The sequence below is a fragment of the Bacillus sp. EKM420B genome, assembly GCF_011065565.1.
GTDB classification, from domain to species: domain Bacteria; phylum Bacillota; class Bacilli; order Bacillales; family Bacillaceae; genus Bacillus; species Bacillus velezensis.
The window spans coordinates 117,003-222,878 of the sequence record NZ_JAAMNX010000006.1 but is presented as its reverse complement, the minus strand read 5'-3'; the positions used below and the strand labels follow the sequence as shown (position 1 = coordinate 222,878).

General features: G+C 48.1%; 100 protein-coding genes, 6 pseudogenes and 1 riboswitch. Of the genes and pseudogenes, 74 read left to right on the top strand and 32 right to left on the bottom strand.

Annotation, left to right across the window (positions count from 1 at the left end; all coding sequences use genetic code 11):
• The 4 genes from G9F48_RS17650 to G9F48_RS17635 form a co-directional block, all read left to right on the top strand.
• Positions 1 to 2,118, top strand: a 2,118-nt coding sequence (locus G9F48_RS17650; protein ID WP_165409885.1) for a condensation domain-containing protein, incomplete at its 5' end; no start/stop codon positions are given.
• Between the two features lie 34 nt (positions 2,119 to 2,152).
• Complete coding sequence (gene srfAC, locus G9F48_RS17645; protein ID WP_165409884.1) at positions 2,153 to 5,989, top strand: surfactin non-ribosomal peptide synthetase SrfAC; 3,837 nt, start codon at positions 2,153 to 2,155, stop codon at positions 5,987 to 5,989.
• Positions 5,990 to 6,008: 19 nt separating this feature from the next.
• Positions 6,009 to 6,740, top strand: coding sequence for a surfactin biosynthesis thioesterase SrfAD (srfAD, locus tag G9F48_RS17640; protein ID WP_165409883.1), 732 nt, complete (start codon positions 6,009 to 6,011; stop codon positions 6,738 to 6,740).
• Positions 6,741 to 6,861: 121 nt separating this feature from the next.
• Entirely contained in the window at positions 6,862 to 8,172 is a 1,311-nt protein-coding gene (locus G9F48_RS17635) for an aminotransferase class I/II-fold pyridoxal phosphate-dependent enzyme (protein ID WP_015388714.1), read from the top strand.
• A gap of 35 nt (positions 8,173 to 8,207) precedes the next feature.
• Here the strand turns inward: G9F48_RS17635 and G9F48_RS17630 are convergent, their stop codons facing one another.
• The 6 genes from G9F48_RS17630 to G9F48_RS17605 all read right to left on the bottom strand — a co-directional run bounded on the left by G9F48_RS17630 (position 8,208) and on the right by G9F48_RS17605 (position 12,955).
• The gene (locus tag G9F48_RS17630; RefSeq protein WP_165409882.1) at positions 8,208 to 8,882 is read right to left on the bottom strand and encodes a 4'-phosphopantetheinyl transferase family protein; all 675 of its coding nucleotides are present in this window, start codon (positions 8,880 to 8,882) and stop codon (positions 8,208 to 8,210) included.
• A 98-nt stretch (positions 8,883 to 8,980) separates the two neighbouring features.
• Positions 8,981 to 9,628, bottom strand: coding sequence for a YczE/YyaS/YitT family protein (locus G9F48_RS17625; protein WP_165409881.1), 648 nt, complete (start codon positions 9,626 to 9,628; stop codon positions 8,981 to 8,983).
• Between the two features lie 81 nt (positions 9,629 to 9,709).
• The gene (gene tcyC / locus G9F48_RS17620) at positions 9,710 to 10,453 is read right to left on the bottom strand and encodes a cystine ABC transporter ATP-binding protein TcyC (protein WP_003156376.1); all 744 of its coding nucleotides are present in this window, start codon (positions 10,451 to 10,453) and stop codon (positions 9,710 to 9,712) included.
• A 12-nt stretch (positions 10,454 to 10,465) separates the two neighbouring features.
• Entirely contained in the window at positions 10,466 to 11,170 is a 705-nt protein-coding gene (locus tag G9F48_RS17615) for an amino acid ABC transporter permease (protein ID WP_003156375.1), read from the bottom strand.
• Complete coding sequence (tcyA, locus tag G9F48_RS17610) at positions 11,157 to 11,954, bottom strand: cystine ABC transporter substrate-binding lipoprotein TcyA (RefSeq protein ID WP_003156373.1); 798 nt, start codon at positions 11,952 to 11,954, stop codon at positions 11,157 to 11,159. The genes G9F48_RS17615 and tcyA overlap by 14 nt, the downstream gene beginning before the upstream one ends.
• 128 nt (positions 11,955 to 12,082) lie before the next feature.
• Entirely contained in the window at positions 12,083 to 12,955 is an 873-nt protein-coding gene (locus G9F48_RS17605) for a LysR family transcriptional regulator (protein WP_077721781.1), read from the bottom strand.
• Between the two features lie 91 nt (positions 12,956 to 13,046).
• Here G9F48_RS17605 and G9F48_RS17600 point away from each other — a divergent pair, with 91 nt between their 5' ends.
• The 4 genes from G9F48_RS17600 to G9F48_RS17585 are packed head-to-tail and all read left to right on the top strand — an operon-like array spanning position 13,047 to position 15,791.
• Positions 13,047 to 13,661, top strand: a complete 615-nt coding sequence (locus tag G9F48_RS17600; protein WP_088005476.1) for a non-oxidative hydroxyarylic acid decarboxylases subunit B — start codon at positions 13,047 to 13,049, stop codon at positions 13,659 to 13,661.
• Positions 13,662 to 13,663: 2 nt separating this feature from the next.
• Entirely contained in the window at positions 13,664 to 15,085 is a 1,422-nt protein-coding gene (gene bsdC, locus G9F48_RS17595; RefSeq protein WP_003156369.1) for a phenolic acid decarboxylase BsdC, read from the top strand.
• Positions 15,086 to 15,102: 17 nt separating this feature from the next.
• The gene (locus tag G9F48_RS17590) at positions 15,103 to 15,330 is read left to right on the top strand and encodes a non-oxidative hydroxyarylic acid decarboxylases subunit D (protein WP_003156368.1); all 228 of its coding nucleotides are present in this window, start codon (positions 15,103 to 15,105) and stop codon (positions 15,328 to 15,330) included.
• The gene (locus G9F48_RS17585) at positions 15,330 to 15,791 is read left to right on the top strand and encodes a pyridoxamine 5'-phosphate oxidase family protein (RefSeq protein ID WP_156735934.1); all 462 of its coding nucleotides are present in this window, start codon (positions 15,330 to 15,332) and stop codon (positions 15,789 to 15,791) included. The genes G9F48_RS17590 and G9F48_RS17585 overlap by 1 nt, the downstream gene beginning before the upstream one ends.
• A gap of 41 nt (positions 15,792 to 15,832) precedes the next feature.
• Here the strand turns inward: G9F48_RS17585 and G9F48_RS17580 are convergent, their stop codons facing one another.
• Positions 15,833 to 17,311: a peptide MFS transporter gene (locus G9F48_RS17580; RefSeq protein WP_003156366.1), complete on the bottom strand. Its 1,479-nt coding sequence runs from the start codon at positions 17,309 to 17,311 to the stop codon at positions 15,833 to 15,835.
• 278 nt (positions 17,312 to 17,589) lie between these two features.
• On the opposite strand from G9F48_RS17580, the gene G9F48_RS17575 reads away from it, so the two are divergent.
• Positions 17,590 to 19,335 carry a right-handed parallel beta-helix repeat-containing protein gene (locus tag G9F48_RS17575; protein ID WP_165409880.1) on the top strand — a complete coding sequence of 582 codons (1,746 nt, stop codon included), beginning with the start codon at positions 17,590 to 17,592 and terminating at the stop codon, positions 19,333 to 19,335.
• 92 nt (positions 19,336 to 19,427) lie between these two features.
• Here G9F48_RS17575 and G9F48_RS17570 read toward each other — a convergent pair whose 3' ends face one another.
• Positions 19,428 to 19,649: a hypothetical protein gene (locus G9F48_RS17570; protein ID WP_165409879.1), complete on the bottom strand. Its 222-nt coding sequence runs from the start codon at positions 19,647 to 19,649 to the stop codon at positions 19,428 to 19,430.
• Positions 19,650 to 19,770: 121 nt separating this feature from the next.
• Here G9F48_RS17570 and gerKA point away from each other — a divergent pair, with 121 nt between their 5' ends.
• The 10 genes from gerKA (at position 19,771) to G9F48_RS17520 (ending at position 30,558) form a co-directional block, all read left to right on the top strand.
• Positions 19,771 to 21,411 carry a spore germination protein GerKA gene (gerKA, locus tag G9F48_RS17565; RefSeq protein ID WP_165409878.1) on the top strand — a complete coding sequence of 547 codons (1,641 nt, stop codon included), beginning with the start codon at positions 19,771 to 19,773 and terminating at the stop codon, positions 21,409 to 21,411.
• Entirely contained in the window at positions 21,398 to 22,624 is a 1,227-nt protein-coding gene (locus tag G9F48_RS17560) for a Ger(x)C family spore germination protein (RefSeq protein ID WP_103527155.1), read from the top strand. The genes gerKA and G9F48_RS17560 overlap by 14 nt, the downstream gene beginning before the upstream one ends.
• 24 nt (positions 22,625 to 22,648) lie before the next feature.
• On the top strand, positions 22,649 to 23,767 hold the full coding sequence (locus G9F48_RS17555; RefSeq protein ID WP_103527154.1) for a GerAB/ArcD/ProY family transporter: 1,119 nt from the start codon (positions 22,649 to 22,651) through the stop codon (positions 23,765 to 23,767).
• Positions 23,768 to 23,935: 168 nt separating this feature from the next.
• Entirely contained in the window at positions 23,936 to 25,261 is a 1,326-nt protein-coding gene (locus G9F48_RS17550) for an LLM class flavin-dependent oxidoreductase (protein WP_029326230.1), read from the top strand.
• 13 nt (positions 25,262 to 25,274) lie between these two features.
• Positions 25,275 to 25,766 (top strand): GNAT family N-acetyltransferase, encoded by a 492-nt coding sequence (locus G9F48_RS17545; protein WP_015388710.1) that lies wholly within the window; start codon positions 25,275 to 25,277, stop codon positions 25,764 to 25,766.
• A gap of 28 nt (positions 25,767 to 25,794) precedes the next feature.
• Positions 25,795 to 26,586, top strand: coding sequence for an amino acid ABC transporter substrate-binding protein (locus G9F48_RS17540; protein WP_165409877.1), 792 nt, complete (start codon positions 25,795 to 25,797; stop codon positions 26,584 to 26,586).
• A 22-nt stretch (positions 26,587 to 26,608) separates the two neighbouring features.
• Entirely contained in the window at positions 26,609 to 27,283 is a 675-nt protein-coding gene (locus tag G9F48_RS17535) for an amino acid ABC transporter permease (RefSeq protein WP_165409876.1), read from the top strand.
• Between the two features lie 13 nt (positions 27,284 to 27,296).
• Positions 27,297 to 28,046: an amino acid ABC transporter ATP-binding protein gene (locus tag G9F48_RS17530; RefSeq protein ID WP_165409875.1), complete on the top strand. Its 750-nt coding sequence runs from the start codon at positions 27,297 to 27,299 to the stop codon at positions 28,044 to 28,046.
• A 17-nt stretch (positions 28,047 to 28,063) separates the two neighbouring features.
• Positions 28,064 to 29,215, top strand: coding sequence for a M20 peptidase aminoacylase family protein (locus G9F48_RS17525; RefSeq protein ID WP_165409874.1), 1,152 nt, complete (start codon positions 28,064 to 28,066; stop codon positions 29,213 to 29,215).
• On the top strand, positions 29,212 to 30,558 hold the full coding sequence (locus G9F48_RS17520) for an MmgE/PrpD family protein (protein ID WP_165409873.1): 1,347 nt from the start codon (positions 29,212 to 29,214) through the stop codon (positions 30,556 to 30,558). The genes G9F48_RS17525 and G9F48_RS17520 overlap by 4 nt, the downstream gene beginning before the upstream one ends.
• A 103-nt stretch (positions 30,559 to 30,661) precedes the next feature.
• On the opposite strand, the gene G9F48_RS17515 is transcribed toward G9F48_RS17520, so the two are convergent.
• Both G9F48_RS17515 and G9F48_RS17510 read right to left on the bottom strand, forming a co-directional pair.
• Positions 30,662 to 31,345: an ABC transporter ATP-binding protein gene (locus tag G9F48_RS17515; RefSeq protein ID WP_165409872.1), complete on the bottom strand. Its 684-nt coding sequence runs from the start codon at positions 31,343 to 31,345 to the stop codon at positions 30,662 to 30,664.
• Positions 31,346 to 31,359: 14 nt separating this feature from the next.
• Positions 31,360 to 32,796 carry an ABC transporter permease gene (locus G9F48_RS17510; protein WP_165409871.1) on the bottom strand — a complete coding sequence of 479 codons (1,437 nt, stop codon included), beginning with the start codon at positions 32,794 to 32,796 and terminating at the stop codon, positions 31,360 to 31,362.
• Between the two features lie 212 nt (positions 32,797 to 33,008).
• Between G9F48_RS17510 and G9F48_RS17505 the strand changes: the two genes are divergently transcribed.
• The 4 genes from G9F48_RS17505 (at position 33,009) to G9F48_RS17490 (ending at position 36,516) form a co-directional block, all read left to right on the top strand.
• The gene (locus G9F48_RS17505; protein WP_014416901.1) at positions 33,009 to 33,692 is read left to right on the top strand and encodes a response regulator transcription factor; all 684 of its coding nucleotides are present in this window, start codon (positions 33,009 to 33,011) and stop codon (positions 33,690 to 33,692) included.
• Positions 33,679 to 35,112 carry a sensor histidine kinase gene (locus G9F48_RS17500; protein WP_162262652.1) on the top strand — a complete coding sequence of 478 codons (1,434 nt, stop codon included), beginning with the start codon at positions 33,679 to 33,681 and terminating at the stop codon, positions 35,110 to 35,112. The genes G9F48_RS17505 and G9F48_RS17500 overlap by 14 nt, the downstream gene beginning before the upstream one ends.
• A 152-nt stretch (positions 35,113 to 35,264) precedes the next feature.
• Positions 35,265 to 36,413, top strand: a complete 1,149-nt coding sequence (locus G9F48_RS17495) for a Rap family tetratricopeptide repeat protein (RefSeq protein WP_003156336.1) — start codon at positions 35,265 to 35,267, stop codon at positions 36,411 to 36,413.
• Positions 36,397 to 36,516 carry a PhrC/PhrF family phosphatase-inhibitory pheromone gene (locus tag G9F48_RS17490; RefSeq protein WP_003156334.1) on the top strand — a complete coding sequence of 40 codons (120 nt, stop codon included), beginning with the start codon at positions 36,397 to 36,399 and terminating at the stop codon, positions 36,514 to 36,516. Before G9F48_RS17495 ends, G9F48_RS17490 begins: the two co-directional genes overlap by 17 nt.
• A gap of 150 nt (positions 36,517 to 36,666) precedes the next feature.
• On the opposite strand, the gene G9F48_RS17485 is transcribed toward G9F48_RS17490, so the two are convergent.
• Both G9F48_RS17485 and G9F48_RS17480 read right to left on the bottom strand, forming a co-directional pair.
• Positions 36,667 to 36,777 (bottom strand): YjcZ family sporulation protein, encoded by a 111-nt coding sequence (locus tag G9F48_RS17485; protein ID WP_369878517.1) that lies wholly within the window; start codon positions 36,775 to 36,777, stop codon positions 36,667 to 36,669.
• Between the two features lie 79 nt (positions 36,778 to 36,856).
• Complete coding sequence (locus tag G9F48_RS17480; RefSeq protein ID WP_165409870.1) at positions 36,857 to 38,221, bottom strand: aspartate kinase; 1,365 nt, start codon at positions 38,219 to 38,221, stop codon at positions 36,857 to 36,859.
• 414 nt (positions 38,222 to 38,635) lie between these two features.
• Here G9F48_RS17480 and G9F48_RS17475 point away from each other — a divergent pair, with 414 nt between their 5' ends.
• From G9F48_RS17475 to G9F48_RS17460, 4 genes are read left to right on the top strand one after another with little or no spacing between them, the layout of a single operon-like run.
• Positions 38,636 to 39,589, top strand: a complete 954-nt coding sequence (locus G9F48_RS17475; RefSeq protein WP_165409869.1) for an ABC transporter permease — start codon at positions 38,636 to 38,638, stop codon at positions 39,587 to 39,589.
• Positions 39,579 to 40,526 (top strand): iron chelate uptake ABC transporter family permease subunit, encoded by a 948-nt coding sequence (locus tag G9F48_RS17470; protein WP_014416905.1) that lies wholly within the window; start codon positions 39,579 to 39,581, stop codon positions 40,524 to 40,526. The genes G9F48_RS17475 and G9F48_RS17470 overlap by 11 nt, the downstream gene beginning before the upstream one ends.
• A complete protein-coding gene (locus tag G9F48_RS17465; RefSeq protein ID WP_165409868.1) occupies positions 40,520 to 41,278 on the top strand; it encodes an iron ABC transporter ATP-binding protein in 759 nt (252 codons plus the stop codon). Before G9F48_RS17470 ends, G9F48_RS17465 begins: the two co-directional genes overlap by 7 nt.
• A 21-nt stretch (positions 41,279 to 41,299) precedes the next feature.
• Positions 41,300 to 42,244, top strand: a complete 945-nt coding sequence (locus G9F48_RS17460) for a siderophore ABC transporter substrate-binding protein (protein WP_003156329.1) — start codon at positions 41,300 to 41,302, stop codon at positions 42,242 to 42,244.
• 41 nt (positions 42,245 to 42,285) lie between these two features.
• Here the strand turns inward: G9F48_RS17460 and G9F48_RS17455 are convergent, their stop codons facing one another.
• From G9F48_RS17455 to G9F48_RS17440, 4 genes are all read right to left on the bottom strand, one after another.
• The gene (locus G9F48_RS17455) at positions 42,286 to 43,710 is read right to left on the bottom strand and encodes an MDR family MFS transporter (RefSeq protein ID WP_015388705.1); all 1,425 of its coding nucleotides are present in this window, start codon (positions 43,708 to 43,710) and stop codon (positions 42,286 to 42,288) included.
• 17 nt (positions 43,711 to 43,727) lie between these two features.
• Entirely contained in the window at positions 43,728 to 44,603 is an 876-nt protein-coding gene (locus G9F48_RS17450) for a TetR/AcrR family transcriptional regulator (RefSeq protein WP_003156326.1), read from the bottom strand.
• A 160-nt stretch (positions 44,604 to 44,763) separates the two neighbouring features.
• Positions 44,764 to 45,510 carry an oxygen-insensitive NADPH nitroreductase gene (nfsA, locus tag G9F48_RS17445; protein ID WP_016937252.1) on the bottom strand — a complete coding sequence of 249 codons (747 nt, stop codon included), beginning with the start codon at positions 45,508 to 45,510 and terminating at the stop codon, positions 44,764 to 44,766.
• Positions 45,511 to 45,526: 16 nt separating this feature from the next.
• Positions 45,527 to 45,814, bottom strand: coding sequence for a putative quinol monooxygenase (locus G9F48_RS17440; protein ID WP_003156323.1), 288 nt, complete (start codon positions 45,812 to 45,814; stop codon positions 45,527 to 45,529).
• 141 nt (positions 45,815 to 45,955) lie between these two features.
• Between G9F48_RS17440 and G9F48_RS17435 the strand changes: the two genes are divergently transcribed.
• The gene (locus tag G9F48_RS17435; RefSeq protein WP_102422335.1) at positions 45,956 to 46,270 is read left to right on the top strand and encodes an ArsR/SmtB family transcription factor; all 315 of its coding nucleotides are present in this window, start codon (positions 45,956 to 45,958) and stop codon (positions 46,268 to 46,270) included.
• 27 nt (positions 46,271 to 46,297) lie between these two features.
• Here the strand turns inward: G9F48_RS17435 and gabR are convergent, their stop codons facing one another.
• Positions 46,298 to 47,707 carry a MocR-like transcriptional regulator GabR gene (gabR, locus tag G9F48_RS17430; RefSeq protein ID WP_165409867.1) on the bottom strand — a complete coding sequence of 470 codons (1,410 nt, stop codon included), beginning with the start codon at positions 47,705 to 47,707 and terminating at the stop codon, positions 46,298 to 46,300.
• Positions 47,708 to 47,813: 106 nt separating this feature from the next.
• Here gabR and gabT point away from each other — a divergent pair, with 106 nt between their 5' ends.
• From gabT to gdh, 4 genes are all read left to right on the top strand, one after another.
• Positions 47,814 to 49,121, top strand: a complete 1,308-nt coding sequence (gene gabT, locus G9F48_RS17425; RefSeq protein ID WP_165409866.1) for a 4-aminobutyrate--2-oxoglutarate transaminase — start codon at positions 47,814 to 47,816, stop codon at positions 49,119 to 49,121.
• Between the two features lie 105 nt (positions 49,122 to 49,226).
• Positions 49,227 to 50,615 (top strand): succinate-semialdehyde dehydrogenase, encoded by a 1,389-nt coding sequence (gene gabD / locus G9F48_RS17420; protein ID WP_003156319.1) that lies wholly within the window; start codon positions 49,227 to 49,229, stop codon positions 50,613 to 50,615.
• Positions 50,616 to 50,769: 154 nt separating this feature from the next.
• Positions 50,770 to 51,633 carry a RhaT/GlcU family sugar-proton symporter gene (locus tag G9F48_RS17415; RefSeq protein ID WP_063174364.1) on the top strand — a complete coding sequence of 288 codons (864 nt, stop codon included), beginning with the start codon at positions 50,770 to 50,772 and terminating at the stop codon, positions 51,631 to 51,633.
• Between the two features lie 20 nt (positions 51,634 to 51,653).
• Positions 51,654 to 52,439 carry a glucose 1-dehydrogenase gene (gene gdh / locus G9F48_RS17410; RefSeq protein WP_007609424.1) on the top strand — a complete coding sequence of 262 codons (786 nt, stop codon included), beginning with the start codon at positions 51,654 to 51,656 and terminating at the stop codon, positions 52,437 to 52,439.
• Positions 52,440 to 52,484: 45 nt separating this feature from the next.
• On the opposite strand, the gene G9F48_RS17405 is transcribed toward gdh, so the two are convergent.
• From G9F48_RS17405 to G9F48_RS17395, 3 genes are read right to left on the bottom strand one after another with little or no spacing between them, the layout of a single operon-like run.
• Positions 52,485 to 53,096 (bottom strand): YcnI family copper-binding membrane protein, encoded by a 612-nt coding sequence (locus tag G9F48_RS17405; RefSeq protein WP_121984529.1) that lies wholly within the window; start codon positions 53,094 to 53,096, stop codon positions 52,485 to 52,487.
• Between the two features lie 12 nt (positions 53,097 to 53,108).
• Positions 53,109 to 54,737, bottom strand: coding sequence for a copper resistance CopC/CopD family protein (locus G9F48_RS17400; RefSeq protein ID WP_165409865.1), 1,629 nt, complete (start codon positions 54,735 to 54,737; stop codon positions 53,109 to 53,111).
• Between the two features lie 32 nt (positions 54,738 to 54,769).
• Positions 54,770 to 55,342, bottom strand: coding sequence for a DeoR family transcriptional regulator (locus G9F48_RS17395; protein ID WP_024084889.1), 573 nt, complete (start codon positions 55,340 to 55,342; stop codon positions 54,770 to 54,772).
• A 176-nt stretch (positions 55,343 to 55,518) separates the two neighbouring features.
• Here G9F48_RS17395 and G9F48_RS17390 point away from each other — a divergent pair, with 176 nt between their 5' ends.
• The 5 genes from G9F48_RS17390 (at position 55,519) to G9F48_RS17370 (ending at position 59,521) form a co-directional block, all read left to right on the top strand.
• Positions 55,519 to 55,860 carry a hypothetical protein gene (locus G9F48_RS17390; RefSeq protein WP_003156306.1) on the top strand — a complete coding sequence of 114 codons (342 nt, stop codon included), beginning with the start codon at positions 55,519 to 55,521 and terminating at the stop codon, positions 55,858 to 55,860.
• Positions 55,861 to 56,035: 175 nt separating this feature from the next.
• Positions 56,036 to 57,475: a PTS mannitol transporter subunit IICB gene (locus G9F48_RS17385; protein WP_165409864.1), complete on the top strand. Its 1,440-nt coding sequence runs from the start codon at positions 56,036 to 56,038 to the stop codon at positions 57,473 to 57,475.
• Positions 57,476 to 57,500: 25 nt separating this feature from the next.
• A complete protein-coding gene (locus G9F48_RS17380; RefSeq protein WP_012116817.1) occupies positions 57,501 to 57,932 on the top strand; it encodes a PTS sugar transporter subunit IIA in 432 nt (143 codons plus the stop codon).
• A 1-nt stretch (position 57,933) separates the two neighbouring features.
• A complete protein-coding gene (locus tag G9F48_RS17375; protein WP_121984526.1) occupies positions 57,934 to 59,055 on the top strand; it encodes a mannitol-1-phosphate 5-dehydrogenase in 1,122 nt (373 codons plus the stop codon).
• 70 nt (positions 59,056 to 59,125) lie between these two features.
• A complete protein-coding gene (locus G9F48_RS17370; protein WP_121984525.1) occupies positions 59,126 to 59,521 on the top strand; it encodes a 3-hydroxyacyl-ACP dehydratase FabZ family protein in 396 nt (131 codons plus the stop codon).
• A gap of 38 nt (positions 59,522 to 59,559) precedes the next feature.
• On the opposite strand, the gene G9F48_RS17365 is transcribed toward G9F48_RS17370, so the two are convergent.
• Complete coding sequence (locus G9F48_RS17365; protein WP_003156294.1) at positions 59,560 to 59,724, bottom strand: hypothetical protein; 165 nt, start codon at positions 59,722 to 59,724, stop codon at positions 59,560 to 59,562.
• 127 nt (positions 59,725 to 59,851) lie between these two features.
• Here G9F48_RS17365 and G9F48_RS17360 point away from each other — a divergent pair, with 127 nt between their 5' ends.
• From G9F48_RS17360 to G9F48_RS17320, 9 genes are all read left to right on the top strand, one after another.
• Entirely contained in the window at positions 59,852 to 60,601 is a 750-nt protein-coding gene (locus G9F48_RS17360; protein WP_003156292.1) for a Cof-type HAD-IIB family hydrolase, read from the top strand.
• A 200-nt stretch (positions 60,602 to 60,801) separates the two neighbouring features.
• Positions 60,802 to 61,566, top strand: a complete 765-nt coding sequence (locus tag G9F48_RS17355) for a 5-oxoprolinase subunit PxpA (protein WP_063174369.1) — start codon at positions 60,802 to 60,804, stop codon at positions 61,564 to 61,566.
• 22 nt (positions 61,567 to 61,588) lie between these two features.
• Positions 61,589 to 62,803: an NRAMP family divalent metal transporter gene (locus tag G9F48_RS17350; RefSeq protein WP_063174370.1), complete on the top strand. Its 1,215-nt coding sequence runs from the start codon at positions 61,589 to 61,591 to the stop codon at positions 62,801 to 62,803.
• Positions 62,804 to 62,807: 4 nt separating this feature from the next.
• Entirely contained in the window at positions 62,808 to 63,602 is a 795-nt protein-coding gene (locus tag G9F48_RS17345) for a putative hydro-lyase (protein WP_165409863.1), read from the top strand.
• Between the two features lie 29 nt (positions 63,603 to 63,631).
• The gene (gene pxpB / locus G9F48_RS17340; RefSeq protein ID WP_012116821.1) at positions 63,632 to 64,363 is read left to right on the top strand and encodes a 5-oxoprolinase subunit PxpB; all 732 of its coding nucleotides are present in this window, start codon (positions 63,632 to 63,634) and stop codon (positions 64,361 to 64,363) included.
• A gap of 2 nt (positions 64,364 to 64,365) precedes the next feature.
• A complete protein-coding gene (locus G9F48_RS17335; RefSeq protein WP_156736012.1) occupies positions 64,366 to 65,373 on the top strand; it encodes a 5-oxoprolinase subunit C family protein in 1,008 nt (335 codons plus the stop codon).
• Positions 65,374 to 65,390: 17 nt separating this feature from the next.
• Positions 65,391 to 66,140: an IclR family transcriptional regulator gene (locus G9F48_RS17330; protein WP_003156285.1), complete on the top strand. Its 750-nt coding sequence runs from the start codon at positions 65,391 to 65,393 to the stop codon at positions 66,138 to 66,140.
• A gap of 64 nt (positions 66,141 to 66,204) precedes the next feature.
• Entirely contained in the window at positions 66,205 to 66,846 is a 642-nt protein-coding gene (locus G9F48_RS17325) for a GDSL-type esterase/lipase family protein (protein ID WP_165409862.1), read from the top strand.
• 196 nt (positions 66,847 to 67,042) lie between these two features.
• On the top strand, positions 67,043 to 67,258 hold the full coding sequence (locus tag G9F48_RS17320) for a YczI family protein (protein WP_369719110.1): 216 nt from the start codon (positions 67,043 to 67,045) through the stop codon (positions 67,256 to 67,258).
• On the opposite strand, the gene G9F48_RS17315 is transcribed toward G9F48_RS17320, so the two are convergent.
• Entirely contained in the window at positions 67,229 to 67,549 is a 321-nt protein-coding gene (locus tag G9F48_RS17315; protein ID WP_003156282.1) for an antibiotic biosynthesis monooxygenase family protein, read from the bottom strand. The two genes, G9F48_RS17320 and G9F48_RS17315, sit on opposite strands and share 30 nt — an antisense overlap.
• A 156-nt stretch (positions 67,550 to 67,705) precedes the next feature.
• Here G9F48_RS17315 and G9F48_RS17310 point away from each other — a divergent pair, with 156 nt between their 5' ends.
• From G9F48_RS17310 to G9F48_RS17270, 9 genes are all read left to right on the top strand, one after another.
• On the top strand, positions 67,706 to 69,709 hold the full coding sequence (locus G9F48_RS17310) for a penicillin-binding transpeptidase domain-containing protein (protein WP_165409861.1): 2,004 nt from the start codon (positions 67,706 to 67,708) through the stop codon (positions 69,707 to 69,709).
• Positions 69,710 to 69,822: 113 nt separating this feature from the next.
• Entirely contained in the window at positions 69,823 to 70,725 is a 903-nt protein-coding gene (locus G9F48_RS17305) for an aldo/keto reductase (protein WP_165409860.1), read from the top strand.
• Positions 70,726 to 71,024: 299 nt separating this feature from the next.
• Positions 71,025 to 73,109 (top strand): BglG family transcription antiterminator, encoded by a 2,085-nt coding sequence (locus tag G9F48_RS17300; RefSeq protein WP_043866838.1) that lies wholly within the window; start codon positions 71,025 to 71,027, stop codon positions 73,107 to 73,109.
• Positions 73,110 to 73,330: 221 nt separating this feature from the next.
• Positions 73,331 to 74,845, top strand: a complete 1,515-nt coding sequence (locus tag G9F48_RS17295) for a class I adenylate-forming enzyme family protein (protein WP_156735918.1) — start codon at positions 73,331 to 73,333, stop codon at positions 74,843 to 74,845.
• A 158-nt stretch (positions 74,846 to 75,003) separates the two neighbouring features.
• Complete coding sequence (locus tag G9F48_RS17290) at positions 75,004 to 75,864, top strand: SDR family oxidoreductase (protein ID WP_146276132.1); 861 nt, start codon at positions 75,004 to 75,006, stop codon at positions 75,862 to 75,864.
• 12 nt (positions 75,865 to 75,876) lie between these two features.
• The gene (locus G9F48_RS17285) at positions 75,877 to 76,380 is read left to right on the top strand and encodes a D-lyxose/D-mannose family sugar isomerase (protein WP_014304360.1); all 504 of its coding nucleotides are present in this window, start codon (positions 75,877 to 75,879) and stop codon (positions 76,378 to 76,380) included.
• Between the two features lie 86 nt (positions 76,381 to 76,466).
• A complete protein-coding gene (locus tag G9F48_RS17280) occupies positions 76,467 to 77,090 on the top strand; it encodes a GNAT family N-acetyltransferase (RefSeq protein ID WP_165409859.1) in 624 nt (207 codons plus the stop codon).
• 6 nt (positions 77,091 to 77,096) lie between these two features.
• Positions 77,097 to 77,519 (top strand): pyridoxamine 5'-phosphate oxidase family protein, encoded by a 423-nt coding sequence (locus tag G9F48_RS17275; RefSeq protein WP_003156270.1) that lies wholly within the window; start codon positions 77,097 to 77,099, stop codon positions 77,517 to 77,519.
• A 498-nt stretch (positions 77,520 to 78,017) separates the two neighbouring features.
• Positions 78,018 to 78,827, top strand: coding sequence for a lipid II flippase Amj family protein (locus G9F48_RS17270; RefSeq protein ID WP_165409858.1), 810 nt, complete (start codon positions 78,018 to 78,020; stop codon positions 78,825 to 78,827).
• A 37-nt stretch (positions 78,828 to 78,864) separates the two neighbouring features.
• On the opposite strand, the gene G9F48_RS17265 is transcribed toward G9F48_RS17270, so the two are convergent.
• Positions 78,865 to 79,155, bottom strand: a complete 291-nt coding sequence (locus tag G9F48_RS17265) for a DUF3817 domain-containing protein (protein WP_003156265.1) — start codon at positions 79,153 to 79,155, stop codon at positions 78,865 to 78,867.
• A gap of 176 nt (positions 79,156 to 79,331) precedes the next feature.
• On the opposite strand from G9F48_RS17265, the gene G9F48_RS17260 reads away from it, so the two are divergent.
• The 10 genes from G9F48_RS17260 (at position 79,332) to G9F48_RS17215 (ending at position 93,784) form a co-directional block, all read left to right on the top strand.
• Positions 79,332 to 79,766: an Lrp/AsnC family transcriptional regulator gene (locus G9F48_RS17260; RefSeq protein ID WP_003156263.1), complete on the top strand. Its 435-nt coding sequence runs from the start codon at positions 79,332 to 79,334 to the stop codon at positions 79,764 to 79,766.
• A gap of 63 nt (positions 79,767 to 79,829) precedes the next feature.
• Positions 79,830 to 82,016, top strand: coding sequence for a DNA topoisomerase III (locus tag G9F48_RS17255; protein WP_003156261.1), 2,187 nt, complete (start codon positions 79,830 to 79,832; stop codon positions 82,014 to 82,016).
• 232 nt (positions 82,017 to 82,248) lie between these two features.
• The gene (locus G9F48_RS17250) at positions 82,249 to 83,334 is read left to right on the top strand and encodes a lipoprotein YdaJ (RefSeq protein ID WP_165409857.1); all 1,086 of its coding nucleotides are present in this window, start codon (positions 82,249 to 82,251) and stop codon (positions 83,332 to 83,334) included.
• Positions 83,315 to 84,163: a diguanylate cyclase domain-containing protein gene (locus G9F48_RS17245; protein ID WP_165409856.1), complete on the top strand. Its 849-nt coding sequence runs from the start codon at positions 83,315 to 83,317 to the stop codon at positions 84,161 to 84,163. Before G9F48_RS17250 ends, G9F48_RS17245 begins: the two co-directional genes overlap by 20 nt.
• On the top strand, positions 84,153 to 85,880 hold the full coding sequence (locus G9F48_RS17240) for a DUF2334 domain-containing protein (RefSeq protein WP_165409855.1): 1,728 nt from the start codon (positions 84,153 to 84,155) through the stop codon (positions 85,878 to 85,880). Before G9F48_RS17245 ends, G9F48_RS17240 begins: the two co-directional genes overlap by 11 nt.
• Positions 85,873 to 87,135, top strand: a complete 1,263-nt coding sequence (locus G9F48_RS17235) for a glycosyltransferase family 2 protein (RefSeq protein ID WP_165409854.1) — start codon at positions 85,873 to 85,875, stop codon at positions 87,133 to 87,135. Before G9F48_RS17240 ends, G9F48_RS17235 begins: the two co-directional genes overlap by 8 nt.
• Before the next feature lie 5 nt (positions 87,136 to 87,140).
• Entirely contained in the window at positions 87,141 to 89,246 is a 2,106-nt protein-coding gene (locus G9F48_RS17230) for a cellulose biosynthesis cyclic di-GMP-binding regulatory protein BcsB (RefSeq protein WP_165409853.1), read from the top strand.
• A gap of 135 nt (positions 89,247 to 89,381) precedes the next feature.
• Positions 89,382 to 89,528, top strand: a riboswitch (cyclic di-AMP (ydaO/yuaA leader).
• Between the two features lie 156 nt (positions 89,529 to 89,684).
• Positions 89,685 to 91,505 (top strand): APC family permease, encoded by a 1,821-nt coding sequence (locus tag G9F48_RS17225; protein WP_165409852.1) that lies wholly within the window; start codon positions 89,685 to 89,687, stop codon positions 91,503 to 91,505.
• 53 nt (positions 91,506 to 91,558) lie between these two features.
• Positions 91,559 to 92,005 carry an NUDIX hydrolase gene (locus tag G9F48_RS17220; RefSeq protein ID WP_165409851.1) on the top strand — a complete coding sequence of 149 codons (447 nt, stop codon included), beginning with the start codon at positions 91,559 to 91,561 and terminating at the stop codon, positions 92,003 to 92,005.
• Positions 92,006 to 92,062: 57 nt separating this feature from the next.
• On the top strand, positions 92,063 to 93,784 hold the full coding sequence (locus G9F48_RS17215) for a pyruvate oxidase (protein WP_165409850.1): 1,722 nt from the start codon (positions 92,063 to 92,065) through the stop codon (positions 93,782 to 93,784).
• Between the two features lie 125 nt (positions 93,785 to 93,909).
• Here G9F48_RS17215 and G9F48_RS17210 read toward each other — a convergent pair whose 3' ends face one another.
• Positions 93,910 to 94,347: a GNAT family N-acetyltransferase gene (locus G9F48_RS17210; RefSeq protein ID WP_165409849.1), complete on the bottom strand. Its 438-nt coding sequence runs from the start codon at positions 94,345 to 94,347 to the stop codon at positions 93,910 to 93,912.
• Between the two features lie 133 nt (positions 94,348 to 94,480).
• Here G9F48_RS17210 and G9F48_RS20125 point away from each other — a divergent pair.
• The 6 genes and pseudogenes from G9F48_RS20125 to G9F48_RS19845 all read left to right on the top strand — a co-directional run.
• Positions 94,481 to 94,597 (top strand): annotated as a pseudogene (locus tag G9F48_RS20125) (hypothetical protein); the annotation flags it as partial.
• Positions 94,598 to 94,874: 277 nt separating this feature from the next.
• Positions 94,875 to 95,299 (top strand): annotated as a pseudogene (locus G9F48_RS19850) (peptidoglycan-binding protein); the annotation flags it as partial.
• Between the two features lie 424 nt (positions 95,300 to 95,723).
• A complete protein-coding gene (locus G9F48_RS17195) occupies positions 95,724 to 96,491 on the top strand; it encodes a YiiX/YebB-like N1pC/P60 family cysteine hydrolase (protein ID WP_079898242.1) in 768 nt (255 codons plus the stop codon).
• Positions 96,492 to 96,553: 62 nt separating this feature from the next.
• The gene (locus G9F48_RS17190) at positions 96,554 to 97,687 is read left to right on the top strand and encodes a hypothetical protein (RefSeq protein ID WP_165409887.1); all 1,134 of its coding nucleotides are present in this window, start codon (positions 96,554 to 96,556) and stop codon (positions 97,685 to 97,687) included.
• Positions 97,688 to 97,708: 21 nt separating this feature from the next.
• A pseudogene (locus G9F48_RS20120) lies at positions 97,709 to 97,901 on the top strand (DUF2651 family protein); the annotation flags it as partial.
• On the top strand, positions 97,887 to 98,072 hold the full coding sequence (locus tag G9F48_RS19845) for a hypothetical protein (protein ID WP_238785824.1): 186 nt from the start codon (positions 97,887 to 97,889) through the stop codon (positions 98,070 to 98,072). The pseudogene G9F48_RS20120 and the gene G9F48_RS19845, both read left to right, overlap by 15 nt.
• 676 nt (positions 98,073 to 98,748) lie before the next feature.
• Here G9F48_RS19845 and G9F48_RS17175 read toward each other — a convergent pair.
• The 5 genes from G9F48_RS17175 to G9F48_RS17155 all read right to left on the bottom strand — a co-directional run bounded on the left by G9F48_RS17175 (position 98,749) and on the right by G9F48_RS17155 (position 102,451).
• Positions 98,749 to 98,979, bottom strand: coding sequence for a hypothetical protein (locus tag G9F48_RS17175; protein ID WP_060563104.1), 231 nt, complete (start codon positions 98,977 to 98,979; stop codon positions 98,749 to 98,751).
• Positions 98,980 to 99,361: 382 nt separating this feature from the next.
• Complete coding sequence (locus tag G9F48_RS17170; protein ID WP_165409848.1) at positions 99,362 to 99,919, bottom strand: hypothetical protein; 558 nt, start codon at positions 99,917 to 99,919, stop codon at positions 99,362 to 99,364.
• Positions 99,920 to 100,014: 95 nt separating this feature from the next.
• Complete coding sequence (locus G9F48_RS19640) at positions 100,015 to 100,722, bottom strand: hypothetical protein (RefSeq protein WP_238785823.1); 708 nt, start codon at positions 100,720 to 100,722, stop codon at positions 100,015 to 100,017.
• Between the two features lie 78 nt (positions 100,723 to 100,800).
• Entirely contained in the window at positions 100,801 to 101,067 is a 267-nt protein-coding gene (locus G9F48_RS17160) for a hypothetical protein (RefSeq protein ID WP_015416855.1), read from the bottom strand.
• A 106-nt stretch (positions 101,068 to 101,173) separates the two neighbouring features.
• Entirely contained in the window at positions 101,174 to 102,451 is a 1,278-nt protein-coding gene (locus tag G9F48_RS17155) for an Nramp family divalent metal transporter (protein ID WP_088005335.1), read from the bottom strand.
• Positions 102,452 to 103,108: 657 nt separating this feature from the next.
• Here G9F48_RS17155 and G9F48_RS17150 point away from each other — a divergent pair.
• Positions 103,109 to 103,462 carry a hypothetical protein gene (locus G9F48_RS17150; protein WP_007410203.1) on the top strand — a complete coding sequence of 118 codons (354 nt, stop codon included), beginning with the start codon at positions 103,109 to 103,111 and terminating at the stop codon, positions 103,460 to 103,462.
• A gap of 58 nt (positions 103,463 to 103,520) precedes the next feature.
• Here the strand turns inward: G9F48_RS17150 and G9F48_RS17145 are convergent.
• The 3 genes and pseudogenes from G9F48_RS17145 to G9F48_RS17135 form a co-directional block, all read right to left on the bottom strand.
• Positions 103,521 to 103,736, bottom strand: a pseudogene (locus G9F48_RS17145) (DUF2188 domain-containing protein); the annotation flags it as partial.
• A gap of 57 nt (positions 103,737 to 103,793) precedes the next feature.
• Positions 103,794 to 104,201 carry a DUF5360 family protein gene (locus G9F48_RS17140; RefSeq protein ID WP_070081391.1) on the bottom strand — a complete coding sequence of 136 codons (408 nt, stop codon included), beginning with the start codon at positions 104,199 to 104,201 and terminating at the stop codon, positions 103,794 to 103,796.
• Positions 104,198 to 104,563: pseudogene (locus tag G9F48_RS17135) on the bottom strand (DMT family transporter). The gene G9F48_RS17140 and the pseudogene G9F48_RS17135 overlap by 4 nt, the downstream one beginning before the upstream one ends.
• Before the next feature lie 166 nt (positions 104,564 to 104,729).
• Between G9F48_RS17135 and G9F48_RS17130 the strand changes: the two are divergent.
• Together G9F48_RS17130 and gsiB are read left to right on the top strand one after the other, a co-directional pair.
• Complete coding sequence (locus G9F48_RS17130; RefSeq protein ID WP_156735908.1) at positions 104,730 to 105,536, top strand: EcsC family protein; 807 nt, start codon at positions 104,730 to 104,732, stop codon at positions 105,534 to 105,536.
• Positions 105,537 to 105,636: 100 nt separating this feature from the next.
• Positions 105,637 to 105,876 (top strand): annotated as a pseudogene (gene gsiB / locus G9F48_RS19840) (glucose starvation-inducible protein GsiB); the annotation flags it as partial.

Below are 105,876 nucleotides of genomic sequence, written 5' to 3'. Positions count from 1 at the left end.
CTGGCACGCGGATACCTGAACCGTGAAGAAGAAACGGCGAAGCGGTTTACCGCAGATCCGTTCGTGCCCGGCGAGCGCATGTACCGGACCGGCGACCTCGTCAAATGGAACGCGCAGAGCGGCATCGAATACATCGGGCGTATCGACCAGCAGGTCAAAGTGCGGGGCTACCGGATCGAGCTTTCAGAAATCGAAGTCCGTCTCGCTCAGCTTGCGGACGTTCATGACGCAGCGGTGACGGCTGTGGAAGACAAAGCGGGCAACACCGCGCTTTGCGCCTATGTCGCTCCTCGGCAGGACGATATTGAAGCGCTCAAAGCCGCGCTGAAAGACACGCTGCCTGACTACATGGTGCCGGCGTTCTGGGTGGAGATGGACGAGCTTCCGGTCACCGCAAACGGAAAGATTGACAAAAAAGCCCTGCCGTCGCCTGACATTGAAGCGGGAAGCGCCGCGTATAAAGCGCCGGAAACGGAGATGGAGACGCTGCTTTCTGACATTTGGCAGGAAGTGCTCGGTCTTGATCAGATCGGCGTAAGTGATAATTTCTTCACGCTCGGCGGCGACTCGATCAAAGGCATCCAAATGGCGAGCCGCCTGAACCAGCACGGCTACAAGCTGGAGATGAAAGATCTCTTCCAGCACCCGACCATCGAAGAGCTCGTCTCTTATGTGGAGCGGACGGAAGGCAAGCAGGCCGACCAGGGACCTGTCGAAGGCGAAGCGGAGTTAACGCCGATCCAGCGCTGGTTCTTTGAGAAAAACTTCACGGACAAACACCACTGGAACCAATCCGTCATGCTTCATGCGAAAGACGGCTTTGATCCGGGCCTGGTGGAAAAAACCCTGCAAGCATTGATTGAACACCATGATGCGCTCCGTATGGTTTACCGTGAAGAAAGGGAAGGCATCATTCAGACATACCTCCCTGTCACAGAATGCAAGGCAAGCTTTGAAATCGTTGATCTGTACGGAACTGACGAGGATATGCTGAAAAGCCAGATTCAGCGGCTTGCCGATCATCTTCAGGGAAGTTTTGATCTGGAGAACGGCCCGCTGTTAAAAGCGGAGCAATACCGGACAGAACAAGGCGATCATCTGTTAATCGCGGTTCACCATCTCGTCGTGGACGGGGTTTCATGGAGAATTCTGCTTGAGGATTTCGCTTCAGGTTATAAACAGGCGCAGCAGCAAAACAGCATCGTCCTCCCGCAAAAAACCCACTCCTTTAAAGATTGGGCGGAGGCGCTGAACACGTTTGCGCAATCAGAAGAGCTGAAAAAGCAGGCGGCTTATTGGGCGCAGGCAGATGCGGAAGAATTCCGGCCGCTGCCGAAAGACCATGAGCCGACAAAACGGCTCGTCAAACATACGGCGGCCGTGAAATGTGAATTGACTGAGGAAGAAACGGCACAGCTGCTGACAGATGTTCATCATCCGTACGGAACGGAAATCAACGACATTCTGCTCAGCGCGCTCGGCTTAACGATCGGTGAATGGACGGAAAACGGAAAAGTCGGCATCAACTTAGAAGGACACGGCCGGGAAGAAATCATACCGAATGTCAATATTTCACGGACGGTCGGCTGGTTTACGGCCCAATATCCGTTGATTCTGCAGATCAGCAAGGAAGACGGCGTCTCTTCCGTCATTAAAACGGTAAAAGAGACAGTGCGGCGCGTTCCTGATAAAGGTGTAGGATACGGGATTCTCCGGTATCTGTCATCCGATGAAACAGAAAAAGGCGTCACGCCTGAAATCAGTTTTAACTACTTGGGGCAGTTTGACAATGAAGTGAAAACGGAATGGTTTGAGCCGTCTCCATATGATATGGGACGTCAAGTCAGCGAAGAGTCAGAAGCGTTATACGCACTGAGCTTCAGCGGGATGGTTACAGGCGGCCGCTTCGTCATTTCCTGCTCATACAATCAGGAAGAATATGAAAGAAGCACCGTCGAAACACAGATGCAGCGGTTTAAAGACAATCTTTTAATGATCATCCGCCATTGCACGGCCAAAGAGGAGAAAGAATTTACGCCGAGCGATTTCAGCGCGCAGGATCTTGAGATGGATGAAATGGGAGACATCTTTGACATGCTTGAGGAGAATTTAACGTGACAAAAACAGTTAACAGAAGGGGGGAGCGGAGCAGATGAGCCAGTTCAAAAAAGATCAAGTTCAGGACATGTATTATTTGTCGCCGATGCAGGAGGGAATGCTGTTTCATACTCTCCTGAATCCCGGCCAAAGCTTTTACATCGAACAAATGACAATGAAAGTAAAAGGCAGCTTGAATATCAAATGCCTTGAAGAAAGCATGAATGTGATCATGGACCGGTACGATGTATTTCGTACCGTGTTCATTCACGAAAAAGTAAAAAGGCCGGTCCAAGTCGTATTGAAAAAACGGCAGTTTCAGATAGAAGAAATCGATCTGACACACTTAACGGGCAGCGAGCAAGCATCCAAAATTAATGAATACAAAGAACAGGATAAGATCAAGGGCTTTGATTTGACGCGGGATATTCCGATGCGGGCAGCCATATTCAAAAAATCGGAAGAAAGCTTTGAATGGGTGTGGAGCTACCACCACATCATTTTGGACGGCTGGTGCTTCGGCATCGTCGTGCAGGATCTGTTTAAGGTATACAATGCCCTGCGCGAACAAAAGCCGTACAGCCTGCCGCCGGTCAAACCGTATAAAGACTATATCAAGTGGCTTGAAAAACAGGATAAACAAGCATCACTGCATTACTGGCGTGAGTACTTAGAAGATTTTGAAGGACAAACGACATTTGCGGAGCAAAGAAAGAAACAAAAGGGCGGCTATGAGCCGAAAGAGCTGCTCTTCTCACTGCCGGAGGCGGAAACAAAAGCATTTACCGAGCTTGCAAAATCGCAGCATACCACTTTAAGTACGGCATTGCAGGCGGTTTGGAGTGTATTAATCAGCCGCTACCAGCAGTCCGGCGATTTGATCTTCGGCACAGTCGTTTCCGGGCGTCCCGCAGAAATCAAAGGCGTTGAACATATGGTCGGGCTGTTTATCAATGCTGTTCCGAGGCGGGTAAAGCTGTCTGAGGATACCACATTTAACTGCTTGCTCAAGCAGCTGCAGGAGCAATCGCTGCAGTCTGAGCCTCATCAATATGTGCCGCTCTATGACATCCAAAGCCAAGCCGATCAGCCAAAGCTGATTGATCATATCATTGTGTTTGAAAATTATCCGCTTCAGGATGCAAAAAATGAAGAGAACAGTGAAAACGGCTTTGATATGGAGGACGTCCATGTTTTTGAGAAATCGAATTATGATCTTAACCTGATGGCTTCTCCAGGTGATGAGATGCTGATTAAGCTTGCCTATAACGGGAATGTGTTTGATGAGGCGTTTATCCTGCGCTTAAAATCTCAGCTTCTTACAGCGATTCAGCAGCTCATCCAGAAGCCGGATCAGCCTGTCAATACGATCAGACTTGTTGATGAAAAGGAAAGAGAGCTTCTGCTTACCGGCTTAAACCCGCCGGCTCAGACTCATCAGGCGAAGCCTCTGACGGATTGGTTCAAGGAAGCGGTGAATGTAAATCCTGATGCACCGGCGCTTACGTATTCCGGCCAGACTCTTTCCTATCGCGAATTAGATGAGGAAGCGAACCGTCTTGCGCGCCGTTTGCAAAAGCAAGGTGCGGGTAAAGACACCGTTGTCGCGTTGTACACGAAGCGCTCGCTTGAACTGGTGATCGGCATTCTCGGCGTATTAAAAGCGGGAGCGGCTTATCTGCCGGTTGATCCGAAGCTGCCGGAGGACCGAATCTCGTACATGCTGACTGACAGTGCGGCAGCCTGTCTGCTGACACATCAGGAAATGAAAGAAAAAGCGGCTCAGCTGCCGTATACAGGAGCAACACTCATCATCGATGATCAAGCACGGTTTGAGGAACAGGCAAGCGATCCTGCAGCCGCAATTGATCCCGATGATCCGGCGTATATTATGTATACGTCCGGCACAACCGGAAAGCCGAAGGGCAATATCACCACTCATGCCAATATACAAGGATTGGTCAAGCATGTAGATTACATGGCATTTTCTGAACAAGATACGTTCTTATCTGTTTCGAATTACGCCTTTGACGCATTTACTTTTGATTTCTACGCATCAATACTGAATGCGGCACGGCTCATTATCGCAGATGAACATACACTGCTTGATACAGAACGGCTCACTGATCTGATCCGGCAGGAGAATGTCAATGTCATGTTTGCGACAACCGCACTTTTTAATCTTCTCATCGATGCGGGAGAGGAGTGGCTGAAGGGGCTCCGCTGTGTGTTATTCGGGGGTGAGCGCGCGTCTGTGCCTCACGTCAGAAAGGCGCTTGAGATCATGGGGCCTGGCAAGCTGATTAATTGCTACGGGCCGACTGAGGGAACGGTGTTTGCGACAGCTCACGTCGTGCATGATATACCGGATTCCATTTCCTCATTGCCGATCGGAAAGCCGATCAGCAATGCAAGTATTTATATTCTTAACGGGCAAAACCAGCTTCAGCCGTTCGGAGCTGTCGGTGAACTGTGCATCAGCGGAATGGGTGTATCAAAAGGGTATCTGAACCGTCACGACCTGACGAAGCAAACGTTTATCCCAAATCCGTTCAAGCCGGGAGAAACGCTTTACCGCACAGGGGATTTAGCACGCTGGCTGCCGGATGGAACAATTGAATACGCCGGGCGTATTGACGACCAGGTCAAAATACGCGGTCACCGGATTGAACTTGAAGAAATCGAAAAGCAGCTGCAGGAATACCCGGGTGTGAAAGATGCGGTCGTTGTTGCAGACCGCCATGAGTCCGGAGATGCATCAATCAACGCCTATCTCGTGAACCGGACGCCGCTTTCAGCTGAAGACGTAAAGAGGCACTTGAAAAAACAGCTTCCTGCTTACATGGTGCCGCAAACCTTTACTTTCTTAGAAGAGCTTCCTTTAACGACAAACGGGAAGGTCAATAAACGGCAGCTGCCGAAACCGGATCAGGCTCAGGCGGCGAAAGAATGGATCGGGCCTCGAAACGCGACGGAAGAAACGATTGCACACATCTGGTCCGAGATTCTCGGCAGACAGCAGATCGGGATTCATGATGATTTCTTCGCGCTCGGAGGCCATTCCTTAAAAGCGATGACGGCAGCGTCGCGCATTAAAAAAGAACTCGGTACGGACATCCCGGTGCAGCTGTTATTCGAAGCGACGACAATCGCAGACATTGCCGGTTATCTGCTTCACGGTGAAGAAAAAGGAATGAAAGATCTCACCATCATGAATAAAAATCAGTCTGACACACTGTTTGCGTTCCCGCCGGTTCTCGGTTACGGGCTGATGTACCAGCCGCTGGCAAAACAGCTGTCCGGCTATAAAATCTGTGCGTTTGATTTTATCGAGGAAGACAACCGAATCGAACGCTACACAGAGCTGATCAATCAGCTCCAGCCGGAAGGACCGGTCAAGCTGTTCGGATACTCGGCTGGCTGCACGCTCGCCTTTGAAACGGCCAAACGGCTTGAAGCCGAAGGACGTAAAGTGGAGCGGCTGATCATGGTTGATTCTTATAAAAAACAAGGCGTCAGCGACTTGGAAGGCCGCACCGTAGAAAGCGATGTCCAGGCGCTGATGAAGGTAAACCGGGATAACGAAGCGCTGAATGACGAAGCCGTCAAAGAAGGTCTCGCCAAAAAAACAAACGCGTTTTATTCTTATTTCGTGCATACCGTCAGCACCGGCACGGTCAAAGCGGATATAGATCTATTAACGTCAGAACCGGACTTTGCGATGCCGCCGTGGCTCGCTTCGTGGGAGGAAGCCACTACAGGTGAATACCGTGTGAAAAAAGGCTGCGGCAGTCACGCAGAAATGCTTCAGGGAGAATGTCTCGAAAGGAATGCTGCATATTTGCTCGAATTCCTAAGGAAGGAACATCCGAAGCTGACAGCTTCACGATAGAAAAGGAGGAAGCCCGCTAATGGTCCAGCTCTTTAAATCGTTCGATACCACAGAAAAAACGCAGCTCATCTGTTTTCCGTTCGCAGGAGGCTATTCCGCATCATTCCGCCCGCTCCACACCTATCTTCAAGGTGAGTGTGAGATGCTTGCCGCGGAACCGCCGGGACACGGAACAAATCAAATGTCCGCCGTTGAGGATTTTGAACAGCTTGTCAGTTTATACAAGCGGGAGTTGAATCTCCATCCTGACCGCCCGTTTGTCCTGTTCGGCCACAGTATGGGAGGCATGGTCGCTTTCAGGCTGGCGCAAAAGCTGGAGCGGGAGGGGATTTACCCGCAGGCCGTGATCATCTCAGCCATTCAGCCGCCGCATGTTGAAAGGAAAAAAGTGTCTCATCTTGATGATGAAAAATTTCTCGCCCATATTATCGAGCTGGGCGGAATGCCGCAGGAGTTAGTGGAGAATAAGGAGGTCATGTCATTTTTCCTGCCTTCTTTCAGATCCGACTACCGCGCGCTTGAAAGCTTCCGTCCGTCTGATTCTCACATGATTCAATCACCCGTCCATATTTTTAACGGGCGGAAAGATGAAAAATGTATCAAAGATGCGGACGGATGGAAAAAATGGGCCGACAATCCCGTATTTCATGAGTTTTCGGACGGCCACATGTTCATATTAAGTGAAACTGAAAAAGTGGCGGAACGAATATATGAGATTATTAACAGGAGCACTGCAGGCCAATTGTTATAGGAGATGACAGACAGCATTCGCTGTCTGTTTTTTGTAACAAAATCTGCCCGTGAGTTTTCTCATTTATCAAAAATTTTATGTTATGATTTGATGGAATATAATTTTGAAGGGATTGTCGTACATGAATGATGCAGCAAAAGAGCTGAACAGAACATTATCTGAAGAAAACCCGCACGTGCTTCATATGCTTTCTGATTTGGGCAGAGAGTTGTTTTATCCGAAAGGGGTGCTGACACAATCAGCGGAAGCGAAAGCCAAGGCCGGAAAGTATAATGCCACGATCGGGATTGCCACCTCACAAGGCGAGTCTATGCACTTTTCCCATATTCAAGAGACACTGTCCGCCTATAACCCCGATGATATCTACGATTATGCTCCGCCGCAGGGAAAAGAGCCGCTCAGACAGGAATGGCTGAAAAAAATGCGTCTCGAAAATCCTTCATTAGCCGGCAAAGACATCAGCACGCCGATCGTGACAAACGCTTTAACACACGGGCTGAGCATTGCCGCCGACTTGTTCGTCAATGAAGGGGATGCGCTGCTTCTGCCTGATAAATATTGGGGAAATTACAATTTCATTTTCGGTGTCCGGCGCAAGGCATCCATTGAGACGTACCCGCTTTTTCAGCAGGATGGGCGTTTTAATGCGGCGGGGCTGTCCGAGCTGCTGAAAAAGCAGGAAGAAAAGGCGATTGTCGTGCTGAATTTCCCGAATAATCCGACAGGCTATACGCCGGGAGAAGAGGAAGCGTCAGAAATCGTCAGCGTGATCCTGGAGGCGGCGGAGGCCGGCAAAGAGATTGTCGTGCTCGTAGACGATGCGTATTACAATCTGTTTTACGATGAAACAGCCATTCAGGAATCCATCTTCAGCAAACTCGCCCAAGTGCACGACCGGGTGCTTTGCGTGAAAATAGACGGCGCGACGAAGGAAAATTACGCGTGGGGCTTCCGCGTCGGTTTTATTACGTACAGCACAAAAAGCGAAAAAGCGCTGCGCGTGCTCGAGGAAAAAACAAAAGGGATTATCAGGGGAACGATTTCAAGCGCCCCGCATCCGTCCCAAACGTTTATGCTGCGGGCGATGCAGTCACCGGAATACGAGAAAGAAAAATCGCTGAAATATAACATCATGAAAAAACGGGCTGACAAAGTGAAAGCCGTTCTTGCAGAAAACAAGCACTATGAAGACGTATGGACGCCTTATCCGTTTAACTCGGGTTATTTCATGTGTGTCCGGCTGAAAGACATAAACGCCGGCGAATTGAGAGTGTCGTTGCTTGAAAAGAGAGGAATCGGGACGATATCCATTAATGAAACCGATTTGCGAATCGCATTTTCATGTGTTGAAGAAGAACACATCGCGGATCTGTTCGAAGAAATTTATCAAGAAGCAAAGCAGCTGCAGAAACAGGCGGAAATATCAGGCTGACAAAAAAGGAGGGGGACACCCTCCTTTTTCTATGCTTACAGCAGCTCTTCATACGTTTTCATCTCAATCCCGTCACAAAAATCGGGATGCGCCGCACAAACGGCCAGCTTATATTCCTCGTCCGCATCATATGTGCGGATGAAACAAGGTTCATGTCCGTCCGGGAGCTCAATGGACACATGGCCGTCGTCTTTGAGACGGACGCTGAATGAATCAAGCGGCAGGGAAAGCCCTTTTCCGGCCTGCTTGATAAAGCTTTCTTTCATCGACCACAGGTGGTAAAAATAATCGGTCTGCTGATCGGGGTGTTTCGCTTCCAGATCACTGTATTCCGTCGGCGAAAAAAAACGTTTGGCGATATCAATCGTGCCGGGCTTCATTTTTTCAATATCAATGCCGATCGGTTTTGAATCAACGGCACACACGATCCAGCGCCCGGAGTGGGAAATATTAAAGTGCATGTCCGGAAGCGCGGGGATGTACGGCTTTCCGTATTCCTGGACGCTGAATGAAATCGCGGCCGGATCAAGTCCGTAAGCCTTCGCCGCAGCGGTGCGGATCAGCATGTCGCCGATCAAGGTGCGGTGAGCATCCTCCTTATGGTAAAAGCGCCGGCATTTTTCCCGCTTTTCGGCGGACACGGCTGCCATCATCCGCTCCTCTTCCCCTGCAGAAAGCGGGCGGTCCATATATACTCCGTAAATCTTCATGTCCAGATCCTCCGTCTGAAAATATTGTCAAAACCATCCTATCATATCAGACGAAAGCTGTCCGAAAATAAAAAAACAAAACCGTTTCGGCTTTGTTTTTAATGCAAGGAGGTTGCCCGCCCGGAGATCGCGTATGTTAACAGTTTAGAGGACTGCGGCAAAGAAAAACGCAGAATCAGCCCCGTCAAAACAGCCGTAATAATGGTTCCGGCGCCGATCGGTCCGCCCATCATCCAGGCTGCGGCAAGAATCGTCAGCTCAATGCCGTTCCTCACCCATTGCACGTTCCAGCCCGTTTTTTCAGATATCAGCATCATCAGAGAGTCCCGGGGGCCCGCGCCGAGCCCTGCTGATACGTAAATACCGACGCCGCAGCCGATCAGCAGCAATCCGATAGAAAAAAACACGGCCGCTAAGGAAAAAGCGTGCGCCTCAGGAAGCAGAAACGAGAAGAAATCAATAAACATTCCCATCAGCACCATGTTTAAGATAGCGCCGATTTTCGGGAGTGTCCTCGTGAACAGGCAGGTTAAAGCCACGATGACCGCGCCGACCAAGATGGACCATTGGCCGACAGATAGCCCGAAATGCTGAAAAAGCCCATAATGAAAGGCATCCCAAGGGCTGATGCCGAGAACTTTTCCTTTAATGGTTAACGATACCCCGAAAGACAAAATCAACAGACCGGCAAAATAAAACGTCCAGCGCATCAAGAATTCCCGCTTCAAAGAGGTCCCTTCTTTCATAAAATTTCATTAATTGTCATTGTAGCATAACCGCCAAAAAAAAGAAGAAGCGAAATCAGTGTTTCGCTTCTTCTCCGGCTCCTACAAAGGATTCAGTATACGGTTTAAAAACCGCTGCGTGCGTTCTTCTTTCGGCGCGGAAAAAATCTGGGCCGGCGGTCCTTGTTCCACAATGACGCCGCCGTCAATGAAGATGACTTCATCGGCCACTTCCTGCGCGAATTTGATTTCATGGGTGACGACGACCATCGTCCAGCCTTCGTTCGCCAAATCCTTAATCACTTTGAGCACCTCGCCGACCAGCTCCGGATCAAGCGCTGACGTCGGTTCGTCAAACAGCATCAGCTCGGGCTGAATCGCAAGCGCGCGGGCGATGCCGACCCGCTGCTGCTGACCGCCGGAAAGCTGGAACGGATATAAATCCATTTTGTCTTTCAGTCCGACTTTTTCCAGAAGCTCTATCGCTTCTTTTCTGACTTGCTCCTTGTCGCGCTTTTGCACTTGAACGGGTCCTTCCATGACGTTTTCAAGCGCCGTGCGGTGAGGAAACAGATGATACGCCTGAAAGACCATGCCTGATTTGCGGCGGAGGCGGAGAATATCAGCCTGCTTCACTTTTTTGGAGAAATCTATTGAAAAATCGGAGAATGCCAGCTCGCCGCGATTGGGGATCTCAAGCGCGTTCAGACAGCGCAGAAGCGTCGTTTTTCCAGAACCGGACGGTCCCAGAATGGCGATGACTTTCCCTTTTTCTATCTCCATATCTATCTTTTTTAAAATTTCATTCTGTCCGAATGATTTATTTAATCCTTTGACGGAAAGCATATCGAAACCTCCTTATTTGGCCACATAACGGTCGAGACGCCGTTCGATCACATGCTGTACGATTGACAGCAAGAAGCAGATGATCCAATAAATAAAGGCGGCTTCAATATAGATGACCAAGATTTGATCAAGGTTTTGCGCGCCGATTTCCTGCGCTTTTCTGAACAGCTCCGCGACGAGAATCTGTGACGCGAGAGATGTATCCTTGATCAGGCTGATAAATGTATTTGATAATGGCGGAATGGACACGCGAAACGCCTGCGGCAGGATCACGCGGAACAATGTCTTGCGATAGGTCATGCCGATCGTATAACCGGCTTCCCATTGCCCTTTCGGCACGGATGAAATAGATGCCCGGATGATTTCAGAAGCATAGGCGCCCACGTTTAATGAAAACGCGATAACTGCGCTTGGGAAAGGGTCCAGCGTAATATTAAATGTCGGGAACAGATAAAAAATGATGAACAATTGAACGAGAAGAGGAGTGCCGCGCACCGCTGATACGTATACGCTGAACACCCATCTCAATGGTTTCATATTTGACATTCTGGCGAGCGCCGTAATCAGCGCGATGATCATTCCGAAAATAAAGGAAAGAATGGTAAGGGGAATCGAGTAATAGATTCCCCCGGAAAGAATCGGCCAGAATGACTGCTGCACCAAATCCCACGGAATGGCTGTTGCAATCACGGGTTCCGGCATGTTACTTAGAAACATCTTCGCCGAACCATTTTTTCGCTATTTTAGAAAGAGTCCCGTCCTCTTTCATTTCTTTTAACGCTTTGTTGACGTGAGTCACAAGTTCGCCGCTTCCTTTTCGGAATGCGAAATACGTCTGCTGCGGCTGGCCTGCTTCAAACGCGATTTTCACGTTTTTATTGCCGGACGTTTTTAAGTAGTTCAGTACGGCAAGCTTATCGTTATAAGTCAGATCAGCGCGGCCCTGCTGAATGAGCTGAAGGGATTGCGCCATGCCTTCAACGCCTTCAATTTTCGCGCCGGCTTCTTTCGCTAATTTATTGTAATTGCTTGTTAATGACTGAGCCGCTGTTTTTCCTTTGACATCAGCCTCTTTCGCAATCGTGCTGTCTTTTTTCGTCACGACGACTGCATTTGACGTTGTGTATTTATCAGAAAAATCATATTGGTTCTCACGGCCTGTTTTGCCGACTTGGTTGGCGACGACGTCAAACCGTTTCGCGTTTAAACCGGCAAACATGCTGTCCCATTGTGTTTCTTTAAAGTCAGCTTTCAGACCGAGGCGTTTCGCGACTTCTTGAATCACTTCAACATCATATCCGGTCAGTTTGTCAGTCTTTTTATCATGGAAGGTAAACGGTTCGTACGTTCCTTCTGTACCGACGGTCAGTACGCCTTTTTTCTTGACAGAAGCCCAAAGATCGCCGTCTTTTGACTTAGATCCGCTGTCCTGTGAGTTTCCGCAGGCTGCAAGCATTGCGATGCTGACCATCATGAACAAAGCGAATAATGCTTTTTTCATCTTCTTTATTCCCCACTTTTCTGAGTAGTTTTATTGAGAAAAAATAGCTCCCAATTGTAAAGGATAACTTTTTTTTAGTATGAGTCAAGTAATTGGTTTTCATAAGCGGGAATTCATCGTGTTCCGGATCAAAATAATTCCAAAAACTGTCTGACAGGCTTCGGCAGGTAGCTGTCTTTTCTCCAGATGACGGCCGGTGTCATGACAAACGGGTTGTCTTCGATGATAACCGTTTTGACATGCGAGCGCATATGGACGGGAATCATCGTCAAAGGCAGAATCGTGGCACCGAATCCTGATGATACGAGGCTCAAGAGCGTCGCGGAGTCATGGCATTCACAAACAACCTGGAGATCGAGACCGTACTGTTCACAAACTTGGAGGACTTGGTCATACACACCTCTTCCATTGACGGTGCGCAAAAGGATCAGAGGCAAAGAGGCGATGTCACTCAGTTTAATCGTTTCTCCGCACAGTCGTTTTGAATGCTCGGACAGTACCAATACACACGGAATGTCTTCAAGCTCCTTCGATTCAATGCCGTCGTTTTTAATCAAGGTGGTGGTGACGGCGGCGTCAATCTGCCGGGTTTCCAGAAGCTCCAGCAGTGAGACGGGCTCATCTTCCCAAATGTTAAAGGTGAGATGCGGAAACCGCTCTTTCATCTGTGACACTTTCTCAAGCATGAGCGCTGCGCAGTAAATGGTTGACCCAACGGCAAGTGTCCCGGCCACCTCCTCCTTCAGCTCTTGTACCTCGATTATAGCGTCCTCAAACTTATGAAGAATCTCTTTCGCTCTTTTCAAAAAGACATTTCCTTCATATGTGAGGGTCATTTGTTTCTTTTTATTGCGGTCAAACAGAATGACGCCCAATTCTTCTTCGAGCTGTTTCAGCTGTCTGCTTAAAGGCGGCTGTGCCATATGAAGCTTTTTGGCGGCCGTCGTGATTTTCTGCTCTTGGGCAATGGTGATGAAATAACGCAATTGCCGGATATCCATGAGAACGCGCTCCTTTCTATTATACCTTTAAGGTATGATACATAGATTTAACGAATATTTTTCATATGGATATATCAGGAGTATGATGGATTTGACACCACATTTCAAGCGTAAAGGAGGGGTCAATATGAAGCTCGTCATCGGAATGACCGGGGCAACGGGGGCCATATTCGGGATCAGGCTTTTAGAATATTTAAAAGCCGCGGAGATCGAAACCCATCTTGTCGTTTCTCCTTGGGCAAATGTCACCATTACACATGAAACCGATTATACGTTAAAAGATGTCGAGAAACTCGCATCCTATACGTATTCTCACAAAGACCAGGCAGCGGCGATTTCAAGCGGCTCGTTTGAAACGGACGGGATGATCATCGCTCCGTGCAGCATGAAATCACTGGCAAGCATCCGCACCGGAATGGCTGACAATCTGCTGACAAGGGCGGCTGACGTCATCCTGAAGGAGCGGAAAAAACTTGTGCTGCTGACAAGAGAAACGCCGCTCAGCCAAATCCATTTAGAAAATATGCTAGCGCTTACAAAAATGGGTTCCGTCATTCTTCCGCCGATGCCGGCATTCTATAACAAGCCGGCTGACATGGATGAATTGATAGACCATATTGTGTTCCGGACGCTTGATCAGTTCGGCATCCGTCTGCCGGAAGCGAAACGGTGGTACGGAATTGAAAAACAAAAAGGAGGAATCTGATAATGGCCTATCAGGATTTTAGGGAATTTCTCGCCGCTCTTGAAAAAGAAGGGCAGCTCTTAACCGTCAATGAAGAGGTAAAACCGGAGCCGGACCTGGGCGCCGCCGCGCGTGCAGCCAGCAATCTCGGGGATAAAACCCCTGCACTTTTGTTTAACAATATTTACGGACATCACGATGCGCAGGTGGCTCTGAATGTCATCGGCTCGTGGCCGAATCACGCGATGATGCTCGGCATGCCGAAAGATACGCCTGTAAAAGAACAATTCTTTGAGTTTGCCAAACGGTACGATGCATTTCCGGTGCCGGTTAAACGGGAAGAAACCGCGCCGTTTCATGAAAATGAAATAACGGAAGATATCAATCTTTTTGACATCCTTCCGCTATTCAGAATCAACCAGGGGGACGGCGGCTACTATTTGGATAAAGCGTGCGTCATTTCCCGCGATCTTGAAGATCCGGACAATTTCGGCAAGCAGAATGTCGGCATTTACAGAATGCAGGTAAAGGGAAAAGACCGCCTCGGCATTCAGCCCGTGCCTCAGCATGATATTGCGATTCATCTTCGCCAAGCTGAAGAACGCGGCGTGAATCTTCCCGTTACGATCGCGCTCGGCTGTGAGCCGGTGATTACAACGGCTGCATCAACTCCGCTGTTATACGATCAATCCGAGTATGAAATGGCCGGCGCGATTCAAGGGGAGCCCTACAGAATCGTTAAATCTAAATTGTCTGATTTAGACATCCCTTGGGGCGCTGAAGTCGTTCTGGAAGGAGAGATCCTTGCGGGAGAACGGGAATACGAAGGACCTTTCGGTGAGTTCACGGGCCATTATTCAGGCGGCCGCAGCATGCCGGTCATCAAAATCAAACGGGTATATCATAGAAACAATCCGATTTTTGAACATTTATACTTAGGCATGCCATGGACGGAGTGCGACTATATGATCGGCATTAATACGTGCGTGCCGCTTTACCAGCAGCTGAAGGAAGCCTATCCGAACGAAATCGTCGCCGTGAATGCGATGTATACGCACGGGCTGATCGCCATTATTTCCACGAAAACGCGCTACGGCGGATTTGCCAAGGCGGTCGGCATGCGCGCCCTGACGACGCCGCACGGACTCGGCTACTGCAAAATGGTCATTGTCGTGGATGAGGATGTCGATCCGTTTAACCTGCCGCAAGTCATGTGGGCGCTCTCAACGAAAATGCATCCGAAACACGATGCAGTCATCATTCCTGATCTGTCCGTCCTTCCGCTTGACCCGGGGTCTGATCCGGCAGGGATGACACACAAAATGATTCTTGACGCCACGACGCCTGTCGCGCCGGAAACAAGAGGCCATTATTCGCAGCCGCTTGATTCCCCGCTGACAACGAAAGAGTGGGAACAAAAACTGATGGACTTAATGAATCAATAAGAAAGGATGAGTTTACTATGAAAACATGCCCGCGCTGTGAATCGCAAAAAGGAGAAACCGTCAGCCAATCGCCGGTCAAAGGCGCTTGGGAAATATACCAATGCCAAACCTGCTTTTTCACATGGAGATCCTGTGAACCGGAAAGCATCACGAATCCGGCGGCATTCAACCCGGCATTTAAAATCGATCCGAAAGAAACAGAGACGGCCACACATGTTCCCGCTGTCCCGGAAAGAAAAGCGTAATGCTGACGGAGCACTTGCCGGAGGCGCTTTACGCGCTTTTAGACGGAACGGAACTTGAAAAAAAGCAGCACGACGCATTTGTGCTCCAATCCGTGACAAAAGAAGGCCGTCCGCACGCGGCCATGATCAGCGCCGGTGAAATCGCGGCCGTGAGCAGAACAAATCTCCGGCTCGCCTTATGGAAAAACACGACGACCGTAAAAAGCCTGCTGCATTCAGGACAAGCTCTTTTCATCGCCTGGCACGGAGGAGCCGCATATTACGTCACATTGGAATGTAAGGCGCTTCCGCCGCTGAAAGAGGCGAAACACGAGCGGGAACGGTTCAGCTGCCGCGTGATCACCGTCAAGGAAGATCGGGCGAAATACGCGGATCTGACATCCGGACCGGCCATCCAGCTCCACGAACCGGAAGATGTCCTGAAGAGATGGAGAGAAACACTTGAGGAGTTAAAACAATAGACGCAAAAAAAAGCCTGCGGACGATTCCGCAGGCTTTTCTTTTATTGTACGCCTTTCATCGCCCGTTTAATGACGGGAGACAGAAGAATTAAAATAATACCGAGAATGATCGAAACAAGACCGATTGAGCCGAAGTAGGCCGCTTCAGAAATCTTATCAAACAAACCGACTACTTTTGCGTTCAGGGCTTGACCGCAGGCGTTTGTTAAAAACCACATACTCATCGTCTGCGCTGAGAAAGCTGCAGGCGCAAGTTTCGTTGTGACGGATAAACCGACCGGTGAAAGGCAAAGCTCACCAAGCACAACCAAAAGGAAGCTGAGCACAAGCCAAAGCGGGCTCACAAGCTCCCCGCTTCCGCCCATAACCGGAAGCACCATGACTAAAAATGATAATCCGGCAAGGATAATGCCGATCGCGAATTTAATCGGTGTTGAAGGCTGGCGTTTGCCGAGCTTCATCCAGATCCAGGCGAACACCGGCGCGAAAATAACGATGAATAACGGGTTCAGAGACTGGAACCATGAAGACTCAAGATGCATGCCCGCAAAGGAAAGTCTCGTGCGCTGATCCGCATATAAAGCAAGAATCGTCGCGCCCTGCTCCTGAATCGCCCAGAACATTGCCGCTGCAATAAACAGCGGAACATAAGCCGCAAGCCGTGATTTTTCCGTTTTCGTCGCTTTTTTGCTTGTGAACATCACGATAAAGTAAATAACCGGAATGACAATGCCGAGGATACTGACGGTGTCAATCACACGCTGGATCGTCAGCCAGCCGGTTTGAATCAGAACGATAATAACGGCTGCTGCGATGACCACTCCGATTCCCGTGCCGATCACTGATGATTTAGAAATCGGATTCGGTACATTGGAGCCTGCTTTGCCGAGGTATTTCTTTCTCGTAAGAGCGAAAACAATCAGTCCGAGGAACATACCGGCCGCGGCGCATCCGAAGCCTAAGTGGTAGTTGTACTTCTGTCCGAGTGTTCCGACAATTAGCGGCGCAAGCAATCCGCCGAGGTTGATCCCCATGTAAAAGATGCTGAAACCTGAGTCGCGGCGCTCGTCTTCCTTCGTATATAAATCTCCGACAACGCTGGATACGTTTGGTTTAAGCAGGCCGGTTCCGATAATGATCAGAGCCATGCTGGTAAAAAACGCCGCCGTGCTGCCAGGGAAGGCAAGAGCGATGTGCCCGAACATAATTAAAATTCCGCCGTAAAATACGGTGTTTGCCGTGCCGAATACCCGGTCGGCCAGCCATCCGCCGATGACGCTCGACATATATACGAGAGATCCGTATATGGACATGATGGCAACTGCGGTCGTTTTATCAAAGCCGAGACCGCCATGAGCGACTTCCGTGTATAAATAGTAAAGCAATATGGCTCTCATACCATAGTAGGAGAAACGCTCCCAAAATTCGGTGAAAAACAGTGTGAACAAGCCGCGGGGATGACCGAAAAAGCCTCGTTGCGGCACAGTTTCTGTTATAGATTCCTTATCAATAGATGCCACCTGAGCCAACCCTTTCTTAAAAAAGTGTATTACAAAAATCATATTCTTATATAATACTTGTGTCAATATAATTTATACTGAATTCAAAAAATTCCAGAATGAAAAGATATTAAAACGTTTAATATAGACGAATTTTCCTGATTCCAATGACTTATTTTGTTATATTATCTGACTAAACTATCTTTATAAACTTTTTTAATAAAATTTAAAGTATGTACAGGCGGAGCGGGATATGGCGGAATAAGATGACAATAAGAGAGGAAGGAGGAGATTATCACTTGCCGAATCGTATATTGGATATTACGGATTGCGGTGTGGCGGCAGACGGAAACACCGATGTGACGGGCGCCATCAACCAATGCTTGGCCAGGGCCGTCAGCGAAGGCTGTCATACGGTGTTTTTTCCGCCCGGAACGTATAAAATCAACGGCACGCTTGGCGGGGACAGAAGTCAGCCGTTTCGGAACGCCGGGATTAACGTGCCGAGCCATCTCACCATCGTTTTAGATCCGGAATGCACGATTAAAGTGGCGCCGAACAGCTCCTGGGGCTACTCGGCTTTCTATATAGGCGGGCGTGAAAATGTCACCATCACCGGCGGCCGGATCATCGGGGAACGGGATGAACACACGTATACCAATGTCCCTTTGCGGTCGACCCATGAATGGGGGTTTGGAATCTGTATTGAAGGCAGCAGCAATGTGCTGATCGAAAATGTGAAGATTTCGGATTTTACGGGAGACGGCATAATTGTCAGCCCGCTCGGGTTAAAAACAAACAGTGATTACGAAACTTCAGAACAGGTGACCATCCGCCGCTGTGAGATCAGGCAGTCAAGGCGGAACAACATTTCAATCACCGGCTGCAATACCGTTACGGTGGAAGAATGCGTGATTGAAGACGCCGGGCAAGGGAACGGAACGGCTCCGAAGTTCGGAATCGATATTGAATCGTACGGAGAAGGCGATATTGATTATGAAGAAGCTCTTCATATTACGGTCCGCAACAACTTCTTTTCCGGAAACGCCGCAAGCTCAGTCACCAATTTTAACGGATATAATGTGTTAATTGAAGGAAATCATTCCGATAACACAATCAGCTACGGGTACGGGGCACATACCGTCATTTCGGGGAATGTCTTCTTCCGGTCAGACGGCGGCTCAAGGACCGCAGTCGCCGGACAAGGTGTGTCACAAGGACAGGACAGCAGCAATGCCGTCATTTCCAACAATCTGATTACCGGGTTTTCCACCGGAATAGATGTAAGGGGAAAAAGCGTCCTCGTCACTCACAACAAAATCAATCAATTTGAAAATACGGGCATTTCCGTCTATCAGGCAGAAGATGTGACCGTTGACGGCAATGTCATTGAAAACGGACGTTCCGAAACGAGACGAAGCACGGGGATGCGGGCGACGCTGTCGGAAAACGCCGTCTTTACGAATAACACTCTGAATCAGGTGACAGACGGAATCACCATGTCGGCCGGCAGTATCATTGTAAAACAAAATGTGCTGAAATCGTTCAGCCGGGGCATATGGGTCACAGGCGGAAATGCCGTTATTGAAGGAAATACGCTCCTTCCGAATGCGTATCAGGGCGCCGCGGAGTCCTATGCCGTATCTGTGACAAATGACGCCGGGGCTGTCATCAAAGGCAATCTCTTTAAGAACTATAAAAACTATCCCGTATTCAGTTCAACATCCTCGGGAACCTCTGTCATCAGCAACCGCTTTGAATCATCACCGCTTATCGTTACCGTGTATCTGAACTCAGGCACGCATGAAGTCATAGACAATACGCTCACGATCAACCGAACAGCGGGCAGCCCGATCGGCATCTATCTGAACGGGGCCTCCAATTCCCTCGTTTCGGGCAATACCATCAACAACCTTTCCGCCGCTTCTGCTTCCGCCATCCAAACCAGCTCCTCCACAAGTACTAAAATCATCGGCAACCGCATTATCAAAGGCGTCATTGTGAAACACGCGACAGATACGGAAAGCGGAAATATCGTCATCTGAGAACAATCTGCGCCGGAAAAATAAAAAGAACACATGAACTCCGAGAGAAGGAGGGATGTGTTCTTTTTTGACACAATACAGCCGTGCGCCTGTCAGGCATCTTTTTTACCTGATTTATATAAAGCGATCATTTCTCTGATTAAAAAGAGGGCGAATAAAAACAGCATCAGCCATTCTGAGAAGGTGGTCAATTTAAAAGCGGACAGGTTGTTTTGGACCGCTCCATAGAAACTGAAACCTTGCAGCATATCCATCATTACTGAAATGATCAGACAGGCAGTCAGCAAAAAAAATGAAACCCCCAATATTTTCATGCGCATCACTCTCCCTTTTTATCCTTTTCGATTACGCAGAACTTATACAGGCTTTCCGCCGTGCATAATCTTTTGCCGTACAGGAAGAATATGAAAAAAACGAGGAAAGGTTTTTTGCGATATGCCGCCATTTTTTAAGCAGAGGAAACAAAAAAAAGCCGATCAAAACGACCGTGACAATGAAAGCAGAAAAGAAGCGGACAGCCAGCCGGACAAAGAGCGGGATGAGCCGATCTCCCTCAGCTTAAAGCAAAATATGAAGAAGCTGTCTGAGAGGTTCGGCAACAGTGCCGATGTCGTCATCCGCCGGCTGAAAATCGGAAAAGAAGAGCTTCCGGCCGCAATTGTGTATATCGCCGGTTTGGTTGACGAACAGCTTGTCAGCCAATCCCTTCTGGAGGATTTAATCGACATCCCGTCCGTTCAGCCGGAACAAGCGGTCTGCCTGATATACGATAAAACGCTTGCGATCGGCGGGGTGAAAGAGGAAGAAAAATGGAAAAGCCTTTATGCCGGGCTGGTGGCGGGCAGCACGATCATTTTTGTCGACGGGGCTGACAAGGCGCTGATCGCCAGCACGGAAGGGGGCGAGCACCGGTCCATTCAAGAGCCGAGCACTCAGGTCTCTTTCCGCGGCCCGCGGCAGGGATTCACTGAATCTCTGCAAACCAATATTTCCATGATCCGCAGGTATGTAAAAACGCCTGATGTATGGGTTGAAAAAATGGAGATCGGACACGAAACGAATACGGATGTCGCGCTGATGTATATTAACGGAATTTGCGATAAAAAGCTGATTAAGGAAGTCCGCAAGCGGCTGAAGCACATTGACATCGACAGCATTCTGGAATCCGGCTACATTGAACAGCTCATTGAAGACGCGCCGTTTTCTGTGTTCCCCACCGTATATCATACGGAGCGGCCGGACGTCGTGGCGGGGAATCTGCTGGAAGGACGATTTGCGATTATCGTGGACGGAACGCCGTTCGTTCTCATCGCGCCGGCTTTATTTATTCAATTTTTTCAATCCGTTGAGGATTATTATTCACGATTTGATATCGCCACAAGCATCAGGGTGCTGCGGGTATTGATTTTCTTCATTTCACTGGTGGCGCCGGGGATTTATGTGGCGGCGACGACCTTTCACCAGGAAATGATTCCGACGCAGCTGCTGATTGTCATCGCGGCTCAGCGGGAGACGGTGCCGTTCCCGGCCGTGATTGAAGCGCTGACGATGGAAGTGGCCTTTGAGATTCTCAGGGAGGCGGGTGTCCGGCTTCCGAGAGTTGTCGGCTCCGCCGTTTCCATAGTCGGAGCGCTTGTCATCGGCCAGGCCGCCGTACAGGCCGGCATCGTCTCCCCGGCCATGGTTATCGTCGTCGCGCTGACGGCGATTGCCAGCTTTGCGACCCCGGCTTTTGACATGGCGATATCCGCGCGGCTGATCCGGTTTCTCTTTATTCTGTCAGCGGCGGTCATGGGATTTTACGGGCTGATTCTGGGCATTATCATGATGTTCGTCCATCTGTGCGGCCTGCGTTCATTCGGTTTTCCGTATATGTCCCCGCTCGCTCCTTTGACCCCGGGCGGGCTGAAGGATTCCATCCTCCGCGCTCCGTTATGGGCGGACGAAAAAAGGCCGGAACTGCTCGTGCAGGAAAACAACAGGCGCGAAGGGGAACATCAAAGACCGAAACCGGAGACATCCAGAGGAATGGTTAATAAAGATGTAGAAGAGGGCGACGGTAATGAAAAGACGTAAATGGATGCTTATCCTTTGTACGATGGTTTCCCTTATGTTTGTATCCGGATGCTGGGATAAAAGGGAGCTGACTGATTTGGCTGTGATCTCCGCCATCGGTATTGACCGGACCGAAACGGGAAAATACGTCCTTCACTTGCAAATTATCAATCCGGGAAACGTGGCCGGCGGTCTGCAGGGCGGCGGAGCGGGAGACCGGCCTCCGGTTTCCGTCTATTCGGTGTCCGGAGACAATATGACGGAAGCTTTGAGAAAAGGCTCGATGAAAGTGTCCAGAAGGCTCTATTTTGCGCATACGAATCTCGTGGTGTTCAGTGAAAAACTGGCGAAAGAGGAAGGGCTCAGTTTTATTCTGGACAATCTTGACCGCGACACCGAATTCAGGACGACCGCAACCGCGGTTATCGCGCATAATTGCAAGGCTGAAGACATTATTAAAGTGCTGACGCCGATTGATAAAATCCCTTCCAATAAAGTGAACAAGACGCTCAGCTTCACGCAGGAACAATACGGCAGAGTCATTAAAACCAGCCTTCAGGACGTTCTGATTGATCTCGCTTCTCCGACCGGGTCGCCGTTTATACCGGGTTATGAAATGCACGGAGACGAAAAAGCCGGCCCTACAATGGAAAATACGCAGACGACTGAACCGAAAGCAGTGCTGTCAGCGGACGGACTGGCGGTGTTCAAAAAGGATGGGAGGCTGGATTACTGGATTGAGGATGACGACAGTGTGGGGGCTGTATGGCTGCTCAATAGGATCAAGCATACGTTCATCAATGCGGATTGGAAGAACGTGAAGCATGCAATCAGTCTGCAGGTCACCCGCCAGAATACAAAGGTGACGGCCACTTTTCCGAACGGAAAACCGCATATTCACGTGCATGCTCAGGTCGAGGGGCTGGTGGACGCTGTCAGATACCCTTTCCATCTGTCTGATCCGCAAGTGCTGATGACGATGCAAAAGGCGCTCAGCGTGCAGCTTGACAAAGATATCACCAAATCAATTGAAGATATAAAAGCCCGTAAGAATGACTTCGTCGGCTTCGGAGACCTGATCTATCGGAAGCATCCGGACAAATGGAAAAAGTTCAAAGGGAAGTGGGAGGAAGAATATTTCCCCAATCTCCCCGTAGATGTCAAAACGGAAGTCATTATCAGAAGAACGGGCTTGCGGAATAATCCTCTCTCAGACAAGCTTGAGCATGATTGATGTGAGGGGAAAGGAGCGAAGCGTATGGAAAATGCGAAAATCGGCACGCGTCAGCTGTTTATTATGATCATTTTGTTTGAATTGGGCAGTTCGTTATTGATCCCGCCGGGCACGATGGCCGGGCGGGATGCGTGGCTGTCCGTGCTTCTCGGGTGCGTTACCGGTCTCGGACTTTTCTACGTATATCAGGCCCTGTATCAATTTTTTCCTGAGTCTTCACCGAGAGATTACATGAACGAACTGATCGGCAGACATCTGAGCTGGGCGGTCTCGCTTCTTTATATTCTCTATTTTTCTTATATCGCGGCCCGCGTATTGCGGGATTTTGGCGAAATGCTTGTCACCTTCGCCTACCAGGACACGCCGCTTTTAATTGTGAATGCCATGCTGATGATCGCCGCGATATTTGCGGTCAGAAAGGGTATTGAAGTGATAGCGAGAGCCGGCGAGCTGCTGTTTGGCATTATGTATTTTCTGACAGCTGTCGGGCTGATCCTCATTATCAGCTCAGGCACGATCAACCTCAGATTTCTCCAGCCGGTTTTAGCGGAGGGGGCAGGAACGGTCATTTATTCCGTGTTTAAACAGACGATGTTCATCCCATTCGGTGAATTAATCGTGTTTGTCATGATTTTCCCTTATTTAAAAGATCGGAAAAAGGTGAAGAAAACCGGATTTCTGGCGATTATCATCAGCGGGCTGTTTTTGGCGATGTCAGTGGCGATTAATATTTGTGTGCTGGACGTCAACTTAATGCTCCGCTCTCAATTTCCGCTGCTGAGCACCATACAGACAATTAAAGTGGAGGAGTTTTTAGACCGGCTGGATGTCTTTTTCATGCTCGTGCTCGTCATCGGCGGTTTTTTCAAAGTCAGCCTTTTTACATATGCGGTTGTCGTGGGCGTGTCCACGCTGTTTAAAGAAAAAAACCCGTCCCAGCTGGCCTTCCCGGTCGGGTTGGGGGTGCTGATTCTCTCCATCAGCATCGCAAGCAATTTGTCGGAACACATGAACGAAGGGTTAAAAATTGTCCCGATCTATATTCATCTTCCGTTTCAAGTGCTGTTCCCCGTTTTGCTGCTTATCATTGCCGTTATTAAGAAAAAGGTCAAAGGGACCGTCTATACAGTTTCGAAGAAATAACCCGGCCGGTGCGCCGGGTTATTTTAAAAATCATGATTTTTGTCTTAATGCATTGACAAACTTGCGTGACAATTGTACATTTTGATTTATTCTTATAAAATTACTAGGAAATATAGGTTTAATGGTGTTAATATTTTCCGAACCGTATTTCAGAATAGAAGGAGATCCATCATGACAAAGAAAAAAGAAATCAAACTCGGTGTGTTTCTCGCGGGCACCGGCCATCATGTCGCTTCTTGGAGACATCCTCAGGCACCGGCGGACGCGAGCATGAATTTGGATTATTTCAAAGAACTGGCGAAAACGGCTGAGCGGGGGAAATTGGACATGCTGTTTTTGGCGGACAGTTTATCAATAGACGGCAAATCACATCCGAATGTGCTGACGCGCTTTGAGCCGTTTACGCTGCTGTCGGCGCTCGCTCAGGTCACATCCCGCATCGGTCTGACGGCGACCGCGTCTACCACATACAGCGAACCGTTCCATATCGCGAGACAATTTGCATCGCTTGATCATCTTTCCAACGGCCGCGCGGGCTGGAATGTCGTCACATCTTCGATTGAATCGACCGCGCTTAATTTCAGCGGCGAAAAGCATCTTGAGCACCATCTCAGATATCAGCGCGCGGAAGAATTCGTGGAAGTCGTCAAAGGATTATGGGATTCGTGGGAGGAAGACGCCTTTATCCGTGACAAAGAGTCAGGAGCATTTTTCGATAAAGACAAAATGCATGAATTGAACCATAAAGGAACATATTTCTCCGTGAGAGGGCCGTTAAATGTCGCCCGCACACCTCAAGGGCGCCCGGTCATTATTCAGGCCGGATCATCAGGAGACGGAAAAGCGCTGGCCGCCAAAACGGCGGAGGTCATTTTCACCGCGCAAAATCATTTGGAGTCCGCGCAGGAATTCTATCAATCTATTAAAGAACAAGCGGCTTCTTTCGGCCGTGATCCTGAAAAAATCGCGATCATGCCGGGGATCTTTCCCGTTATCGCCGATACCGAAGAAGAAGCGCAGGCAAAATATGAAGAGCTCCAAGACCTCATCATTCCGTCTGTCGGCCTGAACATTCTGCAAAACTATCTGGGCGGCGTCGACCTTTCCGCCTGCCCGCTTGACGGCCCGCTGCCTGAATTGGATGCGGATGCGTCGAATGCCGTTAAAAGCCGGTTCAAGCTCGTTCAGGAGATGGCCAAACGCGATAACATGACCATCCGCGAGCTGTACAAATATGTGGCGGGTTCAAGAGGCCATCATATCTTTGTCGGAACGCCAGAACAGCTTGCCGATAAGATGGAAGAATGGGTCGGAAAACAAGCTTGTGACGGTTTCAACATCATGCCGCCGCTTTTGCCTGAAGGTCTCACTCTTTTTGTAGACAAAGTGATTCCGATTTTACAAGAACGGGGCGTGTTCAGAAAAGAGTATGAAGGAACGACGCTCAGAGAACATTTCGGACTGGAAAAACCGGCAAACCGATATGCCGACTAAAGGAGGGCTCATCATGTCAAGACAATACCGGCTCGCAACGGAGGCAGACGCTGATGAGCTGCTTTCACTGACACTGAGGGCGTATGAACCGATCCGCAAGCTCGGCATCAACTTTGCCGCTGCCACGGCGGATAAAGAACTTGTATTAACTAACATACAAAAAAACGCCTGTTACGTTTTGGAGGAAGACGGACGGATTCTGGCGACGATTTCTCTGCGGATGCCGTGGGGGCCGAATCCCGGGCCGTACGGTGTCCCTCATATTTGGTGGTTCGCCGTCGATCCTGAAACCGGTAAAAAAGGGACGGGCTCAGACATGCTGGAGTGGCTGGAGAACACAGTGCTCCGCGATACATTAAAAGCGCCTTTCGTGTCACTGGGCACAGCGGACAAGCATCCGTGGCTGATCGGCATGTACGAGCGGAAAGGCTACGTCCGCGCAGGCGAAAAGGATTTAGGAAAAGGGCACATCACCATCTATTTAAAAAAACAATTGCAGGATTAACATTTTAATAGGAAAAGGCGGGATTTCAATGAAGAAGAAAACATGGGCTTTGCTGCTGTCTGCCGCGCTTTTGGCGGTCTTATCAGCATGCGGAAACGGAAAAGAAAGCGAAGGCGGCGATAACGTACTGCATGTCGGCGCCACGGGACAAAGCTATCCGTTCGCATATAAAGAAAACGGCAAGCTGACAGGCTTTGACGTGGATGTCATGGAAGCCGTTGCGAAAAAAATCAACATGAAACTGGACTGGAAGCTGCTTGAATTCAGCGGACTGATGGGCGAGCTTCAGACCGGCAAACTCGACACCATTTCAAACCAGGTCGCTGTCACGGACGAACGCAAGAAAACGTATAACTTCACAGAACCGTATTCGTATGCGGGCACACAAATCGTCGTCAAAAACGATAACAAAGACATCAAATCAGTCAATGATCTGAAAGGAAAAACAGTGGCGGCCGTTCTGGGCTCAAACCACGCGAAAAACCTTGAGAGCAAGGACCCGGATAAAAAAATCAATATTAAAACGTATGAAACACAAGAAGGCACGCTGAAAGACGTGGCTTACGGGCGCGTTGACGCTTACGTAAACAGCCGCAGCGTTCTGATCGCCCAAATCAAAAAGACCGGTCTGCCTCTGAAATTAGCAGGAGATCCGATTGTCTATGAAAAAGTCGCCTTCCCGTTTGCAAAGGATGCGGCTCACGATAAAATCCGCAAAAAAGTAGACAAAGCCATTGAAGAACTGCGGAAAGAAGGCACGCTGAAAAAGCTGTCTGAAAAGTACTTTAAAGAAGATATCACAACGGAAGCAAAGCATTAAGAAACGGCGGTGAAAATCGAGAATGAACAGCATTGATTGGGAATTTATGTTTTCAGCTTTTCCCGCGTTAATCGAAGCCTTGCCGATCACATTACTAATGGCCGTCGCGGCCATGGTATTTGCCGTGATCGGCGGCCTTATATTAGCGCTTATCACAAAAAATCGTATTCCTGTGCTTCACCAGCTGTCAAAGGTGTATATTTCATTTTTCCGGGGCGTGCCGACGCTCGTGCAGCTTTTCTTAATTTATTACGGCCTGCCTCAGCTCTTTCCCGGAATGAGCAAGATGACGGCGTTAACTGCGGCGATAATCGGGCTAAGCCTGAAAAATGCCGCCTACTTGGCTGAAATCTTTCGCGCTGCGCTCAACTCAGTCGATGAGGGGCAGCTTGAAGCCTGTCTGTCTGTCGGAATGACAAAATCCCAGGCGTACAGACGGATCATTTTCCCGCAAGCCGTCAGAAACGCGCTTCCCGCGACGGGAAATACATTTATCGGCCTGTTAAAAGAAACATCGCTCGCTTTTACATTAGGAGTGATGGAGATGTTCGCCCAAGGAAAAATGTACGCATCAGGCAACCTCAAATATTTTGAGACGTATTTAGCCGTCGCGGTCATGTACTGGATTCTTACGATTATTTACAGTGTGCTGCAGGATCTGCTCGAACGGGCGATCAGCAAGCCTTATCGCACATAGGAGGAGGCTCAGGATGATACAAGTCAGACATATTCGAAAAGCATTTAAAGACCTTACCGTACTTGACGGGATCGATCTTGAGATCAAAAGCGGCGAAGTCACGGCCATCATCGGCCCGTCAGGCTCGGGAAAATCAACGCTCCTCCGCTGTCTGAATCTGCTGGAGCGCCCGGATGACGGCACCATTGAAATCGGCGATGCAAAGCTGAATGCAGCGTCCTATTCGCGCAAAGACGTACACAAGCTTCGCCAGCAGACGGCGATGGTGTTTCAGAATTACAACCTGTTCAAAAACAAAACCGCCCTGCAAAATGTGACAGAGGCGCTGATCACCGCGCAAAAGAAACCGAAAAAAGAAGCGGAACAGATCGGTATGGACCTGCTGCGGCAAGTCGGTTTAGAACACAAAGCGGACAGCTACCCGATTACGATGTCAGGCGGGCAGCAGCAGCGGATCGGGATTGCGAGAGCCTTGGCCGTTGATCCTCACGCGATTTTACTGGATGAACCGACTTCAGCCCTTGACCCTGAGCTTGTAGCCGGGGTGCTCCAAGTCATCAAATCAATCGCCGAAAAACAGACAACCATGATCATCGTCACGCATGAGATGGCTTTTGCGCGTGAAGTAGCCGACAAAGTTATTTTTATGGCGGACGGACGCATCATCGAACAGGGAACACCGGAGGAGCTGTTTGACAATCCGCAGAACGAACGGACGAAAAAATTCATTAAGCAAGTGGGAGAGCCTGCCGAACTTGTCTAAGAAGGGAAGAAGAAGAAATGGCAAATGAAACGTATGAATCATTAAACAAACGTTTAATCAATATCCGCCGCGACCTTCATGAACACCCTGAGCTGTCAGGCGAGGAATACGAAACGACGAATAAAATCCGCCGCTGGCTGGAGGAAGAAGGAATCACGGTTCTTGATGTGCCGAAACTGCAAACCGGAGTGATCGCTGAAATCAAAGGAGACAAAAGCGGCCCCGTCATCGCCGTCAGAGCGGACATCGACGCACTGCCGATCGAAGAGAAAACAAACCTTCCGTTTGCTTCGCGAAACAGCGGCGTGATGCACGCATGCGGCCATGATTTCCATACGGCATCTATTCTCGGCACGGCTTTCTTATTAAATGAGAGAAAGCATGAGCTGAAAGGAACGGTGCGGTTTATTTTTCAGCCCGCGGAAGAAATCGCCGCCGGAGCAAGACAGGTCATTGAAGCCGGCGCGCTTGACGGTGTATCGGCGATATTCGGCATGCATAACAAACCTGACCTCCCTGTCGGCACGGTCGGTCTGAAAGAAGGCCCGCTGATGGCAAGTGTCGACCGCTTTGAAATCACTGTTAAAGGAAAAGGCGGCCACGCCGGGATCCCCGACAACAGCATTGACCCGATTCAGGCGGCAGGGCAGATCATCGGCGGCCTGCAATCGGTTGTCAGCAGAAACATCAGCTCGCTTCACAATGCCGTCGTCAGCATCACAAGAGTTCAGGGGGGCAGTTCTTGGAATGTCATTCCGGACCATGTTGAAATGGAAGGAACCGTCCGGACGTTTCAAAAAGAAGCGCGGGACGCTGTTCCGAAACATATGAAGCGGGTTGCCGAAGGAATCGCGGCCGGATTCGGGGCAGAGGCTGACTTCCGCTGGTTTCCTTACCTGCCGTCAGTAATGAACGACGCCCGATTCATACAGGCGGCGGAACAAACAGCTGAAAGCCTCGGACTTCAAACCGTTCGGGCAGAACAGTCGCCCGGCGGCGAAGACTTCGCATTATATCAAGAAAAAATCCCCGGCTTCTTCGTCTGGATGGGAACAAACGGAACAGAAGAATGGCACCATCCCGCCTTTACACTCGACGAAAAAGCGCTTCCGGCAGCGGCTGAGTTTTTCGCCCGGCTTGCCGTCAATGTATTGGAGCAGACGGAATGAATACGGAACATCTGACGGCCGGACTTGCTCAGGCCGTCATGTCGTCTGTGCCGGAAACATCCGCTGAAGCGATGAAAGAAGCGCGCAAAGGACTGCTTGATTTTACAGCGGCGGCTTTTGCGGGGAGACGGGATAAAGGCGTTGAAAAGCTGGTAAAACTGGCCGAAGAAGAAGGCGGGGTGCCGATAGCGCCGCTTATCGGCAGAAATCAAAAAACCACGCCTTCCCAATCCGCGCTCATTAACGGATTCATTGCCCATGCGCTTGATTTTGACGATGTTCATTCTGATGTAAGAGGACATCCGAGCGTGGTCATCCTTCCGGTTTTGATTGCAGCCGCATCAGCCGGCCGTATAGACAAGAGCCGTTTTCTCGGCGCTTATGTGACGGGAATTGAAGTGATGGCGCGGCTCGGCGAGTCAGCTGGAAGGCATCATTACGAAAAAGGCTGGCACAATACAGGAACGTTAGGTGCCATTGCGGCCGCATGCGCCGTCGGATTCGCGGAGAATCTGAATCAAACCCAATTGCAGAAAGCAATCGGGTTTGCGGCTGCCCGTTCCGGAGGCATGAGAGTGCAATTCGGGACAGAAATGAAGCCGCTCCACGCCGGACTGGCCGCTCAAGCCGGGTTGTTCGCCGTAAAGCTTGCAAAGGCCGGTTTCGGCGGCTCAGCTCATGCGCTTGACGGGGAGAAAGGTTTTTTCGGACTGTACGGCGATCTTGAACGGGCAGAAACCTTGCTTGTAAACGGGTGGGGAAACCCTTGGCGGATCGTGAGTCCGGGACTTTGGTTTAAGGTTTATCCGTTTTGCTCGGCGGCCCATCATGCGGCGGACGCCATTCTCAAGCTGAAGGCCGAACATGGTCTCACTTTCGGCCAAACGGAACGGATCGACGTGATTTATCCGCCGGGAGGGGACGCCGCATTGACAGAACGGCGTCCGAAAACAGGCGAAGCGGGAAGATTCAGCGTGGAATATGTGATCACCTTGGCTTTGCACGGTAAGGATTTTTCAGTTGAACATTTCACATCCGAGCCGATCCCGGAATCCCTTCAAAAAGGATTTGAGCGGATTCACCGCAGCTGCGATGACCAAATTCAGCCGGCTGACAACGCCGTTCCGAAGGGCCGTTTTACAATTGTACGGGTCACGGCTTCCGGCGGTCATGTCTATGAAGCACGTATCGACTGTCCGAGGGGAGCGCCGGGAAACGGTCTTTCTGAAAAAGATATTGAAGACAAGCTCCGGCTCGCTTTGCCGGGAGAAGAGAAAAAGGCGGAAGAATTGATCAAAGCAGCCGGACAATCAAATATGGACCGTTATTTACAGCTGATATAAATAAAAAGAGCGAGGGGATGCAGCCCTCGCTCTTTTTACGTTCACTTCTATTGAATAGGGGGATATAGGGTGCGCCCCTGTCTGCGCTGGCAGGGGCGCGGTATCAGGAAACGGCCGTGCCGTTTTCTTTGACCGTGAAACTTCCTCTTGATAAGCGGATGTTGATATCAGACACTTTGGCAATTTGTTCGTCGTGCGTAACCATGATGACGCATTTGCCGTCTTTATGCGCCAGATCTTGAAAGAGCCGGACAATTTCCTTTGACGTATCCTCGTCGAGGTTTCCCGTCGGCTCGTCCGCGCAAATCAAATCCGTGTCACAGCAGAAAGCCCGCGCAATTGAAACGCGCTGCTGCTGTCCGCCGCTTAATGTCAGCACCCGCTGACGGGCCTGCTGTTCGGTGATGCCGACTTTATCCAGCATGCTGAGCGCGGACGCATCTTTGTTTTTCTCCTTAGATCCGGTAATCTCCATCGCCGTTGTGACGTTCTGGAGCGCCGTCATATACGGGATCAGATGATAAGATTGAAAGACGATAGAGACATATTGATTTCTGAATTTGGTTAATCCGATTTTGGAGATGTCTTCTCCGTTATAAAGGATGCTTCCCTCTTTAGGTGTGTCAAGGCCGCCCGCCAGAGACAGAAACGTTGTTTTTCCCGTCCCGGAGGCGCCGGCAATTGTATAAAACTTCCCTTTTTCAAAGCTGATCGTTATATCCTGAAACAGCGGCTGTGATTTATCTTGGTACCAGTAGCCGGTCTGTTGAAAGGTTAATAGGCTCATTATGCTGCCTCCTCTTATTCCTGCTTGGTCAGGATCGTTTTAGGGTGAAGCCGCATGACTGATACAGACGGCAGTAATGTGGCGATGACGGCAATTGCGACGCCGATCCCGCCGAGAGTCAGAAGGTCATTCAGCGAAACGTTTACCTGCATTGTACTGATGACATCTGCACCGGATGAATGCTGACCGAACAGGCCGCCTCCCCGCGGCATTTCTCCGCCGCCCCAGCCGCTTGTTTGCTGCTGTGAATCATCGGCTGAGCTGACCTGCTGGGAAAGAAGCTGATTTCCGAGCTGATTCGCCACAAGGCTGCCCGTGACGGATGCGATCCCGATGGCGATAACCGCGACAATCAGAATTTCCGTTAAGAATTGTCCGATGAGCTTCCAGCGCTTTTCGCCGATCGCCATCAAGACACCCATTTCATACTTGCGTTCCCTGATCGACATCATCACGATCAACCCGAGAATGACCGCGCCCGCGATGGATACAAGGTACACCACGTTTTTAGAAAATGACGCGACATTTTCAATCGGGCCGACCATTTGCTGATACACCTGATCATTTGTCGTCAGCGTGTAGGTTTTATCATCTATAGATGTTTTTTTCGCAGCCGCAACGAATGAGTCAATATATTTTGCATCATCCATATAATAAACGGCTGAGCTGATTTTGTTTTGGTTATCAGACCCTTTTAACGCCGCCGCGGCGGTGTAAGGCGTATAGATTTTATTGTCAGGATTTAAGAATGAAAAATGCTCTGCCTGATCGTCTCCTGATGATGTTGTTTTATAAATTCCCACAATCTTAAGCTTCGTTTTCACAGAATCATCCGCTGCTGAGGAAACCGTAATGGAGCCGCCGACCTTCAGCTTGTTTTGATCTGCCAGCGTTTCATTGATCACGGCGACTTTTGCGTCCGCATCTGTTTTTGTGATGGCGCGGCCGTCAGTGATTTTTGAGCTCCCGCCTGTGAAATCATCAAACAGCGCCGTAGAGAGCACGCCTTCGACCGAAATGTCCGCTGAAATCATCTGTCTTCCGCCGCCTTGAAAACGGCTTCCGCCGGAACTGTTATCGGCTGATTCGCCTGAGCTTTTTATCGCGTCAAAGCTTTCTGCGTTTGCTGACGCTGTCGTGAGGAAGTTGTAATTTTTAACGTGCTGTAAAGATGTAAGTTTCTTGGCATCCGAGACGGAAATCGGCGCTGATTCAAACGTCCTCTTTTCACCGTCTTTTTGCTGCTGCGCCATTTGCTTTTGGCGGTCAGCCTGGAGTGTGACGCTCCCGCCGAGCTGCTGCCTTGCCAGTTCGCTTGATTTCTTTGCCGCTGACTGGATCGTAAGACCGGACAGGACAAAAATGCAAATCACTGAAAACACAACCAGCTGCAAAAACGTTTTTCCCTTTTTTGACTTCATGCTCCAAAAGGCTCTTTTTATAAAGTTCATGTCTGTTCCTCCGTGTGGGTGTCAGATCTTGTAAAACCGACCTTCTTTAGGACCGGTTATCCGATATGTATATAGTAGGAGAAATGTATGAAAAAAATATGAACAAACTATTTCCGGGTGATGAAATAAAAACTAACAATTGTGAAACCCGAAAATATCCGGGTAAAATGGTGCTATTATAAGTAAAAGCGTCAAGATAAGCGGAGGAACCAATGAAGATATTAATGATAGAAGACAATATAAGCGTATGCACCATGACGGAAATGTTCTTTTTTAAAGAAGGATTTGAAGCCGAATTTGTCCATGACGGAGTGGAAGGCTATCAGCGGTTCACGGAAGAGGACTGGGATTTGGTCATTCTGGATATTATGCTTCCATCTATGGACGGAGTGACGATCTGCCGGAAAATAAGAGAGACGAGCAGTGTGCCGATTATTATGCTGACCGCAAAGGACACGGAGTCTGATCAGGTGATCGGGTTTGAAATGGGGGCCGACGACTATGTCACCAAGCCGTTCAGCCCGCTGACGCTAGTAGCGCGGATTAAAGCGGTGATCAGAAGATACCGGGCGACGGGGCAGGCCGTAAAAAGCGACGACTTGATCGAAACGGCGTGTTTTTCAATCAATAAGAAGACGCGGGAAGTGTTTCTGCACGGAAAGCCTGTCGAGAATCTGACGCCGAAGGAATTCGATCTGCTCTTTTATCTCGCACAAAATCCGCGCCAGGTCTTTTCGAGAGAGCAGCTGCTTGAGCAGGTGTGGGGGTATCAATTTTACGGCGATGAACGTACGGTTGATGTTCATATTAAACGGCTGCGCAAAAAACTGTCCAGTGACGAAAAACCGTTTTTATACACGGTGTGGGGGGTAGGATACAAATTTGATGAGGATTAAATACTTATATCAGCTGCTGTTAAGCCATGTCAGCATTTTGATTTTGGCCTTTTTCATCATCATTTCCCTGTTTTCGCATTTTGTGAAAGATTTTGCGTATCAAAATAAAGTGGATGAGCTGTCTTCTTACGCCCAGCAGATCACAAGTGAGCTGAACGGACGCGATCTTGATCTGCGCCGCCTGTATCCGTATCAGGACATGTTAAAAACGCGCGAGACCAGATTTATTATTTTTGATGAACATCAGCGGCCGTACTTTTTTCCTGACGATATGCCGCCGCGCGAGAAGCTGAAAAGTAAAGAGTGGCACATGCTGAAGCAAGGGAAAACCGTTCAGATCAGAGCGGAGATGAACCGTTTTAATACGGAAGGCTTGGAAGTGTCGCTTGTCGCAAAACCGCTTTTGATCAACAATCAATTTAAAGGCGCGGTGCTGCTCGTGTCTCCCGTCAGAGGGGTCGAACAGATGATCAGCCAGGTCAACCGCTATATGATTTACGCGATCATCAGCACCCTTATCATCACGATTCTGCTGAGCTGGCTTTTATCTAAATTTCACGTCAAGCGGATTCAGACATTGCGGGATGCGACCGGAAAAGTGGCGTCCGGTGATTACGATATTTCGCTCAAGAACAGCGGCGGCGATGAAATCGGCATGCTGGCGTCCGATTTCAACATCATGGCCAAAAATCTGAAGCAATCGAGAGAGCAGATTGACCGCCTGGAAAAACGGAGGCGCCAATTTATCGCCGATGTCTCCCATGAGCTGAGAACGCCTTTGACGACCATTAACGGACTTGTGGAGGGGCTTAACAGCAACACCATCCCGGAAAAAGATAAAGAGAAATGCTTCTCTCTGATCAGCGAAGAAACGAAGCGGATGCTCAGGCTCGTGAAAGAAAATCTGGATTATGAAAAAATCAGATCCCATCAAATCAAACTGGACAAGCTCAGTCTGCCGCTCATCGAGGTGTTTGAAATTATTAAAGAGCATCTCAATCAGCAGGCGGAGGAAAAACAAAATCAGCTGCGGATTCAGGTGGAGGACGGCGTCAAAGTGTTCGCCGATTATGACAGGCTGATCCAGATTCTCGTCAATATCACGAAAAACAGCATTCAATTTACGCAAAAGGGAGACATCACGCTGCGCGGATATGAAGGCTATAAAGAAACAGTGATTGAAATCGAAGACACCGGAATCGGCATCTCCAAAGAGGAAATTGAGCATATATGGGAGCGGTTTTATAAGGCGGACGTGTCCCGGACGAATACGGCATACGGCGAATACGGACTCGGCCTGTCCATCGTCAGGCAGCTCGTCGAAATGCACAAGGGCACGATAGATATTGACAGCGAAAAAGGAAAAGGCACGACCTTTACAATCCGCCTTCCGCTGAATACGAAACATGAATCATCTTGAAACCGGCAGTCCTGTCTGGCTGCCGGCTGTTTTATCTTCACTCGGAAAATTGCGCTCTGCCGAAACAAAGTTTGCGTGTTTTTCGGGATGGAAAGACACGGAAACGTGATAAAATAACTGGTAAACAGGTCTTGGATGGGGAGGGTGAAGGAATGAAGAGCGGGTTAATTCCTTCTTCAGCAGTCGGGCAGAAAATTAACGAGTGGTATCGATACATCAGAACATTCAGCGTGCCGGATGCGGAGATCTTGAAGGCCGAGATCAAACAAGAGCTTGACCGTATGGAGCCTGATTCAAACTTAGTGCTTTATTATTCCCTCATGGAATTTCGCCATCAGCTGATGCTGGACTACTTGGAGCCGCTGGAAAAACTGAAGATAGAAGACCAGCCGACCCTGTCGGAAATTCTTGATAACATTGATAACAGCCAGGCCGGCCTCAAAGGGCTTCTCGATTATTACGTCAACTTTTTCAAAGGCATGTTTGAATTTGATAAAAGAGAATTTATCTCAGCGATTACGTATTATAAACAAGCTGAGAAAAAACTGGCCTTCGTTTCGGACCACGTGGAACGGGCGGAGTTTTATTTTAAAGTGGCCGAAGCTTATTATCATATGAAACAAACGTATTTTTCTTTGATACATATAAAAAACGCTTATGAAATTTACGTAGAGCAGGACACATATAACGTCCGGATCATTCAATGCCATTTTGTATTCGGCGTCAATTTAATGGATGAAAGGCGCTTTGAACAGGCGGCCAAACATTTTCAGCACGCTCTGCAAATGGCCGAAAAAGAACAAAAAGCGCAGCTTGTCGGGAGGGCGCTGTATAACCTCGGACTGTGCTACTACAATCAGGACCGCATCGGCGAAGCGATTCCGTACTTTGAACGGGCGGTTGATACATTTGAATCACAAAGAATCGTCAATTCTCTTCCTCAAGCATATTTTCTAATCACACTCATTTACTTTAAACTCGGAAAAAAAGAAAAAGCGTCGGAATATCACAAGCGGGGATATGAATATGCTAAAGAAACAGACGATCCCGTTTACACGGTAAAATTCGAATGGCTGCAGGCTCTGTATCAGGCGAAACCGGATGAGGAAAAAATCAGCGCATGTTTCCGTTACCTGGAAGATAAAAATTTATACGCCGATATAGAGGATTTAGCACTAGAAGCAGCTAAATATTACTATGAACAAAATTGCTTTAAGATTTCTTCTGACTATTTTCTGAAAGTCGAAGAGGCAAGAAAACAAATACAAAGGAGTGAGGGTTTGTATGAAATTGAAATCTAAATGGTTTGTTATTTGTTTAGCAGCCGCCGCGATTTTTACAGTGACAGGTGCAGGCCAGACAGATCAGGCTGAATTCCATGTAGCTGAAAGAGGAATGACGTGAGAAGAAAATAACCTGAACAAAGGAAAAGACTGCCCGGGAATGTTCCCGGCAGTCTTTTTTTTTGCGCGGCCGGACTTGGACAGCGGCGGAAAACAAAAGAAAACGCCGCAGGTCAAAACCCGCAGCGTCCTCATATAGACGGAGTGATGCTTAGAAACCGCCAACGAAGGCAGTACCAACAATAATCAACAGGATAAATAAAACAACGATCAAAGCGAAAGAGCTGACTCCTGAATATCCTGACATGAGCTTCACCTCCATATTGTCTATACCATACAATATGTAAAAGAAGCTGCTTTGTAAGGGATATTAGTGGACAAGAGAAAAAAGAGGCGGTGTCCTATGAGAGTAAGACTCCGGCGAAAAATTCGTCATACAGCGCCCGCACCGCGTGTTTTTCCTGTTCTTCTTTCACTCCGAACATCATGCTGACTTCCGAGGACCCTTGATTGATCATCTCGATGTTGACGCCGGCTTCCGACAGTGCTTTGGATGCCCTGGCGGTTGTGCCGACATTATGGCGCATCGCTTCCCCGACGACCATAATCAGCGCCAGATTGTGCCTGACTGTGACTTCATCTGCTTGAAGCTCCTGCTTCAGACGGGTGACGAGCCTGTGTTCCAGTTCTGAGTCCATCTGATCGTGCCGAAGGATGATCGTGATGTCGTCAATGCCGGATGGAACGTGTTCATACGTCAATCCTTCTTCCTCCAAAATGTGAAGGGCTTTGCGGCCGAAACCGATTTCCCGGTTCATTAAATATTTGCTTATGTAAATGCTGCAAAAGCCCGTGTCGCTTGCGATGCCGATGACTGGCCCGTTCGTATTGTCACGGCTGCTGACGACGCGCGTTCCTTTCGCATCCGGATTATTCGTATTCTTAATCTGAACGGGGATGCCGGCCCGAAATGCGGGAATCAGCGCTTCATCATGAAAAACGGAAAATCCGGCATAGGAGAGCTCACGCATTTCCCGATACGTCAGTTCGTTAATTTCTTTCGGGTGCCGCACGATCGACGGGTTGACGGAATAGACGGCGTCCACATCAGTAAAGTTTTCGTACAGGTCGGCTTTTAAGCCGCTGGCGAGAATGGAGCCGGTAATATCAGAACCGCTCCGGGAAAACGTCACAATCTCATGCTCCTTCGTGTAACCGAAAAATCCCGGAAAAATGATCAAGCCTTCACGGTTTCTCAGACGGTACAAATGATCATAAGATTCAGGGAGCACCTGCGCGCTTCCGGGTTCATTCGTCACAAACAGCCCCGCTTCTTTCGGACTTACGTATTCCGCTTTCACGCCCTGCCGTTGGAAGTAGGCCGCGATCAGCTTCGCGTTGTTGTCCTCGCCGCTCGCTTTCACCGCATCCATATATTGTTCGGGATTGGTTTTACAGCTGTTTAAGAGAGCGAATAGGTCACTGCGGATTCTTTCTATAATAGAGAAATCCAGGTTCAGCTCACGCGCGATGGCGGCGTACCGTTCAATGACCTGTTCGGCAAGCTCGGGCGCTGCACCTTTTTGCAAATAATGCTCCGCACAGCGGATTAACAGATCCGTCACCTTTGTATCGTCCGAGAAGCGTTTTCCCGGCGCCGATACGACGACGGCTTTCCGCGAGGGATCAGCCGTCACGATTTGAAACACTTTCTCAAGCTGGGCTCCTGACGCAAGAGAGCTGCCTCCGAATTTTACAACTTTCATGATTTACATCCCCTAATATTTAAATTTTCTCACAAATTTAATTTTTATTATCTCTCTTTCAAACATGTAAATCAAGGATTTTTTCTATGTGGGGAGAACATTTGTATTTTCATGGAGGAATTTTGCCGCTGTTTGTCAGATTTTTTTCCCTCAAGCGTGTCATCATGTGCAAAAAATGATAAGCAGCCAAATGAAGGTTATAGAAAATCCTGCAAATTCTTGATAGACTGATTGTAAGACAATTTAGTGTACGGCCCGCGGATGACCGCTTTTGAAAGCAAAACTGTATTGACTGCGCTTGGAAAGATGATAAGATTATAGTTGTCGTTGATAATGATAATCATTACGAGTGGGGATATATGGGGGTTGTTTGGCAATCAGTCATACCGTTTGTGATGGGTGCAGGGAGGCAGCATGAAGCTACGTTACTTACTTTTGCTACTGGCGGTTTTGGCGTGTACTTCTATATTTATCGGTGTAGAAGATTTGTCGCCGCTGGATATTTTTCATTTAAATAAAGAACAGGCAGGTACATTGTTTGACAGCCGGCTGCCGCGTTTGGTGAGCATTATCATCGCCGGCATGAGCCTGAGCATCTGCGGATTAATCATGCAGCAGATCAGCCGGAATAAATTTGTATCGCCGACGACTGCGGGAACGATGGACTGGGCAAGGCTCGGAATTTTGATTTCATTAATGCTTTTTACGTCAGCGAGTCCGCTTGTGAAAATGTCTATCGCTTTTATTTTCGCGTTGGCGGGAAATTTCCTTTTCATGAAAATCCTCGAGAGAATCAAGTTCAATGATGCGATTTTTATTCCTCTCGTCGGTTTAATGCTTGGGAATATCGTCAGCTCAATCGCCACGTTTATCGCATATAAATACGACCTGATCCAAAACCTGTCATCTTGGCTGCAGGGAGATTTCTCACTGGTCGTTAAAGGCAGGTATGAGCTTTTATATCTGAGTATCCCGCTGGTGATCATCGCTTATGTCTATGCGGATAAATTTACGGTGGCGGGAATGGGAGAGAGCTTTTCCGTCAATCTCGGCCTGAAATACAAACGCGTCGTCAATATCGGTCTGATTATCGTGTCGCTCATCGCTTCACTGGTGATCCTGACCGTCGGGATGCTGCCTTTTCTCGGTTTGATCATTCCCAATATGGTGTCGATTTACAAAGGGGACAACCTGAGGAGCAGCCTGCCTCACACCGCTCTCTTGGGCGCTGTTTTTGTGCTGTTATGCGACATTTTGGGAAGGGTGATCATCTTCCCGTACGAAATTTCCATCGGCCTGATGGTCGGTGTTATCGGCAGCGGCATCTTCCTGTATATGCTGTTAAGGAGAAAAGCATATGAGTCATAATAAAAAAATTACGCTGCTGGCGGCGCTCGCCATGATATGTATCGGATTCTTTCTGTTCTACGGACTGGGCAATTGGGAATACTCCCTGCCGAGACGATGCTTCAAAGTGCTTGCCATGATGCTCACCGGGGGAGCGATCGCGTTTTCAACGGTCATCTTCCAGACGATTACAAATAACCGCATACTGACACCGGGCATTTTAGGCCTCGATTCCCTGTATATGCTCATTCAGACCGTCATCGTGTTCCTGTTCGGTTCAATGAATATCGTCATGATGAACAAAAATCTTAATTTCGTCATCTCCGTCGGGCTGATGGTGCTCTTGTCACTCGTTTTGTATCAGCTCATGTTTAAAGGCGAGGGGCGGAACGTGTTTTTCCTTCTGCTTGTCGGCGTCGTATTCGGCACGCTGTTCAACAGTCTGTCATCCTTTATGCAGATGCTGATTGATCCGAATGAGTTCCAGGTTGTTCAGGACAAAATGTTTGCCAGCTTTAACAATATCAACACCGATCTTTTATGGTTTGCCGGTGCTGTCTTTCTTCTGACAGGCATTTATGTCTGGCGGTTCACGCGGTTTTTTGACGTGCTGTCGCTCGGCAGGGAGCACGCCGTCAACCTTGGGATTGATTACGATAAGCTTGTGAAACAGATGCTCATCGTCGTCGCCATTCTTGTGTCTGTCTCTACGGCTCTTGTCGGGCCGATTATGTTTTTAGGACTGCTTGTCGTCAATCTGGCGAGAGAGTTTTTAAAAACCTACAGGCACACGTATTTAATCGCGGGTTCCGTCCTGATCAGCATCGTCGCGCTCGTCGGGGGCCAGTTCGTCGTGGAGAAAGTGTTCACGTTTTCCACGACGCTGAGCGTCATCATTAATTTTGCCGGCGGGATTTATTTTATCTATCTGCTGTTAAAGGAGAATAAATCATGGTAGAGGTCAAAAATGTAAGCAAACAATACGGAGGGAAAGTCGTCCTTGAGAAAACGTCTCTATCCATTCAAAAGGGCAGGCTCACCTCGTTTATCGGTCCGAACGGCGCGGGAAAAAGCACGCTGCTGTCTATCATGAGCCGGCTGATTAAGACGGATTCCGGAGAAATCACGGTCGACGGGCAAGAGATCGGGGCCTGTAAAAGCAACGATCTGGCGAAAAAAATCAGCATCCTGAAGCAGACGAACCAAATCAATATCAGACTGACGATTAAAGACCTGGTCAGCTTCGGCAGATTTCCGTATTCCCAAGGGAAACTGACGGATGAAGATTGGGTGCATATCAACCAGGCCCTCAGTTATATGAAGCTGGATGACTTAAAGGATAAATACCTCGATCAGCTCAGCGGAGGCCAGTGTCAGAGGGCGTTTATCGCGATGATCATCGCTCAGGATACGGACTATATTTTTCTCGATGAGCCGCTGAACAATTTAGATATGAAGCATTCCGTTGAAATGATGAAGCTGTTGAAGCGGCTTGTGGAAGACTTCGGAAAAACGATCGTCGTAGTGATTCACGATATCAACTTCGCATCCGTCTATTCAGACCATATCGTCGCACTGAAAAACGGCCGGATCGTCAAAGAAGGGCCGGCGGAGGAGATCATTGAAACCTCCGTGCTTGAAGATATTTATGATATGACCATCCCGATTCAAGAGATTGACAGTCAGCGGATCGGTGTGTACTTTTCTTAAAAACCAGATGAGGTGAAAGTCATGAAAAAATTCGCATTGCTATTCATTGCGCTAGTTACGATTTTTGTTGTTTCTGCATGCGGAAACGGGGACAAAACATCAGGCAAATCAAAAGAAACAATCACAATCAAAGATGATCTGAACAAAGAAGGAGTCAAAGTGCCGAAGAATCCGAAAAAAGTCGTCGTATTCAACTTCGGAATGCTGGACACGATGGATGAACTCGGTTTACAGGATCACGTGGCGGGACTTCCGAAACAAAACCTTCCAAAATACTTATCTTCATATAATAGTGATAAATACGCCAATACCGGCGGTTTAAAAGAACCGGATTTTGAAAAAGTCGCGGATATTGATCCGGATTTAATCATTATCGCCCACAGACAATCTGATTCTTATAAAGAGTTCTCAAAAATCGCGCCGACGATTTATCTTGATGATGACTATACAAACTACGTTGACAGATTCAAGCAAAACACTGAAGTGATCGGCAAAATCTTTAACAAAGAAAATGAAGTGAAAGATAAGCTTGCGAAAATTGACAAATCCATTGCCGATCTGAAGAAAAAGACAAGCAGCACGGATAAAAACGGATTAGTGGTGATGGCGAACGACGGCAAAATCAGCGCGTTCGGATCTAAATCAAGATACGGCTTCATTCATGATGTGTTCGGCGTCAAACCGGCTGACAAAAACATCGAAGCCTCACTGCACGGACAAAGCATTTCCTATGAATATATCGCCAAAACAAACCCTGATTACATGTTTGTCGTTGACCGCGGAACAGCGATCGGCACAAAATCTTCAACAAAACAAGTGGTTGAAAATGATTATGTAAAATCGGTGAAAGCCGTGAAAAACAACCATGTTGTCTACCTTGATTCAGCTACATGGTATTTATCAGGAGGCGGCCTGGAATCCATGGCGCAAATGGTGAAAGAAGTAAAAGACGGAATCGAGAAGTAAAAAAAGAACCCGGTCACATACGTGATCGGGTTCTTTTTGGTTTACCGCGTAACGGCCTGCTGCTGCTCGGGCTGACGCGGTTTTTTCTTCAATGTAAAAGATAGGAGGAAGCCGGCCAGCGCGATGCAGGCGGCTACGACAAATGCCGCATTCATGCCGTGCAGGGCAGCGTTTGCCGGAGTTGACGCATTGGCGTGCGCGGCCTGGCTGCTCATCACGGAAACCAGCAGCGCCGTACCGATAGAACCGCCGACTTGGCGGACGGTATTGTTCATGGCTGTGCCGTGCGGAATTAAGTGGCGCGGCAGGGCGTTGATTCCCGCTGTCGTCACCGGCATCATAATCATGGCTGTTCCCAAAAGCCGCGCGGTATAAACGACGACAATCCAAATGAGAGACGTCGAGTCCGTCAGATTCATAAACGGCAGGGACGTGAGCAGGATGATGAAGAACCCGGTCATCGCAAGGCCTTTTCCTCCGATTCTGTCAAACACCCGGCCGATAAACGGCGACATCATCCCCATCACAATCGCGCCCGGCAAAAGCATTAATCCGGTATCAAACGCGGAGACGCCCCGGACTTTTTGCGTGTAAAGCGGGAGAATGGTTTCCGTTCCGATCAGCAGCGCGAAAACAAGCGTTCCGAGCAGGGTGGTCAGGCTGAAAATCCCGAAAGAAAACACGCGGAATTCCAGCATCGGTTTTTTGAGCTTCATCTGTCTTGCGATAAAGAAAATCAGCGCGGCCGCTCCGACAAGCAGCGAAGTCAGCACTTCAGTACTGGTCCATCCTGAGGAACCGGCGCTTGAGAAGCCGTAAAGCAGCCCGCCGAATCCGAGGGTCGATAAGATCACGGATAAAATATCAATCTGTGTTTCTCGTAATGTCGTGACGTTTTTCATCAGAATAATCGCTAAAAGCAAGTCGATGACTGCGATCGGGAAGATGATATAAAACAAAGACCGCCAAGAGAATGCTTCGACCGCCCATCCGGAAAGCGTCGGGCCGATCGCCGGCGCGAACGAAATAACCAAGCCGACCATACCCATGGCGCGGCCGCGCTTTTCCATCGGGAAAATCGTGAGAAATACCGTCTGCATGAGCGGCAGCATAATTCCGGCGCCGGCCGCCTGAATAATCCGGGCCGTTAAGAGCACCGGAAAGTTCGGGGCGAATGCGCCGACAATGGTGCCCGCCGTGAAAATACTCATAGCGGAAATCAGGAGGGTGCGGCTCGTAAATTTCTCTATTAAAAATGCGGTAATCGGGATTAAAATCCCGTTCGTCAGCATAAACGATGTTGTCAGCCATTGCGCTTTGTTGGCATCTATATTGAAGTCATTCATAATGTGCGGCAGCGCCGTGATAAGCAGTGTCTGGTTCAAAATGGCGACGAACGCTCCCGCCAAAAGAATCCCGACAATGACAGAGCGGTTGTATGGTGCAGTTTTAATACTCTTATTCAAGCTGATTCCTTCTTTCTTTATAGTTTGAGCAATGTTTTAACGGCTGCAAGCGGCTGGTGCAGCGGTCCGGCCTGCTCCAAATAACCGATGAGCGCTTTTATAAGAAAATCCCGCGGCTGTTTGTCCGCTGATTCTTTCTCCAGCATAACCGCCGCGGAAGCGAGTCCTGCGGCATCATATTTTTCCTCCGGAAGGGCTGAGACAGCTTCTTTCAGTTCCTTCAGGCTTTCAGCCAGCAATACGGTTTTGTCTTTCGGCTCAAATGAGGAAGCGGAGGCGGTATAAAGGTCAATCATCTCCTGAGGCAAAGCCGTTTCGGTTTTCCTGTTTTCGACGATGAGATTGAGATGGCGGATGATAAAGTCCGTGAGCGGCTCCAGAGCGAGCGGTTCTTTTTCCAGCTTAATCAGCGTGATACATTCTCTCAGGAGCCCCTGCAGGACGATCACCAGCTCCCATACATAAGGAATAATGTCTTCGCCGTACGTCTGAATCAGTGAATCGCGATGCCAGCAGATAAAGGTGGAGCGGGCCCTGTGAATATGCCGTTTTACCCGCTCATTAATGGAAGAGGGGCTTCCGTACATCAGCATATTAAAAAACTGCTGATTGCGCCTGAAGCCTTCAAGCTCAGCCATCAGTTTTTTGGCAAACCGTTCCTCAGGGGAGAGGCTCGTTTCCTCATTCAATAATGAAGCGGCCGCTACCATCTGTTTCTGGTTAAAATCGAGCAGCTCCAGGAGCAGGTCTTCCTTTGATTCAAACAGCTTATATAAAGATGCTTTGGAGACTTTGCACTCCTCTGCGATCGCCTGCATCGAAACCGACGAAAAGCTTTTCCCGGAAAAAAGCTTCCTTGCCGCCAGCAGAATATCCGTTTTCTTATCATTCATAAGCCCAGATTCCTTCTTTCGTCACAATAGAAAACCCATCGGTTCACAGAAAACCAATGAGTATATGATGAAAATATTAACAAAAATTTTTACATAGTGTCAACGCTTTTGTTTGAGAAATAGAAAAAACCTGCCGGGGTGTTCCGGCAGGCTGATACGTTTATTTATCCGTCTTAAATCCTTGTTTTTCAAGCATTTCACGAATGTGAGGATAATAAACCTGCTTATAGTAGGAAGTGATGCCTTGTGACCAGTTTCTTGTTTCCTGTCCGTCGGTGCGTTTTTTCATGTATTCGGACATCTGCTTGTCATAGGCCTCGATATGGGTTCTTAAATCTTCTTCTTGATACGTTTCATGATGCAGAACGGCTGCTTGCGGCAGACGCGGTTTTTTTGCGGAGCGGTCTGCCGGATGGCCGATGACGAGACCGGAAACCGGGAAAACGTATTTCGGAAGTTTCAGCAATTCAATGAGTTCGTCAGGCTTGCCGCGCACGGCGCCGATCGGCACAGTGCCGAGTCCCATTGATTCAGCCGCAGCCGTTGCCGTACCCAGCGCAATCCCGACATCCACGGCTCCGACTAGAACGGACTCTAAACCGTTCGTGATCTCAAGCGGTGTATCATTATATTCTTCAAGCGCAATTTTGGCGCGGTTAAAATCAGCGCAGAATAAAAGGAAAACAGGCGCTTGGTCAATCCACGGCTGGCCGCCGGCCAATTCGGATATTTTTTTCTTCCGCTCCTTATCTTTCACCGCAATAACGGTAAATTGCTGGCCGTTAATGGAAGTCGGCGCTGCCTGAGTTGCTTGGATGATAAGATCCAGCTGCTCATCCGATACGGGTTCATCTGTGTAGCTGCGGATGGAACGGTGGTCTGTTAATATTTGAAGGACTTCGTTCATGTCATTCATCCTTTCGTTACTCTGACAGTTCTGTGCGGACGACGTCAAGCGGCGCACTCAGCACTTCTTTTGCTTTTGCCACGAATCCTTGGAAATGGTCAGTTGCGTTGTGGAATTTCATCGCTTCTTCATCTTTCCATTGCTCAAGCATAACGAATGTATTTTCCTCACCGACTTTTTCGAAAAGGTCGTATTGCACATTTCCTTCTTCCGCGCGTGAATGCTGAACAAGTGATTGCGCTTCTCCTAAAAATTCCTCGCGTTTATCCGCTTTTACTTTCATGTAAGCCTGTAAGACGATCATTGTTATTCCTCCTGATTGGGTTTATTTGTTATAGTTCGAATATTATCGAACTAACTGTAACATGTTTCGCAGTGAATGGTAAAGGAAAAACCCTCACCGCCTAAATTGTCACCCGCCGCTTTTATGTGTTACATTTGACTCATGAACATTCCAAACCATCCTGACACCGACCGCTTACAGCTGACAAAGGTTCTTCATGCTCTGAGTGATCCGCTCCGCTTAGAGCTGGTCAAACAATTGGCGGAAACAACAGAAAAAACGTGCGGAACCTGCGCTGATGTCCGGGTCGCCAAATCAACGCTGTCCCATCACTTCAAAGTGCTGCGGGAAGCGGGGATCGCCCAAGTGCGCATAGACGGGAAGCACCGTTATTATTCCCTGCGCAAAGATGATTTACAAGCGGCGTTTCCCGGCCTGCTGGAGGCGATTTTGCAGACAGAACCGGACCGCTGGTAAATAAGTCCCCGAATTCCGGGGGTTTTTTTATGCGCCGAAAACCGCCCGGTAAAGCCTGAGGACGCCTTCTTGAATATCGCTCTCCTTCAGGCGGGCGAACCCCAGAATGAGCTGCGGCTTATTTGAATCGCCTCCTGCTTTCAGACGGAACCGGCTCATTGCAAACAGATCGAGCTGTTCTGCATCCGCCCGTGCCAAAATCTCTTTTTCTGAACGGGCGCAGTCAAACTCAGTGACAAAATGAAGCCCCGCATTGGCGCCCTTTACACTGATTCTTTCTCCGAATGTTTCATCTAAAGCCGAAATGAGGCGTTCCCGCATGTTCTTATAATGCTGCTTCATCTTTTTAATATGTTTCTGATATTCACCTGAGTCGATAAATTCTTTCAGCGCGAGCTGGGCAAGCGTGCTGCACGTATGCAGGTCATACGTTCTCTCTTTGAACGTCCGCAAAAGCCCGGGCGGCAGAACCATATAGCTGATGCGCAGACCTGGGAAAAGGGATTTTGAAAAGGTCCCCATGTAGATGACATTTTGAAACCGGTCAAGGCTTTGAAGCGCCGGTATCGTATCGGCGTCATATTTAAATTCACTGTCATAATCATCTTCAATGATGAAGCGGCCGTTCTGTTCGGCGGCCCAGTTTAAAAGCTGAATCCGCCGGGAAGCGGGCATGATCACGCCTGAGGGGAATTGATGGGAAGGCGTGGTGATCAATACACAGGGCCGGCGTTTTTCGATTTCGGCCATGGACATGCCTTTTTCATCAAGGCTGATCGTCGCAACCTTTTTCCCGAGGTTTTGCAGCAGCCGGTACATCCTCATATATCCCGGGTTCTCCATGGCGTACAGCGCGTCTTTTGGCAGCAGTTCCGTCAGCAGCTGCATCAGCATTTGCGTGCCCGCCCCGAGCACGATTTGTTCCGGGCGGCATGTAACGCCCCTTGTCAGGGAAATAAGCCGCGAAATGGTTTCACGGACTTCATATAAGCCTTGCGGATGGACGAGGTCTCCGAGTGTATGAAATGAACGGGCGGCTGCTTTATGCTCACAGCGGAACCAGCTTTTCAGGGGAAAATGCGCCGTATCCACGCTCATATGAGAAAACGAAATCCAGCCGCTCTTATCCGGCTCCCGCTCTTTTAAATCTTCAGGCAATGAGAGCGAAGGCGTTTCTTCATGATAAACCGTATCAATTTCCTCCACGAAAAAGCCTTTTCTTTCGACTGCATATAAATAACCTTCCGAAAGCAGCTGCTGATAAGCTGAATTCACTGAATTCACGCTGACCTTCAGCGTCTCGGCAAGCTCCCGTTTAGACGGCACCTTTGTATGAGGCATCAGGCTGCGTTTCAAAACGGCCGCTTTTATGTGCTGATAGATCTGCTGATAGATATAATCCGCCGTTTCCGAATGATCAATGGAAATCGTCAGCATCCGACCCTGCCCCTTTCTGATACCATGGATAAATTGATTTTGGTACTTTTCATCATACCAAAAAGAAGTCAGAATGATAAGAAAACAATATAGGGGGATGGAATCTATGAGTCAAACAGCATTGACGGAAGTGACAACTGCCCAGTGGCAGCAAAAACGGGATCAATTCGTTTCCAAAGGGGTCGGCAACGGAAACCGCAGCATGGCGGTAAAAGGGGAAGGGGCGCTTTTGTACGATTTGGACGGCAGACGATTCATTGATTTTGCCGGAGCGATCGGAACGCTGAATGTCGGCCATTCCCATCCGAAAGTGGTGGAGGCCGTGAAGAAACAGGCGGAGGATCTGATTCACCCGGGATTTAACGTCATGATGTATCCGTCTTATATTGAGCTGGCCGAAAAACTTTGCGCCATTGCGCCGGGAGATCATGCGAAAAAAGCGATTTTTCTCAATTCGGGGGCGGAAGCGGTGGAAAACGCCGTGAAAATCGCCAGAAAATATACGAAGCGCCAGGCTGTCGTGTCATTTACAAGAGGGTTCCACGGCCGCACGAACATGACGATGAGCATGACGAGCAAGGTGAAGCCTTATAAATTCGGTTTCGGCCCGTTTGCCTCAGAGGTGTATCAAGCGCCGTTTCCTTACTATTATCAAAAGCCGGCCGGCATGACTAACGAGCAGTATGACGACTTTATCATCAGCGCTTTTGAGGATTTCTTTATCGCCGCAGTTGCACCGGAAACCGTCGCCTGTGTCGTAATGGAGCCGGTTCAGGGAGAAGGCGGCTTCATCATTCCTTCAAAACGTTTCGTGCAGCACGTCTCCGCTTTTTGTAAAAAACACGGTATCGTTTTTGTAGCGGATGAGATTCAGACCGGTTTTGCCAGAACGGGAACGTATTTCGCGATTGAACATTTCGAAGCCGTCCCTGATTTGATCACCGTATCCAAATCACTTGCGGCCGGATTGCCGCTGAGCGGCGTCATCGGCCGGGCGGAAATGCTTGATGCCGCCGCGCCGGGGGAACTCGGTGGCACATATGCGGGAAGCCCGCTCGGCTGTGCGGCTGCGCTCGCGGTCTTGGATATTATTGAAGAAGAAGGGCTGAATCAGCGTTCCGAAGAGATCGGCCGGATCATTGAGCATCAAGCGCTTGAATGGAAAAAAGAGCATGCCTGCATCGGAGAAGTGCGCAGACTCGGCGCGATGGCGGCCATCGAAATTGTCAAAGATCCGGACACGCGGGAACCGGACAAAGCAAAAGCCGCGGCGATCGCTAAAACGGCGAACGAGAACGGACTGCTGCTGCTGACGGCCGGCATTAACGGCAACATTATCAGATTCCTGACGCCGCTTGTCGTGACGGATGAGCAGCTCAAAGAAGGCCTTTCCATTATCGAAGCAGCTCTGTGAGTTCAATTATTGGAATGCCGCCGGATGTGTCTGCTATCATGAAAGTGTGAGATACATCAACAAGCATTCAATGGTTTTACTATAGGAAAGAAAGGAATGTTCAATATGCCAGAACAATTAACAGTGTACAACCCGGCAACGGGAGAGGCGATCGAAAGCATCCCCCAGCAGACGGCCGAAGATGTTGAAAAAGCGATTGAACGTTCACATCAAGCGTTTCAATCATGGTCCAAAACATCAGCGGGAGAACGTGCCTCACTTTTGAGAAAATGGTATGAGCTGATTGTTGAAAATAAAGAAGAACTTGCGGAATTAATTACGAAAGAAAACGGCAAACCGTACGAAGAAGCGGTCGGAGAAGTTTTATACGGCGCCGGCTATATTGAATGGTTCGCCGAAGAAGCAAAACGGATTTACGGCAGAACCGTACCTGCGCCGACAACGGGCAAACGGATTGTCGTCACCCGTCAGGCGGTCGGCCCGGTAGCCGCGATCACGCCGTGGAATTTCCCGAATGCGATGATTACAAGAAAAGCCGCGCCCGCTTTGGCGGCAGGCTGTACGTTCATCATCAAACCGGCGGAGGATACGCCGCTTTCCGCTTACGCCCTTGCGCGTCTCGCATATGAAGCGGGAATTCCGAAGGACGTGCTGCAAGTGGTGATCGGTGACGGAGCCGAAATCGGAAACGTCTTCACCAGCAGCCCGAAAATCCGCAAAATTACTTTCACCGGCTCAACGCCTGTCGGCAAAATCCTGATGAAAAACAGCGCCGACACCGTAAAACATATGTCAATGGAGCTTGGCGGACATGCGCCGCTGATCGTGGATGAAGACGCTGATCTTGATCTGGCGGTAGCCCAAACAATGGCCTCTAAATTCAGAAATGCCGGCCAAACCTGCGTCTGTGCGAACCGTCTGATCGTACATGAATCCGTGAAAGACGAGTTTGCGAAAAAACTGAGTGAAGAAGCTGCGAAACTCAAAGTCGGAAACGGTCTTGAAAAAGGCGTAAACGTCGGCCCTGTCATCAACAAAAAAGGCTTCGATAAAATCGTCGGCCAAATTAATGACGCCGTGGAAAAAGGCGCAGAAGTGCTGACGGGCGGAACGTATGACCAAAACGATGAAAAAGGATGCTATTTCGTGACGCCGACCGTGCTTTCAAATGTAGACACATCCATGAACATCATGCATGAAGAAACTTTCGGCCCGGTTGCGCCGATCGTTACGTTCTCAGATATTGATGAAGCGATCAAGCTTGCGAACGATACGCCGTTCGGGCTTGCGGCTTATTTCTTCACAGAAAACTACCGCCGCGGCATCTATATTTCTGAACAGCTTGAATACGGCATCATCGGCTGGAATGACGGCGGTCCGTCCGCGGTTCAAGCGCCGTTCGGAGGAATGAAAGAAAGCGGCATCGGCCGTGAAGGCGGTACGGAAGGCATTGAACCGTACCTGGAAACCAAATACATGTCTATCGGACTTTAATGAGCCGAAAAGAAAGCCCCGCTTCTAAGCGGGGCTGTTTTTATTGAGCGGTCTGCCGGTGAATATCGCCGGCAGGCTTTTTTGATCTTGCGGGAATAATCGGTTCGATTCCAGACAAAATAACAGCAAATACGATTGAAAGAAGGTCGCCATCATGGATATATTACTGGCTCTTCTCCCGGCTTTATTTTGGGGGAGCATCGTGTTATTTAACGTCAAATTAGGCGGCGGGCCTTACAGCCAGACGCTGGGAACGACAATCGGGGCGCTCATCGTTTCGTTTGTGCTGTATCTGTTTGTCCATCCGGTGCTGTCCGGGCGCATTTTTATTGTCGGCATCATCTCGGGGCTGTTTTGGTCGCTCGGCCAAAGCAATCAGCTTAAAAGCATACAGCTGATGGGCGTTTCAAAAACGATGCCGATATCAACGGGAATGCAGCTCGTCTCGACTTCTTTGTTCGGTGTGATCGTATTCAAAGAATGGTCAACCCCGATCGCGATTACGCTGGGTATTCTCGCCCTTATTTTTATCATCATCGGGATTGTGCTCACATCTTTAGAAGATAAAAAGGGGCGGGCGGACGGAGAACCGGGAAACTTAAAAAAAGGCATTGTCATCCTGCTGATCTCCACGCTCGGCTATTTGGTCTATGTCGTCGTCGCCCGGCTGTTCGGCGTATCCGGATGGTCAGCGCTTCTGCCGCAGGCGATCGGGATGGTCATCGGCGGACTGCTCCTGACGTACAAGCATAAACCGTTTAATAAGTACGCTATCAAGAACATTCTGCCGGGAATCATCTGGGCGCTCGGGAACATGTTTCTGTTCATCTCACAGCCGCGCGTCGGAGTTGCGACAAGTTTTTCCCTCTCTCAAATGGGGATCGTCATCAGCACGCTCGGCGGAATCTTCATTCTCCGTGAGAGCAAAACGAAGCGTCAGCTGGTCGCCATTGCCATCGGGATTATCCTGATCATTGTAGCCGCGGTATTCTTAGGCGTTGCGAAATCAAATTCATAACATATGCAGGAGGTTTGAACATGTACACGGATTTAAAAGGAAAAGTCGTTGCCATTACGGGAGCTTCATCAGGATTAGGAAAAGCGATGGCGATCCGCTTCGGACAGGAGCAGGCGAAAGTCGTAGTTAACTACTATAGTAATGAAAAAGACGCCCAAACCGTTAAAGAAGAGATTCAAAAAGCGGGAGGCGAAGCGGTCATCGTTCAAGGAGACGTCACAAAAGAAGAAGATGTCAAAAACATCGTGCAGACCGCAGTGAAGGAATTCGGCACATTGGATGTCATGATCAATAACGCCGGCATGGAAAATCCGGTTCAGTCGCATGAAATGCCGCTTAAAGACTGGAACAAAGTCATCAATACCAATCTGACCGGCGCTTTCTTAGGAAGCCGCGAAGCCATTAAATATTACGTAGAGAATGATATTCAAGGAAACGTCATTAACATGTCAAGCGTACATGAAATGATTCCGTGGCCGCTGTTTGTTCACTACGCGGCGAGTAAAGGCGGTATCAAATTGATGACGGAAACGCTGGCGCTTGAGTACGCGCCGAAGCGCATCCGTGTTAACAATATCGGACCGGGAGCCATCAATACGCCGATCAACGCGGAAAAATTTGCGGATCCCGTTCAGAGAAAAGATGTGGAAAGCATGATTCCGATGGGATATATCGGTGAGCCGGAAGAAATCGCGGCTGTCGCCGTCTGGCTTGCTTCAAAGGAATCAAGCTATGTGACCGGCATTACGCTGTTTGCTGACGGGGGAATGACCAAATATCCGTCTTTCCAGGCAGGCCGCGGATAAGAAAAAAAGCGATCGCAGGCTCTTTAGAGCCGGATCGCTTTTTGCTTACGCGCGTTTTTTCTTTACAAGCGCCGCGATGGAAAGGATAATCGCCGCAGCTGACAGAACGATGGCCGCAATATCAAGCGCTGATACGCCGGATTTGCTTTCTTCGTTTGACTGTTCAGCTCCGTGCGCATCCGTCACGCTGGCCGATTTCGTGATTTTCGTAATCGAGTGAGGCGTGTCAGCTTTCTCATCCCCCGTCCATTCTACAATGCTGCCGTCTTTGTAATATTGGTAAGCGTCCCAAGCGGCATCTCCGCTCTTTTCAGGATTTTTCGCAACGAACGTGAACTGCTGGAATTGGCCGGGCTGAATGCCGCCGTCCTTTGCTTCCCAAGTGACGGAGACCGCTTTGTCATCATGTTTGGATACGGATGTTTTCCAGCCCGGAATCGGCTGATACTGCTGAAATTCAACGCCGGCGGGCATTTTCAGCACGACTTTCGTTGTCGGCTCATTCTTTTCCACAGGCACTTTCATCGTGTATGTTTCCCAAGAACCGGCTGCGGATTCCGCGGGTTTGACTGAGACGTGGGCGCTTGCTTCCGCCGTAAAACCGACGAGTGACAGGGTCACGGCGGATATGAATAATAAAGCCTTTTTTTTCAACATGAGATACACTCCTTAGTTTGTCGTTGAGAATATTTGGTTGATTTCATTAAAATCGTTTGTCAGTCCGTGGACTTTGATCTTCCAGTTTCCCTTTTCGGTGATGGACAGGTTGGCGGCTTCGAATGTGCCTTCCTTCGTCTTCTTCAAATCAAAGGTGCTTTCATGCTGTTTGCCGCTGAAGCCCGTCTGGTAAACAGTGACCGTAAATTGCTGAATGTCTTTTACCAAGCTGCCGTTATGATCGGTGACAATGACTTGAAATTCATTTTTACCCGGCTGGTTCGGCGTAATGTGCAAGGACAGGGTCTCCCCGTTTCCGATCGTTTCTGAGCCGTTAAAAGGCAATGGCGCAGGCGGCGGCGGACTGGGCAGGCTTGTGAAGACGGCGGTTGTGAATAACACCGCAATACCAAGTGCCCATTCGGCCTTTATCGTTGCGCTGATGCTCCTTTTTCTGCTGAACTTCGTCATCCATACGTGAACGGCGCCGAGCGCAAGCATGATGACAAACAGTCCGATTTTCAAAAGGAGCGTCTTGCCGTAAGCGGTGTGAAAGAGTGAATCGAACGAGCGGATAATGAAAAATCCGTTCAGCACTCCTGAAAATAACAGCACGCCGACAGAGGCGAACGCCCAAGGAGAAAACCGTCTGACCGTTTCCCAAGCGATGGTTTTATCGGGTTTTCTCCACTCTGATGAAAGAAGCAGCACAAGCGCGGCGATACCGCCCATCCATACAGACGCGGCCGATAAATGGAGAAAGTCCATTGCGATGCCGACCGCTTTTTCGTCAATGACCGCCGCATGCCCGGCGAATGCTTTTGCCAAAAGCGAAGCGAAGAAGAATAACAGCGGCGCCGTCCAGTACGCAAATGACCGGAATGCTTTCTTCTTCAGCATCGGGATCATGGACAGGGCGAGCAGGATAAATAAGCTGATCTGGATCATCCAGACGTACCCGCCTGCCGTTTTCAGAAGCGTTTCTTTTACATAGTCCGGCTGAAACGCGGCGCTCCAAGCGCCGCCCGCGTTTTCTTTCGTCTGGATCGGGAGCTGGCACACGAGCGCGAGCCCCGTTAAACATAAAGAAATCACGAGCAGCTTTACAGTTCGTTTTGCTTTTGATGAATCTTCATTATTTCTGTACCAAAACAGATGGAAAAAAGCCGTGCCGATAAACAGGGAGAGAGCGGTGTACAAAATACCGCGGTCGATGGCCGCTTCGGGATGAAGCGCCGCTTGCGATGATGTCTGCTCCTGAAGTTCACCGCCGGCTTTTCCGATACTGAAAGGGATGACGCCGGATACCGGATGTCCGTCGGCCGATACCGCGTTCCATTCCGCTCTGTAAATATCATGCGGCAGATTTTTTTTTAATGCCGCGGTCATGATGCGGGCATCATTTTTTTGAATCACCGTTTTGCCCGCGTCAACCCGTTCGCCGGATGAATTATAGACCTTAATGGAGTGGAAGCCTTCTTCAATCTGTTCATTAAACTCAATTTCAATCTGCTTCGGCGCTTGTTTTAATTCGCTGTTCTCACCCGGATTTGAGTTTGTGATGTAGGCGTGGGCGAAGCTTGTTTTCGGTATCAAAACAAGGAACAGCAAAAAGATGAGCCAGCGTTTGTTCTGTCTCATGGATGATGACACCGCCTTCCGGTTGGTTGTTGTTATGTCTTGCTGCAGGTGCATCCCTTCTGCCTGTCGTGTAAGATGATGTCCGCCGCCTCGTCAAAGGTGCAAATGACCCCGCCGAATCCTTTTTGAAACCGTTCTGCGTAATCAAGCGTTGAGAAGGGAATCGCCTGAGGCCGGCAGCAGTGAAGGTCAATATCGGCATGAACTAAAAAGTATGCGGAAGCGGCCGTCAGTGTCGTCTGGAGAAGAAAATCCTTACAAATGACGTGGGACACTTCTTCCTTTTTATCCTCATACCGCAAAATCGCGCAATGAATGCAGCACATCTGCTCAACGGTTTGTGAAACGGTAATAAGCTGAACAGAATACGAATGCTGAATCGGCCGCAGGCAATAGCCGCATTGATTGGCGCTTCGTTCTGAAGCGGGAGGGAGCGTAATGCCGCCGGGTGTCCGGATAATCCGGTTTGCATCCGCCAGCTGATTGACGTCTCTGTACACGGTCATCTCGGAGACGCCGAATCTCTCGCTTATGTCAGAGATTTTCAGCGCGCCCTCTTCTTTCAGCCATTCAAGCAAGGTTTGCTGTCTGTGAATCGGAAGCAATTCTGCATCCTCCTTTTTATGCGAATGAGTGATGAACCTCCTTCTAAGAGTAGATGTTTTCACAAATGCACACAAGAGCCTGATGATAAAATATGTGAAAAAATGTTGAACAATCACAAATGTAAAACACGCAGTCAGACTCTGTTATAATAGAAGAGTTGAATGGAGGAATAAACATGAAAGAAACGACCTGCCCGAACTGCGGCAAGCCGATTACAGGCGACATGGTCAGATCATCGATGATCCCGTGCCAGTTTCAGTGCGGGCATTGCCATGTGAAATTGCGTGAATATAAAGTATCAGCTCCGATTATGGCTGCGGCTATTGCGATCACGGTGCTTTTGATTTATCTTGTGCAGATGGCCAGAACCGCCGTCATGCCGATGTTTCCGGCAGCGCGGTATGTGCCGGCCGCCATTTTCGCGCTCGTATGTGCGTATCCGGTGTTTATTGTCAGTGAGCGGCTCATTGCCAAGCTCGTCGTCACAAAAGGACACATTATATACAGAAAGCGGTAAGACACCTTTGATGAGGTGTCTTTTTTTTGTTAAGGATTTGTCACAGTCTCTGTGCCAAACTCCTCTTTACTTTTCATTGAATGGGGATTGTAAGCGTTTTATGATGAAGACACAGGGGAGAGAGAAACCCCGTGTCTTATTTATTTTCATCTGAAGGCAGGCAAACAGGGAGGGAATGAACATGCAGCAAGAACAGCAAGCTGGCATGAAAGTGAAGATACAGCGGTTCGGCAGTTATTTAAGCGGTATGATCATGCCGAATATCGGCGCATTTATCGCATGGGGAATTATCACCGCGCTGTTTATTCCGGCGGGATGGTTTCCGAATCCGCAGCTGAATACATTGGTAAGCCCGATGATTACGTATCTTCTGCCGCTTTTAATCGCATATACGGGCGGAAAAATGATCTATGATCACCGCGGGGGAGTCGTCGGAGCGACGGCCGCCATCGGAGTCATTGTCGGAGCGGACATTCCGATGTTCTTAGGGGCAATGATTATGGGGCCTTTGGGCGGTTATCTCATTAAACAATTAGACCGTGTGTTTAAAGATAAAGTCAGACAGGGTTTTGAAATGCTGATCAACAACTTCACGGCGGGAATTATCGGCGCAGTGCTGACGATTATCGCGTTTTATGCGATCGGCCCGGTCGTCCTGTCTCTTAACAAATTGCTGGCGGCGGGTGTGGAAGTCATTGTCCACGCGAATTTGCTGCCGATTGCAAGCGTTTTCGTAGAACCGGCGAAAGTCCTGTTCCTGAATAACGCGATCAACCACGGCATTTTAAGTCCGATCGGAATCGAGCAGGCCGCCAAAGCGGGTAAATCCATTCTGTTCTTAGTGGAAGCGAACCCCGGGCCGGGACTCGGTATTTTACTGGCATATATATTCTTTGGGAAAGGTTCTTCAAGATCGACGGCTCCCGGAGCGGCCATCATTCATTTCTTCGGGGGGATTCATGAAATCTATTTCCCTTACATTTTAATGAAACCGATGCTGATCCTCGCGGCGATTGCCGGGGGAGCGAGCGGACTGCTTACATTCTCGATCTTTAACGCGGGTCTTGTCGCCGCATCATCTCCGGGAAGCATCATCGCTATTTTGGCGCTGACGCCGAAAGGAAGCTATCTCGGCGTGCTGGCGGGCGTCATCGTTGCCGCGGCCGTATCGTTTATCGTCTCGGCGCTTATTCTGAAATCGTCTAAAGCGGGCGAAGAAGATTTGACAGCCGCGGCGGAAAAAATGCAGGAAATGAAAGGCAGGAAAAGTGAAGCGGCGGCCGCATTGGCAGACAAAGAGGAAGAGCCGGAAAACAGCGCCGCTGATATTTCCGCTGACCAAGTCAGCCGCATTATCTTCGCATGTGACGCGGGTATGGGATCGAGCGCAATGGGCGCCTCCATTTTAAGAAACAAAGTGAAAAAAGCAGACCTGGATATTGATGTGACAAATACGTCGATCAATAATCTTCCGAATGACGCGGATATCGTCATTACGCATAAGGACCTGACTGACCGCGCGAAAGCGAAGCTGCCGCAGGCGGTGCACATTTCGGTTGATAATTTCTTAAACAGCCCGAAATACGATGAACTGATTGAAAAGCTTAAAAACTAATCAAACAGAAAGAGGGATCTTCATCATGGAAGTATTGGCTAAAGCGAACATCAAACTGAACCAGACAGTGAACTCAAAAGAGGATGCCATCCGCCTGGCGGGACAGACGTTGATTGATAACGGTTACGTGAAGAACGGCTATGTGGAAAAAATGTTCGAACGTGAAGAAACATCATCCACGTTCATGGGGAATTTCATTGCGATCCCGCACGGAACGGAAGATGCGAAGGATGAGGTGCTTCATTCAGGCATTTCCGTCATCCAGATTCCGGACGGTGTGGAATATGGTGAAGGCAATACGGCAAAGGTCGTTTTCGGTATCGCCGGAAAAAACAATGAACACTTAGACATCCTGTCAAACATCGCCATCATCTGCTCAGAGGAAGAAAACATCGAACGGCTGATCAGTGCAAAGACGGAAGAAGAACTGGCCGCTATTTTCAGCGAGGTGAACTGACATGATTGCCCTTCATTTCGGAGCGGGAAACATCGGGCGGGGCTTTATCGGCGCCCTGCTCCATCATTCCGGCTATGACGTAGTTTTCGCTGATGTGAATGAAACGATGGTCAGCCTTCTCAATGAAAAGAAGGAATATACCGTGGAGCTTGCCGACGGCGGCAGGCGGACAGAAATCATCGGCCCCGTTTCAGCCATCAACAGCGCGGTGCAAGAACAAGAGCTGTACGGGCTGATTAATGAAGCGGCGATCATTACGACGGCGGTGGGCCCGAACGTTCTCAGACTCATCGCCCCGTCCATCGCGGAAGGTCTGAAGCGCAGAACGTCCTCTGAGCCTCTCAATATCATTGCCTGTGAAAATATGATCGGCGGCAGCAGTTTTCTGAAAAAAGAAGTTTTCGGACATTTGACGGAAGCGGAGCGGGAACTCGTGAACCGGACAGTCGGCTTCCCGGATTCTGCGGTAGATCGGATCGTGCCGATTCAGCACCATGAAGATCCGCTGAAAGTATCCGTAGAACCGTTTTTTGAATGGGTCATAGACAGAACCGGCTTTGCCGGCGATCAGCCGGTACTTAAAGGCGCGTTGTTTACGGATGATCTTACGCCTTTCATTGAGAGAAAGCTGTTTACCGTCAATACCGGGCATGCCGTCACGGCGTATGTCGGCTATCAGCGCGGATTAAAAACCGTCAAAGAGGCCATCGGCCATCCGGAAATCCGGCGTGTCGTGTACGATGCACTTTCAGAAACGGGCGAGTACTTGGTGAAAGCGTACGGCTTTAAGCAATCCGAACATGAGCAGTACATGAAAAAAATCATCGGCCGCTTTGAAAATGAATACATCACGGATGATGTGACAAGAGTCGCCAGATCACCGCTCAGAAAACTCGGAGCGAATGACAGATTAGTAGGGCCGGCCAAAAAAATAAAAGAACCGAACGCGCTGGCGGAAGGTATCGCCGCCGCCCTGCGCTTTGACTATCAGGATGATCCGGAAGCGGTTGAGCTGCAAAAGCTTATCGCGGAAAAAGGCACGAGCGGCGTTCTTCAAGACATTTGCGGTATTCAGCCGCATGAACCGCTGCATGGCATCGTGCTCAAAAAGCTCAATCAATAAAAATGAACCTGCGTCGGGGGGGACGCGGGTTTTTTCTTGCGTTATAATGAGAGGGAAGGGAGGCTGCGTGATGAATCAGACGCTATTGCCCCATCGTTTTCCGTTTCTTTTGATTGACGGCACGACGAACAGTGAAGCCGGAAAATGGGCGGCTGCTTACAAAAACATCAGTGAAAATGACTGGTTTATAACTGAATCCCAAAAAGAGATGCCATTTTCGCTCGTCGTTGAAGCAATGGCCCAAACGGCGGCTTGCGCGGGAATTACCGGCGGTGACGGTCTCGGTCTCTTATCCGCGGTGAAGAAAGCGGAAAGGTTAGGTGCCGCTTTGCCGGGAGACCGTCTGGATCTTTTTTTTGAGGTCACGCGAATCAGACGCGGTTTTGTGTTCGGCCGGGCGAAAGCGTCCGTTGCCGGGAAGCCTGTGGCGGAAGCGGAGCTCAGCATATTTATCCAGCCATCGTAAAAAAAGCCGCCTCCAGCGGCGGCTTTCGGACAAGCGTGTTATTTTGTATCATAATCTCTTTCACTTTGTGAATTGTCCCTTTGGTCATGTTTGTGTTTTTCGTCATTGGCGTTTTCCTTCAGCTCTTCCAGCGGAATCGGATCGGTTAAATCATGATGTTCAGGATTTTCATTCGGTTTATTCTTTTGTTTTCTTTCTTTCATCCTCCATCACCTCAATATTTCTTTTCCTCAACGCTCGCCCTGCCAAACGCAGGAAGCGGTTTTTTGTTCCTGTGGGTCATATGTATTAAAATAGAGACGACTACAATATAAAAAGTGAGGTACATATATGCCGATACAAAGAGAAGACGCAGATATTAAATTGATCGCGATTGATATGGACGGAACCCTGCTCAATGACGAGCAGCTCATCCCGGAGGAAAACCGGCGGGCGATCAAGGAAGCGGAGGCGAAAGGAATTCACGTCGTCATCAGCACAGGACGCACACTGATGACCTGCCGCGAACTGGCTGAGTCTCTCGAGCTGTCATCCTTTTTAATCACGGCAAACGGCAGCGAAATCTGGGATTCCAACTTTGAGCTGGTTGAGCGCAAGCTTCTTCATACCGATCATATTCAAAAATTATGGGATCTGAGGAATAAGCACAACACGAATTTCTGGGCTTCTACCGTCGATAGAGTGTGGAGAGGGGAATTCCCGGAAACGATTACGGATCATCAGTGGCTCAAGTTCGGTTTCGAAATCGAGGATGACGAAGTGCGGAATGAGGTGCTGAAAGAGCTCAAAGAATACAAGGAGCTCGAAATCACAAACTCAAGTCCGATCAACATCGAAGTCAATGCCCTCGGTATCAACAAAGCGGCTGCGCTGGCGAAGGTATCGGAAAAACTCGGCTTCACGATGGAAAATGTGATGGCCATGGGTGACAGTCTGAATGACATTGCCATGATTGAAAAAGCGGGTGTCGGCGTCGCCATGGGGAACGCGCAGGACATCGTGAAAGAAACAGCTGACTGGGTGACTGATGTCAACACGGAAAACGGGGTCGCCAAAGCGATCCGCCACTGGGTGTTATAATAGAAAAAAAGAGAGTCTCAGCATGAGGCTCTCTTTTTTTTGTCAGATTTGTGACTAGGTCCATGGTAGGTTTTCTGACAAAAGGATGTTCAAACCTGTCAGAATTAAATATAATGAAGAGAAATTCAACAATTCGGAATAATCGTTCCGAATATCGGAATGATAATAAAATAAAACGTTTACAATACAGGAGGGAGCTTATGTTTCAGATTGACATCAATTGTGATTTAGGAGAGAGTTTCGGTGCTTATAAAATCGGACTGGATGAAGAGATTTTGGATTATGTGACATCTGCAAACATCGCCTGCGGCTTTCATGCGGGTGATCCCAGCGTGATGCGCAAAACGGTTGCGCTTGCGGCGGAAAAAGGCGTGAAAATCGGCGCTCATCCCGGGCTGTTCGATCTGCAGGGATTCGGGCGGCGGCAGATCGCGATTACACCCGAGGAAGCGTATGATCTGACGCTGTATCAAATCGGCGCGCTGTCAGGGTTTTTAAAAGCAGAAGGTGTCGAGATGCAGCATGTGAAGCCGCACGGCGCTTTATATAATATGGCCGCCGTCAATCCCGGCCTGTCAGAAGCCATCGCTCAGGCGGTCTTTCATTTTGATCCCGGACTTATTCTTTTCGGGCTTTCCGGAAGCGAGCTGATTAAAGCGGGAGATCGACTCGGACTGAGGACGGCAAGCGAAGTGTTTGCGGACCGCACCTATCAGGAAGACGGCACGCTGACGCCGCGTTCAGAGCCGGATGCGCTGATTCAGGATGACAAAAAAGCGGTCGGTCAAGTGATTCAAATGGTGAAAGACAGCACGGTGACATCGCGTAAGGGACAAGCTGTAAACCTGAAAGCGGACACCGTCTGCATTCACGGAGACGGCGCCCACGCCCTCACATTCGCAAAAACAATCAAAAAAGAATTAAAAGCAGCAGACATTCAAATCAGCGCGCTTGCAAAAGACTGAGCAGCAGAGGGAGGAAGACAGCATGGAGCAAAAGAAAAAAACAGCCGGAAAGGCTTCCGGCAAATGGTCGCTTCTTTTAGGCGCGACATTTTTGATGGCGACATCATCAATCGGGCCTGGCTTTCTGACGCAAACGGCCACGTTTACCAATACATTGGCGGCAAGCTTCGGCTTTATCATTTTAATCTCTATTATTTTGGACATCTTCGCGCAAACCAATGTATGGCGGATTATCGCGGTTTCCGGAAAGCGCGGCCAAGAGATTGCCAATATGGTGCTTCCGGGCGCCGGTTATGCCATTGCTTTTCTGGTCGTGCTCGGCGGACTTGCGTTTAATATCGGAAACATCGGCGGCGCGGGTCTCGGTCTTCAAGTATTATTCGGAATCAAACCGGAGATCGGCGCTTTAATCAGCGCTGCGATTGCGGTTCTGATTTTCGTCATAAAGGAAGCCGGAAAAGTCATGGACCGTTTTATGCAGATCGCCGGAATCGTCATGATCGTATTGACGGTGTATGTTGCCGTAACGACGGCTCCGCCGGTCGGACACGCCGTTGTGAAAACTTTTATGCCTGATCATATCAGTGTGCTGGCAATCGTGACGCTTGTCGGCGGTACGGTCGGCGGATACATTACATTTGCCGGCGGCCACCGCTTGCTTGATTCAGGCATCCAAGGGAAGGAAGTCATTCCTCAGGTGACGAAAAGCTCCATCACGGGCGTCTTGATTACATCTGTTATGCGGATTGCCCTGTTTCTCGCCGTGCTCGGCGTCGTTTCAAAGGGCCTGCGCATCGATCCTGATAATCCCGCGGCTTCTGTGTTCAAGCTTGCGGCGGGAAATGTCGGCTATAAAATTTTCGGCGTCATCATGTGGTCTGCCGCTATCACGTCTGTCATCGGCGCCGCCTATACATCGGTGTCATTCTTCAAATCGTTTTCGGCAAAAATCGAAAAGCACTCACATGGCGTAATTATCGGTTTTATCATCGTATCCACTCTTATTTTTGTCACGATCGGCCAGCCTGCCAAAATTCTGGTCGCGGTCGGTTCGCTTAACGGCTTAATTCTGCCGCTTGCATTAGCGATGATTCTGTTGGGCGCTTATAAGAAAAAAATCGTCGGCGATTACAAGCATCCGATCTGGCTCACGATTGCAGGGGCGATCGTAGTGGTTGTCATGGCGGTTATGGGCATCTATACATTATTCTCGCAAATGCCGCAGCTATGGAGCTGATGATATGAAAAACCATATGAGAGATACGAGTCCCGAAGAAGTCAGACAGCTTATCAGGAAAGGGCAGATGACCGGGCCGACGGCGGGGTTGGCCGCTTCTTACGCACAAGCCAATCTCGTCGTTTTGCAAAAGGATCTTGCCTTTGATTTTCTTTTATTCTGCCAGCGTAATCAAAAGCCTTGTCCGGTGCTTGATGTGACGGATGCGGGTTCACCTGTTCCGGCAATAGCGGCGCCGGGAGCTGATATCCGGACGGACTTTCCGAAATACAGGATTTATCGGCATGGCGTGCTTACTGAAGAGGTAACGGATATTACGCCGTATTGGAAGGATGATTATGTCGGGTTTTTGATCGGCTGCAGTTTTTCATTCGAGCAGGCCCTTATCAATCAGCACATTCCAATCAGGCACATCGATGAAGGCGTGAACGTTCCCATGTATAAAACAAATATTGACTGTGTTCCGGCGGGCCCGTTTTCAGGAAAGATGGTCGTCAGCATGAGACCGATTCCGGAAAGGCTTGCAGTCCGCGCGGCGCAGGTCACGTCACGTTTTCCCGCCGTGCACGGCGCCCCCGTCCGCATCGGAAATCCGCAAAGCATCGGCATCAGCGATTTGCATCAGCCGGATTTCGGAGATGCCGTAACGGTGCGGGAAGGTGAAGTTCCCGTATTCTGGGCCTGCGGCGTTACACCCCAGGCAGTGATCATGGAAGCAAAGCCTGATATCGTAATAACACATTCACCGGGGCATATGCTGATCACCGATATACGAAATGAATCGCTTGCTGTCCTGTAAGTGAGAAAGAATACAACGAGGTGATGACAATGATGCAGTATAGCGGAAATACAGCGCTTGATATACAGCCGTACGGTGATTCCGCCGTTATCATCCGCTTTGGCGGGCACATCAGCGAAGAGGTCAACAGCCGGGTGCATGCGGCGGCAGCCTGTATGGAAGAACGGCCGTTTCCGGGCTTCGTTGAATGTATTCCGGCATTCACAAGCTTAACGATCTTTTATGACGTGTATGCCGTCTCAAACATAAAAAAAGGCGTCTCTCCTTTTGCCCTGGTCAAGAAAGAAGTGACAGAACGTCTCAGTCATATAATGACCGGCCGCAAAGAAGAGCGCCGGGTGATGGAAATCCCCGTTTGCTACGGCGGTGATTTCGGTCCCGATTTAGAAGAGGTGGCTGAGATGAACGATCTGACCCCGGAAGACGTCATCCGCATTCATACTGAAGGCGAATATCTCGTTTATATGCTCGGATTTGCGCCGGGGTTTCCGTTTTTAGGAGGAATGTCTGAGCGGATCAGAGCGCCGAGAAAGGCGTCGCCAAGGCCGTCCATCCCGGCCGGTTCAGTAGGAATCGCGGGAATGCAGACCGGTGTGTATCCGATATCCACTCCCGGCGGCTGGCAGCTGATCGGCAGCACCCCGCTCCGGCTTTTCAGGCCGGAAGAACATCCGCCGAGTCTTTTGAGAGCGGGCGATACGGTGAAATTCGTCCGGATCACAGCAGAGGAGTACAGCCGCATCAAGGAGGGAGCCGAATGAGTATGAAAGTGGTAAAACCCGGTCTCTTGACGACGGTTCAGGACACGGGACGGACGGGATATCAGAAATACGGTGTATTGGGAAGCGGCGCAATGGATACGATCTCTCTGCGCATCGCCAATCTTCTTGCCGGAAATCAAGAAAAAGAGGCGGGGCTTGAAGTTACGCTCATGGGGCCCGGGCCTTCCTTTGAGTTCTCAGAACCCGCGGTTATTGCCGTCACGGGGGCGGATTTCGCCTTTCATATTAATGGGGAGCCCGCCCCTCTGTGGAAACCGGTTTTGATAAAGGAAAACAGCGTCGTCTCATTCGGGCCGTGCAAGCTGGGGAGCCGCGCATATCTCGCCGTCGCGGGGGGATTTGACGTGCCCGCCGTCATGGAAAGCAAAAGCACGTATGTCAGAGCGGGGATCGGCGGCTTTTGCGGAAGAGCGCTGCAAAAAGATGATGAGCTGCCGCTCGGCCGTATGACGCCATGTTCGGAATCAATCGCGTACCGTCTGAGCGATTCTTTCGGACAGCATGGTTTCTCAGCGCCTGATTGGTCTGTCAGCAGCAGAGGGTTTCTGCCGCTGAAAAAAAATCCGGTCATACGAGTGCTTGAAGGCGCTCAATTTCACGCTTTTACAGAAGAAGCAAAATTACGTTTTTATCAAGAGTCATATACGGTCACGCCTCAATCCGACCGAATGGGCTACCGGCTGAAGGGCGCTCCGCTTGAATTGCGGGAGCCGCTGGAAATGGTATCTGAGGCCGTGACGTTCGGAACGGTGCAGGTGCCGCCGGACGGCAATCCGATTATTCTGCTGGCTGACAGACAGACGACGGGGGGCTATCCGCGAATGGCGCATATCATATCCGCCGATCTTCCTCTCGTCGCCCAAACGATGCCGGGGGAACACATTACGTTCCGGGCCGTTTCGCTGGAGGAAGCGGAAATGCTGCTTTTGGAGAAGGAACAGCAGCTGAAGGAGCTGAAAGCAAGGCTCAAAATGGAATGGCTGATCTGACAAAGGGGCTAAAGACCATGGAAAACAAAAACAAAACCGTCATCAAATCAATGGAACTGCTTCATTTGTTTCTGACTGAACCGAGCCTGAGCTTAAATGAGCTGGTTTCTCTATCGGAAATGCCGAAGACCTCGGTTCACCGGATGGCAAGCTCACTGGAGGAAACGGGGTTTCTCACCCGGGCAGCGGACGGCCGTTATCAGCTTGGCCTGATCTTTTTACAATTCGGCCAGCTCGTCTCTGAACGTCTGGATATCAGGAAAATAGCCAAACCGATTATGGAAGAGCTGTGCAGCGAAGTGGATGAGGCCGTTCAGCTGATCATGAGGGACGGGGATGAAGCCATTTACGTCGAAAAAATTGAAGGCACCCAAACCGTCCGCCTGTATACGGCAATCGGCCGCCGGTCGCCGCTGTACGCGGGAGCGTGCGCCAGAAGCATTTTATCGTTTCTGCCGGAAGAGGAGATTGACACATACATTCAGAAGACAAAGCTTGCCGCAATCGCCTCAGGCACGATGACGGATCGGGCTGAACTGCTTCACTCCATTGAAAGATCCTTACAATCAGGTTATACGATCAGCTATTCGGAATTAGAAGATTACACGGCGGCGATCGGGGCGCCGATTTTCAATCACGAAGGTAAGGTGGCTGCCGGAATCAGCATCGCCGGCTTTGAAGCCCGGTTTTCAGAGGACAGGCTGCCGTATTTAACCGAAAAGGTCAAAAACGCCGCACAGCATATTTCTGAGAAATTGGGTTATTGACCGAGCCAATTTTTCTTCACTCGCGTACATTACAATATCGATAGTAACGAGTGGAGGAAAGTAAATGGGACTTGTTTATACGGCGCTGGGGGATTCTTTGACGACGGGGAGGGGATCCGGGCCGTTTTCCGCCGGTTTTGTCCAGCGGTTCGGGCGCATGATGGCAGAAGATTTACAGACAATAACCGACGTATCCATCTTTGCCAAATCAGGCCTTGAGACGGGAGAAATTCTCGGGCTTATGTCCTTGCCGTACATTCAGAGGCGGATTCAGGCTGCTGATATGATTACGATTACAGGCTGCGGAAACGATTTGATTGATTCGGTTCAGGCATATCAGCAAACATCGGATGCTTCGGTATTCACCGGCGTGTCCAGTCACTGCCATGAGAACTTTGAAAAGATGATAGACAAGATCGCTGCCTTAAAAGGGCCGCACCCGTCTCCTTATGAGATCCGCGTCTTCAACTTATACAATCCTTTCCCGGGCATCTCCATTGCAGAAAAATGGATATCCTCTTATAATGCGCACCTCAGCACGCTCGCATCGGCGCCGCACGTCAAAATTGCCGACGTCCACAGCGCTTTCAAAGGAAAAATGAATGAATATCTTTCTCATGACCGCGTACACCCCAACAGCAAGGGGTATGAAGTCATGGCATGCGTCCTGCGGGGGCTCGGATACGGAAGCCTCGCCCGCTCATAAACCGCGCGCTCCTTTTCATGGGGAGCGCGCTTTTCGTGCTCCTTAAAACAAACTTAAAATTGTCCGACTTTCGTTCTATCCGCACAAAAAGTACGCTAGAATAATGGGGGATAAAGACAGAAATAGAATTGTGTTCAAAAAATGATAACAGAAAGGATGGATTGCTTTGCTGCGCGCCTTAAAACTGTCACTCGCGATGCTGATTATTATACTTGCGGCCGCCGCATTTACGTATGCGGAACATACCTCTGTCATACAGCCGGTTATGCTCGTGTTTCTCGGTGCGGTCATGTTCATTCAGGGGCTGGAGGAAAAACGGAAAGAAAACGACGGCTCCGGGAAATTCAATATCTATACCGCCGTTTTTGTATGGTCAATCTCCTTAATCGGTTTTACGCTTCACGCGATCTGAGTCTGATAGATCCTGAAAATGCTCCACAACAGGAAATGGTGAATAAAAACGGTGCAGTAAGGCTTTCCACTCCTGATATTCCGGCGATCCGCGAAAGCCTTTTGTATGATCTTCTAATGTCTCCCATTCCACAAGCAGCAAATATTTATGCGTCTTTTCCATACATTTGGACAAGGAATGGGACAGATAACCTTTCATGCCCGCGATAATCGGCTCCGCCCGGCGGAATGCCTCTTCGAATTCCCCCTCAAGGCCTTCTTTTACATACAGCATGGCTGCTTCTCTGATCATCTGAAATTCCTCCTTTTTTTAATAGATACATTGTATAAGAATATGGGCCGTGACGGCCGGAAAAACAAAAAAATTTTAAACGCTATGAGAAAAAAATCCTTGCCAGCCTGATTTGGTTTAGGAGAAAATAACAGTTGGAAGGCAGGGGAATAGACAGTGAAAAAAGGGTTATACCTATTACTTTTACTCGCAGGAATCATAGGTTTGATCGGCTGCTCGAAAACGGAATCGGCCGAAGACAGAATGAAAGATTTCGTAAAAGACTGGAACGGCGGTCATTACGATAAGATGTACCAAAGCCTCACCCAAGATGAAAAGAAAAAACGATCCAAAAAGGATTTTGTAAAACGATATGAAACCATTTATGAACAAGCAGGGGTCAAAAATCTGAAAGTCACTGCCGAAAAACAGGACGAAGACGATAAGAAAAAAGATGACCTCCAGCACATCGATTATAAAGTCAGCATGGATACAAAAGCAGGGAAGGTCGCTTTTGAAAACACGGCCGTCCTGAAAAAAGAAAAAACAGACGATGAAGAATCATGGAATATCGACTGGAATCCTTCTTTTATTTTTAAACAGCTTTCCGATGACAAAACCGTGCAGATCGCAAATGAGGAACCGAAGCGCGGACAAATTTACGACAAAGACGGAAAAGGTCTCGCCGTGAATACCGAGGTGCCGGAAATCGGCATTATCCCTGGAAAACTCGGCAAGGATAAAGACAGCGTGATCAAAAAACTGTCTGAAAAACTGGACCTTTCTGAAGACGATATCAAAAGCAAACTGAACCAGGGCTGGGTAAAAGACGACTCCTATGTCCCGATTCAAAAAATCAGACCGGATGATGAAAGCAAGGTCAAAAGCCTGCTCGCACTAGACGGCGTGACGAAAACGAAAGTCAGCTCCCGCTACTATCCGTACGGCGAAAAAGCGGCCCATCTGACCGGCTATATTAAAACCATCACAGCGGAGCAGCTGAAAAAAGCGAAAGACGGCCAATACAGCGATACTTCCAAAATCGGCATCGCCGGCCTTGAGAATGTATATGAAGACAAGCTGCGCGGCACGACCGGCTGGAAAATTTACGTCCCGCAAACAGGTGAGGTCATTGCTGAAAAGAAAGCCGAAAGCGGGCAGGATATTCATGTAACGATTGACATGAAAACGCAGACGAAGCTGTATGATTCTATGAAAGACGACAGCGGAGCGGCAGTCGCCCTCGAACCGCAAACGGGAGAGACCCTCGCGCTCGTCAGCGCACCGTCTTATGACCCGAACGGCTTTCTTTTCGGCTGGAGCGGAAAAGAGTGGAAAAAGCTGAATGAAGATAAAAACAATCCGTTTTCAGCGAAATTCAACAAACTTTATGCGCCGGGATCAACGATTAAACCGATTGCCGCGGCAGTCGGCCTGACAAACGGCACATTGAAAGCGTCGGAAAAGAAAAAAATCACCGGAAAAGAGTGGCAGAAAGATTCGAGCTGGGGCGGTTACCATGTCACACGCGTATCAGAACGCCTGAATGAAGTGGATCTCGAAAACGCGCTGATCACATCGGACAACATCTACTTTGCGCAAAATGCCATAGATGCCGGAGCGGACGCGTTTACAAAAGGATTAAAAACATTTGGCTTTGATGAAGAGATTCCGTACCAATTTCCGATTGAAAAGTCCTCAATCGCTAACGGCAAGCTTGATTCCGAGATCCTTCTCGGAGATACGGGCTACGGCCAGGGGCAGATGCTGATGTCTCCGCTGCACTTAGCGGCTGACTATACCGCATTTGTAACAGACGGAAATCTCGTCAAACTGACATTGATCAAAGACGGAGAAAAAACACCGCAAATCTGGCATAAGCAAGTGGTGTCGAAAGCCAATGCCGAAGAAATCACAAAAGGGCTGAGAGGCGTCGTTGAAGATCCGCGCGGCTCTGCATATCAGCCGGCCGTAAGCGGCATTACCGTAGCCGGAAAAACCGGTACAGCCGAGCTGAAAACGTCTAAAGAAGATAAAGACGGCAAAGAAAACGGCTGGTTTGTCGGTTACGATTATAAAAAGAAAGACCTCTTGATCGCGATGATGATTCAAGACGTCAAAAAACGCGGCGGAAGCCATTACGTCGTTGAAAAAGCGAAAAAGCAGTTTCAGAATCATTAAATGACGATTTTTGCGGGCTGAAAGGAAAATCGGCCGCCGAAGCAGAATGAAACAGCATGGGCAATTCCTGAAAACAGAGATACAAGAGGCTCTAAGAAAAAGGGGGATTTCACATGCAGCGCATTCAATTGGCTGAAGACCTGGAATTTTCAAGAGTGATACACGGGCTTTGGCGTTTGAACGAATGGAATTATTCAGACGGAGAGCTGCTGAATCTGATTGAATGGTGTATCAGCCAAGGCATCACCACCTTCGACCATGCCGATATATACGGCGGTTATACGTGTGAAAAGCTGTTCGGCGGCGCTTTGTCCCTTTCGCCTTCAATAAGGGAGCGAATCGAAATCGTCACAAAATGCGGGATTGTCATTGAATCACCGGAGCGGCCCGGAAACAAGTCGCATCATTATAATACGTCGAAGTCTCACATCTTAGCGTCGGCGGAGCAGTCGCTTTTGAATCTGAATACGGATTATCTGGATGTGCTGCTCATTCACAGACCGGACCCGCTTATGGACCCGGAGGCTGTGGCTGAAGCGTTTCACGCGCTGAAAAGCTCGGGCAAGGTCAGATATTTCGGGGTATCGAACTTTAAAGCGCACCAGTACAGAATGCTCGAATCCTATTTGGATGATCCGCTCATCACAAACCAAATTGAAATCTCGGCGTACGAGCTGCAAAATATTCATGACGGCACGCTGGATTTCTGTCAGGAAAAACGCATTCCGCCGATGGCGTGGTCACCGCTTGCGGGCGGGAGCGTCTTTACAGGACAATCAGATAAGGACCTCCGAATCCGTGCCGCGCTTCGTTCCGTACAGGAAGAAATCGGCGCCGCTTCCATTGACGAAGTCATGTACGCATGGCTGTTCACCCACCCGGCAGACATCATGCCGATTGTCGGCAGCGGAAAAGAGAACCGCATTTCCGCCGCGGTGCGTGCATCCGCATACAAACTCAGCCATGATCAGTGGTTCCGGATTTATACCGGTGTCCAAGGCTGCGATATTCCATAAACAGAACAAACGCCCGGAAGGTATCTTCCGGGCGTTTGTTTATGTGGTGTGCAATGTCTAAAAACAAGTAAGGTCACTTTGAAGTATAGCCGTGCGGATCAAGAGTAACAAGCGTCATGGCATATTATCTGACACATTTTTCTTTTTCAATACTGTCACACGGCCTTGTGCCAAATTGCCATTTGAAAATGGTTGAATAATCATTGAAAGCGTTTTATATTATAATTTACACCACTTTCCCCGGCAGCACTCCCCATATGCCATACTTCTCACAACTAGAAAATCTGGAGGCGCGTTTCATGTATATGACAGCGAGAGAACAAAAATTAATGAAACATCTATTACTGCAGAACCGTTACGAGACAGTGCATGAACTGGCAGAAGCTTTACAAGTCAGCACAAGAACCGTTCACCGCGAGTTAAAAACAATCAAACCGATGATGGAATCATTCGGTCTGGCACTTGATAAACAGCCCGGCAAAGGACTGAAAGCGGTAGGAAACCCGGAGGACAAACAAAAACTCCTGTCAGACCTGTCCTATGAACAGCATGAATACAGCGCTGAGGAGCGGAAACTTTTAATTCTATGTTCACTATTAGAGTCGCAAGAGCCGATCAAGCTCTACAGTCTGGCGAACGAACTGCAAGTGACAAACGCGACAATCAGTTATGATCTGGATGAGCTGGAGACCTGGATTGCGCCCTTCGGCTTGACGCTGATCCGAAAAAGGGGCTTCGGCATACAGCTGACGGGTCCGGAAAATGCGAAACGGAAAATCGTCGGCAATCTCATCGTCAACCGGCTTGATATTCAGAGCTTTTTGGAAGCGGTTGAATTCAATATTAAAGGAAAACCGGACGATGCTGAAAAAATGTTCGGCGTCGTAAATAAAGCGGAACTTTTGAAAATGGACCGGCTCTTGATTCAGCTCAAGGAAAAAATCGCGATCGCCTTATCTGACAGCTCATACATGGCGCTTGCGGTTCATTTAACCTTTGCAATGGACCGGATCAGACTCGGAGAAACCATCACGATGGAGGCTTCGGAACTAAAAGCGCTGCAGCAGACGAAGGAGTACGGCTCTGCGCTGGAAATGGCAAAAGAGCTTGAAAAAGCGTTCGGCGTTTCAATTCCGGAAGCTGAGATCGGTTATATCACCATTCATTTGCGGAGCGCCAACCGCCAATACAAAACGGAATTCAAACCGGAAAACATTGAAGTTGAAACGGCCTTGCAAACGAAGCAGCTGATCGGATTCATTTCTGAAAAAATCAAAATTGATCTGACGGAAAACGGTTCTTTATACGACGGTTTAATCGCCCATCTGGAGCCTGCGATCAACCGGGTAAAAGAAAATATCGACATGTACAACCCGATGACCGAGCAAATTAAACGCGACTACTTTCTGCTGTACATGGCCGTAGAAGAAGGAATGGAAAAATTCTTTCCGGGGCTTCTTTTCTCTGATGATGAGATCGCTTTCATCGTTCTTCACTTCGGCTCCGCTCTGGAAATCAAACGGGAAGAAGCGAAGATCAAAGCGCTGATCGTCTGTTCCAGCGGCATCGGGTCGTCCAAAATGCTCGCATCCAGACTGAAAAAGGAGCTTCCGGAAATCCGTTCCTTTGATATGTCTTCCCTCATCGAACTGAAGGACCGAGATATCACCGCGTATGACATGATCGTTTCCACCGTTCCGATCCCGTATGGAAACATTGATTACGTCATGGTCAGTCCGCTTTTAAACGAAGAAGACGCTGATCAGGTCAAGCAGTACATCAAAAGAAAAATTCCGCTGATTCTTGACAAAAAAAGAAACGGTAAAAGAGAAGAGAAGCAGCCGGAGACGCCTGATATGCTGGAAGCGGCCGGCCGTATGGCACATTATGCGGCGGTTATCCAAAGCGTGCTGCGGAACTTTTCGATCAAATCCATTGAGTCAAACACGGCGTACGAACTGTTTTTGAATCGTTTGTTTGCCATGCTTGAGCAAGAAGGATTTGTCCGTAATGCCAAACAAACCGCACAGCGCCTTGCAGAGCGTGAACGACAGGGCGGACTCGGCATTCCGGGAACGGCGATGGCGCTGTACCATCTCAAAAATGAAGAAATTGTCACGCCTTTTTTCAAAATTTATGATTTGACAGCTCCATGCAGTGTCAAAGGCATGGACGGAAATTCCCTGACCGTCGGCCGCGCTTTGGTGATGATGGCGCCGGCTGATATGCCCGCTGAAGGGTCGGAAATACTAAGTGCGGTCAGCTCCGCCATCATCGAGTCCGAAGACAGTATAAAAGCCTTCCAGACGGAGGATGAAGCCGATTTATACAAACGTTTAAATAAGCTGTTTTATCATTTCATTCAGGAGAAAGGACAGCGGTAAACAGAAAGCGCACACCTCATAGGGGGTGTGTTTTTTTCTGCATGTATGAGGGTAAGGGGAAGGGAAGAAACTAAAAACATGGGACTATTGTATCATTCACGAATGGAATAGTTCTAAAACAAAATTGTTTTACAAGTTATATTTTTTGGTTTAAAATGGGTTGCGTGAGGAAGAAAATCTGACAGAGTTTTTTGTGATTTATGATTATGGGAGATGAAAATATGGAGACATTACAGCATCTGATTCTGCATGACATTTCAAATAGCGAAGAGATCGAAGCTGTAAAAAGCGGTGCGCATACCCTGACCTACGCGGAATATCGAAAACGAATCAACCAGCTTGCACAAGCGCTTCTTGATAAAGGAATAAAAAAAGGCGACAGAGTGGCGATGCTTTGCAAAAACGGCCACGCGTCATCCATTGTCATGTTTGCGGCACTCGAAATCGGCGCGGTTGTTGTGCCGGTCAGCTGGCAATTAACACCTTACGAAATGAAAGGCATTTTAGCAGCCTGTGAACCGAAAGCTGTCTTTTTCGGCACTGAATTTAAAGAGATTATGGAAGAAGTTCTTCCTGCGCTGGTATCTTCTCTTAAACTGAAGGTCGAGACAGGAACAGCTGCGGAGACAACGCCTGAGTTTGACGCTTTATTGACAGGCTCCGGTGATACACCGGATGTCGAAACGGTGTCTGAAAACGATACGGCATTGCTGATGTTTACTTCAGGTACAACCGGCAATCCGAAACGCTGCATGATCACTCACGGCGGCATATACAACTACGTAAACGCGACATTGGCTTACACGGGGAGAATGCAGCATGTCCGCTTCTTAGCATGTCATCCGAATTACCATACGAGCGCGATTATCTGCCAGATGGTCGGCACGATGAGCGGAACGACATTCATTATGACAGACAATCAGGACCCTGTGGAAAACTTGAAGCTCATCGAAAAAGAAAAAATTCAAACCATCATGGCGCTGCCAGTCTATTTCACATACCTGCTGAAAGCATGGGAAACGCACCAGACTGACATGTCTTCTATCGTTTATATGATGACGGGAGGCACAAAGGTGCCAAGCAGCCTAATCCAGCAGTATCTCGACATCGGCATCCCGCTCATGCACGGATACGGAAGCACGGAAGCGTGGGGCATCAGTTCTTGGAATCCGCAAATGGGAATGGATAAAGCCGCTTCCGCGGGTAAACCGATGGAAGAAGTGGACGTCCGCGTTGTAGATCCGGAAACAGGTGAAGTCCTTCCGCAAGGCTCAATCGGAGAAGTCGTTGTGGCAAGTCCGTTTTTATTCAAAGGCTACGAAGGTAATGAAGAAGCGACACGAAAAGTGCTGAAAGACGGCTGGTTCCATACCGGCGATTCCGGCTATGTGGATGAAGACGGATTTATCTTTATCACCGGACGTTATAAAGATGTCATCATCTACGGCGGCGATAATATTTATCCGGACCAGATTGAAGAAGTCATTCAGCAAGTGCCGGGCATTCTCGAAACAGCGGTTGTCGGTATCCCTGATCCGCTTTACGGCGAAAAGCCGAAAGCGTTCATCGTGACAAACGGCAGAGAAGACCTGACAGAAGAAGAAGTGACCCGATTCCTTCAAGAACGTCTTGCTGCCTTTAAAATTCCGGACATTGAGTTCGTCAGCGAACTTCCGAAAAACAACCTTGGAAAAGTGAGAAAAGACGTGCTCCGCAAACAAGCGGTACGTTCATAATAGAAAACAAAAACCCGGCTGCCAGCCGGGTTTTTTTCTTGCGTTCCATGTGAAACATTTTTCTCCGAAAACGTTTTGAACTGTCTCAATCATGTTTATCCGGAGGACAGCCGAGGTAGACAAGAAATATGACAACGAACCAGAAGGAGGAACTTGACATGGAAAACTATCCGAAGGAATTCCCGGCGGAATCACAAAACCGCCAGCCGGGCATTGAAAACGAAATGAATCCGGCGCCTGTTTACGAATACAAAGAATATAAAGGCGCTGACAAATTAAAAGGGAAAACCGCGCTCATCACAGGGGGCGACAGCGGTATCGGACGCGCCGTTGCGGTTGCTTACGCGAAGGAAGGCGCAAATGTCGCGATCGTCTATTTTGATGAACACGGTGATGCGGAAGATACAAAAAAACGAGTGGAAGAAGAAGGCGTAAAATGTCTGTTAATCCCCGGCGATGTCGGTGAGGAAGACTTTTGCAATGAAGCCGTTGAAAAAACGGTTGAAGAATTCGGGCGTCTTGATATTCTCGTGAATAACGCCGCGGAACAGCATCCGAAAGAAAGCATTAAAGACATCACAAGCGAGCAGCTTCACAGAACCTTTAAGACAAACTTTTACTCACAATTTTATTTGACTAAAAAAGCGATTGATTACATGAAGCCGGGCAGCGCGATCATCAATACGACATCCATTAATCCTTACACAGGCAACCCGCAGCTGATTGACTACACGGCTACGAAAGGCGCGATTAACGGTTTTACGAGATCCATGGCGCAAGCGCTCGTCAACGATGGTATCCGTGTCAACGCCGTGGCGCCGGGGCCGATCTGGACACCGCTTATTCCGGCGACATTCTCAGAAGAAACAGTCGCTTCCTTCGGTCAGGATACGCCGATGGGCCGGGCAGGCCAGCCTGTTGAGCATGTCGGCTGCTATGTGCTCTTGGCCTCAGACGAATCCTCTTATATGACCGGACAGACGCTGCATGTCAACGGCGGCAGATTTGTGACCACATAAGGAGGCTGACCGATGACGATATCGAAGCATGACGTGAATGCATACTATCAAAAAGCGGGAATCGTTCTGACTGATGATGAAGTCGAAGACATTCAAATCATGGATTACGGCTTAGGCAAGCTTGAGGAAACCGGGCTTCAGCTGTTTATTTACGTGAATACCGACCGCTACTGTTCGAAAGAATTGGTGCTCTTCCCGCGCCAGACGTGTCCGGAACACCGCCATCCGCCGGTCGGCGGCGAGAAGGGAAAACAAGAGACATTCCGCTGCCGCTGGGGGAAGGTGTATCTCTACGTGGAAGGCGAAAAGACAGAGAACCCAAGCGTCCTCCCGCCGGAAGAAGACAAGGAATACTACACCGTCTGGCATGAGATTGTGCTTGAGCCGGGCGGACAATACACCATTCCGCCGGATACGAAGCATTGGTTTCAAGCGGGAGAAGAAGGGGCGGTCGTCACGGAAATGTCATCGACAAGCACGGATGATCACGATGTTTTCACCGACCCGCGCATTTAAGGATGAGGCTGCACGCCTCATCTTTTTTGTATGGAAAAAAATAAATTTACCTGTATAATGGCTAATAAAGGAAAGAAGGTGCGATCGTGTTTTCCTGTCAAATCCGGGAACATCTGACGATCAGATTGCTTGCCAAAGAAGATACGGACGAATTGTATTCTGTTATGAAGCGAAATCAAAACCATCTCAGCGAATGGCTCAGCTGGGCGGAAGAACTGGCTGACATCGATACGTACCGCGATGTGATCATCCCCGAATGGCGCTATAAATATGCGGAAGAGAATGGGTTTGACGCCGGAATTTTTGTTAAGGGCCGGTTTTGCGGCATGATCAGCATCCATAATGTCGATACAGTCAATCAAAAAGCAGAGATCGGCTACTGGCTGGATCGAGAGCATGAAGGATTCGGCATTATCACCGCAAGCTGCCGGGCGGTCATCACCCATGCATTTCAGGACCTCGGGCTGAACCGCATCATGATCAGCGCGGCTGAAAAAAACACGAAAAGCAGAGCGGTGGCGGAACGGCTCGGATTTCAGAAAGAAGGACTGACGAGAGAAGGCATTTTCGTACAGGGCGCCTATCATGACACGGTGAACTACAACATGCTGAAGCGGGAATGGAGCGAAGATCGGCAGAAGAGCACATTTCTTGGTTTAAATGTCTCCCCAATGTGGAAAAGTAACAGCGGAGACGTTAAAAAGGAGTGATTCTTCATGAATCAAAATGAAATCAAAGAAAAAGTGCTTGAAGTACTGGATCATCATAAAGTCGGTTCGCTTGCGACGGTAGAGCAAGGCAAACCGCATTCACGCTACATGACATTTTTCCATGACGGCTTAACGATTTACACGCCGACGAGCAAAGACACTCATAAAGCGGAAGAAATTGAAAACAATCCGAATGTTCATATTCTGTTAGGGTATGACTGTGAAGGATTCGGTGACGCTTATGTGGAAGTGGCCGGAACCGCCAAACTGAACAACTCAGCAGATTTAAAAGAAAAGCTGTGGGATCCGAAACTGGAACGCTGGTTTGACGGAAAAGACGATCCGAACCTGGTGATTCTTGAAATTGAACCGAAGCAGATCAAGCTCATGAACGCGGGTGAAAAAACGCCGGCCGAGCTGGAACTTTAATAAATCATTTGATTATTCAGGGGCAATCTGTTATACTTAACTGCTAAGTGACAACATGCAAATAAAAAAGAAAGTAAACTTCTTTTTTCTGTTTTGATATAGAAGCTTCAGGCTTCAACGGACAGCTTGAAAAAAAGCTGAGCTTATTCTTTTCCTTCTGATATTCGCCCCTAACGAAGAGATGGAAAAAAGACTTTTTGTTTTACAATTCACACCGGCGCGGCTTCGGAGCCGCAGTGACGATTGAGAGGTAGGGCTTTCGTTGTCTTGTGTTCAAGAACTTCCATGGTGTTTACTTTCGAAGAATGATTCTGTCGGAACTGTTAATACGAATCACCCGCAGGCTAAGGCGGGCAACCATATATTATTTATTTGCGTAAGAAAAGAATAAGACAAAACCGCGCCGGACATCCGGGCGGTTTTTTTATGTAAACGGCCGAAACCTCGCCGCAGTCTGCAGAGTCTAATCAGTATGAAAAGATTTGGAGGAATCATACATTGCACGTTATTACTTCACAAGTACTGTTTATCTTCTGTTTTCTGCTGCTGATACATTCGATTGAAACGCTTGCCTATGCAACACGGCTTTCCGGCGCGAGAGTCGGATTTATCGCGTCCGCGCTGTCATTATTTAATGTCATGGTTATTGTGTCGCGCATGTCAAACATGGTTCAGCAGCCGTTTACCGGACATCTGATTGATGCCGCTGGATCAAATGCCCTGTCTGTTGTGGGCGCCCAGTTTCGATTTTTAATCTTCGGCTCCACGGTCGGAACGATGCTCGGCATCTGTCTTTTGCCGACATTCGTCGCGTTATTCTCCAGGGCGATTATACACTTGGCGGACGGAGGGGGCTCCGTCATGCAGGTATTTAAAAAAGGATTTTCACTTAGCGGGCTGAAGCATGCGCGTTCTTATATCAGACTGCCGTCAGTCTCCTATTTAAAGGGGCTTCAATTCCGAATGATCCCGAAACGCTTGTTTGTCATTAATATGGTCATTACGTCTATTTACACGATCGGTGTTCTGTCCGCTCTGTACGCCGGCCTTCTGGCGCCTGAGCACAGCACGACCGCCGTGATGGCATCAGGCTTAATCAACGGCGTTGCGACTATGCTGCTGGCCGTGTTTGTTGATCCGAAAGTCTCCGTACTGGCAGACGATGTGGCGAAGGGCAAGCGCAGCTACGTCTCCTTAAAATGGACCTCATTGACGATGGTCACATCAAGGGTCGCGGGCACGCTTCTCGCCCAGCTCGTATTCCTCCCCGGCGCTTATTATATCGCCTGGGTGACGAAATGGATGTAACGCATGAAAAAAGCTCCTCTGCAGAAGAGGAGCTTTTTTATTGATAATTTCTCAGGCCGCGATCATAAATAAAATTACCGAACGGAATAAAGGCCGCGATAAAACCGGCGGCTGACCATTTCACATGCCATTTGACAGTAAATGCCGCATACGCCAGCACCGCCAGATAAATGATAAACAAACCGCCGTGAATGGAACCGGCAATGGTGACGGCGAGCGGATGATGAGCCCAATACTTCAGCGGCATCGCGATAAACAGCAGCACCAAAAGCGACATTCCTTCAATAAACCCCATCGTGCGAAGTCTGCCGATCGGCGTGTGTAACATACAGCTCCCTCCTGTCGGACATCTTTTTTCCTCTATACTATAAGCAAAGGGCAGTCCTAATATGACCATTTCGCGTCAGTTCCTGAAAAAACCTTCATGATTTCAGCCTGTTGTTCTTGTCATTTTTCGGATTTCTCTTGATAATATAGCCAAAAGGGTAAGGAAGGACTACAGTCATGAAACTAGATAATGTGGATCTGAGCATCATTAAAGAGCTGCAGCGGGACAGCCGCCTGTCCATGCGGGAGCTGGGCAGAAAAATCAAATTGTCAGCCCCGTCCGTCACAGAGCGTGTCAGACAGCTTGAATCCTTCGGCGTTATTAAGCGCTATACATTGGACATTGATCAAAAAAAGATCGGGCTCCCCGTCTCCTGCATTGTCGAAGCGACGGTGAAAAACGGAAAATACGATCAATTCAAAACCTACATTCAATCCATTCCCAACATTGAATTTTGTTTTCGGGTCGCCGGGGCGGCGTGTTATATGCTGAAGATTAACGCGGACAGTCTGGAAACGATCGAACACTTCATCAACCGCACCTCTCCGTATGCCCAAACCGTGACCCACGTCATTTTCTCAGAAATTGACACAAAAAACGTCCTCGATTAGAGAGAGCGTGAGGAAGTCTGTTATAATAACAGGATGAGTGTGAAAGAAAGAGAAGTGAAAAGCATGTCAAAAACAGTTGTATTAGCTGAAAAACCTTCAGTCGGCCGGGACTTGGCCCGCGTTCTGAAGTGTCATAAAAAAGGAAACGGATATCTTGAAGGCGACCGCTACATCGTCACATGGGCGCTCGGGCATCTGGTAACGCTCGCTGACCCTGAAGGATACGGCAAAGAATTTCAATCATGGCGGCTTGAGGATCTGCCGATTATTCCGGAGCCTTTAAAGCTCGTCGTCATTAAAAAAACAGGAAAACAGTTCAATGCGGTCAAAGCTCAGCTTGTCCGGAAAGACGTCAGCCAGATCGTAATCGCTACAGACGCAGGACGGGAAGGGGAACTTGTGGCCCGCTGGATTATCGAAAAGGCAAACGTCCGCAAACCGATTAAGCGGCTGTGGATTTCCTCTGTGACGGATAAGGCGATTAAAGAAGGATTTCAAAAGCTCCGCAGCGGCAAAGAGTACGAAAACCTGTATCATTCCGCCGTTGCCAGAGCGGAAGCGGATTGGATCGTCGGCATCAACGCGACCCGCGCCCTGACCACGAAATTTAACGCGCAGCTGTCATGCGGACGCGTCCAGACTCCGACACTGGCGATGATCGCCAAACGCGAAGCGGATATTCAGGCGTTCAAACCCGTTCCTTATTACGGTCTCCGCGCGGCGGCTGATCAGATGACGCTGACATGGCAGGATAAAAAAACAAAACAGACAAGAACGTTCGATCAGACGGTGACCGGCCGTTTGGCAAAAGACCTGCAAGGAAAGCCGGCAGTCATTTCAGAATTGAAAAAAACGGCGAAGAAAAGCTTCGCTCCCGGTCTTTACGACTTGACGGAATTGCAGCGGGACGCTCATAAGCGCTTCGGTTTCTCCGCAAAAGAGACGCTGTCCGTTCTTCAAAAGCTGTATGAACAGCATAAGCTTGTCACTTACCCGCGGACGGATTCCAGATTCCTTTCCGCAGACATCGTGCCGACTTTAAAAGACCGTTTAAACGGCATGGAAGTTAAGCCGTACGCCCAGTACGTCAATCAAATACTGAAGCGGGGCGTCAAAGCGCATAAAGGATTCGTCAATGATGCGAAAGTATCGGATCACCATGCCATCATTCCGACAGAGGAGCCGCTGATCCTTTCAAGCCTCAGCGACAAAGAACGAAAGCTTTACGATCTGATTGCCAAACGTTTTCTCGCCGTGTTAATGCCGGCGTTCGAATACGAAGAAACAAAGGTCACAGCCGATATCGGCGGCGAAACATTTACCGCAAAAGGGAAAACGGTTCAATCGCCTGGCTGGAAAGCCGTGTATGATATGTACGAGGATGATGACGATCATGAGGAAGACAAAGACCAGACGCTCCCGGATCTTCAGCAGGGTCAGCGCCTCACTGTCTCATCATTGAAAGAAACGAGCGGACAGACGAAACCGCCGGCGCGCTTTAATGAAGGCACGCTGTTATCCGCGATGGAGAACCCAAGCGCCTTTATGCAGGGAGAAGAGAAGAACCTTGTGAAAACATTGGGTGAAACCGGCGGACTCGGAACAGTCGCCACCCGCGCTGATATCATTGAAAAACTGTTCAACAGTTTCTTGATCGAGAAAAAAGAAAAAGATATTTTCATTACGTCAAAGGGGAAGCAGCTCTTACAGCTCGTCCCGGAAGATTTAAAATCGCCGGCCTTAACCGCTGAGTGGGAGCAAAAGCTCTCCGCCATCGCAGCGGGCAAACTGAAATCCGCCGTGTTCATTAAAGACATGAAAACATATGCGGGCAAAACGGTGAAGGAAATCAAAAACAGCAGCCAGACTTTCAGACATGACAACATTTCAGGCACAGCCTGCCCTGATTGCGGCAAAATGATGCTTAAAGTCAACGGCAAACGCGGCACGATGCTCGTATGTCAGGATCGTGAGTGCGGCAGCCGGAAAACGCTGGCAAGAAAAACAAACGCCCGCTGTCCGAACTGTCATAAGAAAATGGAGCTTCGCGGCCAGGGCGAAGGCCAAACCTTCGCATGTGTATGCGGCCACCGGGAGAAACTGTCCGTCTTTGAAAAGCGGAAGGCGAAAGATAAATCCGGACGCGCATCCAAGCGGGACATCAACTCTTATATGAAAAGCCAAAACAAAGAGGAGCCGATGAACAACGCGCTGGCAGAACAGCTGAAAAAACTCGGCCTGGATAAATAGATCAGAGAAAGGCAGCATTTGTAAAGAAATGCTGCCTTTTGTTGTGTTTTTTACTGTAATGGGAATACGATCCAGACGAAGAGGGAAAAGGTGAGAGGCGGCGCTCCCATTTAAAATTTTCCAATGTGAAAAAATGCTAGTATTCTTTTATCGTTTCCTTTATAGTAAAAATACTTTGTGAAAAAATAAGATATGGGTCTAAAAAAGGATTTATAAAATAGGAGGATGGGCTGTGAAGCAAATCGTTTTTCGTCTGATGCTCCTTTTGATTTCGATCGTTCTGACGGCGGGGTGCGCGGAGGCCGGCACTGAAAAACAGGCGGCAGCCGAACCGTCCGGACCGCTTCAGCCCGCAGAGCATTTTATTTATCATAAATTGATGAACGGGCGGGGGATGATCCGGACGAACATATCCGGTGAGCCGGAATATTTATCTGAGTCTCTCGGACTATGGATGGCATTTTTGCTGAACAGGAAAGATGAACGGCAGTTTCAAGCGCAATATCAGCTTCTCACCGATTCGTTTCTGACGAAAAACGGGCTCGTGTCGTGGAAGATTGACGGGAATAAAGCGAGCGGCACCAATGCCTTAATTGACGATTTCAGAATCATGAACTGTCTGAATGAGGCCGGAACCCTGTGGGGAAACAGTGAATACGGGAAAACAGCGGTGCAGATCGGGAAGGCGCTGGAAAAATACAATACGAATGACGGGTATTTTACGGATTATTATGATGCCGCTTCAAATGCCGCATCAAAGACCGTGACGTTATCCTATGTTGACCCCGGCGCCTTACAGATGCTCAGAGAAAAGGGGATTATCGATGAGAAAACGGAAAACCGGAACCTTGATGTTCTCAATCTTGCGTCCCTGAAAAATGGTTTTCTGCCGAAATCATTCAATACCGAAACAAAGGAATACAAATATGACAGCGAAGTGAATGTCATCGACCAGCTGTACGCCGCCGTGAATCTGAAGCGGGGCGATGACAAGGCCGCCGCGCTGTCAAAATGGATCACAGAAGAATGGAAGTCGCGCGGACAGCTGTACGGACGATACAGCGCAGACACGAAGGAGCCGGCGGTTCAGTACGAATCACCGTCCGTTTACGCCCTGGCCGTTCTTTTTTTAGCAGAACAAAAAGCTGATCCGGCTGTCATCAAGCCGCTTTATGAAAGAATGACTTCATTTGAAACACTGGACACGCTGAAACCCGATTACGGCGGCTATATGAGCGGGAGCGATACACATTCTTTCGATAACCTGCTGCCGCTTCTGGCTGAAAGGAAATTGTTTAATGAAAACATCATTCAATGAATCACAAAAACTGTGCAGCTACACAGCAGTTATGCTGGTGCTGCTGTCTTTTTTTATTTACTATGCGTCTCAGCAATCCGCAGGGCTTCTGATAACCTGCATCACATTGCTTGTTGCGGGAGCCGGCATATGGTTCGGGGCAATCTACGCGCTCGTCATCACCTTACTCGTCTTATTTGTTCTCGGCAGCCTGCTCCTGTGGTTTCAGACCGGGAGCTTTATGGCGTCTGCCGGTGCCGAAAGTCTGCAGGTGCTGGTCATTTGGGGGATTGCGCTGCTGCTCTTTTCTTACATAGCGGGAAGGATTCACGAGTTGGCGAAGGGGCTTGAGCGCTCAGTGAAACAGCTGCGTGAAGAGATTACGAGCTTTGTCGCCGTCGACAGGGTGACCGGCTTTGACAACCATCTGCGGATGAAGCTGGAGCTTTCCGAAGAGATCAAGCGGGCGGAACGCTACGGCAATTCCTTCGTCTTTTTGCTGCTGCACATGCATTATTTCAAGGAATTCAAATCCCTGTACGGAGAAAAAGAGACCGATCGGCTGCTGGCGTTTATCAGCCGCCAAATCCGGTCAAGCGTTCGGGAAACAGACAAAAAATTCAGGCCGTCCGCCGAACGGTTCGGCATCGTGCTGACCCATACGCCTGAAGAAAACATGCCGGCCGTTCTGGCGAAGCTGAAAAAGGAATTGGATACGTACCGGCTGCAAAACGGTAAATACGTCTCCATCACCTTCCGTGTATGTTACTTGGCGTACCGAAAGGATTTACAAACGGCCGAGCAATTTTTAAACGAACTGGAAAACGAGATGATGATGAATGAACTCTAAATGGATATGTCTCTTACTCTCGGCGCTCTTCATGATTTCGGCGGTTTATGTTCCCCGTCCGGCGGAAGCAAAAGACAAAAAGGACGGCATTCTCATTATTTATACAAGCACGGACGGCAAAGAAACCGCTGAGGTCAAAATGCTTGATCTGACCGCGGGCCATTTCTCATCCGCCGTCACCGTGAAAAGCGACGGAGACATCACAGCCGCGGACTTCAAAAAGAATCGGCGCGTCATCTATTACGGCGTCACGAAAAAAAAGCTCAGCACATCATTTGTGTCACTGATCAGCAGCATGCCGCAGCAGCTTATCAGCATCGGCTATAACGCCGGACAGTTCCGCCAATTTGCGGGGTTGTCCCTGACAGAAAAAGAAACGGTATACCGCATTTACGGCAAAAAAGAAAAAACAGACATGCCGCTTGAAAAAGGGATGTCCGTGCTCGGCGTATCGGGAGTAAAAGGAAAGTCCCTTTATACATACCGGTCCGGTGACGGCAGCACCCGCCCTTTTATGTGGAAAACGGCGCGCTCTGACTATTATTTCGGTGTGACGAGCCTGTTAAATGATTCGTTTCTGACGGCGAAAGCGCTGCGCAACGCATTCGGAGAATCACAGGGCGGCACCCTCCTTTATTTACGGCTTGAAGACATCAGTCCGATGTCAGATGAAACATTGCTTTACGAAGCGGGCGCTTACCTGCATAAAAGACACATTCCGTTTATTCTGGCGGTCATTCCGGTCTATCTCAATCCGGAAAACGGAGAAAAAGTATACCTGGCGGACAAGCCGAAAATGGTCCGCGTCCTGAAAAAACTTCAGCAAATGGGCGGCAGCATCATTATTCACGGCTACACGCACGCATACCGATACAGCGAAACGGGAGAAGGCTTTGAATTTTGGGATGCCAAAGCGGATCAGCCGATTACGTCAGAAAATGCGGATGATACTCCGGTCAAGCTTGAAAAGGAACAGGATTTTCCGAATGAAAAAGCGTACCGGGCGTATGTGAAGCCTTTCCGTGAAAAAGAAAACATCTACACGAGAACGAAGCTGGAGCAGGCGATTGACGATCTGACAGAGCTCGGCCTTTACCCGCTGTCATTCGAAGCGCCGCACTACACGATGTCTGAAGAAGGCTACAAAATCGCATCTTCTTATTTCTCCAGCATTTTCGGACAAGTGCAGCTCAGCGGCGCGACGTGGAAAACCTCGGGCGCCCCTCCGTTCGTCTCAAAGCCGGCTATGCTGGACGGGATGACGCTGTACCCTGAAACAATCGGTTATGCCGATAACTCAAAGGAAAATCCGCTCGGAGATATGGAGAATCATATTTCGCAGATGATTGATTTCGGCGGCGGAACGGCGGGCGGTTTCTACCATCCGTATCTCGGCATGAAATACCTCCCCGAGCTCGTCAATCAGATGGAGCGGATTCCCGGCGGCGAGTGGCTCGATCTGAAGAAAACGAAGCAAACGGTAACGTCGGACAGCGTCAGGATCAAAACGGACGGAGACGGAACCATTCATGTGGAGAACAAGATTCATCCGGTAACGGCCTTTTTCAATCATCACCAGCAGACGCCTCTGGAAAAAGCGCTTTGGATTCTCTCCGGCGTGGTGTTATTGTTCATCATCATGTTCGCCTGCTACGTTCTTTATTTGCGCGCCACATTAAAAAAACGAATCTTTAAGGAGAGAAGAAGCCTTGAGTAACATTCTGTTTTTTATCTCATTAAGTTTAATATGGGTGATGCTTCTCTATCACATGTTTCTGATGCAGGGCGGATTCAGGCATTATATGACCTTCGAACGGAACATTCCGAAATGGCGCGCAAAGATGGGGGAGCTCCCGAAGGTCAGCGTGCTCATTCCCGCGCATAACGAGGAGGTCGTCATCAGGCAGACGCTGAAGGCGATGGTGAATCTGTATTATCCGAAAGACAGGCTTGAGATCATTGTCGTTAATGATAATTCCTCCGACCGGACGGGAGATATCGTCAATGAATTTTCCCGTCAGTATGACTTCATTAAAATGGTCATCACAAAGCCCCCTAACGCCGGAAAAGGAAAATCTTCGGCGCTGAACTCAGGGTTCGCGGAATCGAACGGAGACGTGGTCTGCGTGTATGATGCGGACAATACGCCGGAAAAAATGGCGGTGTACTACCTGGTTCTCGGTCTGATGAATGATGAGAAAGCGGGAGCGGTTGTCGGGAAATTCCGTGTTATCAATGCGGCCAAAACGATCCTGACGAAGTTTATCAATATTGAAACCATCTGCTTTCAGTGGATGGCGCAGGGCGGCAGATGGAAATGGTTCAAAATCGCCACCATCCCGGGAACGAACTTCGCGATCAGGCGGAGCATTATCGAACAGCTCGGCGGCTGGGATGATAAGGCGCTGGCGGAGGATACCGAGCTGACCATCCGCGTGTATAATCTCGGCTATCATATCCGCTTTTTCCCGGCGGCTGTGACATGGGAGCAGGAGCCTGAGACATGGAAGGTCTGGTGGCGTCAGCGGACAAGATGGGCGCGCGGCAACCAATACGTCGTTCTCAAGTTTTTATCCCAATTTTTCAAGCTGAAACGCAAGCGGATCATCTTCGATCTGTTTTATTTCTTTTTTACGTATTTTTTGTTTTTCTTCGGTGTGATCATGTCAAACACGATTTTTATCATCAATCTTTTTTACGACCTGCACCTGGCAGTCGGGTTTTTGGCGATGATTTTGTGGATACTGGCCTTTTTCCTGTTTATGACTGAGGTCATGATTACTTTAAGCATTGAAAAAACAGAAATGAACAAACAAAACTTCTTTATCGTATTTCTGATGTACTTTACATACTCCCAGGCTTGGATCGTGCTCGTCATCTGGTCATTATTCACAGAGATCAAGCACCGCTTGTTCAAGCAGGAAGTCAAGTGGTACAAAACGGAGCGATACAATCAAAATAAAAGCGGGTGACCTTTTTGAAAAAAGCGATCATATTGATAACCGGCCTTTTGCTATTGATGTATAACGGGCAGGCGGCCGCGGCCCGGGAGCTGAAAACGGACCGTTCCGCCCTCGGAACAAGCGCCGGCGCAAAAGAGCAGCAGGCGCTGACTGGCGATCTGATGACACTGTACGGGGCGAAAGACAGCTCAGAGCTGACCTATCAGATTCCTGCGGGAGCTTCGAATGCCGATCAGTCGCTTCTGATTGATTACGAGGCGTCAAACTTATTAATTGCCCCGTCTTCTTTAACCATCGCCATTGATGATGAACCCGTCAAATCCATAAAGCTTGACGGCAGCTCCAAGCGGAAAACGGTGAAGCTCAATCTCAGCAAAAGCCAATCCGCCCAAGGCTATCACAATGTATCATTACGGTTTTACGGCGTATTAAAAGAGGGCGTCTGCGTCAGGCAGGATACGTCAGGCAACTGGATAAAAATTTATCCGGACAGCCGCCTTGTGCTTTCAGAAGCAAGCAAGTCAAAGGGAGCGGATCTCGGCCATTTCCCGTATCCGTTTGCCCAATCAGGCAATACGGGTGAAGAAACCGATATTATCCTTCCTGACAAACCGACCTCGGCGGAAGCTGAAGCCGCAGTCAAAACAGAAGGATTTCTGAAAACGGCAGACAGCAGGCTGAAGGTATCCTATGTAAAAGAATCCGATGCCGGCAAAATCAGCAATCCGTCAATTGTCATCGGCGCTGATCAGCATTGGAACGGGAAAATAAAAGAGCTTTTAGATCGCGGGAACATCAAAGCCGAAAACAACAAACTTCTTCTCGCTGAACGGGTTCTGACATCAGGGGACAAACGGCAGCCCGTCCTGTTTGTCACGGCGCAATCAGACAAAACGCTGGCGGATAAAATCCGCGTCATCACAGACAGCGCTTATTCAAGCCAGCTGGGCGGAGATACTTTGACAATCGGCCGCCTTCAGCCCGCTGCGGAAAAGACAGGCAATAAACTGACATTAGAGGACTTCGGCGCGGGAAATGTAACGGTCGGATCAAACAAAACGGCGTCAGAGCACTTCTTTTACCCTGCGGCGGCCGCTGTTGATAAAGACGGTAAGGTCAAGCTTTCACTTACATTAAAGACGTCTGAAACGATCCGGACGAAGGCGGATTCAGCTAATGACGCCGAGAGAGCGGAGCTGAACGTCATGGTCAACGGACAGCCGAATGCGGTGCGTCTTGATGATCTCGGCAATCAAGATAAAGACGGCTTTTACCACGTCTCAATCCCGATTGATCCGAAGCTTTTGCGAAGCAGCAGGTACATTGATCTGCAATTTGTCACGTCAGGTTTGAAACATAACAACCCGTGTATCGACCGTGACGAAAATAAATGGGTCTATATTGATAAAAGCAGCATGCTGACGTATCCGGTAAGCGATGCGGCGCAGAAAGCGGATTTCGGGCAATGGCCGCTCCCGTTTGCGGGCGGCGTGAAAGAGAAAACAGTGATCGTCACCCCGGATGACGTAAACATACAGACACTGAAAGAGCTTTCTCTGGTGGCGGATTCATTCGGAAACGGCTTTACCGTAAAGACGGCATCAGACATGAAGGAAGCGGATGCCAAAGGCCGGAATGTTGTGTTTATCGGAGGCCTGCCGCAAATTCCGCTTTTGAAATCAAACGCCTCTAAGCTTCTCGTGCCGTCAGACCGCAGCGGCGCGTACGATGTTTCTTCGTTTCAGATGCTGAATGAGACAACGAAACAAGTCGCGTTTACCCAGGAATCACCTTGGGACTCCGGCCGGAGCATCGCTGTTTTTGCTCCGTTATCAGGCAGCGGCGCGGCTGTCACAAAAGAGCTGATCAGCTTTTTAGACAGCACAAGCGATGCCGCAACCGTCGTCAACGAAACGGCCGGCAAGCAGCTGTTTTCAAACCATCAGCAAATCAAATCCGACGACAGCAGTCCATCGCCTGATACGAAAAGCCGTTCCGTAGCACTGAACGTCACGTATATCGCTGTTTTCGCGGCGCTTATAATTATTGCGGCCGGTCTGATCTGGCTGACGGCAAGAAGGAAAAAAAGAAAAACGGATCATGAAAAAAACGAAGAGTAATGAAGGAAAAAGAGGCCATTAACAGGCCTCTTTTTTTTGTATTTTTATTTCCATTTTTGGCGGTGATTTTTTTATTTTTGAAACAGCATAAAAGCCCCTTTACAACTGAACGGGACGGGAGTATGATCTCTTTTATAATCTATATCGCTTAATCTGTAATCAGAGCGGGGGAACCAATTTGCGGCGCGTCATGCCGCTTGGGGTGAATCCTTTTTCAGGTAGGGCCAACTCTCATCAGCCCGAATCCGACAGCTAACCTCGTAAGCGTTCATGAGAGGAGATGAATGAAACCTGTGCACGATTATGGCGCAGGGGCATCCGTTTGCCTCTGTGTCTTTTTGCTGTGCTGAAATATGGCATGCAATCGTTATTCGGAGACATCATAGCAGTAAGGGTTTGTAAATCAAACGGAAAATGAAAAAAAGGGGAAGACAACAAATGTACCATTCAATCAAAAGATTTTTGATTGGGAAACCGCTGAAATCACAGGCGGCCGGAGAGCAGAAACTCACGAAACTCAAGGCGCTCGCCATGCTTTCTTCAGACGCGCTGTCATCAGTTGCTTACGGAACGGAACAGATTCTGATCATTTTGGCTGCGGTAAGCGCGGCCGCGTTTTGGTATTCCATTCCGATCGCAGCCGGCGTTCTCATTTTGCTGCTTGCTTTGATTCTGTCCTACAGACAGATTATTTACGCTTATCCGCAAGGCGGAGGCGCTTATATGGTTTCAAAAGAAAACCTTGGTGAGAAGCCGGGCCTGATTGCGGGCGGCTCATTGCTTGTTGATTATATTCTGACGGTGGCGGTAAGCATTTCTGCCGGAACTGACGCCATTACATCGGCTTTTCCGGCTTTGCACCCGCATCATTTGCTCATTGCTGTTTTGCTTGTGATTCTGATTATGATTTTAAATTTGAGAGGACTGTCAGAGTCGGCGTCCATTTTGGCGTATCCCGTCTATCTGTTTGTGGCGGCGCTTGTCCTTTTGATCGTTGTCGGACTGTTTAAGCTTATGACGGGCCAGGTTCATCCGGCCGAACACACGCCGATCGGCACACCCGTGGCGGGCATTACGCTGTTTTTGCTGCTGAAGGCCTTTTCATCCGGCTGTTCGGCACTGACCGGTGTTGAAGCCATTTCAAACGCGATCCCGGCCTTTAAAAATCCTCCGGCGAAAAACGCGGCCCGCACTCTGGCCATGATGGGGATTCTGCTGGCGATCTTATTTACGGGGATTACGGTGCTGGCGTACGGCTACGGCACGGGTCCGAAGCCTAACGAGACCGTTATTTCACAAATCGCCGCGGAAACCTTCGGACGGCATACGGTGTACTATTTCATTCAAGGCGTGACATCCCTGATTCTCGTGCTTGCGGCAAATACGGGCTTTTCCGCTTTTCCGCAGCTGGCGTTTAATTTAGCGCGCGATCAGTATATGCCGAGAATGTTTACGGTACGGGGCGACCGATTAGGATTTTCAAACGGAATCATCTTTCTCGGTATCGCGTCCATCTTGCTCATTCTTTTATTCGGCGGCCGCACGGAACATTTAATTCCGCTTTATGCCGTCGGCGTGTTCATTCCATTTACGCTGTCGCAGACGGGAATGTGCATCAAGTGGATCAGGCAGAAGCCGAAGGGCTGGGCGGTAAAAATGCTGATCAACTCATGCGGCGCCGCCATTTCATTTATGGTGCTGTGTATTTTATTCGCGACGAAGTTCAATCTTGTCTGGCCGGTGCTGTTATTCATGCCTGCTGTCGTCATGCTGTTTTTCGTCATTAAAAATCACTACACCGCGGTCGGCGAACAGCTGCGGGTCGTTGATCAGCAGCCTGAGGAAATCAAGGGAACCGTCGTCATCGTGCCTGTCGCCGGTGTCACCACCGTCGTCCAAAAATCGATTCAGTATGCGAAATCATTATCGGATCAGGTCATTGCGGTTCATGTTTCCTTTGACAGAGAACACGAAAAAAAGGTGGAAAAGCGCTGGGAAGAGCTTCATAACGGCGTCCGCCTCGTCACCCTGCATTCCTCATACCGCAGTCTGGTTCACCCGTTTGATAAGTTTTTGGAAACGGTCGAACAAAAAGCGAAAAAAGAACAGTTCTCCGTGATGGTGCTGTTTCCGCAATTTATTACGAAAAAACGCTGGCAGACCATCCTTCACAACCAATCAGCCTTCTTGCTCCGCGTCCGGCTGTTTTGGAAGAAGGACATCATTGTCGCCACCCTGCCGTATCATTTTAAAAAGTAACGGTAAAGACCGCAGGCTAAAATGCCGCGGTCTTTTTTGTAAAGGAGGACGACATGACTCAAGGCGCGTTTGTCATCATACAAAATGAGGGGCGGAAGATATTGCTCGTAAAACGAAAAGACATTCCCTTATGGGATTTGCCCGGGGGCAGGATTGCAGAAGGTGAAACACCTGAAGCCGCAGCCGTCAGAGAGGCCTGTGAAGAAACCGGTTATAACGTGACCATCCTGCATAAAGCCGGTGAGTATGAAAGGCCGGCATTTGAAGATACACAGCACGTATTCATCGGAGCCATTACCGGAGGAACACCGCTGATGAACGGGCCGGAAACCGCCGCTTTACGCTGGTTTTCCCAAAGCCGGCTGCCGCTGTTCATGGTGCCGAACAGAAAACGGCAGATAAAAGACGGACTCAATGGGGCGGCAAGTCGTAAGGTTGTTCTTAAAGACCGAAATTTGTTATCCATCCTTGATCTGCTGAGAAAAAAGCTGAGAGTATAGCCCGTGTTTCAACCCGTATGAAAAAGGGGATGAATACAGGTAAAAGGAGGATGCAGTATGCCAAGTAAAACAGCAGGACACGTAATGACGGAGCTGCTTGAACAATGGGGAGTCGGTCATATATACGGCATTCCCGGAGACAGCATTAATGAATTTATCGAAGAACTGAGACATGAACGAAATAACCTGACATTCATCCAAACCCGGCACGAGGAAGTCGCCGCCCTGGCTGCCGCGGCTGAGGCAAAACTGACCGGACAGATCGGTGTCTGCCTTTCAATCGCAGGACCGGGGGCCGTTCATCTGCTGAACGGTTTATACGACGCCAAAGCGGACGGCGTTCCGGTGCTGGCGATTGCGGGACAGGTGGCTTCCGATGAAATCGGCCGTGACAGCTTTCAGGAAATCAAATTAGAGCAAATGTTTGAGGACGTGGCGGTATTCAACCAGCAAGTACATACGGCAGAAGCGCTGCCCGATCTTCTGAATCAGGCGATCCGCACGGCTTACAGCAAAAAAGGCGTTGCCGTTTTAACCGTTTCTGATGATTTATTCGCGCAAAAAATCAAACGGGAGCCGGTTTACACATCGCCGATATACCTCAAAGCCGATATAGAGCCGAAAAAAGAACATCTCGTGACATGCGCGCAATATATTAACAATGCAAAAAAACCGGTCATTCTCGCCGGCCAAGGGTTAAAATCGGCAAAAGAGGAGCTGCTCGCATTCGCCGATAAAGCGGCCGCTCCGATTGTGATTACTCTTCCGGCAAAAGGCGTCGTGCCTGACAGCCATCCCCACTTTCTCGGGAATCTCGGGCAAATCGGCACAAAGCCCGCCTACGAAGCCATGGAGGAATGCGATCTGCTGATCATGCTCGGCACATCGTTCCCATACAGGGATTATCTCCCGGATAATACGCCTGCCATTCAGCTTGATTCGGATCCGGCGAAAATCGGCAAGCGCTATCCCGTCAATGCGGGAATCGTCAGTGATGCGGCTCTGGGGCTGAAAGAGCTGACGGAATACATTGAATATAAAGAAGACAGAAGATTTTTAGACGCCTGCACCGAGCACATGAAGCATTGGTGGAAGGAAATCGAGAAGGATGAAACCGAAGCGACTCATCCGCTCAAGCCGCAGCAGGTCATTGCCCGGCTTCAGGATGCCGCCGCAGAGGACGCCGTCCTGTCAGTGGATGTCGGAACGGTCACGGTGTGGATGGCCCGCCATTTTAAAATGAAGAAGCAGGACTTTATCGTCTCAAGCTGGCTCGCCACAATGGGATGCGGGCTTCCGGGAGCGATTGCCGCAAGCCTTGCCGAACCTGAGCGGCAGTCCATCGCCATTTGCGGAGACGGCGGATTTTCAATGGTGATGCAGGATCTGCCGACGGCTGTTAAATATAAACTGCCGATTACGGTCGTCATATTAAACAACGAAAATTTAGGCATGATTGAATATGAACAGCGGGTCAAAGGCAACATTGACTACGTCACCCAGCTGCAAAATATGGATTACGCCACTTTTGCAGAAAGCTGCGGAGCAAAAGGCATCAAAGTGACGAAACACGAGGAATTGGCTCCCGCTTTTCATGAAGCGCTCAACTCAAATGAGCCGGTCGTCATCGACGCCGTCATCGGCGACGAGCCGCCGCTTCCGGGAAAAATCACTTACGGCCAAGCGAAGGGCTTCAGCAAATACATGCTGAAAAACTTCTTTGAAAACCAAAAAATCGAAATGCCGTCACTCAAGAAAAGCTTAAAACGGCTGTTTTAAGAAGCCGGCGCTTTAAAAAAATAAACAGGCAGCATGCCTGTTTATTTTTATTTATTTACCCAGATAAGCCATAGTAAAAGCCCGGCTTTTTATTTTAGTTTTTTCTTCAATAAGGTCATGTCGGGTTATATGGAATAGGTCAGCCAATCTCCCAGAGAACCGCCCATCTTTTTATAGAACTTTTGTGCACGGTAATTATCAGATGCAGTTATCCATGACATATGCGCATACCCGTTTTCTTTTGTAAAAGTTTCGCATCTTTTAAACAGTTCTTGGGCTGCTCCTGTGCCTCTTGCTTTTTCTGCCACGAATAAATCATTCATTATTGTTATTTTATCTGCTTTCGTCGTACTAAAACTAAAATATAATGTTGCAAAGCCAATAAGTTCCCCATCTTGTTCAGCAACGAATTGAATACCCCTGTTCTTCTCAAATAACATTTCAATCAAATGATGTATCTTTTCAATCGGTGGCTTAGGTTTTTTATAAAAATCCACGATATATAAATACATTAAATCGGTCAATTGTTTTACATCATAGTGTTCTGCGCTTCTGATTATCAAATGTTTCCCTCCTCACTCTTTTTTTAATTTTTGTTATACAAAACTTACACAGTTATTCTAAAAAATTCAATATTTTAAATTGGTTTTGAATCGGTTTGTTGCCTAAGAAAAAATAAGAAGGCGGAATCATGCTCATGAAGCGCTTAACTCAAATGAGCCGGTCGTCATCGATGCCGTCATCGGCGACGAGCCGCCGCTTCCGGGAAAAATCACTTACGGCCAAGCGAAGGGCTTCAGCCAGTATTCGCTGTCTGCCTTGATTTATTGAGAAGATTAGTTCTTATCAGTTTTACTGACCTCTTCCATGGTAAGGAAGAGGTCAGCCGTTCGAGCCCGCTTGGACACAGGAAGTCTATCATATTCAAATTTGCTGAAACGGTAACAGAGATCATAAAATCTGCAGCTAGCGAGCGATGGCTGATAAAAAAAGCTTTTGAAGGGCCAGGACAGTTCCTGCCAAACGTGGTTCGCACATTAGCGCCGTCAGCCCCCCTGATCAGCAAAAACAGGAAAAAGGACCGGTGGCGACGTCCACTGTCAAAAAAGGCGGAATATTATCGTCATTGCATAGGAGTCAGGCGTAAGCATGGCAACCCTGCAAAGCTTGAATGGCATCAAGGATCCGAACCTGATCAAAGTTGGCCAAGTATTAAAGCTGACTGGCTCGTCCAGCTCTCCATTCGGTAAAAAGACATCATCTTACACGCTGCCGCCAGACATTTTTAAAGTGACAAAGCCCCTTAACTAAGGGAACGTCCGTAAAGCAAATTCAATCGGCGTTAGCGGCTCTCTATTATTATCCGGACAAAGGGGCAAAGAACAACAGAATAGAGGCTATTACGGACCGAAGAAAGCAAATGCAGTCAAACGGTTCCAGTCCATGTATGGCCTGTCTGATAACGGCATTTACAGGCCAAAAACGAAAGAAAAAATGTTGCCTCTTCTGAAATAAATGAAACAACCCTTTAATAAGGCTGTACCACAATTCTATATATTTCATAAAAATAAAGAAGTATATAGAATTGCGGTTCGCATTAATGGTAGAATATGTTTGTTGAGAAAGATATTTTGAATGATTGTGAATTTATGTAAAATTTGAAGGTTAACCTTACGAAGAAATAGTGAAACAACACATTGCCTGGTAAACATTGTTTAAAGCCCAAATCCTATAGTTCAGTTGGCACTACATGTCCCGATTTTGTGTGACATTATACACTCAATAGAAATGATTAAAATATCCCAAATAATTCAAAAAATGTGTTTACAACCTTATTTACATCCTATATCTTAGAATAGAAGGAAAAATTATTCAATAGTAGGGGGATACTGATGTGAAAAAGATTAAATTTTTACTTACCACCATGTTCTCTACAACTATGTTGATTTCCGGTTTAGGATTGGGATTTGGGAAAAGTGCACATGCTGAAGGATTTCCGCAACTTACTAATGAAAAAGTCCAAACGGAAATACAGGAAATGAAAGATGCCGGCATGACAAGTGAGGAAGTACAGAAATTCTATGAAATGAGTAAAGAAGAGTATGCGTATGTACAAGAACATGCAGAAGACTTGTATAAGGATTCCCAAAAAGAAATCAAAGAATTGAAAGCCTCTGGTCAAATTGATGAAGTTCTTCCTAAATACAAGGAGCCTGAATATCAGCCCAAGAACCAAATTGCAGCAAAAGCGTTAGGTACAAAAGGTGATGTTCTTACAAGCTATGAAATTAATTCTGGAAGTTGGTCTATTGGTGTAGGACATGCTGCGATTGTTTCAACTAACAAATCAAAAACAGTTGAAGCATGGGCGAAAAGCTGGAGCCCTATAAACCAAGATGGAGTTCGCAGATATAATAATAACTGGGGAAGTAAAAAGAAAGTTTATGGTCTATGGGTTAAAGGATCGAATAACAATAAGTATATAAACGCTGCAAAATATGCGGAAAAGCAAGCAAATAATAAAAAGAAATATAATTTCAACTTTTTGAATAAAAAGACAACTGCTAAATTTTATTGTTCTCAATTAGCTTGGCGTTCTTGGAAAAACCAAGGTATTGATATTGACAATGTCAAATGGGACACCGTTGTAACACCAATGGAGCTTGTAAAATCCAATAACACAACAATCTTTTATCACAAGGGTTAAACAAATTGACAAAAACAATCGGTGATGCACCGGTTGTTTTGTCATTTCAAAGGGAGGAAAATATGAATAGACTTAAGACCCTGTTTATTTTCATTTGCATACTGATAGTCACAACCTCTTGCGGTCTCATCCCAACTGGGAATGAAAAAGAGGAAAGAAGCAGCAATAAAAAGACTGTATTAAAGGATATTGACAATGCAAAATTTATTGTTGGTTTTTCTAACACTTTAGATAGGGGAAGTGAGATTGGGGTTTACGGTGAAGATGGTACTAAAATGGATAGCTTGGAATTGAAAGATGGTATAAATTTCACGATGTCTTCATATAACAAAAACGATACGTTCTTCTCATCAAATAGAAGCAATAATCACTTGATGATAGACAATAAAACCGGAAAAATAAACAAAATAAATGAAAAGAGTTTGTCAAAAACAACTGAGGATGAAGGTGCTTTCTTTATAAATAGTTCTGACGGTTATATCATCCATGACATTAACGTTGGATATACAGACAAAGGGCTGGAAAGTGAACTGGTATATTGGAAGGGAAACAGCCGAAAAAACAAGAAACAAATAAAGCTTAACGGAGAACTTGGATCAGCAATAGTCGCTAAAAATAAAATTTATGTCATTTCAAGTGATGAAGAAAGTATGTCCATCCTTTCAATTAACCCAGAGACAAATAAGCAAGAGAACAAGGCATCCGTACCGAATAAAGGGATATACTTCATGGATGAAAAGGATGCATTCCAAGCTCTAGATGAAAATACATTTGTACTGGCAGTTAATGATAACGTGAATGAGAAAGAGAATTCTAAGCTCATATTAATAGACAGAGAGACTCTTAAGGTAAAAAAAGAAGTCGAGATGGAGAAAGGGTTTCATCCTGCAAAATTGAAAATATTAAAAGATAGCATCTTAGCTGTTTCTTTTGATGGGTTGATGCAGGTGTTTGATAAAAAAATGGTTAAGAAAAAATCTTTTGATTTTTATGCTGGGGATGATAACAAATTAATGAATGATGTTCAATTCAATGACAAAGAGATGTATGTTTTACTCAAAAACTTTGATATCCAGCGTGATAACAAGCTTGGAGATATCACGTCTTATGATTTGAAATCAGGCAAAAAGGTAAAAACAATCCCGCTAAAAGCAAAAAAAGAGTGGGAAATTGCACGTTTTGAAATTTTAAAATAAGTTGAAGGTGTTTATATTAGCATGCCATTGAGTCCTGTTTATATCATTCTCATCATTTTTCCGGCAGTTTCTTTTCTGTTGGGGATTTTAGGGTATCTCATCTTCAAAAAAGTATGGATTATGGCTGTTGTATTCATTGTCATTAACATTTATGTTTATTGTAATAGGTGCCGAGCCGACATTTTTCAGGTGGAAGGCTATGATGACGGGGAGCTATTTATCTCCGGTTTATCGGGAAGCATTAAGTATCGCCCGTGGGTTGGATGAGGAAAAAGGGAAAAGAATTATCGGAGTGATCTTTCATAACTTAGGCTTAGTTTATTTAAGAGGGGAAAGTTTGAGTGCCGCTGAAGAGAATTTTAAAAAGGCAATAGACGCTACTTAGAAGAGAAGCGCCTTTGGTCTGATTTCGCAGAGCTGACTGAAAAATTAGGTGACTTTCATTTTGAAAAGAGAAACTATGCAGAGGGAAGAACCTTTTTAAAGAAAACTATACATGCCCAAACACAAATCCTTAAGGTTACGGATGCTATATAATAAAGAAGGTTATAATCAGCTCCGCTTTAATCGGTATTCTTTTTACTGGATTATTAAGTGTAACAAATGTTTTTATTGCTGAAATGAGTGATTCTGGAACTTTCCGCATCGCTGAAAAAGCTATAAATATTTAAAGTGTTCTCCAATTTTTGACCTCCACCTTTTAAGACTGGGGGATTTCTTTTTCTTATCCAGTAATCAACATCCGCTGCCGCATAAGGTTCTTGACCGCTGCGTGTATTGCGTTCACCTTTCCGTTTTGCTGTGAAGTGTTTTCTTGAACTATGCATGCATGAGAAAGACGCCGTCCATTTTTAAGCCTTTCTTCAATCATTCAAGGAAAAACAAAGGAGCTATCGAGAAGATCTCGACAGCTTGATAAACAGGCAGCATGCCTGTTTATTTTTTTGTTTGTTGAGCGACTTGGCTTGCATATAACCGTCCTAAACGGAAACGGAGATTGTGAAAAACCGCAGCTGGCGAGCGATGGCTGATCAAAAAACTCGTGATGGATCAGCGCGGTTTCATCTTAAGAACAGCCAGAGAGCGGTCACAACAGCGATCATAAAGTAATCTCCATCATTCAGTGTAGTTCCATTTTTGACAAACATACGTGCCGTCCGGTTTGTCTTTGTCCCTTCCGGGGTTTTAAGCGCAATGTTCTTCCCTATATTGTAATAAACAACTTTAAACAAATAATATGCCAGCGAGCAGAATAAAAAGAGCAACATGAACTTGCCAATAAACAATATCATGTTTCATTACTCCCTTTTGCCGTTTTTTCGTTTGAATATATGACGGAGAAGTCAGGATGTTATATAAAAGGAGAAGTATTTTACAGAGGCCGGTGTTAAACATTAATGAACGGTTCCCGCAACATCCCCAAATCCGGAGCAATTTCAAAATGAAAGAGAAGCCCTAGGATTATAAAAAAACAGACCCTAATTTGTCCGCTTTTTTTTGAAAATTTGATCCAAGATGAACATAAAGAGAGTGAATAAAAAGGACACCGTAATCATATCTATCAGAGATAGATTAGAGGTTTCTTTTATTAGTAGCAGCCATACCACCTGCAAAACTAAAGAAATAGAAAAATAGGATATATATTTAATGCTCTTCATACCCATTGCCCCCTTATTAGCCTAATTTCTCTTTTGAAATCTTATCCAAATTAGTAAAAAGGATATCCAATCCCGAAAATAAGAAAGTGATGAACAATGAAAGAAGCACTTCTCCGCCTTGAAATATAGATATGTTCTCAATGATATGATTGGAAACGTATTGAACTGAGAAGTAAACAGCAGCCCATGCAAAAATGAATTCAAGGATATAGGCTGACCAAGCAGGCAATGTCAAAACATGAGTCATTCCTTTAACAATTGCCGTAAGGATAAGCATATAAACTAAAGCTAAGATACTGACGACGACAGAAAATATGTATAAGTCTGAAAGAGAATCATATATGATGTAATCTCCGAAAAAATGATGTATTGTTACAGCTGCAAAACAAATAATCAGGCTGGGTACAGTTATAGCGAAGAACAGGGAGAATCCAATAAGCCCTATGAATGCTGTATGAGCTAAGCGGTTTGGCGGTGTATCCACGATCTCTTTTTTTAATAGAATCATAAAAATAAGAGATGAAATCACAAGGCAGCATAAGAAAGTGAGCAAAACAGTAAAAAAGACAGTCATGTGAAATCTCCAATGAAAAAGTGCTATTAGAGTGAATCTAACAGCACTTTGCATTACTTCATACGTATTTTCCTGCTGATCATTTATGAATGAGTTTAAAATGCTTTCATTGCTAAAGTTGTCAAATGAGCGAGGTTTTTAGCCTGGCTGTCAGAAAGTCCGGACTTTTTAAGTGAGAGATAAAGATTCTTTTCCACATCAGTCCAGCTTAAGGCGACATACTCGTTCAGCATTTTCTTTAAAACCGGTTCTATATGTTCATTGAAAACGGATTCGAGTTCATTTCTTATTTTCTTTCCTGCTAATTTTTCAACAAGATTGAATAATTTTGTTTTATTTTTCAGCACCTCTCTGATTGCATCTTTGACTGGTTTTGACACAGATGCATCGCTTTGTGCTTTAAGTCCGTAGGAAAATTGCGTATCAGTCTGATAAAAAAATGATTTTGTCGTTCCAGTGGCATTGGCAGTATTATTATGATTTTCTTTAGCTAAGGATGCGGGGACAAAAGCAGTAGTTACAAGGGCTAAAGATGCGGCAAACAGAATGCCTTTAGCTGCGTGTCTAATGGGAAATCCTCCTTTAGAAATGTAGTGTAGAGAGAAATGAAAGACTATGTATTTAGGCGGGACCTGTATGATCCGCTTTGAACATTTTTCCCTCTCAGATACCATTCTATCAATAGGTATTTTTTGGGTAAATAGGATTTTAATACGATATTTTTCTCGCAATTCAAAATCTTCTTTAGCAGGATTTATTTTAGCTGCAGTTTTGTGAAATAGAACATGGGCTGGAGCCTGCATGTACAGGCTGTTTGAGGCGGAATCACATTATCGGAGCGGTTAGGCTTAGGTAAAAAAATAAACAGGCGGCATGCCTGTTTATTTTCGTTTGCGTGAGAGAGCGAAGAAAAACGGGAAGGCGGAACCGGCCAATAACGTACCGAATAAAAACATGCCTCCGATGAACACATGATAGTTCACACCGCCGATCCAAAGCCCCGTGATTAAGGAAACGATACTTAATGCGATCATCACAAAGCCGGGAATCAGACGTTTCTTACCCGTTGTCCGATAAGCAAAAAGAGAACAGAAGATGCCGATGACAATCGGCACAATCCACAGATAAAAAAGGATAAATACTGACATAAGCAAAACTCCGATTTTTCTTCTATCATACCAAAAACGCCCGGAAAAAGATACGAACGGCACCCGGCGTCAAAAGAAAAACCGGCCGCTGATGGCCGGTTTTTTTCTAACGGAATGAATCGTAGATCACAAACAGATTAAGCGCGATCACCAAAACCGCAATCAGCCAGGCGAGAGCCGTCACCCATTTTCGGTTCGTCAGGGCGCCCATCAGGCGTTTGTTGCTTGTAAACATAATCAGCGGCACGAGCGCAAAGGAGATGCCGAATGAAAGAACGACCTGGCTCCATACGAGCGCTTCTGTGGCGTTGACCCCCGAGATAATGATGATCATCGGCGGAATGATGGTAATGAAACGCCGCAAATAAAGCGGGATACGGTAACGGATGAAGCCCTGCATGATAATATCGCCTGACAATGTGCCGACAGAAGAGCTTGAAAGCCCTGCGGCCAGCAGCCCGATCCCGAAGAGAATGGCTGAAGCCGGTCCGATATAGTGGCCGAATTGCTGATAAGCCACGTCTAAATCTTCTACATACAGCCCGTTCTTGAAGAAAAGCGCGGCAGCGACGATGAGCATGCTTGCGTTAATCGCCCCGGCGATCACCATCGCGATGAGAATGTCAATCGTCTCAAATCTAAAAATCTTTTTCCGCTCACTATCCGTTTTTCCGACGACACGGCGCTGTGTCAGTGCGGAATGTAAGTAAATGGCATGCGGCATCACGGTTGCGCCGAGTATACCGGTTGCCAAGAGCACACTGTCCATTCCGTCAATTTTCGGGATAAACAGCCCTTCGAGAACGGAGGCGGCGTCAGGTTTGGCAAAGAAGGTTTGCAGAGCGAAGGCGATCACCACGACAAACAGAAGTCCGGCGATGCCCGCTTCCAGCGCCCGGTAACCCCGGCGCTGCAGCTCTAAAATCGCGAATGATCCGATCGCCGCGATAATGGCCGCTTCAACCATCGGTATGCCGAACAGCAGGTTGAGCCCGAGCGCCGCCCCGATAAATTCTGCCAGATCAGTTGCCATAATCACCAGTTCACCCTGTATCCACAGCCCGGCGGATACCCATTTCGGATACCGGTCTCTGGCGATTTCCGGAAGGTTTTTACCCGTGGCAATGCCGAGCTTCGCGGAAAGAACTTGGATTAAAAAAGCCATCAAGTTTGAAAAGAGGATGACCCAAAGCAGCATATACCCAAATTTCGAACCAGCTGAGATATTCGTAGCGAAGTTTCCCGGATCAATGTAGGCAATCGCCGCGATAAAGGCTGGGCCTAAGAAAGGCAGAAGCCGCTTGAATCCCTTGCTTTTGCCGTCAAGTGCATCCTGCACGGCTTTTGCTTGCAGTGATTGTGCTGAGATGTCTTTGCTCATTATGTCTCACCTAAATTCTGATAGATTTTTAGCTAAATAACAAAAAGTTTCCTAGATGCAAATTATTTTATCTACATCATAAATCCGCTATTATGAGATGTCAAGTTCTTTATGTTCAATAAACTGGTACATTGATGCCCTGTTTTATCTATGGTATGTATCCCGCCGAAGAAAGGTCCGAAAATGAAAACGGCATCGTTCCGGGAAAGAAGCGATGCCGTTCGCAAAGCGTGTTTCCGCGTCCGATCATGCGCGGATGCGTTGAGCGTTCTTTTAAAAAGATGAAAAGAGGACACTTGCTCATATCACTTCACAACTTTCTGTCCGGTGCAACTGATCCTGAGAAAAAGACGCAGTATTTCCTCCGTTTTCCCGGGTAAATAGAATAATAATGTTTCTTTCCATTGGAAGATAAAACCTTTCTGTACCATTCAAATGACCTCCGGAAAAACTCCGGCCGCTCTGAATAAACGTTTGAATCAACGATATATCAGTGATTCCAGTCCAATAAACGGCTGTTATCTATCAAAAAAAGAATCAGCATGGTCACTAGTGAAGAAAAGAAGTTGGAGCATTAGACTTATTTCAGTTTCCCGGGCAAAAAAGTATAATAACGTCAGGAAAGCTTTCCAGCCATATGATAAAAGAGGGGGAATTTTCTTGGTACGTCGTTTGTCGATCATTTCTTTAGCCATGATTTTTGCTGTTTCTTTATTCGCTTTTGGCGGCTCTGCATCAGCAGCAGCTTTCAAACCTAAAGCTGAACCGGACGTTTCCATTTTAGCCAGCGGGGGTACAGTCGGCATTTACGGTGCTAATATGCGCTCATGCTCTAAGGTCAGCTGTTCAACGATCACAACATTCTCAAGCGGTAAAAAAATTACAGGTTCTTGGGTCACCGGAGAATATGTTCAAGGCCACTACACTAATTCCAATAAATGGCTGAAAGTCACGTATGCAGGAGCGACAGGCTACGTTTCAGTCACCACACTATCTTATTATTACGGTTTATAAGCAGAAAAACCTCGTTCTCTTGAGAGCGGGGTTTTTCCTTTATTCCGATTCAATTTCCGCGTTTCGTTTCATCATCGTGTTTCATCAGCTGATCGATTTCTTCTTTAGAAGCGTTTTTTTTCCACTCTTTCGCCTGACTTGTCGCAATGGGAATGGCCCGTCCTTCTTCATAACCCTCATCCACCATCGCATTCGCGATTTCGATCGCTTTTTTCTTCACAGGTTCCTCGAGATTCTTCAATGATTGCGGATAATCCTTCATAGACCAAGGCATGTCTATCACTCCTTTATGAAAAGTGTTTCCCGCCTGAAGAAAAAGAAAACCGCCTCATCAAAAAGAATGACAGCTATTTTTACGAGAGACCAGCAATTTCCGAATAAAATATAAAGGATAAAGAAGCAAGTACAGATTGAATGCCCACCACATAAGATCAAAATCACCGATAAATACCCAAAAGGCAATCGCTTGCAGGCCTGAACAAAAGGTCAGCACAAGTGATATTAATGCGAAAGGGCGCCATAATGCATGTTTCCGTTTATAAAGAAACAAGCTGTACAGCCCGGTTATCGAAATGAAAATATCTAAGGGAAAGAATGACCAGTTCCAGGCCATTATCATGGCGTTATCATAATCTTTAAACACCATGTTTTTTGGAATCCACTCAAAAAAAGTAACAATCCAATAAACGATAAATCCAATATCTGTAATGAAGAAGAGAACCTTTAACCCTTTCATCATCTGTTTCTGTCCGCATGAACGCTGATGCCGTTTGATGACGTTTCACTTTCAGAAATAAAGTTTAAGGAAACGACACCGATGATGATCAGAAGAACAGAGACAGCTTTTATAACAGAGAACTGTTCATGAAAGAAAAAAATTCCGATCACGGAAATCAGCACGATCCCCATTCCCGACCAAACCGCATACGCGATGGAGACACTTATATATTTCAAAGTCAAAGTAAGAAAACAAAGGCTGCCGATATAAAACAATATCAATAAAATACTTGGGACAAGTTTTGTAAATCCATTTGATCATTTCATGCTGACCGTACCCAATACTTCAAAAATGATCGCTAAACTTAAATAAATCCATTGCATACAGCATTCTCCTTCAATCGTATTATTCAAAATTATACAATATATAGAATTTGAAGAAAATTAAACAATGGAATGTTTTCCGGATAAAAAGTCCGGCCGGGTGTAAAAAGAAAACGCCATAAAGGTATACTATGTAGAAAGAAATCAGAAAGGACGTGCAGGACGGGTGACAGAAGAGCGGACAGACCTGGAAAAACAACTGAGAGACATTCAAAAATGGGAAAAGGCGCAGCAGAGGGCGATGTTCTGGCAAACATTCACCCGCTTGCCGTTTCAGCTTTTGGACAAGCTGACACCGCAATTTATTCAGAGGAAAATCGGACTCATACTCGATGAAACGGGAACGTTTATTCAGTCAGGCGGACAGTACCTTACATCAGAAAAGCGCATCATGAAAAAGTTTCAAAAACGGCTGCCGCACGGTACATGTCAAACGCTTCACGACATCCGCAATGCGCCGCTTGCCGTCATGGACGAAATCGCAGAAGCCATAGCGCGTACAAGCGTAAAGGCCGCGACGGTGCAGGGAGCCGCAACGGGAGTCGGCGGCGTGTTTACGCTTGCGGCAGACATTCCGGCGATGCTCGGCCTGTCCTTAAAGACGCTGCAAGACATCGCGGTTGCTTACGGCTTTGATCCGAAAGACAAAAAAGAACGCGTGTTTATCGTCAAATTGCTTCAGCTTGCATCCAGTGACGTCATCGGAAAAAAAGCGATCCTGCAAGATTTACGGCAATATGATCAAAACGACCAAACCTATCAGCGCGTCGCCTCGCAAATCCAAGGCTGGCGGGAAGTCGTTTACAGCTATCGCGATACGTTCGCCGCGAAAAAACTGCTGCAAATGGTTCCGGCCGCAGGCATCATCTTCGGCGCGTCCGCCAACCGTTCAGCTTTAGAAAGCATCGCGGAAACAGGCATCATGCTTTATAAAAAACGCCGGATTCTAAAACGCATGAACGATACAGAATGATAAAAAACCACCCGAAAACACATTCAATGTGTTTTCTTTGTTTAGCAGTTCTGAAATCGGGAAACCAACAACCAACACCAATTAAAGGAGGAATTCAAAAATGGCACAAGATAATAACAAAATGAGCAGAGAAGAAGCAGGTAAAAAAGGCGGAGAAGCTACAAGCAATAACCATGACAAAGAATTCTATCAGGAAATTGGTCAAAAAGGCGGAGAAGCCACAAGCAAAAATCACGACAAAGAATTCTATCAGGAAATCGGTGAAAAAGGCGGAGAAGCCACAAGCAAAAATCACGACAAAGAATTCTATCAGGAAATCGGTGAAAAAGGCGGAGAAGCC

Bases quoted from the DNA above. Each gene is read 5' to 3' on its own strand.
- srfAC (WP_165409884.1), top strand. From the start codon at position 2,153: ATGAGCCAGTTCAAAAAAGATCAAGTTCAGGACATGTATTATTTGTCG.
- srfAD (WP_165409883.1), top strand. From the start codon at position 6,009: ATGGTCCAGCTCTTTAAATCGTTCGATACCACAGAAAAAACGCAGCTC.
- G9F48_RS17635 (WP_015388714.1), top strand. From the start codon at position 6,862: ATGAATGATGCAGCAAAAGAGCTGAACAGAACATTATCTGAAGAAAAC.
- G9F48_RS17630 (WP_165409882.1), bottom strand. From the start codon at position 8,882: ATGAAGATTTACGGAGTATATATGGACCGCCCGCTTTCTGCAGGGGAA.
- G9F48_RS17625 (WP_165409881.1), bottom strand. From the start codon at position 9,628: ATGAAAGAAGGGACCTCTTTGAAGCGGGAATTCTTGATGCGCTGGACG.
- tcyC (WP_003156376.1), bottom strand. From the start codon at position 10,453: ATGCTTTCCGTCAAAGGATTAAATAAATCATTCGGACAGAATGAAATT.
- G9F48_RS17615 (WP_003156375.1), bottom strand. From the start codon at position 11,170: ATGTTTCTAAGTAACATGCCGGAACCCGTGATTGCAACAGCCATTCCG.
- tcyA (WP_003156373.1), bottom strand. From the start codon at position 11,954: ATGAAAAAAGCATTATTCGCTTTGTTCATGATGGTCAGCATCGCAATG.
- G9F48_RS17605 (WP_077721781.1), bottom strand. From the start codon at position 12,955: ATGGATATCCGGCAATTGCGTTATTTCATCACCATTGCCCAAGAGCAG.
- bsdC (WP_003156369.1), top strand. From the start codon at position 13,664: ATGGCCTATCAGGATTTTAGGGAATTTCTCGCCGCTCTTGAAAAAGAA.
- G9F48_RS17590 (WP_003156368.1), top strand. From the start codon at position 15,103: ATGAAAACATGCCCGCGCTGTGAATCGCAAAAAGGAGAAACCGTCAGC.
- G9F48_RS17585 (WP_156735934.1), top strand. From the start codon at position 15,330: ATGCTGACGGAGCACTTGCCGGAGGCGCTTTACGCGCTTTTAGACGGA.
- G9F48_RS17570 (WP_165409879.1), bottom strand. From the start codon at position 19,649: ATGAAAATATTGGGGGTTTCATTTTTTTTGCTGACTGCCTGTCTGATC.
- gerKA (WP_165409878.1), top strand. From the start codon at position 19,771: ATGCCGCCATTTTTTAAGCAGAGGAAACAAAAAAAAGCCGATCAAAAC.
- G9F48_RS17560 (WP_103527155.1), top strand. From the start codon at position 21,398: ATGAAAAGACGTAAATGGATGCTTATCCTTTGTACGATGGTTTCCCTT.
- G9F48_RS17555 (WP_103527154.1), top strand. From the start codon at position 22,649: ATGGAAAATGCGAAAATCGGCACGCGTCAGCTGTTTATTATGATCATT.
- G9F48_RS17545 (WP_015388710.1), top strand. From the start codon at position 25,275: ATGTCAAGACAATACCGGCTCGCAACGGAGGCAGACGCTGATGAGCTG.
- G9F48_RS17540 (WP_165409877.1), top strand. From the start codon at position 25,795: ATGAAGAAGAAAACATGGGCTTTGCTGCTGTCTGCCGCGCTTTTGGCG.
- G9F48_RS17535 (WP_165409876.1), top strand. From the start codon at position 26,609: ATGAACAGCATTGATTGGGAATTTATGTTTTCAGCTTTTCCCGCGTTA.
- G9F48_RS17530 (WP_165409875.1), top strand. From the start codon at position 27,297: ATGATACAAGTCAGACATATTCGAAAAGCATTTAAAGACCTTACCGTA.
- G9F48_RS17525 (WP_165409874.1), top strand. From the start codon at position 28,064: ATGGCAAATGAAACGTATGAATCATTAAACAAACGTTTAATCAATATC.
- G9F48_RS17520 (WP_165409873.1), top strand. From the start codon at position 29,212: ATGAATACGGAACATCTGACGGCCGGACTTGCTCAGGCCGTCATGTCG.
- G9F48_RS17515 (WP_165409872.1), bottom strand. From the start codon at position 31,345: ATGAGCCTATTAACCTTTCAACAGACCGGCTACTGGTACCAAGATAAA.
- G9F48_RS17510 (WP_165409871.1), bottom strand. From the start codon at position 32,796: ATGAACTTTATAAAAAGAGCCTTTTGGAGCATGAAGTCAAAAAAGGGA.
- G9F48_RS17505 (WP_014416901.1), top strand. From the start codon at position 33,009: ATGAAGATATTAATGATAGAAGACAATATAAGCGTATGCACCATGACG.
- G9F48_RS17495 (WP_003156336.1), top strand. From the start codon at position 35,265: ATGAAGAGCGGGTTAATTCCTTCTTCAGCAGTCGGGCAGAAAATTAAC.
- G9F48_RS17490 (WP_003156334.1), top strand. From the start codon at position 36,397: ATGAAATTGAAATCTAAATGGTTTGTTATTTGTTTAGCAGCCGCCGCG.
- G9F48_RS17485 (WP_369878517.1), bottom strand. From the start codon at position 36,777: ATGGAGGTGAAGCTCATGTCAGGATATTCAGGAGTCAGCTCTTTCGCT.
- G9F48_RS17480 (WP_165409870.1), bottom strand. From the start codon at position 38,221: ATGAAAGTTGTAAAATTCGGAGGCAGCTCTCTTGCGTCAGGAGCCCAG.
- G9F48_RS17475 (WP_165409869.1), top strand. From the start codon at position 38,636: ATGAAGCTACGTTACTTACTTTTGCTACTGGCGGTTTTGGCGTGTACT.
- G9F48_RS17470 (WP_014416905.1), top strand. From the start codon at position 39,579: ATGAGTCATAATAAAAAAATTACGCTGCTGGCGGCGCTCGCCATGATA.
- G9F48_RS17465 (WP_165409868.1), top strand. From the start codon at position 40,520: ATGGTAGAGGTCAAAAATGTAAGCAAACAATACGGAGGGAAAGTCGTC.
- G9F48_RS17460 (WP_003156329.1), top strand. From the start codon at position 41,300: ATGAAAAAATTCGCATTGCTATTCATTGCGCTAGTTACGATTTTTGTT.
- G9F48_RS17450 (WP_003156326.1), bottom strand. From the start codon at position 44,603: ATGAATGATAAGAAAACGGATATTCTGCTGGCGGCAAGGAAGCTTTTT.
- nfsA (WP_016937252.1), bottom strand. From the start codon at position 45,510: ATGAACGAAGTCCTTCAAATATTAACAGACCACCGTTCCATCCGCAGC.
- G9F48_RS17440 (WP_003156323.1), bottom strand. From the start codon at position 45,814: ATGATCGTCTTACAGGCTTACATGAAAGTAAAAGCGGATAAACGCGAG.
- G9F48_RS17435 (WP_102422335.1), top strand. From the start codon at position 45,956: ATGAACATTCCAAACCATCCTGACACCGACCGCTTACAGCTGACAAAG.
- gabR (WP_165409867.1), bottom strand. From the start codon at position 47,707: ATGCTGACGATTTCCATTGATCATTCGGAAACGGCGGATTATATCTAT.
- gabT (WP_165409866.1), top strand. From the start codon at position 47,814: ATGAGTCAAACAGCATTGACGGAAGTGACAACTGCCCAGTGGCAGCAA.
- gabD (WP_003156319.1), top strand. From the start codon at position 49,227: ATGCCAGAACAATTAACAGTGTACAACCCGGCAACGGGAGAGGCGATC.
- G9F48_RS17415 (WP_063174364.1), top strand. From the start codon at position 50,770: ATGGATATATTACTGGCTCTTCTCCCGGCTTTATTTTGGGGGAGCATC.
- gdh (WP_007609424.1), top strand. From the start codon at position 51,654: ATGTACACGGATTTAAAAGGAAAAGTCGTTGCCATTACGGGAGCTTCA.
- G9F48_RS17405 (WP_121984529.1), bottom strand. From the start codon at position 53,096: ATGTTGAAAAAAAAGGCTTTATTATTCATATCCGCCGTGACCCTGTCA.
- G9F48_RS17400 (WP_165409865.1), bottom strand. From the start codon at position 54,737: ATGAGACAGAACAAACGCTGGCTCATCTTTTTGCTGTTCCTTGTTTTG.
- G9F48_RS17390 (WP_003156306.1), top strand. From the start codon at position 55,519: ATGAAAGAAACGACCTGCCCGAACTGCGGCAAGCCGATTACAGGCGAC.
- G9F48_RS17385 (WP_165409864.1), top strand. From the start codon at position 56,036: ATGAACATGCAGCAAGAACAGCAAGCTGGCATGAAAGTGAAGATACAG.
- G9F48_RS17380 (WP_012116817.1), top strand. From the start codon at position 57,501: ATGGAAGTATTGGCTAAAGCGAACATCAAACTGAACCAGACAGTGAAC.
- G9F48_RS17375 (WP_121984526.1), top strand. From the start codon at position 57,934: ATGATTGCCCTTCATTTCGGAGCGGGAAACATCGGGCGGGGCTTTATC.
- G9F48_RS17370 (WP_121984525.1), top strand. From the start codon at position 59,126: ATGAATCAGACGCTATTGCCCCATCGTTTTCCGTTTCTTTTGATTGAC.
- G9F48_RS17365 (WP_003156294.1), bottom strand. From the start codon at position 59,724: ATGAAAGAAAGAAAACAAAAGAATAAACCGAATGAAAATCCTGAACAT.
- G9F48_RS17360 (WP_003156292.1), top strand. From the start codon at position 59,852: ATGCCGATACAAAGAGAAGACGCAGATATTAAATTGATCGCGATTGAT.
- G9F48_RS17355 (WP_063174369.1), top strand. From the start codon at position 60,802: ATGTTTCAGATTGACATCAATTGTGATTTAGGAGAGAGTTTCGGTGCT.
- G9F48_RS17350 (WP_063174370.1), top strand. From the start codon at position 61,589: ATGGAGCAAAAGAAAAAAACAGCCGGAAAGGCTTCCGGCAAATGGTCG.
- G9F48_RS17345 (WP_165409863.1), top strand. From the start codon at position 62,808: ATGAAAAACCATATGAGAGATACGAGTCCCGAAGAAGTCAGACAGCTT.
- pxpB (WP_012116821.1), top strand. From the start codon at position 63,632: ATGATGCAGTATAGCGGAAATACAGCGCTTGATATACAGCCGTACGGT.
- G9F48_RS17335 (WP_156736012.1), top strand. From the start codon at position 64,366: ATGAAAGTGGTAAAACCCGGTCTCTTGACGACGGTTCAGGACACGGGA.
- G9F48_RS17330 (WP_003156285.1), top strand. From the start codon at position 65,391: ATGGAAAACAAAAACAAAACCGTCATCAAATCAATGGAACTGCTTCAT.
- G9F48_RS17325 (WP_165409862.1), top strand. From the start codon at position 66,205: ATGGGACTTGTTTATACGGCGCTGGGGGATTCTTTGACGACGGGGAGG.
- G9F48_RS17320 (WP_369719110.1), top strand. From the start codon at position 67,043: ATGCTGATTATTATACTTGCGGCCGCCGCATTTACGTATGCGGAACAT.
- G9F48_RS17315 (WP_003156282.1), bottom strand. From the start codon at position 67,549: ATGATCAGAGAAGCAGCCATGCTGTATGTAAAAGAAGGCCTTGAGGGG.
- G9F48_RS17305 (WP_165409860.1), top strand. From the start codon at position 69,823: ATGCAGCGCATTCAATTGGCTGAAGACCTGGAATTTTCAAGAGTGATA.
- G9F48_RS17300 (WP_043866838.1), top strand. From the start codon at position 71,025: ATGTATATGACAGCGAGAGAACAAAAATTAATGAAACATCTATTACTG.
- G9F48_RS17295 (WP_156735918.1), top strand. From the start codon at position 73,331: ATGGAGACATTACAGCATCTGATTCTGCATGACATTTCAAATAGCGAA.
- G9F48_RS17290 (WP_146276132.1), top strand. From the start codon at position 75,004: ATGGAAAACTATCCGAAGGAATTCCCGGCGGAATCACAAAACCGCCAG.
- G9F48_RS17285 (WP_014304360.1), top strand. From the start codon at position 75,877: ATGACGATATCGAAGCATGACGTGAATGCATACTATCAAAAAGCGGGA.
- G9F48_RS17275 (WP_003156270.1), top strand. From the start codon at position 77,097: ATGAATCAAAATGAAATCAAAGAAAAAGTGCTTGAAGTACTGGATCAT.
- G9F48_RS17265 (WP_003156265.1), bottom strand. From the start codon at position 79,155: ATGTTACACACGCCGATCGGCAGACTTCGCACGATGGGGTTTATTGAA.
- G9F48_RS17260 (WP_003156263.1), top strand. From the start codon at position 79,332: ATGAAACTAGATAATGTGGATCTGAGCATCATTAAAGAGCTGCAGCGG.
- G9F48_RS17255 (WP_003156261.1), top strand. From the start codon at position 79,830: ATGTCAAAAACAGTTGTATTAGCTGAAAAACCTTCAGTCGGCCGGGAC.
- G9F48_RS17245 (WP_165409856.1), top strand. From the start codon at position 83,315: ATGAAAACATCATTCAATGAATCACAAAAACTGTGCAGCTACACAGCA.
- G9F48_RS17240 (WP_165409855.1), top strand. From the start codon at position 84,153: ATGAACTCTAAATGGATATGTCTCTTACTCTCGGCGCTCTTCATGATT.
- G9F48_RS17225 (WP_165409852.1), top strand. From the start codon at position 89,685: ATGTACCATTCAATCAAAAGATTTTTGATTGGGAAACCGCTGAAATCA.
- G9F48_RS17220 (WP_165409851.1), top strand. From the start codon at position 91,559: ATGACTCAAGGCGCGTTTGTCATCATACAAAATGAGGGGCGGAAGATA.
- G9F48_RS17215 (WP_165409850.1), top strand. From the start codon at position 92,063: ATGCCAAGTAAAACAGCAGGACACGTAATGACGGAGCTGCTTGAACAA.
- G9F48_RS17195 (WP_079898242.1), top strand. From the start codon at position 95,724: ATGTTGATTTCCGGTTTAGGATTGGGATTTGGGAAAAGTGCACATGCT.
- G9F48_RS17190 (WP_165409887.1), top strand. From the start codon at position 96,554: ATGAATAGACTTAAGACCCTGTTTATTTTCATTTGCATACTGATAGTC.
- G9F48_RS19845 (WP_238785824.1), top strand. From the start codon at position 97,887: ATGATGACGGGGAGCTATTTATCTCCGGTTTATCGGGAAGCATTAAGT.
- G9F48_RS17175 (WP_060563104.1), bottom strand. From the start codon at position 98,979: ATGATATTGTTTATTGGCAAGTTCATGTTGCTCTTTTTATTCTGCTCG.
- G9F48_RS17170 (WP_165409848.1), bottom strand. From the start codon at position 99,919: ATGACTGTCTTTTTTACTGTTTTGCTCACTTTCTTATGCTGCCTTGTG.
- G9F48_RS19640 (WP_238785823.1), bottom strand. From the start codon at position 100,722: ATGCAGGCTCCAGCCCATGTTCTATTTCACAAAACTGCAGCTAAAATA.
- G9F48_RS17160 (WP_015416855.1), bottom strand. From the start codon at position 101,067: ATGTCAGTATTTATCCTTTTTTATCTGTGGATTGTGCCGATTGTCATC.
- G9F48_RS17140 (WP_070081391.1), bottom strand. From the start codon at position 104,201: ATGATGAAAGGGTTAAAGGTTCTCTTCTTCATTACAGATATTGGATTT.